This is a genomic window from Streptomyces sp. NPDC059850 (assembly GCF_042731515.1).
Taxonomy (GTDB): Bacteria; Actinomycetota; Actinomycetes; order Streptomycetales; family Streptomycetaceae; genus Streptomyces.
Genome location: NZ_JBHWJI010000019.1, coordinates 1 through 115,343 on the forward strand (window position 1 = coordinate 1; position 115,343 = coordinate 115,343).

Sequence of the window (115,343 nt, forward strand, 5' to 3'; positions counted from 1 at the left end):
CGGCCGCCGCGGCGGTGTGGGGTTTGGTACGTGCCGCTCAGGCCGAGAACCCGGACCGGATCATCCTGCTGGACCTCGACCCAGCGACCGAAGACAGGCCGGAAGCGGTCTTGGGGTCAGTGCTGGCGAGCGGCGAGCCGCAGCTTGCCGTGCGGGGGACGACCTTTTCGGTACCGCGCCTCGCCCGCGTCGGCGATCAGGCTCCGGACGTTCCCGCCGTGTTCGGTCCAGACGGGACGGTGTTGGTCTCAGGTGCTGGTTCGCTGGGCGGTCTCGTAGCCCGGCATTTGGTGAGTGGGCACGGTGTGCGGCATTTGGTGCTGGCCAGTCGGCGGGGCCGGGATGCCGAGGGTGTGACGGAGTTGGTCGCCGAGCTCACCGAGCAGGGCGCACAGGTGTCGGTGGCCGCCTGCGATGTGTCCGACCGGGACCAGGTGGCGGACCTGCTGGCATCCGTGGCCGGTGAGCACCGGTTGACCGGTGTGGTGCACACGGCGGGTGTGCTGGATGACGGGGTGATCGGGGCGTTGACCCCGGAGCGGCTTGCCGGGGTGTTCGGCCCGAAGGTGGACGCGGTGCGGCACCTGGACGAGCTGACCCGCGGGATGGACCTCGACGCGTTCGTCGTGTTCTCGTCGGCCTCAGGGGTGTTCGGGTCTGCCGGGCAGGGCAACTACGCGGCGGCGAACGCGTTCCTGGACGGGTTGATGGCCCATCGTCGGGCGGCGGGCCTCCCGGGACTGTCGCTGGCCTGGGGTCTGTGGGAGCAGACCGCCGGAATGACCGCTCACCTGGACGATGTTGACCAGGCGCGGGCAAGCCGTGATGGCATACAGGCGATCACGCCCGCAGAGGGCCTGGACATGTTCGACACCGGCCTGCACGCGGACCAGGCGCTGCTCGTGCCGATCAAACTGGATCCGCGGGCGGCACGTGCGGGCGCGTCGGCAGGCGCGGAAGTCCCGCACCTGCTGCGTGGTCTGGTTCGGGCGGGTAGGCAGCAGGCGCGGGCGGCGTCCGCGGAGGATCGTGGGCTGGTCCGCAGGCTGGCGGGTCTGGCCGTGGCGGAGCAGGAGGCTCTGCTGCTGGACCTGGTTCGTGGTCAGGTCGCGGTGGTGCTTGGGCACTCCGAAGTGGAGGGTGTTCGGGCGAATGTGGCGTTCAAGGATGCTGGGTTTGATTCGTTGACGTCGGTGGAGTTGCGCAACCGGTTGCGCGCGGAGACGGGGTTGAAGCTGCCCGCGACGCTGGTTTTCGACTACCCGAGCCCCCAGGCACTCGCCCGATATCTGCGCGACGAGCTGGGCGACACGGTGTCTGGCGCTCCCGGCGCGGTCGCGGCGGTTGCCGCCGATCCCGATGAGCCGATCGCGATCGTGGGAATGTCGTGCCGACTGCCGGGCGGTGTCGCGGGGCCGGAAGATCTGTGGCGGATGGTGCACCAAGGCCGAGACGGGATGTCTCCGTTCCCCGACGACCGGGGCTGGCCTCTGGACGGTCTGTTCGATCCGGACCCGGACAGTGCGGGCACTTCGTACACGAGCCAAGGTGGTTTCCTCGAAGGCGCCGGGCTTTTCGACCCGAGGTTCTTCGGGATCTCGCCGCGTGAGGCATTGGCGATGGATCCGCAGCAGCGGTTGCTGCTGGAGGCATCGTGGGAGGCGCTGGAACGGGCGGGCATCGACCCGACTTCGTTGAAGGGAATCGATGCCGGCGTATTCGCCGGTGTGGCCAGTCAGGGCTACGGGATGGGCGCTGCCGTACCGGAGTTGGAGGGTTTCACGACCACCGGTTCGGCGTCGAGTGTGGCGTCGGGCCGGGTGTCCTATGTGTTCGGTTTCGAGGGGCCCGCGGTGACGATCGACACGGCGTGTTCGTCGTCGTTGGTGGCCATTCACCTTGCCGCGCAAGCACTTCGGCAAGGTGAGTGCTCGATGGCGCTGGCCGGCGGCGTGACGGTGATGGCGACGCCGACCTCGTTCGTGGAGTTCTCCCGGCAGCGGGGACTGGCCGGGGATGGGCGGTGCAAGGCGTACGCGGACGGCGCCGATGGCACCGCCTGGGCCGAGGGTGTCGGTTTGGTGGTGCTGGAGCGGTTGTCGGTTGCGCGGGAGCGTGGGCACCGGGTGTTGGCGGTGTTGCGTGGTAGCGCGGTGAATCAGGACGGCGCCTCCAACGGCTTGACCGCGCCGAATGGCCCGTCCCAGCAGCGGGTGATCCGTAGTGCGCTGGCAAACGCCGGACTCGCTTCCTCCGATGTGGACGTTGTGGAGGGTCACGGAACCGGCACGGCGTTGGGCGATCCGATTGAGGCGCAGGCGCTCCTGGCCACTTATGGGCAGGACCGGGATCCGGGGCGTCCGTTGTGGTTGGGGTCGTTGAAGTCGAACATCGGTCACACGCAGGCGGCTGCCGGTGTGGCGAGCGTGATCAAAGTGGTGCAGGCTCTGCGGCACGGCGTTATGCCTCCCACGCTGCACGTGGACGAGCCCACGAGTCAGGTGGACTGGTCCGCGGGTGCGCTGGAATTGCTGACCGAGCCCCGGGACTGGCCGGTCAACGGCCATCCGCGCCGAGCCGGTGTCTCTTCGTTCGGGATCAGCGGGACGAACGCGCATCTGATCTTGGAGGAGGCGTCCGCCGAGGAGGAGCGGCCCGTCTCGGCGGAGCCGTTGCCAGGTGTGGTGCCGTTGGTGGTGTCAGCTCGCAGCGTTGGTTCGTTGGCGGGTCAGGCCGGTCGGCTGGCGGCCTTCATCGGCGAGGCGCCGCTGGCGGGTGTGGCCGGGGCGTTGGTGTCGGACCGTGCGATGTTCGGTGAGCGCGCGGTGGTTCTCGCGAGCTCTGCGGAGGAAGCACTGGCCGGGCTGGGTGCCTTGGCGCGCGGCGAGACCACGGCCGGTGTGGTGACCGGCAATGCGGGTGTGCCGGGCAAGGTCGTATGGGTGTTCCCGGGTCAGGGTTCGCAGTGGGCCGGGATGGGCCGCGAGCTGCTGGACTCCTCGCCGGACTTCGCAGAGCGGATCACCGAGTGCGCGGCGGCGTTGCAGCCGTGGGTCGACTGGTCCCTGCTGGATGTGCTGCGCGGCGAGGCAGAACCCGAGCTGCTGGAACGGGTTGATGTCGTTCAGCCGGCCAGTTTTGCGGTGATGGTGGGCTTGGCCGCGGTGTGGCGGTCGCTGGGTGTGCGTCCGGACGCTGTCGTTGGCCACTCCCAAGGAGAGATCGCCGCGGCCTGCGTGGCCGGTGCCCTGTCGTTGGAGGATGCGGCGCGGGTGGTGGCATTGCGCAGCCAGGCCATCGCCGCGGAGCTTTCCGGGCGGGGCGGTATGGCCTCCGTCGCCCTGGCCGCGGACGACCTCGCCGTGCACCTGGAGCCGTGGGCGGGCCGGGTGGAAGTGGCCGCGATCAACGGCCCTGCCTCGGTGGTGATCGCCGGGGATGCCGAGGCGTTGGACCAGGCGCTGGAATCCCTGTCCGCACGAGGTGTTCGGGTGCGGCGGGTCGCGGTGGACTACGCCTCGCACACGCGGCACGTCGAGGACATCCAGGACACGCTCGCCGAGGCGCTGGTGGGGATCACCGCGCACCCGCCGACGGTGCGGTTCTACTCGACCGTGAACGGCGGCTGGGTGCAGGACGCCGAAGTTGTCGGCACCGAGTACTGGTACCGCAATCTGCGGCAGCAGGTGCGTTTCGGCCCGGCGGTGCAGGATCTGTTGGAGCAGGGGCACCGGGTGTTCGTGGAGATCAGTGCGCACCCGGTCTTGATCCAGCCCGTCACCGAGATCGCCGCCGACGCCGAGGCCGATGTGGTGACGGTCGGGTCGTTGCGGCGTGACGACGGTGGCCTGCGGCGGCTGCTGACGTCGATGGCCGAACTGTTCGTTCGCGGCGTCCCCGTGGACTGGAGCGGTGTCCTGCCAGCTGTACGGACCGGACGCGTCGACCTGCCGACCTACGCCTTCGACCACCATCACTATTGGTTGCGGTCGGGCGAATCGGCGACCGACGCGACGTCGTTGGGGCTGGCCGGAGCTGATCATCCGCTGCTGGGTGCGGTGGTGCGGTTGCCGCAGTCCGATGGTCTGGTGTTCACCTCCCGCTTGTCGTTGCGGTCCCACCCGTGGCTTGCCGATCACGCCGTCAGCGGCGTTGTGATCGTTCCGGGCACCGGCTTGGTGGAGCTGGCGGTGCGGGCCGGTGATGAGGCCGGGTGTTCGGTGCTGGAGGAGTTGGTGATCGAGGCGCCGTTGGTGGTGCCCGAGCGCGGCGGCGTGCGGGTGCAGGTCGCGGTAGGTGGACCGGGGGAGAGCGGTTCGCGCACGGTGGATGTGTACTCCCAGCGCGAGGACGCCACCGGAGAGGGCGGCGCGGACGCGTGGACGCGGCACGCCACCGGCGTGCTGTCGCCCACGGTTCAGTGGGGCCGCGGTAGCGCCAGGTTCGACTTCGCCGCCTGGCCGCCGCCCGGCGCGGAGCCCGTGGACATCGGCAGCGGCTACGCAGTCCTCGCGGACGACGGGTACGCGTACGGTCCGTCGTTCCGGGGCGTGCGGGAGCTGTGGCGGCGAGGCGACGACGTCTTCGCAGAGGTCGTCCTGCCCGAGGACCAGCGCGAGGAAGCGGGCGGCTTCGGAATCCACCCGGCGCTGCTGGATGCGGCCCTGCACTCGATCATGCTGAACGCCGTGGCAGTCGCCAGGGCAGCCGACAGCAACGCCCGAGGTGAGCTGCGGCTGCCGTTCGCGTGGAACGGGCTGGAGCTGCACGCGGCCGGTGCTTCGGCGTTGCGGGTGCGCGTTGGCAGGCCCGCGCCCGACGCACTGTCGCTGGAGGCGGTGGACGAGGCCGGCGGCCTGGTCGTGACGTTGGACTCGCTGGTGAGCCGGACGGTGTCCCCGGAGCAGCTGGCGACGGCGGCGGACACGGCGCGCGCCAACTCGTTGTTTCAGGTGGACTGGACCGAGCTGCCCTCGGCTTCGGCGGCGGACGTGCCGTCGTGGGTGCCGGTGGCCACCGCGGAAGAGGTCGCGACCCTGGCCGACGACGTCGAATCCGGGGCAGCAGCCCCGGCATTGGCGGTCTTGGACGCCGTCAGCGGTGACGGGGACGACGCGGCGCTGGCGTTGACCTGCCGGGTACTGGACGTGGTGCAGTGCTGGCTGGCCGGGGACGGGCTGGAGGAGTCGCGGCTGGCGGTGGTGACCCGCGGCGCGGTGCCCGCCGGTGGTGCGGACGCGGTGACCGACCCGGCCGCCGCGGCGGTGTGGGGTCTGGTCCGCGCCGCCCAGGCGGAGAACCCTGACCGGATCATCCTGTTCGACGCCGATCCCGCGGATCCCGCCGGCGTGGAACCGGCGCTGGGCTTGGTGCTGGCCAGCGGTGAACCGCAGATCGCACTGCGCGCAACGACCCTCTTCGTCCCGCGGCTCGCCCGCACCACCGGTCGCGGCCCGGACGTTCCCGCCGTGTTCGGTCCGGAAGGGACTGTCCTGGTCACGGGCGGCACCGGGTCGTTGGGTGGCTTGGTCGCCCGGCATCTGGTCGCTGAGCACGGCGTGCGTCACCTGATGCTCGTCAGCCGGCGCGGCCCGAACGCTGAGGGCGCGGAGGAGCTGGTCGCCGAGCTCACCGAGCAGGGCGCGGCGGTGTCCGTGGTCGCCTGCGACGTGTCCGACCGGGACCAGGTGGCGGACCTGCTGGCATCGGTGCCCGCGGAGCACCGCCTCACCGGTGTCGTGCATACGGCCGGTGTGACCGACGACGGGGTGATCGGGACGTTGACCCCGGAGCGGTTGGCCGCGGTGTTCGCGCCGAAGGTGGACGCGGTGCGTAACCTCGATGAGCTGACCCGCGGCCTGGACCTCGATGCGTTCGTTGCCTACTCGTCGGTCTCGGCTGTGTTCATGGGTGCGGGCAGCGGCAGCTACGCGGCGGCGAACGCGTTCCTGGAAGGGTTGATGGCCAGTCGCCGGACGGCGGGCCTGCCGGGTCTGTCGCTTGCCTGGGGCCTGTGGGAGCAGACCACCGGCATGGCGGCCGGCATCGACGACCTCACCAAGACCCGGATGAGCCGGCGCGGCGGACTTCTGGCGATGACTCCGGCGGAGGGCATGGCCCTGTTCGATGCCGCCGTCGGGTCCGGGCGGGCGCTGCTGGTGCCTGCCAAGCTGGACCTGCGGGAGGTGCGTGCCGGAGCAGCGGGTGGCGGCGTGCCGCACATGCTGCGCGGCCTGGTCCGGGTGGGCAGGCAGCAGGCGCACGCCGTGAGCGCCGGCGACGAGCGCGGGCTGGCCGACCGGCTGGCCGGACTGCCCGCCGCCGAGCAGGCGAAGGTCCTGCTCGACCTGGTGCGGGCTCAGGTGGCCGCCGTTCTGGGCTACAGCGCGACGTATCCCATCGGCGCGGACCAAGGGCTCTTCGAGATCGGTTTCGACTCCCTCACCGCCATCGAGCTCCGCAACCGGCTCCGCACCATGACCGAACGGAAACTCGCACCCAACCTGGTCTTCGACCATCCGACGCCAGGGATGCTCGCCGCGCATCTGCACGAGCAGATGTGCGGCGAGCAGGCCACGACCCAAGTTGCCATCTCTGTCTGAAAGAAGTTGATGACGTGTTCGACGTGAGCACCTACCTGCAACGGATCGGCTGCGCCGGGGGGACCGGCCTGGATATCGAGACATTGCGGAAGCTGCACAAAAACCACCTCATGGCGCTGCCGTACAGCGGTGCCGCCCAGGATCTCCGGGACGGGATACGGCTCGTCGACATCGACGAGGACGCCATGTTCGAGACGACCGTCGTCGACGGGCAGGGCGGCACGTGCTTCCAGCTGGCCCGGCTGTTCCACCGGCTGCTCCGCGAGCTCGGCTACGACGTCACGCTGCTGGCAGGCAGCACCGCCGAAGGCCGGGAGAGCTTTGGGCTCGACGTCGAACACATGCTCAACCGCGTTGCCCTGGACGGTGCCGAATGGCTCGTGGACGTCGGCTACCCGGGCCCGTCCTTCATCGAGCCGCTGCTGATCTCCGACGCGGTGCAGTCCCAGTACGGGTGCCAATACCGGCTGGTCGACCACGAATTCGGGATCGCTCTGCAACGCCGCGGCCGGGTCAGCCGGTGGAGCGTCGTCTTCACCTTCACGACGGAGTCCCGGCAGTGGAGCGACTGGCGGGAACTGGAGAACCACCTCAACCGGGAGTACGCGGCCGAAGAGTCCGAAGCGTGCCCGATCGCGCGGGGAACGGACCGCCTGTTCCGGGAGATCGAGGCGGACACCAGGGCGCATGACGGTCAAGACGTCCTGTGCGGCCGGGCTTTGGACAACGGTCAGGTCGTGCTGAAAGGACGGCGGTACCTGACGGTCCGCGACGGCCGCGAGGAGGTGCGCACGATCAAGGATGACGAGGAGCACCGGAAGCTGATCTCCAGCATCCTCTCAGGTGAGGTCCGCTGAATTCACACCTCGCTCGCCGCCCGCATCCCGGGAGTTCCAAGGCATCGAGGCGCGATGGGTGCGAATCACGGGTCCTCCCCATGGTTTTACCGATTGGCGGCCGGTTCGGTGGCCACGATTCTTCCGGGCGACCGGGACACACCTGAAAGGCAGAGCCGCATGAGGAGAACAGTTTCGGTGCGCCTCAGGGATCGTTCGTACGACGTGCTGATCGGCCCCGGGGTGCGTACGTCGCTTGCCGAGGTCGTCCAACGGCTCGGCGCCAAGCGGGCCGTCGTCGTGTCGGCCCGTCCGGAGGATTGGGTGCCCGACACCGGTGTGCCGAAGACGGCGGTGAACCTGCCCGCGAGCAAGAACCTGGTCGGCGCGTTCTGGCAGCCCAGTGCGGTGCTGTGCGACACGGACCACCTGTCGACCCTGCCGCGGCGGGAGATGCTCAACGGTCTCGACGAGATCGCCCGCCGCCACTTCATCGGCGCGACGGACCTGCGCGGGCTGCCGCTGGCGGGGGCGTTGGGCCGCATCGGCCAGGCGAGGGTGGACGAACACCTGGCGGTCGTCCGCCACTACGGCCTGCCCACCGCCCTGCCGGTCGGCGTCGAACCTGCCGTCCTCACCCGACATATGCGGCGGGACAAGAAGGTGAGCACCGGACTCGCCTTCGTCCTGGACGGGCCCGCGGGCGCGGAGCTGGTGCGCGACGTGCCGCAGGACGTGGTCATCCGTGTCCTCGACCAGATGCCCCGCGAGCATCTGGCAGAACTCGTAGCGATCCCGAAGACCGATGCGGCAACGACATGAGGCGATTCCGGCCCCAGTCCGATCCCGTCGGCCCGGCCCACACCCGCCTGCTGGCCAGCAGGCTCAGCTCGGCGCTGGCCCGGCCGGCCGCGCAGCAGCCGCAGTGGCCGGACCCGGCGCGGGCGAGCGCCATCGTCCGGCTGCTGCACGGGGCCAAGCCGATCGTGGCGCCGCACGAGACGGCGTGGCTGTCCGACCGGCTCGCGTCGGTCGCCCGCGGCGAGGCGTTCCTGCTCCAGGGCGGTGACTGCGCCGAGACCTTCGCGGAGAACACCGAGTCCCACCTGCGGGCCAATCTGCGGGTGCTGCTGCGGATGGCCGGCATGCTCGCCGACGCGGCAGGCATGCCGGTGGTCAAGATCGCCCGGATGGCCGGGCAGTACGCCAAGCCGCGTTCCAACGCCGTCGACGCACTGGGGCTGCCGGTCTACCGGGGCGACATCGTGAACTCCTCGGAGCCCACGGCCGCCGCGAGGACGCCGGACCCTGCTCGAATGCTGTGGGCCCACACCAACGCCTCCAACGCGATGGACCTGGTGCGCAAGCTCTGCGCGGGCGGCCTGTCCGAACCTCATACGATGCACCGGGACCTCGTCCACACCTCGTCCACCGGAGCCCGGCACACCGGGCTGCCCGAGGAGATCGGCGAAGGGCCGCATGTCGCGGACGACCGCGAGAGCGAGGTCTTCGTCAGCCACGAGATGCTCCTCCTCGACTACGAGCGGGCCGTGCTGTGGGTGGACACCAGCGGTCCGGAGCCCCGACTGTCGAGCGGGCTGGCGCACTTTCCGTGGATCGGCGAGCGCACCCGCCAGCTCGACGGGGCCCATGTCGCGTTCGCGGAGCTCCTGTCGAACCCGATCGGCCTCAAGATCGGTCCGAGCATCACCCCGGAGCAGGCCGTTGACTACGTGCGGCGCCTCGACCCACACCGCACACCGGGGCGGCTGACGCTGGTCAGCCGCATGGGGCACGGCCGGGTCCGCGACGCCCTCCCGCCGATCGTGGAGAAGGTCACCGCCTCCGGCCACCAGGTGATCTGGCAGTGCGACCCGATGCACGGCAACACCCGGACGTCGCGGAACGGGTACAAGACCCGCCACCTCACCGAAGTGGTCGACGAGATCGCGGGGTTCTTCGAGGTGCACCGGCGGCTGGGCACCCATCCTGGCGGCATCCACGTCGAGGTGACCGGCGAGGACGTAACGGAATGCCTCGGCGGCTCCACGGGTATCGCCGAAACCGAACTGCCTACCCGTTATCGCACCGCCTGCGACCCGCGTCTCAACACCGACCAGTCCATCGAACTCGCCTATTTCGTCGCGGAAATGCTCCGCGGCTGAGTGTTCGCGCTAGTTGTTGCGGGGCGGGAGGTTGGTGACCCCGTGGCGGCGGGACCGGCTTGGAAAGGCTGCTATGACTGGAACTTCTGGAATCCCCATCAGCGGCACCACGCGCCTGTATGTCGTCCTCGGTGATCCCGTCGCTCAGGTCCAGTCGCCCGGGCTGCTGAATCCGCTTTTCGCGCGACTGGGACTCGACGCGGCGCTGGTTCCCGTGCACGCCCGGCCGGAGGACTTTGACCGGATCTTCGGCGGACTTCGGTGCATCGGCAACGTCGACGGCATATTCGTCACGGTGCCGCACAAGGCGGCGGCTCGCCTGCTCGCCGACCGGTGCAGCCCGATGGTGGAAATCACCGGCAGCGTCAACGCGCTCAGGCGGGAATCCGACGACAGCTGGTACGCGGAGAACTTCGACGGCACGGGCTTCGTGGCGGGCCTCGTGGACGCGGGTCACGACCCGAAGGACAGGCGGGTTGCGCTGGTCGGCGCGGGTGGTGCGGGGAGCGCCATCGCAGCGGCGCTGCTGGCCGCCGGCGTCGAGCGGCTGTCGGTATGCGACCTGGACGTCGCGAAGCTGGGCGGGCTCCGCTCGCGCCTGGACACGCACTGGCCGGGCATGACCGCCACCTCGACCGAACCGGATCTGGACGGTGCCGACATCGTCGTGAACGCCACGCCGCTCGGGCTGCGCCCCGATGATCCGTTGCCGTTCCGGCCGCACCTTCTGCCATCGGGCAGCGTTGTGGCCGACATCGTCATGAAACCACGTGAAACACGGCTGCTCCGCGAAGCAGCATCGCTCGGTCACCGCGTCCACTATGGAATCCGCATGCTCGACGGACAGGTGGCTTCCTACCGCGCTTTCTTCGGTCTCGGGTGATCAGGTCGGCGACTACCAAGCCGAGGGATGTGGCGCACCGCGCGCGTGCATAGTCTGGCTGTCGGTACGAGAAAGTCCGTCTCGTGTTCCGTCCACACGCTCGTGGGCCAGCAGTTCTTTTACCTTGACGCGGAAAAGGGGGATTATGGCGGCCACCGCCGAGAACCCGGCCGAGCCGATCGAACTGCTCTCGCCGGACCTGATCGCCGACCCGTTCGGCGGGTACGCCCGGATGCGTGAGCAGGCACCGATGCTCAGCGGCACGATCGTCGGCGGGCAGCCGATGTGGTTGGTCACCCGCTACGACGACGTGCGCGAGGTGCTCACCGATCCGCGGTTCATCAACAACCCGGCACCGGTGCTGGGCGGCCCGGACGTGCGGACCACGATCATGAAACAGAACAAGGTCCCGTCCGAGTTGGTCGGCTACCTCGCCGACCAGCTCGTGCAGATCGACGGCGCGGACCATCGCAGGCAGCGCAAGCTGGTCTCCCGGACGTTCACCGCGCGGCGAGTGGCCGAGCTGCGGCCACGGGTCGAAAAGATCACCGAGACGTTGCTCGACCGGATGGCCGAGGCGGGGCGCGACGGCACGCCGGTCGACCTGATGACCTCGTTCTGCTACCCGCTGCCGATGACCGTGATCTGCGAGCTGGTCGGGATCGACGAGGCCGATCGTCCGAACTGGTACGAGTGGGGGCGCATGCTGTCCGCGCCCCTGGATTACCTCGACCGCCTCCCGACCATCCTGCGCGAGTGCGTCGACCACGTGCTGGACGTGATCGCGCGCCGGCGCGCCGAGCCGCGCGACGACCTGATCAGTGCGCTCATCCAGGCCCAAGATGCCGATGGCGACCGCCTCTCCGACCAGGAGATGTTTTCCCTGATCTTCACCCTGGTGATCGCCGGGAACGAGACGACAACCCACCTGCTCGGCAACACGGTGCTCGCCCTGCTGGAGCACCCGGACCAGCTCGCGCTGCTGCGCGCGAACCCGACGCGGTGGTCGCAGGCGGTGCACGAGTTCATGCGCCTGGGACCCGTCCAATGGGGACTGCCCCGGTACCCGACGGAGGAGGTCGAGGTGGGCGGCGTGATGATCCCGGCGGGTTCGGCGGTCATGCCGTTGCTGCTGGCCGCGAACACCGACCCGCGCAAGTACGACGACCCCGACCGGCTGGACGTGTGCCGGAATCCAAAGCGGAGCCACCTCGGGTTCGGGCAGGGAACGCACTACTGCGTCGGCGCACCGTTGGCCCTGCAGGAGGCAGAAATGGCGCTGCGGGCGCTGTTCGACCGGTACCCGGACCTGTCCCTCGCGGTGGAGCGCGAGGAGATCGCGTGGACGCTGCGGCCCGGGCTCACCCGGGTCGACCACCTCCCGCTGCGACTCGGCTGAGCCACGCGCCGCGGTGGTGGGGCCAACCGATCCGAAGGAATTAGTGCACATGAATCCGGTAGCCACGTTCACGCGACTTCGCGAATACATGGTGGGACCCGCGAGGTTCATGATCCTGCTGTCCTGCTTCGAGCTCGGCATCATCGATGCGCTCCGGGAAAAGCCAGGCATGACCGCGGCCGAGCTCGGCGACGCCGTCGGCGCCGCGCCGGGCGCCGTGGAACAACTCCTCCACCTGCCGGTCAAGGAGGGTTTCCTTTCCCGCGACGCGCGCTCCGGCGGTTACTCGCTGGACGCGTTCGCGGGCATCGCCCCGGTCCACTTCCAGCAAGTGCTCACCGTCCTGAACATGATCAAGGTCGTCATGCTCAGGCAGGTGTTCTACCTGACCGAAAGCGTTCGAACCGGCACGCTGGCCGGCCTGAAGGAACTCTACGGGTTCGACGGGAACCTGTACGAGGCCGTGGCCGAGCACGAGGACCTCCGGGAATCCTGGGCGGCGATGATGGACGGCGTTACCACCCAGTTGGATCCCTGGTTCTTCCGGAACATCGACATCCCATCCGGCTCGCAGGTGCTGGATCTCGCCGGGAACACCGGTCTCGGCGCGATTCTGGCCCATCAGTCGAAGGCGTCGCCCGGGCTTCGCGTGACGACCTTCGACCTGCCGGAGAAGGAGGACGAATGCCTGGCGAACTTCCGGTCCCATGGGTTGGCGGAACACTGCTCGTTCATCGGCGGTGATGTCTTTGAAGGCGTCCCCAAGGGATTCGACGTCGTCCTGATCAAGCACTTCCTGGACATGTTCGACAAGAAAGATGTGATCGAGATCCTCAAAGGTGTCAACGCGGCGCTGGACGTCGGTGGGCGGATCAACATCCTGGTTCCGGTGTATCCCGAGGACGTCAAGGAGCCCAGCAGCGCCGGCGTTGACATGTTCCCCGCATACTTCCTCGCCTGCACCATGGGTAAGGGCGGGCCGCAAAAGCTGTCGACGTACCGCGGCTGGATGGAGGAATGCGGGTTCAAGGTTACGAAAGCGGTTGCCCAGGACCTCAAAACGATGCCGGGGACCCTCATCGCACACGGCATCCTGAGCGCGACGAAGGTCGCTTGATCAGACCACTCGCGAGTGGTCCGGCGGAGAGGATTTCGTCGATGACCGCAGCCAATGGCTGGGTGGCCGAGGCCTATGCGCAGATCAACGCGCCGCACGTCAGGACGGCGCTGGCCGCGCTCTCGCTCACGGGCGACGCCATGGCACGAGGCGGCGCATTCGCCGAGATCGGCTGCGGCACCGGGGAGATCGCACGAACGGCCGCGGAGCGCGGGTTCGAGGTCTGGGCCAGCGATGCGTCACCGTCCATGGTGGACGCCACCTGCCGGACGTGCGCCGGGCTCTCCGTGCACGCCGAGGTCTGCCCGGCCGAGAAGCTGGACCTCCCGTGGGACCGGTTCACCGTGGCCCATTCCTCCTGGGTGCCGCACTGGCTGTCCGAAGTGGACGATCTGCTGCGCCGGATGGCCCGAGCGCTGCGCCCGGGCGTCCACCTCGTGCTGCAGTGGACCGGTGCCCAGCCGCGCGGCGACGGTGCCGGGAAGCGCAGGCGGTACAAGCTGGCGGGGTTCGCCGATCAGGCCGCCGCGCTGGGCGAACGCGCCGACGAGTTCGTGGACGAGGTGCTGGGGGGCCATGATCGAGGCGGGTCGGCTCGATCCCCACCACGCCAGGATCGTCACCGGCGACCGGCCTGATCGCACGCCGGCCAACAACGACCTTTGTGGACACAGCCCGATCGATCGGGTGGCATCGTGCGGCACGTTGTTCCGGTCGATCTTTTCGCCAATCCATGTTCGAGCGGAGATTTGGAGAGACATGAACGCGCGACGGGCACCAGAATTTCCTCCGTGGCCGCAATACGACGAGGCTGAGCGGGACGGCCTGATCCGTGCGCTGGAGCAGGGCCAGTGGTGGCGGATGGGCGGGAACGAGGTGAACTCCTTCGAGCGCGAGTTCGCCGACTACCACGGCGCCGCGCACGCGCTGGCAGTCACCAACGGCACCCACGCGTTGGAACTCGCCCTCCAGTGCATGGGCGTAGGGCCGGGCACCGAGGTCATCGTTCCCGCCTTCACCTTCATCTCTTCCTCCCAGGCGGCCCAGCGACTCGGCGCGGTCGCCGTCCCGGTCGACGTGGACCCGGACACCTACTGCATCGACCCGGCGGCGACCGCTGCCGCGATCACACCGCGAACCCGGGTGATCATGCCGGTGCACATGGCCGGCCTGATGGCGGACATGGACGCGCTGGCGAAGCTCTCCGTCGAGACGGGCGTGCCGCTGCTCCAGGACGCCGCGCACGCGCATGGGGCGCGGTGGCAGGGCAAGCGGGTCGGCGAACTGGGCTCGGTCGCGGCGTTCAGCTTCCAGAACGGCAAGCTCATGACCGCAGGCGAGGGTGGCGCCCTGCTGTTCCCGGACACGGAGCTTTACGAGACGGCGTTCCTCCGGCACAGCTGCGGTAGGCCACGGGACGACCGCCGGTACCTCCACCAGATCGCCGGGTCCAACCTGCGGCTCAACGAGTTCTCGGCATCCGTGCTCCGGGTGCAGCTGCGTCGCCTGGACGCGCAGATCGCGCTCCGGGATGAGCGCTGGACCCTGCTGTCCCGGCTGCTCGGCGAGATCGACGGCGTCGTCCCCCAGGGCGGCGACGTGCGCGCCGACCGCAAGTCGCACTACATGGCGATGTTCCGCATCCCCGGTATCGGGGAGCAGAAGCGCAACGCACTGGTCGACCGGCTCGTCGACGCGGGTCTGCCCGCGTTCGCCGGGTTCCGCGCGGTCTACCGTACGGATGCCTTCTGGGAGATCGGTGCGCCCGATGGGACCCAGGATGCGATCGCGGAGCGCTGTCCCAACACGGATGCCATCAGCCAGGACTGCGTCTGGCTGCACCACCGGGTCCTGCTGGCGGGGGAGCAGGAGATGCACGCCACCGCCGAGATCATCGCGGACGCGGTGGCCGCGACATGAGCGTCCGCGTGGCACTGGTCGGGCTCGGCTGGGCGGGGCGGGAGCTGTGGCTTCCCCTGTTGCGCGAGCACGCCGGCTTCGAGGTGGTCGCTGCCGTCGACGCCGATCCGGTTTCGCGCACGGCGTTCCACGAGGCGACGGGCATCGCCGTGCATCCCGCGGTGGACGCGCTCACCGCCCGGGCGGTCGACCTGGCCGTCGTCGCGGTGCCCAACCACCTGCACGCCGAAGTGGCCGGTGCCCTGCTGGCCAACGGGATCTCCGTGTTCCTGGAGAAGCCGGTGTGCCTGACCTCGGCCGAGGTCGACGCCCTCGCGGCGGCCGAACGCGGCGGCGGGATGCTGCTGGCCGGCAGCGCTGCCCGGTACCGCGGTGACGTCGAGGCGTTGCGGCGCGTCGTACCGGACCTGGGTGGCATCCGGCACGTCGACCTGGGCTGGGTCCGGGCGCGCGGCGTGCCGCAGGCGGGCGGCTGGTTCACCCGGCGCGACAAGGCGGGCGGCGGGGCGCTTTTCGACCTCGGATGGCACCTGTTCGACACCCTCGTGTTCCTGCTCGGCCCGGCCCGGTTCGCGCAGGTGATCGGCGTGACGTCGGACGACTTCGTCAACGCCGACGGCTGGCGAGCGGCGTGGCGGCGGGAACAGCGCGGCGCCGACGCCGCCGACGTGGAGGACACGGCACGCGGCTTCCTCGTCCGCGACGACGGAGTCTCGGTCTCCCTGCGGGTCAGCTGGGCGTCGCACGAGGCGCGGGACGTCTCCCTGATCCAGGTCGCGGGCAGCGCGGGCACCGCGGAGCTGAGGTGCACGTTCGGCTTCAGCCCCAACCGGGAGCCCGAACCCGTGCTGACGGTGACCCGCGAGGGCGCCACCACCCGGCTCGCGGTGCCGAACGAGCAGGTCGGCGTCGAGTACCGGCGGCAGTTGGACGGCCTCGCCACGAGGCTGGCTGACCCGGCCAACCGCGGCGAGGCTATTGCCGAGGCCCGCCCGATCGTCCGCATGATCGAGAGTTTCTACGCGTCGGCCCGCTCGGCGCGCAGCCGGCGAGCGGTGCCCGCGCTGCGGTAGATCCGCCTTCCCAAACGAGCGCTGATCCCCGAGGTGCCTCATGGCAGTCCCGATGATCGACCGACCAGCCACCGCGACCGGCACGCCCGCACCGCCCAGGCATGCCGTCATCTTCGACCTAGACGGCGTCATCGTCGACAGCTTCGGGGTAATGAGCGAGGCATTCGCCATCGCCTACGCCGAAGTCGTCGGCGACGGCCCCGCGCCCTTCGACGAGTACCGGCGCCACCTGGGGCGATACTTCCCGGACATCATGCGGATCATGGGCCTGCCGCTGGAGATGGAGGAGCCGTTCGTCCGCGAGAGCTACCGCCTCGCGGACCAGGTGAAGGTCTTCGACGGAGTCGTCGAACTGCTGCTGACGCTGCGGGCGCGTGGACTTCGGCTCGCCATCGCCACCGGCAAGAGCGGGCCGAGGGCGCGCTCGCTGCTCGATCGGCTGGGCCTGCTCCCGTTCTTCGCGCACGTGATCGGTTCCGACGAGGTCGCCCGGCCCAAGCCCGCCCCGGACATCGTGCAGCACGCGCTGAGCCTGCTGGACGTGCCCGCCGAGCGGGCCATCATGATCGGCGACGCACCGACCGACCTGGCCAGTGCGCAAGGCGCCGACGTCGCTTCGGCCGCCGCGCTCTGGGCTTCACCCGACGAGGAGGAGCTGCTCGCCGCCGACCCCGACGCGGTGCTGCGGCATCCGGTGGAGCTCCTTGCCCTCTGCCCGCCGGTACCCGGCCGCTGAGGCCGGGGCGAGCGCGGGAAGCAGACAGCGGACAGTGCGCGCACACGACAGCCCGCCGCGGTCATCGGATCACCCGGTACAGGCTCACTACCTCGGGATCGACATCGGGGGCACCAAGGTCGCCTTCCGGGTCGAGACCGACGCCGGGTTCGTCGAAGAGAGCACTTTTCCCTGGGCGCCGCGGCACAGGGCTGCACGGGACCTCGCCCAACTCGCCTATCACGTAGAGGATTTGCGGACGAGACTCGGCATGCCGCTGCGGGCGGTGGGCGTCGCGATGCCCGGGACGGTCGGACCTGCCGGCCGGATCACCGCCTGGCCCAGCCGACCGGAGTGGACTGGGCTTTCCCTGGACGAGTCGCTGCGCGGGCTGTTCCCCGAAGCGGCCGTCGCCTGGGCCGACGACGGCGACCTCGGTGCGCTCGCGGAGGCGCACGCATCGGGCTGCGACGATCTGCTCTACCTCGGGGTCGGCACCGGCATCGGCGGCGGTCTCGTCTTGCAAGGCGCGCCGTGCCCCGGGCTCGGCCGCGGCTCTTTCGAGATCGGGCACATGATTGTCGAGATGGGCGGCGCGCGGTGCGTCTGCGGCCGCCGGGGATGCCTCCAGGCGATCGCCTCTGGACCTGCCACCCTGCACCGAGCGGCGCATTCGCGGGCAGCGCCCGCCACTTTCGAGGAACTGCGGCAGGCGCTGCGCGACGGACGGCCGTGGGCCGTCACCGCGGTCGAACGGACGTGCCGGGCGCTGGCCGCCGCGCTGGCGGGCGTCCAGGAACTGGTCCACCCGGAACTCGCCTTGATCGGCGGCGGCTTCGCGGCCGGCCTCCCCGAGCTCGTCGGACTGGTGGCCGACCATCTCGCCGAGCTGGCCCGCCCCGGCCAACCCCCGCTGCCGGTGGAGCCGGCCGCGTTGGGCGGCCTGTCCTCGTTGCGTGGCGCGGTGTCGCTGGCCCGTCTGATCGCGCCGTGATCCGGCAGTGCCTTGTGTTATCAGGTTGGAGGATGCCCGGCCGGACGGCGCCGCCCTAGGCTGCCGGAGAGCCGTGCTGGGCCCGCCGGTTTCATCTGATCCCGAACGACAACGTTCATCTCATGCGCCTGCCCACGCCGGCGGGCCAGTGAGTGTTTTCCTCGACGCAGAAGGGGAGACCGATGACAGCCACCGCCGCCAATTCGCCCGAGTCCGCCGAGAATCCGGCCGAGCCGTTCGAATTGCTGGGACCCGAGCTGACAGCCGATCCGTACGCCGGGTACGCCCGGATGCGCGAGCAGGCGCCGGTGGTGACCGGAACGCTCCTGGGCGGGCCGCCGATGTGGATGGTCACACGCTACGACGACGTGCGCAGGGTGCTCAGCGATTCGTGCTTCGTCGCCAACCCGGCATCGGTGCCGGGCGGCGGCATGGATGACGGGCCCCCGGTCCTGAAGCAGATGGACGTTCCGTCCGATGTGGCCGACCTCATTGCCAAGGCAATGATGAACCTCGACGGCGCCCCCCACGCCCGGCTGCGCAAGCTGGTTTCCCGGGCGTTCACCGCGCGCCGGGTGGCCGAGATGCGCCCGCGGATCGAGGAGATCACCGCGACGCTGCTCGACCGGATGGCGGAGGCAGGTCGCGACGGCGCGCCGGTCGACCTGGTGGAGTCGTTCTGCTACCCGGTGCCGATCGCCGTGATCTGCGAGCTGGTCGGGATCGATGAGGCCGACCGTCCACAGTGGCACAGGTGGAGTCGCGTGCTGTCCTTGATGCAGGCCGAGCTCCTTCCGACCATCCTGCGCGAGTGCGCCGACCACGTGCTGGACGTGATTGCCCGCCGGCGCGCCGAGCCGCGTGACGACCTGATCAGCGCGCTCATCGAGGCCCAGGAGGAGGACGGCGACCGCCTCTCCGACCGGGAATTGGTCTGCCTGGTCTTCACCATGGTGACCGCCGGGCACGAGTCGACGACGTACCTGCTCGGCAATTCGGTGCTCGCCCTGCTGGAGCGTCCGGATCAAATCGAGCTGTTGCGCGCGGACCCGTCCCGGTGGCAGCAGGCGGTGCGCGAGCTCATGCGCCTGGGGCCCACCCAGTTCGCGCAGGCCCGGTACGCGGCGGAAGAGGTCGAGCTCGGCGGCGTGACGATCCCGGCGGGCTCGGCGGTCGTACCGCTGCTGCTGGCCGCGAACACCGACCCGCGCAAGTACGAGGACCCTGAGCGGCTGGACGTGTGCCGGGGCGCCGGGAGTCACGTCGGCTTCGGCATTGGGCCGCACTACTGCCTCGGCGCGCCGCTGGCGTACCAGGAGGCGGAAGTGGCTTTGCGTGCGCTGTTCGACCGGTTCCCGGGCTTGTCCCTCGCGGTAGAGCGCGAGGAGCTCCCGTGGGCCCTGCGGCCCGGGTTCACCAGGGTCGCGGAGCTCCCGCTGCTGCTCGGCTGAGCGCGGGGCCGACCAGTCAGCCTGCCCGGTGCGTGGCACCGGTGGGCACCGCGGCGAGCAATTGGTGCCGCAGGTCGTCAATTAGCGCTTCGGCGTCGCCTGTACCGCTGGCGGCGCCGAAGACGTGGTAGTCGGGACGGACGAGCAGCGAAGTAGCGGCGAACCGCGCCAGATACGGCAGGTAGACGTCGTCGACGTCCACCACGTCGATCACGTCGGCCGCGCCGTCGGGCGCATGCCCTGGCGGCAGCAGCCGCACCACGCGGGTCTCCAAGTCGGCGAGGAAGGAAAGCCGGTCCTCGTCGAGCGCGGCGTGCGGATCGTCGGTGGTCAGCAGGACGAACCCATGCCCGACGACCTCGTCGAACAACCCGCTGCGGCCCTGCCAGCTCACCCGTCCCTGCGGTACGACCGCTCCGGCCGGCGGCTCGATCGCCTCCGCCCCGGGCCGTCGGTGGAGCAGCCCGCCCGTGAGCGGTTTCGCCGGCTCCGGCCGTGCCGCCTGCCGACCGCGCCGGTTGGCCAGCACCGTGGTATCCCGCTCGGCGGCGGCCGCCGGGTCCGTCACGCAGACCACCCGGCCCAACTGGACCGACGCCAGGATTGCCGCCTTGGCCTGCGCGCGGCGCTCTTCGGCATAACTGTCCACAAGGGACTCATTCGCTCGGTCGCGCAGAACCAGATCCAGCTTCCACGCCAGGTTGACGACGTCCCGGACGCCGGAACACATGCCCTGTCCGGCGAAGGGCGGCATGAGATGCGCCGCGTCGCCCGCCAGCAGGACGTGGCCCACTCGCCACCGGTCGGCCCACCTGGCCTGGAACATGTACGTGGTGCTACGCAGCAGTGTGGCCGTGTCGGGGGTGACGCCGAACGGCTCCAGCAGCCGCCAGGCGGTCTCGTCCCGGTTGAGTTCGGCGGTGTTCTCGCCCGGCAGCCGCATGAACTCCCAGCGCCGGCGCCCGGGGCCGCTGCCCACCAGGGTCGTGGGCCTGGCCGGATCGCAGATCTGCACGTTGGTGGGGATGAACTCGCGCGGCTGGTGCGGCTCGATGTCGCAGAGCAGCCACTCGTAGGAGAACCCGAGGTCCGTGACGGAGACGTCGAGGTGGTCGCGCACGAAGCTGTTGGCCCCGTCGCAGCCCACGACCCACCGTGTGGCGAGGACGCAAGTCGCGCCGTCATCGGTCGTGGCGGTCACCTCGACGCGCTGCTCGCCGTCGGCGATTCCCACGACCTCGTGCCCGCGCAGCACCGTGATGCCGGGAAGCGAAGCCACCCTGGCGGCAATCAGTTCCTCCAGCGCCGGCTGGTGCATCGTGTTGGCGTCCGGCCAGCCGTACGGGCCGTCCGTGGTGAACGCGATGTCCAGCAGCGCCGCGCCGGCGGCAGTTCGCAACTGGTAGCCGTTGGCCGGCTCCGTGATCCGGTCAAGATCCGGGCCGATCCCGGTGGCGGCCAGGAGTCGGGCGGTCTCCCCGTCGAAACTGGTCGCCCGCGGAAGCCGGTACGGCCGAGCGCGGCGTTCGAGCACGGTCACCCGCCAGCCGCGCTGGGCGAGCAATGCCGACAGCGTGGCACCGATTGGTCCGTTGCCCACGATGACGACGTCCGTGTCCGTCGGGTTCGAGTGCACATTTTGCGGTCGCATGATTGGCATCGTGACCTTACTCGCGTATTCGCCGATATTTTCGCGACGCCGGAGTTTGTTGGAACAATATTCTGCCGCTCGGAAAGCGTCAAGGGTTGGGAATCTCTATAAGGTTTGGGGATGGCCGATCGGCCGCCCTTGCCCTAACGTCCCAAAGGGTGCTGCTAGCCGCGGCAACGACACATCGATCGCCCGTCGACCCGAGGTGGACAAGTAGGGTATCTAAGGACAATTCTGGAGAGGAAATGGCGGGCCGTGCCTCAATCGAAAGCGCACCTCGAAAACTGGGTCCGCCGGTTTCATCCGGCCTCGAATGGCAAAGCCCGTCTCGTGTGCCTGCCGCACGCCGGTGGCCCGGCGAGCTTCGTCCCCTGGCGCTGTTCGGGCACAGCAGGGGCGCGGTTCTCGCCTACGATGTGGCAGTGCGGATGCAGGATGCCGGCCTGTCGTCGCCGGTGCACTTCTTCGCGTCCGGTCGACGGGCCCCGTCCCGCTATCGCGATGTGCGGGTTCCCGTCAACCAACAGTCGGATGGCCGGATAGTGTCCGAACTTCGGACTCTGGGCGGCCCCAACGTGGCCATGCTGACCGATCCGGTGGGTGCGATCAAGCTGTCGCCACTGACTCGAAAAGCGAGGTGTTTCTTGAGCGTCGTGCTTCTCTTGAATGGGCCCAACTTGGGCATCCTGGGGCAACGTGAGCCGGAGATATACGGCACCGAGACGCTGGACGACATAGCGAACGCGGTTGCTGAAGAGGTGAGCGTCCGGGGGTGGGAAGTCGTCTCGATCCAGCACGATGGGGAGGGAGAGTTGGTCGGTGCGATTCATAAACATCGCGACACCACGGTCGGTGCCATCGTCAATCCCGGTGCGCTGATGATTGCCGGATGGAGTCTGCGCGACGCGTTGGCAAGTTATTCGCCGCCGTGGGTCGAGGTGCACCTCAGCAACGTGTGGGCCCGTGAACAATTCCGGCATGATTCGGTGATAGCCCCGCTTGCCAGCGGGGTGGTGGTCGGCCTGGGTGCCTTCGGCTATCGTCTGGCGGCCAAGGCGTTGTTGCACCTTTCGGCGGAAACGCTATAACGCTCCAGTTAATCATGTGGCAAGAGCGCGAACCGTCCGATTCTTGGCTCCGGTGCGGCAGCCGCACTTAGCTAGTGTCCTGAGTCCTCCGGCCTAGTCCGAAAAGTCAGGGTGGGGTAGGCCTAACGAGGCAGTGTGCCACGAACGCGGGGCGGGCTTGATGCAGGAATAGCTTCGAAGGGCCAAATCCTTCATCCCGCACACAGCATGCGCCACACCATCATGTCATCTTCCAGTTGGCCGCTAATTCGACACGCGATGCGACGTTCAATTTCTGGAAAACCTTTTTCAGGTGGAAAGCCACGGTGTGTTGAGAGATGAACAGCTGCCTTCCGACCTCATTGTTGGTGAATCCTTGACTTACCAGCTCAGCGACAGCGAACTCCGTGTTGGTGAGCCCGTGTTGCGAACGGTTGCTCGCCCCGCTCGGCAACAGGCCTTCACATTCTGTGGTGCGGATCGCGCCACGTCGCACGCCAAATTCTCGGAGCTTGCCGACAACGCGCGAAGCGTCTCGCGGGGAACTGACCTCAGTGTAGGTTTCCAAGGCTGATTCCAGGGTGCCGATCGCTTCGGTCCTTTCGGAACATCGCTTAGCTAGCACGTCGGCCAGGTCTTCTTTCGCAGATGCCACGCACCACCGGTCCGGATAAAGGTAGGCCGCTTCGCGTAACTTGCAGGAGTCTCCCTCAAGCTGCCCGGCGGCATGCAGTGCCGATCCCCGGATCACGCTGAACTGCTGGTTCCGAACAGACGTGTCGATTGCCGCGGCCACCGACCTTTCCGCCAGATCCTGGGCGCCCAACTTGTCAGCGGCGCGAACCAACCAGGAAGCCGCTGCCGGCTCCGATACGAGCAGCTGACGTAGGACGAGAGGGTTCGTGACAATCCCGTCGATGAGCCCCGCTGCGCTCGCCACCCCACTTCGGGCCTCCACGGCCTGAGCGGTTACCCATGCCCCCGCAGCCTGCCCGAAATAGCCCAACTGAGCTTCCTCTGCCAGCTTGTCCACGAAGTGGAGGCAGGACCGCATATCTGCGCGACGGAGTGTGCCGAGCGCTATCGTTACATAACTTGGCGGACGCAGGGACCGGACTCTGCACCGCTGGGCGATCTCCAGCCCGTTGTTTATCTCGACGATGCTGGCATCGATACTGCCCACAGCCAATAGCAGTTTGCCTCGAACGACATGAGACATGGCAGCCACCGACTGCGACACTGAGTCATCACTTCGTATCTCTATTGCGCCCAGCACCCCCTGGGCCGTTTCAAGTTCTCTGGCTCCGATAAGCAGCGCGACGTACCAAAATTGAGCCAATTGGCAAAACTCATGCTGTTCTTCACGCCTGGCCGCAGTTGCCGCCGCAGCGGCATACCGCAAACTCACGCCGAGCTGTCCGTCGAGCCAGGACAAAGCGGATCGTCGAAGAGATCGAAAGGTCTCGCAGGATCTCTGTGCTCGATCACCACCAAGTTCAGCGAAGATATCTTGCGGCAATCTAATTTCTAATTCCTCAAGCATAAATAAGCCTTCCGGGTCAACCGTGAGTGCCGAAATCGTTTTCTTGGCGCCAGGGCGTTCGGAATGCAACGCAAGAGGCGTCCCGCTAACAGCGGCAAGCCGCTCTGGAGTAACGATTCATTGGCGGAATGCGGTATGCAGAGAGGAGCTGAGGAATCAATCGTTGACCCTGGTCCAGATGAAGGGTTCGGGGGCCGGGTTTCCGTTCGTTGATCTACGTTTGTAACGCCGTTTCGAGTTACAGCACGCGGTAGAAGTCGACCTGGAGATATGACGCAATATCCTCCCCAGTGGCTGCTTAGATCATCCCAGTGTTGGCGTTCCCTAGGGGAAGGTTATACAAGCAAGATTGCGGGTGTGATGTGCGTCACTGTGCTGAGGTGTAAGTGTGCGCGAGGTGCTCGGTGAGGTTGCCGATGTGCTGCTTGTCGTCATCCATGAAGTCGGCAGCGGCGGACTCCTCCCGCTGGATGAGAATCGGCTGACCAGATGACACCTCCCGGCGGGGGTACCCTGTCCTGTCCTCGTTGGGCTGGTAGGCCGAGAGTCGCAGGGCACGGTCCGAACGTAGGCGTCCCACGAGCTCGACGGACAGGTCGCGCAGCAGCCAGCCAGCGCATCACGTCGTAGTGGGCGTTCATCACCACCTGGATGTTGCGGTCGCCGCATGGCCATGGCCCGGCCGCGATCCGTCTCTCAGCCACCTGCCGGAGCCACCTGCCGGAGCTGGCTGGCGGTGACGGTTGCAGCGTCGTCGCCTGCCCGAGGCGGGCCACCTCCAGGACCGCCGTTTACGAGGCGCGGTCCGGCGTCGTCTTGTACAGGCCGTACTCGCCACCGATGGTCTCTTCGCCGGCCAGTAGCGGATGCTGGTGGCGCTGGTGGAGCCGGCGTCGGGTTCCGGGTGTGAGTTGAGAAATTTCGCGCTGACCTCGCCCTCCGGTGCGGAGGCAGCGCGGATCGGGGTAGGACATGGAGCTTGCTTTCACGGGTGGACGGTGCGAGACCGCGGCATCATTTTTTGGCAGAGGTGGCAGAGTGGTGTGCTGCGCACCCGTTTGCGGCGTGCGGTCGCAGGCCGGCGGGCCGGGGCGAGGTGGTAGATCTCCTGAAAGACGAAGGTGGTCCCGGCGACATAGGCGAAGACCGCTGCCCCCGGTCGGGGGCCGGGTAGGTTCGCAGGCGCTCTGACCTTTGGCCCAGTGGTGTCGGATCACTCCGATGAACCCTCCTGAACGACCATGAACGCAACCCCAACCGCGACCCTCCGAGCCCTCGTCTCAGAGGGCCATGGCGCGGTCGACGGTGCGCAGGGTTATCAGGGCCCCGGCGAGGAAGGCCAGCCCCGCGACGGCCAGCGTCGTCCGCAGCCCGGCGACCGCGCCCCCACCGGCCAGGGCGCCGAGCCCCGCCGGTCATGCGGTGCGCCAGGCCGGATCCCATAGGCGCGTTCTACGATCCACCGCTTGGCCTGGGGAACGAACCCGGTCTGCGCGGGATCGCGCTCCATGACCTCCACCCCGATGCCCGCCTTCTCCCCGTGCGCGACGACGGCGTTCTCGTGCGCCGACGCGGGCACCGCGACCACCGCAATCACCAACTCGGCCCGACCGGCTGTGTCGCCTGGGCCTTGCCCACCGGACAGGACCTCGACGCCACCACGCTGGTGCGTGCGCTGGGCACATGGTTCGGCCAACCGGCCTGAGCACCGCATTAACAGTCGTCTCAGGTTCGCTCGGTACGAAGTGGGCGTCCAGACAAGCGATGTAACCCGTATGTAGGAGGCTAGTGATGGCAGTCAACGCAGCGCCGTCCGGGGAAGCGCCGGCCGGTCGGTTGGCAGGCCGGTGGGTGCCGTGGTTAGTGATCGGCTTATGGCTGGTGCTGGCGGCGGGCATGGTGCCGCTGAGTGGAAAGTTGAGCTCGGTCACCACCGACAGCGCCGTGGACACCCTGCCGGCCAGTGCCGAGTCCACCAAGGTGGCGGTGCTGGACGACAGTCTCCCCGACGGTGACAACAACACGTTCGTCTTCGTGTACCACCGCGCCGGCGGCATGACCGACGCCGACCGCGCGACGGTCGAGCGCCACTACAACACCCTTGCCAAGCGGTACCCGCCGAAGGGGACGGCGGCGGCCGGCGAGGACGACGAGGGCCCCTTGACGAGACGCTCCGCCGACCGTAAGGCGATGATGTTCACCCTGGAGGTGAGCACGACCTACGGCGCACCGGAGGACATCGTCGGCCCGTTGCGTGACGCCGCGAAGGACCGCCCCGCCGGCCTGGAACTCGACGTGACCGGCCCGGGCGCGATCGACGGCGACATGGATGCCGTCTTCGACGGCATCGACGTGCAGGTCCTCCTCACCACCATCGTCGTCGTCACGCTCCTGCTCATCCTCACCTACCGCAGCCCGGTGTTGTGGATCATCCCGCTGGTGGCCGTTGGCGCGGCCGCACTGACCTCGATGGGGACCGTCTACCTGCTCGTCAAGGGCTTCGGCATCGTGGTCAACGACCAGAACTCGGCGCTGCTGACGATCCTGGTATTCGGCGTCGGCACGGACTACGCGCTGTTGCTCATCGCTCGATATCGGGAGGCGCTGCACCATCATGAGAACGTCCGGGTCGCGATGGTCCACGCGCTCCGGAGCGCGGCGCCGGCCATCGTCGCGTCCGCGGCCACCGTGGTCGCCGGTCTGCTCTGCCTGCTCGTCGCGGACCTGAACAGCACCAGCGGGTTGGGCCCGATCGGTGCGGCCGGCATCCTGTGCGCGCTGGTGGCCATGCTGACGCTGTTCCCGGCGGTGCTCGTGGTGCTCGGCAGGCGGATCTTCTGGCCGGCCATCCCGCGGTTCAGCACGGCCGTGGAGGAGAAGCCGGGGCTGTGGGGACGGCTCGGCACCGCCATCAGCCGCCGCCGGTGGGTGGCGACGCTCGGCTCGCTCGGAGTCCTCGGCGTGCTCGCCCTCGGGCTGGCGGGCAACACCGGCGCCCTGCGGGAGCAGGACCAGTTCCTGTCCGCGCCGGAGTCCGTCACCGGCTTCACCGTTCTCCGCCAGCACTTCCCGGAGCTCGGCGGCCAGCCGATGACGATCTTCACGCGGCCGGCGCACCGGGAGCGGGTGCTCGACATCGTCAAGGACACTCGCGGTGTGGCCCTGGCCATGCCGGAGCAGACCAGCGGTGGCTGGGCCAACATCTCCGTGTTCCCGACGGACGCGCCGGACACCGTCGCAGAGTACGACACGATCAAGCGGGTGCGCACCGCCGTGCACGCGGTGAGCGGGGCGGAGGCGATCGTCGGCGGGCCGAGTGCGGAGAACCTCGACACCGAGGTGACCACCAAGCGCGACGAGAAGCTGGTGATCCCGCTGGTGCTCGCCGTCGTCCTGATCGTCCTCGGGCTGCTGCTGCGCGCGATCCTGGCCCCGCTGGTCCTGATGGCCACCGTGATCGTCTCATTCGCCGCAGCCTTCGGTGGCAGCGTGTTCGTCTTCGACACGATCCTCGGGTTCAAGGGTGTCGACTATTCGGTGCCGCTGCTGGCATTCCTGTTCCTGGTGGCGCTCGGCGTCGACTACAACATCTTCCTGGCCAGTCGGGCCCGGGAGGAGACCGTGCGTCTCGGCACCAGAGAGGGCATGCTCAAAGCCCTCTCGGCCACCGGTGGCGTCATCACCTCGGCAGGCCTGGTTCTGGCGGCCACGTTCGCGGTCCTCGCCACACTTCCGCTGGTGATGCTGATCGAGGTCGGGTTCCTGGTCGCCTTCGGCGTGCTGCTCGACGCCCTGCTGGTGCGGTCGGTCCTGGTGCCCGCCCTCACCTTGCTGATCGGCCGGCGGATGTGGTGGCCGAGCCGGCTGTCCCGTCCAGCGGCGGAGCTGCCGGACGGTCAACAGCCGCTCGCCGACGACGAGGAGCCCGCGCTGCAACGGTGAGCGCGGCGGCACGGACGATATCCGGGACGGGGGCCCAGGCCCGTCCCGGATTTTTTCATGGGCCCGACGGTCGCCGCCCTTTGGTCCTGCGCCGCGCCGCCGGGGCGGGTCAGCGCATCGCGGTGTCATCCCCGGCGGTGAGCCGCGCGATCGGGGCGGGCGGGGCCGCGGCCGGAAGGTCGACCCGAAGCAGTGCTCCACCGCGTGCGGAGCGGGCGACGGTGGCCCGGCCGCCGTGGGCGTCGACGACCCGCTGCACGATCGACAGCCCCAGACCGGATCCCGGCAACGCCCGGGCGCTGTCGGCACGGTAGAACCGGTCGAACACCCGCGGTACGTCGGCGGCGTCGATGCCCGGCCCGGCGTCGTCGACCTCGAGCACCGCCGACGCGCCCTCGGCACGGAGCCGGACCTGGACCGGCTGGTCCGCGGGGGACCACTTGCCGGCGTTGTCGACGAGGTTGAGCACCGCCCGCTCGAGCGCAGCGGGACGCCCGCTCACCCACACAGAGGTCACGTCGAGCGCGACCTCGACATCGGGCACGCGGGAACGCGCCCGGGTCGCGGCGGCCACCACCACGTCGGCGAGGTCGAGCAGCTCGGTGCTCTCGTCGCTGATGTCACCGCGCGCCAGGTCGGTCAGCTCGGCGACAAGGGTGCTCAACTCGGCCACCTGGGCGCCGAGATCGTTGAGCAGCCGGGTCCGGCTCTCCGCCGGCAGTGCGCTGTCCAGGGTGCCGCGCTGATCGAGCCGGATCAGCAGCTCGACGTTGAGGCGCAGGCTGGTGAGCGGGGTCTTGAGCTCGTGGGCGGCGTCCTCGGCGAGCAGCCGCTGGGCCCGCCGGGAGTCCCGGAGCGCGGCGAGCATGTCGTTGATCGACTGGATCAGCCGCCGGATCTCCCCACCGCCCTCATCCGGGATGTCGGCGTCGAGATCCCGGGTGTGCGCGACACGTACCGCGGCGGCGGTCAGCCGGTCGATCGGTGCCAGCCCGGTCCGCGCCACGGCCCGCCCGACAACGGCGCCGCCGACCACGCAGAGCAGCCCGATCAGCAGCATGCCCAACCCGAACCGGTTGATCGGGCTGTCGTCGACGACGCGGGCCACCTGGACCGCGCCGTCGCCCGCCCGCAGCGTGTAGATGAGGTAGCCGTCCTCATCGCTGTCGTTCGACTCCATCAGGTCGGCCGACGCGCCCTGCGCCACGCGCCCGGCGTGCTCGCTGACCGGGGGCAGCGCCGGTTGGCCGGCCGGCGTCCGGATCGAGCCGTCGGGCAGGATGACCCGCACCAGCCGACCGGATCCGGGATACGGCGGTAACTGGACCCGCGCCACACCGGCGCGCTCCGCGTTCGTCGCCAGGACGCGGGAGTCGGCGCGCAGCTGATTCTCGGCGGTGTCCTGCAGCTCCCAGTCCAGCAGCTCACTGGCCACCTGGAAGGCCACGAACACGCTGACCGCGATGGCCGTCGCCGCGATCATCGTCAGCCTGGTCCGCAGGGACCGCCGGCGCCACCATCGGGTCAGCCGGCGCGGTTCCCGGCCGGCGGACCCGCTCACAGAGGAGTCTCCCGCAACGTGTATCCCAGGCCGCGCAGCGTGTAGATCAATCGCGGCTCACCCTCGGCCTCCATCTTGCGGCGCAGGTAGCTCACGTATACCTGGAGGTTGTTGGCGGTAGAGCTCATGCCGAAGCCCCAGATCGCCTCGAACAGCGCGTCGCGGGTCAAGACCCGGGTCGCGTTGCACATGAGGACCTGCAGGAGGGAGAACTCGGTCCGGGTCAGGTGCAGCGGCCGCCCGCCCCGCCACGCCTCGAACCTGTCGGGATCGAGCCGGACGTCGGCGAACGACAGGATCTGCGACTCCTCGTCGGTCGGCGTGCGCCGGCGCAGCAGGGCCCGCACCCGGGCCAGTAACTCCTCGGTGGCGAACGGCTTGGGCAGGTAGTCGTCGGCGCCCGCGTCCAGCCCCGTGACCCGGTCGGAGACCTGGTCACGGGCGGTCAGCATCAGCACCGGCAGATCCCGACCCGCGGCCCGCAACCGCCGGCAGGTCTCCAACCCGCCGAGGCGGGGCATCATCACGTCGAGGAGCAGCAGATCCAGCGTGTCACCGCTGGCCCCACCGACCCCGTCGAGCACGGCGAGACCGTTGGCGACGGTGCTGGTGTCGTAACCCTCGACCTGGAGCACCCGCTCCAGCGACTCACGGATGGCCACGTCATCATCCGCGATCATGATCCGCACGTCGGCCCGCCCCCTTCCAGTCGATGTTTTTGCCGCTCATTGTCCCCGATCAACCTGAGGCCAGGCTTAGAGCGTCGGTGGGGACCGCGCTCTTACGGATACCTAGGAAATGGAACCTACCGTCGGCTCATGAGCAGGGGAGGACCAGATGCCCAGCATCGCCCCCGGCAACCAGACAGCAGATCCTCCGCGGCGGTCACGTGCGCTCGGCGTCCCGCCGTGGCCACGCTGAAGCAGAACGCCGTCGCATACGTGGTGCTCAGCGAGCGGAACGAGCATGGGGCGAACTGCCTTCTCTGGCGGAGGGGTTGGAGTCGGATGGAGGCGAGTGGCACGCGATGCGGCGGTCGGCAGCCGATACCGGATCCGTCCGGACCGTCGGGGAGGCGCTTGCGGCGGCGGCCTCGATGAGCTGTAGGGGGCGGCCAGCACCCGCTGCGCGTCGGCGGCGAAGGTGACGCCGGTTGCGGCCTGGGTCAGCTCGCGATGCTGATCGACCTAGAGCCCGCCTGCCTCTGTCCGTCTAGATCGCCGTCATATCGCTTGTGGGTTGGACAGGTTGGAGGGTGGGGTGGCCGGAAGTGCGGGGCGCAGGAGGGTGCGGGCCCGGTCTGTGTGGCGGTGCCGTGGCGGACCTACGACTACAGCGGCCGCATGACCGAGGACGTCCGGGTGACATGGTGGTGCCAGGGGGCCCGGCGGTAGCGCCTGCTGCACCTGGGGTGGGCAGCGTATGGGTTGGAGACGGCCCCTGTGCGCACGGGAATCTTCAGCCATGACGCGACGCAAGGCAGTAATCATTCCCTCGGTCATCCTCTCCCTCAGTGCCGTGGCGGTTGCCACTCCGGCCATCGGCGATGCCATGGACAAGTCACCAACTCCGGTTTCAGCGTCCGCCGGTCTTTCCAAGACGTCGGCAACCGGGCAACGCGCGGGCGGTGTGGTCGATGCCATCGAGCGCAGTGCCCACACATTGAGGAGCATCGAGCCCGAAGGCAGTCTGCGGGACCTGGGCGCGCTGGGCCGTATGGTCAAGGACGCCGAGGTGGTGGGTCTGGGCGAGGCCACCCACGGATCGAAGGACTTCTTCCGCATGAAGCACCGGGTCTTCCGCTACCTGGTGGAGCAGAAGGGCTTCCGGACCTTCTCCCTTGAGGTGGCCTGGAGTAGCGGTCTACGGCTCAACGACTACATATTGAATGGCAAGGGAAACCTCAAGGACATCGCGAACGAGGAGTTCCAGGGGTCGTACCGGATCTGGAACAACCAGGACTACATCAACCTCATCGAGTGGATGCGGGAGTACAACCGCCAGCACCCGAAGGACAAGGTGCAGTTCATGGGCGACGACATGGGCTACGCCGGGCCGGAGCTGTACGAGAAGGTGACCGACCGGGTGGCGCGCGAGTACCCGCAGCTGCTGGACCGCGTCACCGAGCTGTACCGCGGTCTGGCGCCGACCGCCGACGCCGGCACCTACACCGAGGACTACCTGAAGCTGCCCCTGGCCGAGCGCCAGGAGCGGGCGGAGCGGACCGGGAAGGTGTACGAGCTGCTGCGCAAGCAGCGCACCGGCTCCGGCGCCGACCGGCAGGAGCATCTGTGGACCGTGCAGCACGCCAGGGCCATCCACCAGATGGCCAAGGGCTACTCCCTCGACATCACCGACGAGGCCCAGGTCGCGGAGATGATGAGGCTCCGTGACCAGATAATGGCGGAGAACGTGGCCTGGTGGAACGAGCACACGGGCGACCGGATCCTGCTGTCGGCCCACAACACCCATGTGTCGTACGACTCCTTCGACGAGCGATACCCCAAGACCCAAGGGGCCTTCCTGCGCGACGCGTTGGGCAGGAAGTACGTCAGCATCGGCTTCAGCTTCTTCAAGGGCTCCTTCAAGGCGTTCGGCTCCGACGACAACGTGATGCGCACCTACAGCGTGGATGCCGCGAAGCCCGGCTCCAACGAGGAGACCCTGGACAAGGTCCGCCGGGACGACTACATCCTCGACATGCGCACGGCACCCAACTCCGCGCGCGCCTGGCTGGACACGTCGCGTGTCACCTGGAACATCGGCGCCGGATGGCCCGACCCCGTGACGTACAAGAGCGCCCTTGGGCGGGCACATGACGTCCTCATCCACCTGAACGAGATCGAGGCCACCGAGTACCTGGGCAAGCCCTGACGAGGCCATCGGACGACTTCGAGGCCGCTGTGGCTCATCGTCAACCTACCGTCGGCCGGAACCGCACCCGCTGACGGGCCGCCGTCCGCGCGTGACGCGCTATCCGTGACTCTGGAGCACCGCGTCGCCGCGGTCGGGGGTGGTGCGCCTTCTGGCCGGGTGGCGGGGCCGGGGGATTCGGCGGGTCAGCCGGGGCGGGGTCTCCGGGGCACTGGGGGCCTTGGGGGCGGGCGGGAGGTCGTCGGGACCGCCGGGGCCGTCGTTCTCCGGCGGCCGTACGGAGCCCGCCCCGGTCTCCGTACTGTGCACCGTCAGCATCACCAGCCCCGCGCTCGCCACCAGCGCCGCGAGCACCGCCAGCAGCGTGCCCGGCGTCCCGTGCTGGAAGTGCTCGCCCAGCGCGGTGATGCCGACCGCCGTCGCCACCACGGGGTTGACCACCGTGGCCGTCGCGAGCGGCGAGGCCAGACCTGCCCCGTGGTACGACGCCTGGGACAGCAGCACCCCGCCCCCGGCCAGCACGCCGATCATGACGAGGCTGGGCAGGACGTCGGCCCAGGAGCCCCACATGCCCTCCACGGCCACGTTCTTGACGAACACCGAGGAGACACCGAAGGACGTCCCCGCGGCGGTGGCCAGCACCACCCCGCGCAGCCCGCCCGGCCGCAGCAGGCGGGCGACCAGCGCCAGCGCCGCGATGGCGGAGAGCGTGACCACGGCCAGCGTGATCCGCTCCCCGTCCGCCAGCGCCTGGGACCGGGACGAGCCGGTCAGCGAGAGCAGCCCGGCCAGCCCCACGGTGGCCAGCAGCGCGCCCCGCCACCCGGCCGCGCCGACCGGGCGCCGGACGAACACCGCCGCCATGGGCAGCGCGAAGACAATGGTGAGGGCGCCCAGCGGCTGCACCACGCTCAGCGGCCCATAGGCCAGCGCGATCACATGCAGGAGCGCCCCGGCCCCGTTCAGGGTCACCGCGGCCCACCAGGTCCCGCGCCGCAGCGGGCCTCCGGCGTGCAGCGGCGTCGTCGCCGCGACATGCTCCTGGAGGATGGCCCCGGCAGCGTAGCACACCGATGAGATCAGTGCTAGCAGCACCGACAGTGCGAGCGAGGTCACGTCGAGGCCCCCTGGGCCGATCCGTCTCCGTCCATGCCCTCATCCTTGAGGGTCGGACCCCGCTTCGTCGTCGTCCTTGAGCACAGACTTTCTCCTACTACTTGCGTAGTACGGCACGCCACCACTTCGCCTTCGCGGCGGCTGTGCGGGCCCGCTGCAGCAGTTCGTTCTGCGGCTGGGCGGGCCGGTAGACGGTGAGCGCCCCCGGCCGCTTGTCGATCAGCAGCGCCTCCGCGGGCTCCGCCGCGATCTCGCCGTCGTAGGCGCGGGTGTCCAGGGCGTGCAGTCCGGACAGCCGCAGCTGCCGCATCCGGCGGGTCGTATAGACGCGCGAGCGCCCCAGCGTGCCGGTGAGCGCCGAGAACAGCAGCCGGGTCCGGGCCAGCGGCTGGTCCCCGTCGATTGCCCGGACGTCGAGCAGCCCGTCGTCCAGCTGCTGGCGGTACGTGGGCGCGAACCCCTCGGGCGAGTAGCCGCCGTTGCCGACGAACAGCACCCACAGCCGCCGCGGGTGCCCGTTGACCTCGATCTCCATGGGGGTGGCCGTGCGCAGCACCCGGCCGAGCGCGACGGCGGCCGCCGGCCACTTGCCGAGCCGGCCCTCCAGGCTCTCCCGGATCCGTACCAGCTCGGGGTAGAAGCCGAGGCTGAAGGTGTTGACGAAGTGGCTGCCGCCCTCTCCCGGGGCGCCACCGGCGATCGGGGTGGCCCGGGCGAGGTCCACGGCGATCGCGTCGCCCTCGGTCACGGCGTGCGCGGTGTCCTCGAAGTTCGGTACGCCGATGTCCAGCGCGAAGTGGTCGAGGGTGCCGCCGGGGAAGACCGCGAGCGGCAGCCCGCGCTCGCAGGCCAGCGCGGCCGCCGCGTTGACGCTGCCGTCCCCGCCGCAGATCCCCAGCGCCCCGGCGCGTTCGGTGGCCCGGCGGGAGGCCTGGCCGAGCACCGTCATGAAGTCGTCATCGGGCCCGCACTCCATGATCTCGGCCGCGGGCAGCAGCAGTTCCAGCTGCTCGGCGTCGGTGAACCCGCCCGTGGCCGGGGACGCGCCCGCACTGTGGTTGACGACCACGACCAGCCCCTCGCCCTTGGGCATGGCGGGCGCCGAGACCCGCGGCCGGGCCTGCGCCGGGACCTCCGGGCGCGCGGGCCACCAGCGGCAGGTGAGCGCGGCGGCCCCGGCCCCCAGGGCGATCCCGGCCACCACATCGCTGGGGTAGTGGACGCCCACATAGACCCGGGAGGCGGCCACGGCGGCGGCGAGCGGGGCGACCAGGGTGCCGTACCGGGACGACTCGATGGCGACCCCGGTCGCGAAGGCGGCCGCGGAGGCGGAGTGCCCGGAGGGGAAGGAGCTGGTCCAGGGCTGCCTGCGCAGCCGCCGCACCAGCGGTACGGCGTCCACCATCGGGCGGCGGCGCTCCACGGTCCACTTCACCACCATGTTCGACGCCAGCGAGGCGGCCGCGAGCGAGCCGATGCCCCGCAGCGCCGCCCGCCGCGCGGTGCGCCCGCCCACCGTGGCGAGCACGGCGGCCGTGCCGAACCACAGCTTGCCGTGGTCGGCGCTCCGGCTCAGCCGGGGCAGCAGGGGATGAGCGCCGCGCAGCCGACTGGCGGCGACCCGCGCGAACAGCTGCCGGTCGATGTCACTGATGGGTCCCATGCACCCATGGGTAACCCGGAATGGCCGCGGCACGCCTCACCGGCACGCGATGTGATCCATACCGCCCGGGGCGCACGCCGCCCGGGGACGCACCCCGGACGGCGTGACGTGACGTCAGGACGTCAGGACGCGGGGAGCCCCCAGCGCGGCGCCGCCTCGTTCGGCTCCACCGGCCGGACGGTCAGATCCGGGTGATCGCCGCGCGCCGTGATCACCGCCTCGCGCCGCTTGCCCAGCGCGATACGGATCGTCCCGGCGCCGACGTGTTCGTACGGCAGCCGCCGCCCGCGCTCGTCGTGCACCTCGATGCTGCCGGGCAGGGAGTGCCGTACGACGCAGGGCGCGCCCGCCTCGCTGCGCAGCCGCACCCAGCGGGTCACCCCGTCCTCGCGCGCCGCGCTCAGCAGGAACGCGCCCTGGGTGCGGAAGTCGTGCACCATGAGTTCGCGCCACGCGTCGGGCAGCGCGGGGAACACCCGGATCACCCCGCCCCAGCTCTGGCACACCATGTCGTGCAGCGACTGCGCGGCCGACAGCGGGGTCTCGATGACCGGGCCCGACTCCTTGTACAGGGTGTTCGGCTGGATGAACCGGGTCATCAGCTCGCCCAGATACTTCAGCGCGTCCTCGCCGCGCCCCATCTGCGCGGACATCGAGGCGGCGCCGGTGAAGGTGTAGCCCTGCAGCGCGCCCTCGAAGCCGACCCAGTGCTTCAGGGACTTCTCGATCAGCTCGCGCTGGTCCGGGTCCTCCCAGGTCACCTCGTACAGCGGATAGACGGCGAGCATATGGGAGTAGTGGCGGTGCGACTTGGCGAACGGCACCCCCGCGCCGATCATGAAGCCGTTCTCGTCCACCGGGTACGGGGTGAGCTTCGTGAGCACCTCCCGCCAGCGCCGCGCCGACGGGTCGTCCACGCCGAGGATCTTCGCCGAGTCCAGGAGCGTGGCACAGCCCCAGCGGATCAGCATCAGGTCGTAGTTGCAGTCCGGGGAGTTCACCCCGTACTCGGGCGAGAAGGTGGCGGGCAGATGCAGCTTGCCGTCGCTGCCGGGGGTGAGGAAGTGGAGGTAGTAGGCGACGGCCTTGCGCAGCAGGGGGAAGACCACGTCCCGCAGGATCGAGCGGTCCATGGTGTGGCGGTAGCTGAGCCATACGTTGTGCAGCGCCCAGGTGAGGTTGCCGACCTCGGGGGTGGGCGGGTCCTGGCCGGGTATGCCGACGGCGAAGCCGCCGTTCGTCACCGAGGCGCCGTTGACCAGCCGCATGTCGGTGGTGCGCGGGATGCCCGCCGAGTCCTTGCGGTACGGGGCGTGGAGCTGGTTGGACAGGTTGTCGCGGAACTCGCTGAGCGCGCGGGTGACGGCGTCCAGCTCCAGGTGGTTGGAGCCGTGGATCAGCCAGTACTCCAGCTGCACATTGAGGTTCCACCAGGTGGCGGGCCACGGCGTGGGCTCCAGCCACGGCCCGCAGGTGGCCATCACGGGCGCGTCGGCGCGGGCCGCCGAGGCCACCTTGTAGAGCTGGATCCAGTAGAAGCGCTGGAGGCGGGCGTCGGGGATGGAGAGGAAGCCCTTGCGGTAGTACGCGTTCCACCAGCTGCGGTGGGTGTGCGCCAGCGCGTCGTACGGCAGTGCCGCCGCGGACCGTACGGTCTTCAGCGCCTGGTCGCGGGCGGTGGTGCGGGGGTGGGAGTGGGTGACGGTGACATAGAGGGTGCGGCGGTTCGACCGGGTGCGCTCGCGCCAGGCCGTCACATGCTGCCCGCCCGCGAGCAGCGGCTGTACGGCGGCCCGGATGCCGTGGTGGTCCTCGACGGTGGCCGGGGGATTGCCGGTGTAGCCCTCGGGGGCGGGCTTGGACGCGACGCGCGGGCTGATGGCCTCGGCCGGGTGGAACACCCAGCGGAACCCCGTCTCGCCCCGGGTGGGGGTGACCTCGATGGCCATCACCGAGCGCGAGTTGTGGACCAGGGCGCGCAGCGTCAGCGTGCCCTGGTCGGTGGTGATCGTGCCGGTCAGCTCCGCGTCGCGCAGCCGCAGCCGCCAGTCGACGGCCTTGATGGTGCCGACCGGCTCCAGGGTGAAGTGGCCGATCGGAAGGCGGGCGAGCCCGAAGAGGGAGCCGAACTCGGGGCGGTGGTCCTGTACCTCGGTGTGCTGGACGTTGAAGCGGACGGCCCCGGGGGTGTCCGGGTCGGCGTAGATGCCGGAGCCCAGGCGGGCGTTGCCGAGGTACGGGCCCTCGTACCAGGTCTGCGGCAGCTTCTGCCAGACCATGTCGGCGTCGTCGAGGACGGTGGTCCAGGGGTCGGGGGAGGAGGTCCGGCGGACGGTGTCCGGGGCCGCGGCGGCGACCGTGGCCGGAGCGGCGAGCCCGATGGTTCCGGCGGCCATGGCGCCACCGACGACGGTCCTTCTGGTGGGTGCGGTCACGTACGTGCCTCCAGTTCCTCGGGCTGAACCCTTCGGAATGATGCAGCGCTTCCGGAGGAACGGGAACCCCTCGCGCACCATAAACATCGGAGGGGCGTCCAGGGATCATGCACCGAAACGCCCCGGCAGTCCTGCCGGGGCGGTGAGACCTCGGATCTTCTCGCGTCCTGGGGAGGTGTCGCTACGCCCCGGCCTCCCGACCGCTCACCAGGAGGCCGACGCCATGGCGGAAGCGGTCCTCGAAATCGCCGAAGTGTCCGACGACGGCGGCGAGCCGGGGGTACCGGTCGGCGGTGGCCGCCCGCAGCAGCGGATCCAGGTCGCGCGCCGCCCCGGCGGCCTGTTCCTCCTGGGTGAGACCGATTGTGAAGTAGACCAGCGACCAGGTCCGCCACCCGGCCTCGGCTGGCGTGTGGCCGCCGTCGAGGAACGCGCCGATCAGGGTGTCCGCGAAGCGCAGCGTGTGCTCCTCGGCGACATACGTCCCGGCCATGACTCTGGCCCCGTCGCGCCGGGCGAGCAGGGCCGCGCGATAGCGGTGGGCCAGGGTGTGCGCCCGTTCGTCCCAGGGCTCGGGGAGCGGGCCGTCGGCGCATCCGGCGAGCATCGCGTCGGCCATCAGCTCCAGCAGCCGGGGCTTGCTGGAGGCGTGCCAGTACACGGTGTTGAGCTGGACGCCCAGCCGCTCGGCCACCTTGCGCATCGTGAGCTTGTCGAGCCCCGCGTCGTCGAGCAGTTCCAGCGCCGCCGTCACCACGGCCGTGCGGTCCAGGGCCATGCCCGCCGTCTCCCTTCGTTTGTGTCCTTCGCTTGCGTCTTGATCCTGGATCAAGTCTACTGAGGCCATCGCATTGATCCAGGATCAAGAGAACCGTGGAGGGGTACCGTGCGAGACGATGTCGTCGTGGTGGGGGCCGGGCCGGTCGGGCTGCTGCTCGCCGCCGAACTGCGGCTGGCGGGCGTGTCCGTCACTGTCATCGAGCGCGCCGCCGAGCGCAGCCCGCACTCCAAGGCGCTGACGCTCCATCCGCGCACCCTGGAGGTGCTGGCGATGCGCGGGCTCGCCGACCGGTTCGTGCGCGAAGGCACGCCGCTGCCCAGCGGCCACTACGCCGGGCTCCCGGCCCGGCTGGACTTCTCCGTACTGGACACCCGCTTCCCGTATACCCTGGTGCTGCCCCAACTCCGCACCGAACAGCTGCTGGAGGAGCGGCTGTTCGCGCTCGGCGGCGAGATCCGCTGGGAGCACCGGGCGCTGGCGGTACGGCAGGACGAGGGCGGCGCCGAGGTGGACGTGGCGGGCCCGGACGGCCCGTACACCCTGCGCGCGGGCTGGGTGGTGGGCTGCGACGGGGCCGGATCGACCGTACGGGCCGCGAGCGGCGTCGAGTTCCCGGGCACGTCGACCACCACGACCGGATTCCTCGGCGATGTGGTGCTGGACGAGCCGCCGCGGGTCCCGTCGCTGACCAGCGAGCACGGCGGCATCCTGATCGTCCCGCTGGGCGACGGCCATCACCGCATCGCGGGCTCCACCCGGGAGTCCGCCACCCGGCCCGCCTCCGAGCCGTTCACCCTGGACGAGCTGCGCGCGGCGGTGCGCGCCATCGCGGGTACGGACTTCGGGATGCGGGCGCCCCGTTGGCTCTCCCGGTTCGGCAACGCGGCGCGGCAGGCGGCCCGTTACCGCGAGGGCCGGATCCTGCTCGCGGGGGACGCGGCGCACATCCATATGCCGATGGGCGGTCAGGGGCTCAACGTCGGGCTCCAGGACGCCTTCAACCTCGGCTGGAAGCTGGCCGCGCACTGCCGGGGCCGGGCCCCGGCCGACCTGCTGGACAGCTATCACGCCGAGCGGCATCCGGTCGGCGCCGCGCTCCTGGAGAACACCCAGGCGCAGACCGCGATGGGCGCCGTCCACACCCCCGACACCCGCGCCCTGCGCGCCGTGTTCAGCGACATCCTCGCCACGCATCCGACCGTGAACCGGCAGCTCGCCGGGCAGCTCTCCGCGCTGGACGTGGCCTACCCGGCCCCGGCCGGAGCCGCCCCGCTGGTGGGCCGCCGCGCGCCCGACGTGGAGCTGGAGGGGGCGGACGCGCCGAGCCTGTACCCGCTGCTGGCCGATGGGCGGTTCGTCCTGCTGGACCTCGGCGGCTCAGAAGATGGCGGCGGTGCGTATGCCGACGCCATGGCCCTCGCCGAGCGGGTCGCCGGGGGAGCGGACCGGGTCCGGGTGGTCACCGCCCGCCCGGCCACCGCGCATCAGGGGTGGGAGGGCCCGCTGACCGTTCTGGTGCGGCCCGATGGCCATATCGCCTGGGTCTCGACCGAGGCCCCCGCCCTGTCCACCCAGTGAGACGGATCACCGGGCCGCGAACACCACCCACACCGGGCCCGGCGCGAACTTCATCCGGTCACCGTCCGTGGTCGTGAAGGTGGTGCCGCCTCCCGCCCCCGGCCGTGACCAGCGCGTTTCGTACGCCTTCCCGTCGCGCAGCACCACGGCGCGGCCCGATCCGACCGTCTCGGTGAAGGGCGTGACGCTGCCGAGCACATCGTGGAAACGCGACGGGCGGACCCTCGTGTACTGCACCACGACCGTGGCGGCGCCCAGCCGTCCGCCGTCGGTGGTGCGGGCCGGGGTGCCGTCCATCGCCACCAGCCACCGCTTGTCCGTGGCGGACCAGGTGAAGACGAAACCCGCGGACGGATAGCGCACCGTCTGCCGCGCCGTGGGCTTTCCGCCCGGCGGCGCGGCGCCGAAGCGGAAGCCGATGTCCGGGGCGTCCGAGGCGTCCGGGGCGGCGCGCAGCGCGGCCTCGGGGCGCACATAGAGGTTGTGCGGCGCGGGGTGGCGCGTGCCACGGAAGTAGGCGCGGGGCGCCTCGGCGGGCGGCAGCGGATACAGCGGCGCGGCGTCCACGGTGGACCGCAGCCGGGACTGGACGCCCGAGTACGCGAGTGCCGGGCGGCCGAACTGGCGCAGCAGGTCGAGGTCGCTCTCGCGGGCGCTGCGCACCGGGCCCACGGTGGCGGGCAGTCGGCTGGAGAAGACCGCGAGCATACGGCTCAGCCCGCCCTCCACCTGCTCCACGTAGACGATGTCGGCCGCGCCGAGCCCGGTGTGGGGGCGCGCCTGGGCCGCGTTGTCGATCTTCACAGCGAGGACGGGCGCGGGCCGCGCGAACTGCCCGGTGAAGGGCGACCGGCCGCGCTCCGCGATCTGGCCCTTCCGGCCGCCGTCGCAGCCGCTCAGCGCGGCGAGCACGAGGAGCGCCGCGAGCAGCAGGGTCGCGGGCCGGGCGGCGGAGCCCCGCGCGTCCCTCACCCGTTCGGCGGATATCCGACGGACATCGGCCCCACCCCCTCCCGTCCCAGCTCACCATGGATGGGGGCCTGTGGCCACTTGGCGCGGAGCATTCGGCCGGGGTGTTCGTTTTTTGTGCGTCCTCGTCCAGTCCTTGGGAATCGACGCGCGGAGCCTTCAAGTGCTCGTTAACCTGACGACAGATCCGGTTCAGCCGACCACGAAGGAGTGTGCGGTGACCCCCGAGCAGACGATGAGCGACGAGTCACACGCGGATAGCGGCGGGCGGCGGGCGGAGCCGCCGGAGGTGGGCAGTCTGGAGGTGTGGGCGCGCTCCGCTCCGATCCGTCTCGCCGGTTACGAGGACGACTTGGCCGAGCCGCATATCCTCCAGAGCGTGGACTAGCGGCTCCGCCGATTCGCTTCAATGCCGAACAATTCGGACGGCCGTCATTCAGCCGATTTCGGCGCGCCCGATGAGCGGTGATACCCCCGCTGTGCAGCAGGAACGCATATGCGAAGGCTTTGGCCAAGGCTGAAAATCCGACCAGTCGCCGCAAGGGGTGTCCGATCCTCACACCTCCTCCACATGTGTGAAGAACGGGTCGAGGGGGTGCGTTCGGAGGCGACGAAAACCGGCCACCGCGGGCCCGTCGAAGGCGTGTTGTGCGGCGTTCGGGGAGTCGATCTACGTCGGGATAGCGCAAGATATGTGCTGCGCGGCCTCGGCTTCGGCCGCGCAAGCCGCTCCGGACGACGCTGTCCGTGAGCGGCGACAGGGGGAGAGGGACATCAGCCGCCGGGGAGGGGAGCCCCGGCCGCGTGAAGCCGCGTTTCTGAGGATCATTCATCGCTCATTTCGCCTCGGCACGCCGCCATCCGGTGTGCCGACGCGCGTCATTCACCGGTCGGCGCCGCGCGCCCTGCGCGGCTGCCCCTGGGGGGAGTTCACCATGGGTCGGATGACCCGGCCCGCCGCGGCATGCGCCGCTGCGGTCCTGCTGACGGCATTCGCTCCGGCGCTCACCGCGAGCGCCGCCGTGACGCCGAGAATCGACCTGCGGGTCCTGGTCCTGGACGACCACGGCCCCGCGACGGCCGCCATCACCGCCGAACTCGACGGCTCCGGCACCCCGTACACCACGGTCGACCTCACGGCCTCCGGGCGCTCGCGCATCGACGCCGCGTTCCTCAGCGACACCGTCGACGGACGGCCGCGCGCCAAGTACCAGGCGGTCGTGGTCCCGAACGACAACCCGTTCGGGGACGGTTCGGCCGAGATGGCCGCGCTCACCGCGTACGAGAAGAAGTTCGGCATCCGCCAGGTGGACGCGTACACCTACGCCCGCCCCGCCGTCGGGCTCAACTACCCGCAGAACCCCGGGTACGCCGGATCGCTGGACGGCCGGACCGCGAAGGTGACCGCGTCCGGCGCCTCGGGGCCGTTCGGCTACCTCGACGGCACCGTCCCGTTCGAGGACAACGACCCCAATGTGACCGAGAGTTACGGCTATCTGGCCACCCCGCTGGCACAACAGGCCGACGGCGCCACCTACACCAGCTACCTCGACGCGCCCATACCCGGCAGCTCCGCGCGCGGCTCGCTGGTCGGCGAGTACGCCCGTGACGGGCGCCGCGAGCTGGTCGTCACCTTCGTCTACAACCAGTACCAGAGCCAGTTCCGGCTGCTGGCCCGTGGCATCGTGGAGTGGCTGACCCAGGGCATCCACCTGGGCGCCAACCGCAACTACCTCGCCGTCCACGTGGACGACGTGTTCGCCGCCGACGACCGCTGGGACACCGAACTCAACTGCACCCCCGGCGACATCGACTGCGGCACCGCGGGCGACGGCGTCGAGAACGACCCGATCCGCATGACCGCGGCCGACGCGAGCTACGCCAAGGAGTGGTCCACCACCCACGGCTTCACCCTGGACCTCGCCTTCAACGGCGGCGGCAGCGAGGCCTACAAGGACGAGAACGGCGGCAGCGACCCGCTCGCCCAGCAACTCGTCGCCGACCAGGGCTCGTTCCGCTGGCTCAACCACACCTACAACCACCCCTTCCTGGGCTGTGTGCAGGACACCACCGTCGTCCCCTGGAAGTGCGCCACCACCCTCCTCGGCACCACCCGCTACGTCGGCCTGACCGACATCTCCGGGCAGATCAGCGACAACCTCACCTGGGCCGGGCGGCAGAACCTCGCCGTCGACAAGACCGAACTGGTCACCGGCGAGCACTCGGGCCTCAAAACCCTGCCGCAGCAGCCGAACGACAACCCCAACCTGTCGCCCGCCCTCACCCTCACCGGTGTCACCTCGCTCGCCAGCGACGCCTCCCGGGAGGGGGAGCAGCGCACTCTCGGCCCCGCCACCACCGTGCCGCGCCACCCGATGAACATCTTCTACAACGCCGGGCGCGCCGTCGAGCAGGCGGACGAGTACAACTGGATCTACGCGAAGAAGGCCGACGGCGGCAGCGGAGTGTGCGAGACCTCCTCGGCCACCACCTGCCTGGACGCTCCGCTGGACACCGCCACCGGCTACGCCTCGTACATCGTGCCGCTGGAGTCCAAGATCGCGCTCGGCCATGTGCTGGCCAACGACCCGCGCCCGCACTACGTCCACCAGTCCAACCTGGCCGAGGAGCGGATCGTCTACCCGGTGCTGGAGAAGACCCTCGGCGCCTACGACGGCCTCTTCGCCGACAACACCCCGCTGGTCAACCTGCGGATGAAGGACACCGGCGAGGAGCTTCGCAAGCGCGCCGCCTGGGACGACGCCCTGGCCGCCGGGCGCGTCACCGCGTACCGCGTCGGCGACACCATCACCGTCACCGCGCCCAGCGGCACCCAGGCCCCGGCCACCCTGCCCGCCGGTACTCAAGCGACCCAGACCGGCAGCGCCACCGCGTTCGGCTCCGCCTACGCCGGACTGCGCTCGGGCTGGGCCACGCCCGCCCTCGGCCGGATCACCTTCACCCTGCCCGGCGACGCGGTCCCGGCCGACCCCTCCGGCGCGGTGCCGGCACTGCGCGTGGCGACCCCCGCCGACGGGCTGCCCGTCCCGGCCGGGGTGCGCGACCCGGTGCCGCACGGGCCCGGCGACACCAGCCGCGACTGACGGCCCGCGCCGACCCGCCCGTCACGCTGACGGCCCGCGCCGCCCGCCCGTAACACCGTCCCTCACCGTTGCCCCGCCGTGCCCACGGCGCCGTCCTGGAGAGACCGAACCGACATGCGAGGACCGCTAGCCGAGCCCACGGAGGGCACCGTCCCGGTGACCCTGCTCACCGAGGGCACCTACCCGCACGGCCACGGCGGGGTCAGCGTGTGGTGCGACCAGCTCGTGCGGGGCATGCCGGACACCGACTTCCGGGTCATCGCGGTGACCGGCACCGGGCAGGAACCGCTCGCCTGGGAGCTGCCCGCCCAGGTGCGCGGCGTGGACTGCGTGCCGCTGTGGGGACCGCCCCCGGCGGTCCGGGCGCGCGCCCCGCGCGGGCGGGAGATGCGGACGTTCCTGGCCGGGTACGAGCGCTTTCTGCTCGCCCTGCTCGACCCGGCCCAGGAACACGTCTTCGCCCCCGAGCTGTACCGGCTCGCGGAGTACGCCCAGCGCGGCACCCTCTCCGCGGCGCTGGCCTCGGAGTCCGCGGCCCGCGCCCTGGCCCGAATATGGACCCGGCCGCAGCTGCCCACCGCCGCCGCCCGCCCCACCCTCCACGACGCGCTGACCGCGACCGACCTGCTGGAACACGCCCTGCGCCCGCTCGCCGCCCGGCCCCCGGCCGAGGGTGTAGCGCACGCGGTGAGCGGCGGACTCGCCGCGCTGCCGGGCCTGGTGGCGCGCGAGCGGTACGGCACCCCGTTCCTGCTCACCGAGCACGGCGTCTATCTGCGCGAGCGCTACCTCGGCTTCCGCGCCGAACCGTACAACTGGCCCGTCAAGGCGCTGCTGCTCGGCTTCTTCCGGCTGCTGGCCATCGAGAGCTACCGGCGCGCCGCGCTCGTCACCCCCGGCAACCGCTACAACCGGCGCTGGGAGGAGCACGGCGGCACCCCGCCGGAGCGCATCCGCACCGTCTACAACGGCGTGGACCCGGCCGCCTTCCCGCCCGCCGGACCCGAACCCGGCGTCCCCACGCTGAGCTGGGCGGGCCGCGTCGACCCGATCAAGGACCTGGAGACGCTGATCCGCGCCTTCGCCCTCGTACGCAAGGAGCTGCCCGACGCGCGGCTGCGCCTCTTCGGCGGCACACCGCGCGGCGCGGAGGGCTACCGCGACGGATGCCAGTCGCTCGCCCTGGAGCTGGGCGTGTCCGACGCCGTCGCCTTCGAGGGACGGGTGGAGGACATCCGCGACGCCTACGCGGCGGGCAACGTGGTGATGCTCTCCAGCATCAGCGAGGGCTTCCCGTTCACCCTCATCGAGGCCATGTCCTGCGGCCGCGCCACCGTCTCGACCGATGTGGGCGGCGTGCGCGAGGCGGTCGGCGACAGCGGCCTCGTCGTCCCGCCGCGCGACCCGGAGCGCATGGCGCGGGCGGCGCTCACCCTGCTCGGCGACCCGGCGCGGCGCGCCGGGATGGGGGAGGCGGCCCGGCTGCGGGTGATCGAGCAGTTCACCCTGCGCCAGACCATCAGCGCCTTCCGCGAGATCTACCACGAGCTGGACGCCACCTCCCGGGCCACCACGGCTCCGGCGATGGCGTGGCCGCTGGTCGCGGGGGGTACGGCATGAGCGGCCCGCTGCGGCTCGTACCGCCCCGCCCGGCTCCGTCCGCGCCGCCACCTCCCGCACCTCGCGCCGGTGGCCCCCGGCGGCCGCGCTGGGCCCACGACCCGGTCGACGAACTCATCGACGACATGGGTGAGTTGGTCGCCGAAGCCGTCCACCCCGACGAGATCGCGGCCGTCCTGGAGGCCGACGGGCTGACGGGGGATCAGGTACGCGAGCGCTTCGGGCGCCGGGACACCTTCGAGCTGGCGGCCGAGCTGTACGCACGCGTGCCGCGCCGCCACCCCGAACCGCTGCCGCGCACCGACCCCTGGGCCGCGCACCCCGGGCGGTTCCTGTTCCGGGGGCTGGTGTTCGCCCTGCCCGGGCTCGGCTACGCCCTGGGCGCGCCGTTCCTCAGCGGCCCGCCCGACGTCCTCGGGCTGCCCGCCGGAAGTGGTGCGCTCACCGCCTCCGCGCTGGTCGGCTGGGCCTGGAACCAGGCGCTCGCCCACCGCGCGTACACCCGGCTGGCGTCGGGTGGCCACGCGGCGGCCGGGCGGTGTCTGCGGCTCGGCGCGCCACTGGGCGCGGTGCTCGCCTTCGTGGCCGCGCTGCTGCTTCCCGCCCCCGGCGCGGCGCTCGCCTTCGCGGCCGGACAGTCGGCCTATCTGGCGGCGGCCACGGCACTGCTCGTCCTCGGCAAGGAGCGGCTGCTGCCGCTGGCGCTGGCGCCGACAGCGGTGGGCGCTGGCCTCTCGCTCGTGCTCGAACTGCCCTCCTGGGCACGGGTGGTGGCGCTGCTCGCCACCATCGGCGCCGTGCTCGCGGCCGCCACCCGCGCCACCGTACGGGCCATGGGACCAGGCCCCGTGAACGCCCCGGCCCCACCGCTCGCCGCCTCCCTGCCGTACGGGCTGTTCGGGCTCGGGTGCGCCGTGCTCACCACCGTGGCCGCGCTCGGCGACATGGTGCGGTACGGGGCCGGGGCGGCACTCGCCGGGGCCGTGGTGATCGCGCTGACCCTCAGCATGGGCGCCGCCGAATGGCTGCTGTACCGCTGCCGGGGGCTCGCGCTCGCCGCGCTCGCCGACAGCACCGGGCCGAACGGGCTGCGGCTGCGCGCCGCCCGGGTGCTCGGGCTCTGCCTGGCCGGGTACCTCGCCGCCCTGACCGCGCTCGTGTTCACCACCCACGCGCTGTGGCCCGCCGCGTCCCCGGACACCGCGCCACCACCGCTGGGGGCCGCCCGGCTGCTCGCCGTCCTGGCGCTCGGGGCGGTGCTGTGGAGCGGGCTGCTGCTCCAGGCGTTCGGCAGCGCCTGGCCCCCCGCCGCGGTGTGCCTGGCCGCGGCCGGGGCCGAAACCGCCGCGCTCGCGCTGGAGATCTCCGCCCCGGCGGTCGTCCAGCTCGCGGTCTGCGGCGCGGCGTCGGCCGTCCTGCTGGCCTTCGCCACCGCACTCCTCGGCCGGATCACCACCCACCGCTGAGCCACCTTTCACCCTTCTTTCCGCACACGCACGCACCACCACAACACCCCGCAACAGAAGTGGAGTTCTGGCATGTCCGAAAACACGTCCGCAAGCGCCCCGAGCACGGCCACCCCCGTCGCCGTCACCGGCGCGGAGGGGTTCATCGGCTCGCACCTGGTCGAGGCGCTGGTCGCCACCGGCCACCGGGTGCGCGCGATGGTGCAGTACAACTCCTTCTCCGACTTCGGCTGGCTGGAGACCCTTCCCAAGGACGTGCTGTCCGAGGTCGACGTCGTCCTCGGCGACGTCCGCGACCCCGGATCCGTCACCGGCCTGGTCAAGGGCGCCGAGGCGGTCTACCACCTCGCCGCGCTGATCGCGATCCCGTACTCCTACCGCGCCCCGCACTCGTACGTCGACACCAATGTCACCGGCACCCTCAACGTGCTGGAGGCGGTGCGCCACCAGGAGATCCCGCGCCTCGTCCACACCTCCACCAGCGAGACGTACGGCACCGCGCAGACCGTCCCGATCACCGAGGACCACCCCATCAACACCCAGTCCCCGTACGCCGCTTCGAAGGCGGGCGGCGACCGGCTGGCCGACAGCTACCACGCGAGCTTCGCCACCCCCGTGGTCACCCTGCGGCCGTTCAACACCTTCGGCCCGCGCCAGTCCATGCGCGCCGTCATCCCGACCGTGATCGGCCAGGTGGCCGCCGGGCAGCGCACCGTCACCCTCGGGGATCTGCGCCCCACCCGCGACTTCACCTTCGTCAAGGACACCGCGGCCGCGTTCCTCGCCGTCGGTACCGCGCCCGCCGCGGACGTGGTCGGCCGCACCTTCAACGCCGGTACCGGCGGGGAGATCTCGGTCGGCGACCTGGTCTCCCTGGTCGGCAAGCTCATGGACACCGACCTCGACGTCCGCGAGGACGCCCAGCGCGTACGCCCCGCCGACTCCGAGGTGATGCGGCTGGTCTGCGACGCCTCCCGGCTGCGCGCCGCGACCGGCTGGGCCCCGGCCCACAGCCTCGAAGAGGGCCTGGAGCACACCATCGCCTTCTTCCGCGACCCGGCGAACCTCGCCCGCTACAAGACCGACATCTACAACGTCTGACCCCCCCTTTCACCCTTCACGCTGATTGACCGGAGAGGACTCCACCCCATGCACGCAGTCATCCTGGCCGGCGGCAAAGGCGTCCGGCTGCGCCCGTACACCACCGCCCTGCCCAAGCCGCTCGTCCCGATCGGGGAGCAGCACGCGATCCTGGAGATCGTGATGCGCCAGCTCTCGGCGGCCGGTTTCACCAGCTGCACCCTGGCCATCGGCCACCTGGGCCACATCATCCGGGCGTACGTCGGCAACGGCTCCCAGTGGGGGCTGCGCGTCGGATACGCCACCGAGGACAGCCCGCTGGGCACCATGGGCCCGCTGCTGACCATGCTCGACCGGCTGCCCGAACACTTCCTGGCGATGAACGGCGACGTCCTCACCGACCTCGACTTCGGCGATGTGCTGCGCAGCCACCAGCAAGCCGACGCCCCGCTGACGATCGCCACCTACGCTCGCCAGGTGAACATCGACTTCGGCGTGCTCAACACCGACGAGGGCCGGGTGGTCGGCTTCGCCGAGAAGCCCAGCATGGACTACCGCGTCTCCATGGGCGTCTACGGCGTCTCCCGCGACGCCCTCGCCCGCTACACCCCGGGCCTGCCGCTGGGCTTCGACGAGCTGGTCCTGGACCTGCTGAAGGCCGGGACCCCGCCGCAGGCGTACGAGTTCGACGGCTACTGGCTGGACATCGGGCGGCCCGACGACTACGACCGGGCCAACGCCGAGTTCGACGCCCGTCGCGGCATGCTGATCAAGGGAGCGTGAGCGGGCCCGTGCGCATCCTCGTCCTGGGCGCCACCGGCTTTCTGGGCGGGCACACCGTCCGGCATCTGCGCGCGCTGTCCGGCGTGCGGGTGCTGGTCGCCGCCCGTCCGTCCGGCCGGGCCCCGCATCCCGATCTGACTCCCCGCCCGACCCCCGACCTGACCGTGGACCTGGCCACCGCCGACCCGGCCGAGCTGGCCGAGGCCCTGCGCGCCCTCGCCCCCGACGCAGTGATCAACTGCGCGGGCGCGGTCGGCGGCGGCGCGGTGGCGCTCACCGGGACCAACGCGCGCGGCCCGGCCGTGCTGTGCGCGGCGCTGGCGGCCGCCGCCCCCGGGGCCCGGCTCGTCCACCTCGGCTCGGCGGCCGAGTACGGGCCGGGCGCGCCCGGCCGTCCCCTCGGCGAGAGCGCGTCCACCCGGCCGCTCGGCCTGTACGGCGCGAGCAAGCTGGCCGGTACCCTCGCCGTCCTCGACTCGGGCCTGGACGCGGTGGCCCTGCGGGTCTTCAACCCGCTGGGCCCCGGCTCCCCGGCCGCGAGCCTGCCCGGCCGGCTCGCCGCCGAGCTGCGGCTCGCGATGCGCGATGGCGCCTTGGACGCCATGGACGCTGCCGAGCCGGACGCCACCGTCCGCGTCGGGGATCTCTCCGCCCACCGCGACTTCGTCGACGTGCGCGACGTCGCCCGGGCCGCCGGTCTCGCCGCCACCGAGCCCGGCGAACTCCCGCGCCTCCTCAACATCGGCGGCGGCAAGGCCCGCCCGGTACGGGAGGTGGCCGAGGGGCTGGTGAGGGAGAGCGGCTTCCGCGGCGCCGTCGAGGAGAGCGGCGGCGGCTCGGCCCGTTCGGCCGCCGTCAGCTGGCAGCAAGCGGACATCGGGGCAGCCGACCGGCTGCTCGGCTGGCAGCCCCGGTACTCCTTCGCCGAGTCGCTGACCGGTCTGTGGGCGGCGAGCAAGGACCCGGCCGAAACGCCCGCCCGGTGACGGTCCATCAGCGCCGTCTGCTCGTACCCCTGTACGTCCACCCGGCGGTCGATCCGCACCCCTGGCGGGTGCTGGAGGAGGCCGCCGGGCGGCTGTACGGCGTCATCCTCAACCTGGCGGACGGGCCGGGCATCCGCCCCGACCCGGTGTTCGCCGAGGCCGCCGGGCGGCTGCGCGCCGCCGGGGCGCCGCTGCTCGGGTACGTCGACACCGCGTACGGCCGCCGCCGGGTGGGCGCGGTGCTCACCGACGTACGGCGGTATCGCCGCTGGTACGGCGTGGACGGCGTGTTCCTCGACCGGACCGCGGCCGACCCCGCGACGCTGCCCCGCTACCGGCGGCTGGCGCTGGCGTCCCGGGTGCTGGGCGCCCGTACGGTCGTCTTCAACCCCGGCACCCACCCCGATCCGCGCTACGCCGCGCTCGCCGATCTGCTGGTCACCTTCGAGGGCCGGTGGGACACCTACCAGCAGGCCGAGGTGCCGGACTGGACCGCCGCCCATCCGCCGGGACGCTTCTGCCATCTGGTGTACGGCGTGCCCTGCGGGCGGGCCGGACAGGTGGGCCGTACCGCCCGGGCACGCGGCGCCGCCGTGCACTGCGCGGTGCCCGGAGCGGGGGCGAACCCCTGGCGGTCCGCCCCCGCCGAGCTGGAGGAGGTCCCGCGATGAGAGCGCGGCGCGTGACGGCGGCCCTGATCGCCGCCCTGCTGCTGATCCTGACCGGATGCTCGGGCGGCGGCTCGCCGGACCCCGGCGACGACCGGCCGCCCGGGCCCCCGCGCTGGCAGCCCCGCCCCGGCACCGCCTGGCAGTGGCAGCTGGCGGGCCGGATCGACGAGTCGGTCGACGTACCCGTCTACGACATCGACGGCTTCGAGAACTCCGCCCGGACCGTCGCCCGGCTGCACGCCCGGGGTCGCAAGGTGATCTGCTACATCAACGTCGGCGCCTGGGAGAACTTCCGGCCCGACCGCGCCGCCTTCCCCCGTTCCCTGCTGGGCCGGGGCAACGGCTGGCGCGGCGAACGCTGGCTGGACATCCGTCAGCTGTCCGTCCTGCGCCCGCTCATGGCCAAGCGGATGGACATGTGCCGGGACAAGGGCTTCGACGCGGTCGAGCCCGATCTGACCGAGGGCTACCGCAACCGCACCGGCTTCCCGCTCACCGCCGCCCACCAGCTCGCCTACAACCGCGCGATGGCGCGGCTGGCCCATGACCGGGGCCTGGCCATCGGCCTCAAGAACGACCTCGACCAGATCCCCCAGCTGGTGCGGGACTTCGACTTCGCGGTCAACGAGGAATGCGCCCAGTACGACGAGTGCGACAAGCTCACCCCCTTCATCCGGCGGAAGAAGGCGGTCTTCCACGCCGAATACGCCCTGAAGCCGGGCGCCTTCTGCCGGACCGCGCAGCGGCTCGGGCTCAGCTCGATGCAGAAGCGGCTGGACCTCGACCCCTGGCGCCGCCCCTGCTGACCGCCGCGCGCGGTTCCCCCTTCTTGGTGCTATATCCGGCCATTTTCGCCAGCCTCCCGGCCGGAACCGGAATCCCGTCACCGCGTGACGCCGTGCCCCCACGGCGTCACGCGGTGTTCGGCGTTCCCGAGATCGCGCGTGTCAAGGCCCAAGCCGCTCGGTGCGGGGATTGGCAACTTGCTGCCGATGGGGAAGCGGCGGCGCTCAGACGCGGTTTGCTGATTGAAGCAGACAGGCGCGGCCTGCGGCGGAGAACGGCGGAACGGCGGAACGGCGGAACGGGGGGGACCAAGGACGAGGTGGCCCTGGACGGGGGTCGGGGCCACCCGTGGCGCAGGCGGCGTCGGGGAGATTCAGCCCTGACGCCGCCTCCCGGCCACCGTGCCGGACTTAAGGTCTGGAGCCATGCCGAACACCGTCCACACCGCGGGGAACGCCGATACGGCCGACACCGCCGCCCTGATCGAAGATCTGTATCCGGCCCTGGCCGCGCTCCGGGAAGCGGGCCCGGTCCACCGGATCAGCGGCACCGACGGCCGCCCCGCCTGGCTGGTCACCCGCTACGACGATGTGCGGCAGGCGTTCGCCGACCCGCGCCTCTCACTGGACAAGCGCCACGCCGCGCCGGGCAACTACAGCGGCTTCTCGCTGCCGCCCGCCCTCGACACCAACCTGCTCAACATGGATCCCCCGGACCACACCCGGGTGCGCCGCCTCGTGGTCAAGGCGTTCACCCCCGGCCGGGTCGAGAAGCTGCGCGAACCGGTCCGGCGCGTCGCCGGTGAACTGCTCGACGCCATCGAGGCCGACGGCCGCGCCGATCTGCTCGCCGCGTACGCCGGACAGCTGCCGATCATCGTCATCTGCGATCTGCTCGGCGTCCCGGAGGGGGACCGCCAGGACTTCCGCGCCTGGAGCGACGCCCTGATCACCCCCGACCCGGCGCGGCCGCAGGCGGCGAAGGAGGCGGTCGGGGCCATGCTGCGCTTCTACACCGGCCTCATCGCGAAGAAGCGCGCCGAGCCCGGCGACGATCTGCTGTCCGACCTGATCAGGGTGCGCGACGACGAGACGGAGGGTTCGGCGAGCGGGGGCGACCGGCTCAGCGAGGACGAGCTGACCTCGCTGGCCTTCCTCATCCTGCTCGCGGGCTACGAGAACACGGTCCACCTCATCGCCAACTCCGTGCTCGCCCTGCTCGACCACCCCGACCTCCTCACGGAACTGCGCGAGGACCCCACGCGCATCCCGGCCGCCTTCGACGAGCTGGTCCGCTACGAGGGCCCGGCCTCGCTCGCGATCCGCCGCTTCCCCCGGGAGGACATCGAGATCGGCGGCGTGACGATCCCCGCCGGGGAGACCGTGCTGCTCTCCGCCGCCTCGGCGCACCGCGATCCGACCCGTTTCCAGGACCCGGACGCACTCAATCCGCATATTGGCCGATCCGGGCACCTCGGGCTCGGCCACGGCATCCACTACTGCCTCGGCGCACCGCTGGCCCGGCTGGAGACCGATATCGCTCTGGCCACGCTGTTGTCCCGTTTTCCGGGGCTGCGGCTGGAGGGTCCGAGGGAGGAGCTGCGCTGGCGTCCCTCGATCCGCGCGCGTGGCCTGATCTCGCTCCCTGTGGCGTGGTGAACGAAGAAGCGAACAGGTTTTTGATGCATAACCCTCGGTGGATGCGGTAAAAAGGTCATCGAGCCCGCCCGGTGTGCATCCCCCGTCGCACCGGGCGGGCCTTCTTTGTGCGGGCCCGCCGACACGCGCGACCGGACCCGCACCCGGTGTCACGGCAACCCCTACGGGCCCCGTAAACCCCGGACTTACCAGCGGGTAATCGGTCGGAACCGGGCATCCGGGGCCGAGAGTAACCTCACATCCCTACCCTCTGCTGCGGCTTTAGCCACGCCCATTAGCCTCCCTTTCATGACGGTCCTGCCCGACGGGCTTCCCCTAGCCGATGAATTCCCGGATGTGACACGAGACGAGTGGCATCGCCTCGTGGAAGGCGTGCTGCGTAAAACCGGCGCGTCGGATGCCACGGGCGTACACGCCGAAGCCGCTCTCGCGACCGAGGTGGAGGACGGCATCACCGTCCGACCCCTCTACACGTCCGAGGACGCCCCGCAGGACCCCGGCCACGGCCACTCCGGCCATCCCGGCTTCGCCCCGTATCTGCGCGGCGCGCGCCCCGCCGGGTCCGCGGTCTCCGGCTGGGACATCCGCCAGCGGCACATCCACCCGGACGCGGCCACCACCAACCGGGCCGTGCTCGCCGACCTGGAGCACGGCGCCGGGTCGGTGTGGCTGGCGGTCGGCGAGGGCGGGGTGCCCGTCGACGCGCTGCCCGAGGCCCTGGCCGGTGTCTACCTCGACCTCGCGCCCGTCGTCCTCGACGCGGGCGCCGACTTCGAGGCCGCGGGCCACGCCCTGCTGCGGCTGTACGCGGACCGTCAGGTGCCGCCGCACGCGGCGCTCGGCAACCTGGGCGCCGACCCGCTGGGCCTGGCGGCCCGTACCGGCCGGGACGCCGATGTGCCCGCCGACCTGGCCGCCGCCGCCGACCTGGCGGTCGCCTGCTACCGCGACCACCCCGGCGTACGGGCCCTCACGGTGGACGCGCTGCCGTACCACGAGGCCGGGGGCGGGGTCGCCCAGGAGCTGGGCTGCTCGCTGGCCGCCGGAGTGGCGTATCTGCGCGCGCTGACCGGGGCCGGGATGACCGTCGAGGCGGCCTGCGCCGAGCTGGAGTTCCGCTACGCGGCCACCGCCGACCAGTTCACCACCATCGCCAAGCTGCGCGCCGCCCGGCGGCTGTGGGCGCGGGTCGCGGAGGCGTGCGGGGCGGCCACGGGCTCACCGGAGTGCGCCCAGCGCCAGCACGCCGTCACCTCGCCGGTGATGATGACCCGGCGCGACCCCTGGGTGAACATGCTCCGCACCACCGTGGCGAGCCTGGCCGCCGGGGTCGGCGGCGCCGACGCGGTCACGGTGCTGCCGTTCGACAGTGCGATCGGCCTGCCGGACGACTTCGCCCGCCGTATCGCCCGCAACACCTCCACGATCCTGCTGGAGGAGTCGGGGCTGGCCCGGGTGATCGACCCGGCCGGCGGCTCCTGGTACGTCGAGTCGCTGACCGACGAGATCTGCCGTGCCGCGTGGGCCTGGTTCCAGGAGATCGAGCGGGCCGGGGGACTGGCCGCGGCGCTCGCCTCAGGCCTGGTACGCGACCGGCTGGCCGCCACCTGGGAGCGCCGCTCGCGCGCGCTGGCCCGCCGCAAGGAACCGATCACCGGCGTGAGCGAGTTCCCGAACCTCGCCGAGCCGCCGGTCGAGCGCGCCGCCGCGCCGGAGCGGCCCGGCGGCGGGCTGCCGCGGGTGCGCCGCGACGAGGCGTACGAGGCGCTGCGCGCCCGTTCCGACGCGCGGCTGGCCGACCGGGGCGCCCGGCCCCGGGTGTTCCTGGCCGCGCTGGGACCGGCGGCCGTGCACACCGCCCGCGCCTCCTTCGCCGTCAACCTCTTCCAGGCGGGCGGCATCGAGGCCGTGCAGGAGCCGGTCACGGTCGACGCGGAGTCGGTGGCCGAGGCGTTCGCCGCGAGCGGCGCGGCGGTGGCCTGCCTGTGCTCCAGCGACAAGGTGTACGCGGAGCAGGCGGCGGCCGTCGCCGAGCGGCTGAAGGCCGCGGGGGCGGCGCGGGTGCTCCTGGCCGGGCGGCCTGGGACACTTCAGGAAGAGTACGAGCGGGCCGGGGTGGACGGGTTCGTCTTCGCCGGTTGCGACGCGGTCGAGGCGCTGTCCTCGGCTCTGGACATCATGGGGGTGCGGTGATGGGCGGGATCCCGGATTTCTCGGCCGTCGAGTTCGAGGGACCGGCCGACGAGGGGGCGTCCGGCGGTGCCGGTTCCGCCGCCTGGGCCGCCGCGGTGCAGGACAGCGTCGGCAAGGGCGTCGAGGACCTGGTGTGGGACACCCCCGAGGGCATCGGCGTCAAGCCGCTGTACACGGCGGAGGACCTGGACGGGCTGGACTTCCTGGACACCTACCCGGGCGTGGCGCCGTATCTGCGCGGCCCGTACCCGACGATGTACGTCAACCAGCCCTGGACGATCCGGCAGTACGCGGGCTTCTCCACCGCCGAGGAGTCCAACGCGTTCTACCGCCGCAACCTGGCGGCCGGTCAGAAGGGCCTGTCGGTCGCCTTCGACCTGCCCACCCACCGCGGCTACGACAGCGACCACCCCCGGGTCACCGGTGACGTCGGCATGGCGGGCGTGGCCATCGACTCGATCTACGACATGCGGCAGCTCTTCGACGGCATCCCGCTGGACCGGATGTCGGTGTCGATGACGATGAACGGCGCGGTGCTGCCCATCCTCGCGCTCTACATCGTGGCCGCCGAGGAGCAGGGCGTTGCGCCCGAGAAGCTGGCCGGGACCATTCAGAACGACATCCTCAAGGAGTTCATGGTCCGCAACACCTACATCTATCCGCCGCAGCCGTCGATGCGGATCATCTCCGACATCTTCGCCTTCACCTCGCAGCGGATGCCGCGCTACAACTCCATCTCCATCTCCGGCTACCACATCCAGGAGGCCGGGGCCACGGCCGACCTGGAGCTGGCGTACACCCTCGCGGACGGCGTGGAGTACCTGCGGGCCGGGCTGGAGGCCGGGATGGACGTGGACGCGTTCGCACCGCGGCTCTCGTTCTTCTGGGCGATCGGCATGAACTTCTTCATGGAGGTCGCCAAGCTGCGGGCGGCGCGGCTGCTGTGGGCCAAGCTGGTCAAGCAGTTCGACCCGAAGAACCCCAAGTCGCTGTCGCTGCGCACCCATTCGCAGACCTCCGGCTGGTCGCTGACCGCTCAGGACGTGTTCAACAACGTGACCCGTACGTGTGTCGAGGCCATGGCCGCCACCCAGGGCCACACCCAGTCGCTGCACACCAACGCCCTGGACGAGGCCCTCGCCCTGCCGACCGACTTCTCGGCCCGGATCGCCCGCAACACCCAGCTGCTGCTGCAGCAGGAGTCGGGCACCACGCGGGTGATCGACCCGTGGGGCGGCAGCGCCTACGTCGAGAAGCTGACGTACGACCTGGCGCGGCGCGCCTGGCAGCACATCGAGGAGGTCGAGGCGGCCGGGGGCATGGCCAAGGCCATCGACGCGGGCATCCCCAAGCTGCGCGTCGAGGAGGCGGCCGCCCGCACCCAGGCGCGGATCGACTCCGGGCGCCAGCCGGTGATCGGCGTCAACAAGTACCGGGTGGACAGCGACGAGGAGATCGAGGTCCTCAAGGTCGACAACTCCTCGGTGCGCGCCCAGCAGATCGAGAAGCTGCGGCGGCTGCGCGCCGAGCGCGACGAGGCCGTCTGCCAGGACGCGCTGCGCGCGCTCACCGCCGCCGCCGAGTCCGGGCCCGGCAGCGGCCTGGAGGGCAACCTGCTCGCGCTCGCCGTGGACGCCGCCCGCGCCAAGGCCACCGTCGGGGAGATCTCCGACGCGCTGGAGAAGGTGTATGGCCGCCACTCCGGCCAGATCCGTACGATCTCCGGTGTGTATCGAGACGAGGCCGGACCGTCGTCCGGTGTGGACCGCACCCGCACGCTGGTGGAGAAGTTCGAGAGCGCCGAGGGCCGCCGCCCCCGCATCCTGGTCGCCAAGATGGGCCAGGACGGGCACGACCGTGGCCAGAAGGTGATCGCGACCGCCTTCGCCGACCTCGGCTTCGACGTCGACGTCGGCCCGCTGTTCCAGACGCCGGAGGAGGTCGCCCGGCAGGCGGTGGAGGCCGATGTGCACATCGTCGGCGTCTCGTCGCTGGCCGCGGGCCACCTCACGCTGGTGCCCGCGCTGCGCGAGCAGCTGGCCGAGGCGGGCCGCGAGGACATCACCGTCGTCGTCGGGGGCGTCATCCCGCCGCAGGACGTCCAGACCCTGCACGAGGCCGGTGCCGCCGCCGTCTTCCTGCCGGGCACGGTCATCCCGGACGCCGCCCACGACCTGGTGCGGAAGCTGGCAGCCGACCTCGGCCACGAGCTGTAATGCCACGGACGATCGACATCGAGGAGTACGCCAAGGGCGTGCTCGACGGCAAGCGCGCGTACATCGCCCGTGCCATCACCCTCGTCGAGTCCACCCGGGCCGACCACCGCGACCTCGCCCAGCGGCTGCTGATCGAGCTGCTGCCGCACACCGGCGGGGCGCGGCGGGTCGGCATCAGCGGGGTGCCCGGGGTAGGCAAGTCGACCTTCATCGACGCCCTGGGCACCATGCTCACCGGGCTCGGCCACAAGGTGGCGGTGCTCGCCGTCGATCCGTCCTCCAGCCGTACTGGCGGCTCCATCCTGGGCGACAAGACCCGGATGGAGCGGCTGGCCGTCGACCCGGACGCCTTCGTACGCCCCTCGCCGAGCGCCGGGACGCTCGGCGGGGTCGCCCGCGCCACCCGCGAGTCCATGGTGGTGATGGAGGCCGCGGGCTATGACGTGGTGCTCGTGGAGACCGTCGGCGTGGGCCAGTCCGAGACGGCGGTCGCGGGCATGGTCGACAGCTTCCTGCTGCTCTCCCTGGCCCGTACCGGCGACCAGCTGCAGGGCATCAAGAAGGGCGTCCTGGAGCTGGCCGACGTCGTCACCATCAACAAGGCGGACGGTTCGCACGCCCGGGACGCCAAGTCAGCGGCCCGCGAACTGGCGGGCGCGCTGCGGCTGTTGCAGCCCCCGGACGCGCCGTGGAACCCGCCCGTGCTCACCTGCTCGGCGCGCGAGAACACCGGGCTCGACGTGGTCTGGGAGCGGCTGGAGCAGCACCGCCGGGTGCTGGAGGCCACCGGGGCGCTGGAGGCCAAGCGCCGCGACCAGCAGGTCGGCTGGACCTGGTCCATGGTGCGCGACCAGCTGCTCGCCCGGCTGCACGCCCACCCCGGGGTGCGGCGGCTCGCGCCCGGCCTGGAGCAGGACGTTCGCGACGGCACGCTGACGGCGACGCTGGCGGCGGACCGGCTGCTGGAGGCGTTCCGTACGCCGCCTGAGTCGACCGGGCCGTCCGGGCCGTCCGGGCCGTCCGACGGCTGAGTGTCGACCGTGGGATGGCCGGCCGCCGAGGTGGGGCCGTTCTTCGCGCTGCGCACCGGGTCCGGCGATCCGCGTGCCGAGGGATACGCGCCGATCGGCGAGGCGTACGGGCTGACGGCCGAGGACGCCGCCGGGCCGCTGCTGCGCGGCCGGGTGGAGGCCGTCGGCGCGAGCCTGGGCACCGACGAGCCGAGGGTCGCGGCCTCCCTCGTCTTCCAGGGGCTCGCCGCCCGCGTCTGGTCGCTCGCGCTCGGCCCCGCCGTCCTGACCGGCGCGGTGTACGACCTCCGCCCCGACCGGCTGTGGTGGAACCCCGCGCGGGTCGCCCCCGACGACCTGTGGTGGCCCGGCGCGCCGCGCGCGATGGGCGAACCGGGCGGGCTCGCCGGACAGCTCGCCACGTGCGCGTACGGGCATCTGACGCCGCTGCACCACGCCGTCGGCCGCGCCTACCGGGTCTCGGACCGGCTGCTGTGGGGCAACGCCGCCTCGGCGCTGGTGGGTTCGCTGCGGGTGCTGCACGACTGGTGCCGGGCGCGGGGCCTGGACGAGGCGGGGGAGCGGGCGGTGGCGGTGGCCCGCGCCCAGTTCGCCCACCCGCCGCTGTGTGACGCGGGGGAGTTGACCACCGTGCCCCTCGCCTTCCGGCGCCGCACCTGCTGCCTGTACTACCGGGTGCCGGGTGGCGGCCTGTGCGGTGACTGTGTTCTGCGGCGGTGACCGCGTACTGCGGCGGTGACCGCGTACCGCGCTGGGCGGCCGCCGGATACGGTGTGTACATGCCGAAGAACGAGAACGTGTTCTCATCCTGGCGGGCGTGGCGCCGCCGTGCCACGTCCCGGATGGTGCACCGCGGATGGCGCGCCGTGCAGCGCGCGGGCGCGGTGACCGCCGACCGGCCAGGACCGTACCGCTTCGGCCGCATCGGCACCGGCACCCGGCTGGCGTTCCCCCAGGGCACCGTCTTCGGCGAGCCGTGGATCGAACTCGGCGACCACTGCGTGGTCGGCGAACAGGTCACGCTCACCGTCGGCATGATGCCCGGCCTCGATCTCGGCCCCGAGCCCATCCTGCGGCTCGGCAACGGCGTGGTCCTGGGGCGCGGCAGCCATGTCATCGCCTCCCGGGACGTGGTGTTCGGCGATGACGTGTTCTGCGGTCCGTATGTCTACGTGACCAGCGACAACCATTCGTACGACGACCCCCACCAGCCCATCGGGCGGCAGTGGCCGCGCTGCGCCCCCGTCGAGATCGGCTCCGGAAGCTGGCTGGGCGCGGGCGCGGTGATCCTGCCCGGGGCGCGGCTGGGCCGTAACGTCGTCGTCGCGGCCGGAGCGGTTGTTCGGGGCGAGGTGCCCGACCACGCGGTGGTCGCCGGGGCGCCCGCCCGGATCATCCGGCGCTGGGCCCCCGAGGACGGCTGGCAGCCGCCCCTGCGGACACCCGCGCCCGAGCCGATACCGGCCGGGATGACGGCGGAGCAGCTGCTCGCACTGGCCGAGGCGGAGCCGGAGGCGGGAGCGTCGTAGCAGGTCAGTAGAGTTGCAGCCGCCCCCGAACCACCACGAGGAACACCTGTGAGCCCACCACCCACCCCCCTGACCGTCGTCGGCGTCGGCGCCGACGGATGGGACGGGCTCGCCCCGGACGGCCGCGAGGCGCTGCGCACGGCCGAGGTCGTCATCGGCGGACCGCGCCAACTCGGCCTGCTGCCAGCTGAATGCACCGCCGAGCGCGTCCCCTGGCCGTCCCCGCTGCGCCCCGCCGTCCCCGAGCTGCTCGCCGCGCACGCCGGGCGCCGGGTCTGTGTGCTGGCGAGCGGCGACCCCATGTTCTTCGGCATCGGCCGCACCCTCACCGAGCTGCTGGGCCCCGGCGCGCTGCGGGTGCTGCCGCACCCCTCGTCCGTCGCGTACGCCTGCGCGCGGCTCGGCTGGGCGCAGGAGGACACCGAGGTGATCAGCCTCGTCGGCCGCCCCCTCGCCGCCCTGTCCCGCGCCCTGTACCCGGGCCGCCGGGTGCTCGTCCTCAGCGCCGGTGCCGCGACCCCGGCCGAGGTCGCCGGGCTGCTGCGGGACCGTGGCTTCGGCCCGACCCGGATGCGGGTCCTGGAACAGCTGGGCGGCGCGCGGGAACACACCGTCGAGTCCACCGCCGAGGAGTGGCCCCACCCGCCCGGCGACCCCCTCAACGTCATCGCCCTGGACTGCGCCCCGGCGGCGGACACCCCGCACCTGTCCGCCGTCCCCGGGCTGCCGGACGCCGCGTACGAACACGACGGCCAGCTGACCAAGCGCCACGTCCGCGCCGCCACCCTCGCCGCCCTCGCCCCCGCCCCGGGCGAACTGCTGTGGGATGTCGGCGGCGGCTCCGGCTCCATCGCCGTGGAATGGATGCGCGCCCACCCCGCCTGCCGCGCGGTCTCCGTCGAACGCGATCCGGTACGCGCGACACGCATCACCCGCAACGCGACCGCCCTCGGCGTCCCCGCCCTGCGCGTCGTCACCGGCGCCGCCCCGGCCGCCCTCGACGGCCTGCCCGCCCCCGACGCCGTCTTCGTCGGCGGCGGCGCCACCACGCCCGGCCTCCTGGAGGCCTGCTGGGCCGCGCTCCCGGCGGGCGGCCGCCTCGTGGTCAACACCGTCACCCTCGAATCCGAAGCCCTGCTCACCACCTGGTACACCCGCCACGGCGGTGACCTCATCCGCCTCGCCGTCTCCCACGCCACGCCCGTGGGCGGCTTCACGGGCTGGCGCCAGGCGATGCCGGTCACCCAGTGGTCCACCACCAAACGCGGAGAAACACGATGACGGTGTACTTCATCGGCGCGGGCCCCGGCGCCGCCGACCTGATCACCCTGCGCGGCGCGCGGACCCTCGCCCGCTGCCAGGTATGCCTCTACGCGGGCAGCCTCGTCCCGCGCGAGCTGCTGGCCGAATGCCCGCCGGACGCGCGGCTGGTCGACACCGCCGGGCTCGATCTCGACCAGATCACCGCCGAGTTCGCCGCCGCCCACGAGGCGGGCCACGACGTGGCCCGCCTCCACTCCGGCGACCCGTCGGTCTTCAGCGCCGTCGCCGAGCAGATGCGGCGCCTCGACGCGGCCGGGGTCCCGTACGAGGTCGTCCCCGGCGTCCCCGCCTTCGCCGCCGCGGCCGCCGCGCTGAAGCGGGAACTGACGGTCCCGACCGTCGGCCAGACCGTCATCCTCACCCGCGTCGCCCAGCAGGCCACCCCGATGCCCGACGGCGAGGACCTCGCCACCCTCGGCCGCAGCCGCGCCCTCCTCGTCCTGCACCTCGCCGCCCGCTACGTGGACCGCGTGGTCGGCGAACTCCTCCCGCACTACGGCCCCGACTGCCCGGCTGCGGTGGTCGCCATGGCCAGCCGCCCCGACGAACTGGTGCTGCGCGGCACCCTGGCGGACATCGCCGACCAGGTGAAGGCGGCGGGCGTGGTCCGTACGGCCGTCATCCTGGTAGGCCAAACCCTCGCCGCGGCCCAGTTCCAAGACAGCCACCTCTACTCCCCAGACCGCGACCGCACCCCCTGAACCCCACCTGCCACGGACACCGGGCGAGGCCCGCGCCCCGCACGGGCTGTGCGCTTCACCGGCGCGGGATGCCGCGTTCCGGATGGTGCCCCGCCCTGCCGGCCGGCAGCCTCCGCTTCGCGCTCGTCGTTCACGCCGAGGCCGCCGGTCGGCGATGTCGGGTTACGCGAACTCCACGACGGCACGGTAGCGGACGCTGCCCTTGCGGACCTGGGCCAGTGCCTGCTCGAAGTCCTTGGCCGGAACGTCTGCACCTGCGGGCGGATGCCGTGCCCTGCGGCCGCAGCAGGCCGAGGTAGTCGTCCCAGGGCAGGTCCGCCGAGACGGTGGACATGATGAAGTCGAACGAGCCGGCGGCCTTCCGCAGGGCGCCCGCCTCGCAGGAGGCGATGAAGTCGGTCGCGCCGAAGCGTTCGTTCGGCGTCGGCCCGCTTGGCGGGTGTCGTGGAGATGGCGGTGACCGCGCAGCCCCAGCTGGCGAGGAACCGGATGGCCAGGTGGCCCAGGCCGCCGACGCCGACCACGGCGACGCGGTGCGTCGGCAGGACCTGGTTCTCCAGGAGCGGGGAGAACACCGTCGTGCTGGCACAGAGCAGCGGGGCCGCGTGCTCGGACCGGATCGCGCCGACGCAGCGGTTCCGTACCCCTGCGGGCCCGCCACGACGTCCGCCGCAGGAAGAAGAGGTGCGTTGCGCTCCTCGGCGACCGCCAACACTCACCACGGGTGGCGGTCGCGCACCGGGCTTACCGCTTCCAGGGCGGCGCCCAGTCGCACGAGGGCGGCCTCGTCGTACCAGCGGGAGACGAGCTGAACGCCGATCGGCAGACCGTCGGCGCTCGCCCCGAACGGCAGTGACAGCGCGGGCAGGCCGGTGAGGTTGAACGGAACGGTCGCCCGCATGATGCCACGGGCCGGGACGGTCACGTCTCCGACGCGGAACGTCGACTGGGCGTGCGGTGGTGCGGGGACGGGGCACACCGGGCACAGCAGCACGTCGTAGCGCTCGAAGTATGCGGCGAACAGCGAGCTGAGCGCGTCGACCCCTTGCTGTGCGGCGATGTAGTCGGCTGTCGTCACCTCCGGTGCCGTGAGCGTCCGCTGGATGAGGGGGTGCAGTTCCGACTCGCGGCCGGCGGCCACCTGCCGGAAGTACGGCACCACCTCGGCTGTGTAGAGCACGGCGCTCAGCGCGGTCGCGTCGATCGCCTCCAGCCCGGGCGGCGGGGCAGGCTCGACCGTAGCGCCCAGCTCCCGCAGCGCCTCGGCGGCGGACCTGACGGTGGCCGTCACCTCATGGTCCACCGGGCCGAACGCCGGGTCGCTCGCCCAGCCGACCCGCGCCCCGGCCAGTTCGCGGGGCTCGGCCGCGTGGGGCGGCGAGTGGCGTACGTACCCGTCGACGCCGTCGGGCCCCGCCAGCGACCGGAACGCGGTCGCGACGTCCCGCACGCTGCGGGCCATCGGGCCGACGTGCCAGTAACGGCGGGGAACCTCGGGCCAGTGCCCGGTGATCGGGATCCGCCCCCGCGTCGCCTTCATGGCGACGATGCCGGTGTCGTGGGCTGGACCGCGCACCGAGATGGCCACGTCGCTGCCCAGGCCCAGTGGTGACATCCCGGCGGCGATCGCGGCCGATTCACCGCCGCTGGAGCCGCCCGGGGTGCGCTCCCCGTCCCACGGATTACGGGATCTGCCGACGAGCAGGTTGTCGGTCTCGGTCCAGTAGGAGAACTCCGGCAGGTTCGTCTTGGCCAGCGGAATTGCACCTGCGGCCCGCAGGCGGGCCACCGCGGTCGCGTCCGTTACGGGGACGCGCTCCCGGAAGATCGCCGACCCGCGTGTGGTCACCGACCCCGCCACGTCCAGCGCGTCCTTGACGGTGAACGGCACGCCGGTGAGCGGACCCACCGGCTCGCCCGCCGCCGCGGCCTCGTCCACCGCGCGGGCCGCGGCGAGCCCCTGCTCGGCGAGGACCGTGACCACGGCGTTGACCTCGGGGTTGACCGCCTCGATGCGCTCCAGGTGCGCCCGTACCACTTCCACCGCGGACAGGTGCCGTTCGCGGATCAGCCCCGCCAGCGCGGTCGCGTCCCGGTAATGAATCTCTTCCTCAGCCATGCCGCACCTCTCTCCAGTACCCCATCATGTGGGCAGTCGCGCGAAGAAGGGGTCCTTGAGAGCGTAGAGCCAGCGGCCCAGGAGGTGGCCGGGCAGGTGCTCGGCGGCGTACGCCACCGCTTCGTCGTGTCGGCGGACTCCATGGCCAGCTGGCCTGCGAACGCCTTGATGTGATGCCGCGACTCCTCGGGCGGGTCACTTCTTCCCTCCCTGCGCGTTCTGGCCGCGGCGCGCCTTCGTCTCCAGCCAGGTAGAGAGGCAATCGGCGACGGTCTGGTTCGGGTCGCCGTTGAACTCGCCTGCCTCGCCCTCGAGGATCCGCCGCAGGGTGGCCTGGGCGGCGTCCTGAGTGGGGAAGCCGACGCGGCGGATGGTGGTACGACAGTGGTCGGGGGAGGTCGACGCCGAAGGTCCAGCTGCCGTGGTCACCTTCGGCGGCCAGTTGCTGGCAGCGGGGGTCGGACCCGAGCGACGCGGCGCCGGGTCGATACCCGCTGCGTTCAGGATCTGCCACACCGTCGAGGCGGCGATACGGTGGCCGGGCCGAGCCAATTCGCCCTGGATCCGCCGGTGGCCCCAGCGCGGATTCTCATCGGCCCTGGGGGGGGCGACCGGGAAGACCTCGCGTCAGCGGGCGCACGGTGCACGGTCGTCCCGGGCGTTTGGGTCGGCAGGAGGCGGCATGGCGGCGTTCAGAGCGGATGACATTCTCGGCAAGTGCAGGGCGACGCCTGCGAGACGGACCGTCGGCGCTACGAGCGTGCGGCCCTGTGCTGTCCGGCAACCGCGCGGTCGCGCACCGTCGTGGCTGCCCCGGTATGCGGGTGGGCGTCGCCGAAGGTACTTTCGCAGGCTCGTACGGCGTCATCGCCGAGGTGCCGCACGTCGTCCCATGTGAGCTTTTCCGGTCGAGCGGTGGTGACCGTTCGCCCCAGCCACTTCACCACGATCGCCGGGAACATCCCGACGCCTCGCATCTGCTGTGTATCCCCCCGTTGGAGAGAGGCGACGATGTCCGCGGTCACTTCGGCATGCGCCAGGCATATGAGCGCGTCGTCCTCAGGGCTGTCTCGGTCGAGTCGTAGCTGGGCGAGGTGGGGGAGGACATCGTGAACCAGCCCGAGCGCCTCTTCCCAACGACGTTGTCGCACCACCGCCTTCGCGCGGTGCATCTGAGCGACCATACGGCCCGGATGGGGCGCGCCCTGTGTTCTCCACAGGAGCCCTACGGCGGCCTGCAGCAGCCGCTCGCTTTGCCCGTAACGCCGCATGTCGTAGAGGGTGTTGCCCAGCGCATGCTGTACTTCGGCGACGAAGCCCAGCACGTCGCACTGCACCGGGGAGAGTTCTCTGGTGAACGGACCGTTCGCGTTCTCCCTGAAGATGTCCCTCATACTGGGGCCGGTTCGCCCGGCCAGCGACAGCCCGTGTGCGTGGGCATCCTTCTCCGCCCGAGCCAGGACCTGTCGGAGCACTGCCTCAGCTTCGGGGAAGTCGCCGCAGCCCCTGCGGAGTTGGCCGAGCGCCAGGTCGTCCTTCAGATCGCCTCGCCCGGTCTTGACGATCTGGACCGCGAGCGGCAACCCCTCCTCGTACGCGCCCAGCGCCAGGTAAGCGTCCCGCACCCGGCGTGCGGCCGCGACGGCGCGTGTCGGATTGTGGCTGTCGCGCCACAGCAGTGCCATCGCGTGCGGCGCGAGCAGGCGCAAGGTAGAGCCATCCGGAACCACCGTCACCGCGTGATCCAGAAGAGCGGCGGCATACGCGCACACCTGGGAGTGTTCATGGGACATCTCGCGTGCGGTCTCCGCCTGCGTGGCTGCGTCCCTGCTGACGCAGGGCACGGCGGGCGCGCCGGGTTGTCCGGACGCCGTGACGGAATGGACGGTGAAGTCGCTGAGATCGGCTGATACGCGATCCGCGGAGAGGTCCGGAATGCCGACCGAGGCGATGGCTGCGGGGGACAGCACGTACAGGGGCAGCGGCGCGTCCGCGAGGCAGGACAACAGGTGTCGTACCGATAGGGGCGGGCCCTTCCGCGGACTGCTAGGGGCGCCCTCCCGCTGTGACGGAGGCACTCCGTCCGATGAGGTGTGGGAGGCGGCAGCCGTCGTTGGAGGCGCCGGTAGCCGCCGGATGACGGCGACGGCGGCCGCCGCGGCGTGGGCAGCCGCCCGTGGCTGGTGTTCGGCATCGGCGTCCGGGTACTTGTTGCCGTCGGCCTTGTCGCTGATGCCGCGTATGGTCAGCGCGTCGATGTGACCGATCTGGGCGGCGTGCGCCATTCCCGCGCTTTCCATCTCGATTGCCGCGACGTCGTTGTAGTGCGTATGCACTTGTCGACGCAGCGCGGAGGCAGAGGAGTTGAGCACTACGTCCCCGGCTGCGATGGGCTTGAAGTGCACCTGTGGCCCCCGCCGCCCTTCGGTGTTCCCTATGGCCGGCTCCGGCCGCCACGACGCCGAACGCAGGGCGAGGCGGGCGGTCTGCAGCAGCGTATGGGAGCCGGCCCAGCCCTCCGGGCGGGCCATGAACCCTTCGGGGGTGTCCTTGCCTCCGTGGATGGCGTGGACCCGGGTGGCGATCACGACATCGCCGAGCTCCACGTCGTCTTTGAGTGCGCCGGCGACACCGACGAACAGCAGCGCGCCGGGGGAGAAGAGCTGGCGGGCCTGCTCGGTGACGATGGCAGCCGGACGATTGCCCTCCCCGAGCTCCGCCAGCGCCACCTGCCAGGGCGTCCCGTCCAAATCGCCCACTTCGAAGACAGTTCCGGTCTGATGGCGGACCACCTCACAGCCGCTCAGGTACTGCCGCACCGACTGGTATTCCAGACCCAGTGCCGTGAGGATCACCACTGTGCTGCGCAATCGCGTCGCCCCAGTCATCCAGGTATCTACGCCCATCGGTACTGTATCGCTGTCTCCCGGCGGGGGTGTCCGGGCGGGGCTCGCGCGACCATCGGATCGTTGGGGCCTCTTCCCGGCGATGAGCTGCCTGCCTCGACCGGGGCACCGGCTGCCGGATTCCACGCGCCATGGTCGTCGATCTCGCCTGCGGCCACTCTCATCCCATCCGTTGACGCCGCCCGTACACCGCCGGAAACTGTGCGGCATGCCCGGCTGACAACGTTGTCTATCTGAGAGGACCTCTCAGTGCCGCACCCTCTTCAGGCCGACCGCCGCCGCTTCCTGCAACTCCTCGGCCTCACGGGCGCCGTGACGGCTCTGCCCACCGCGCTGGGCGGCACGCCGACTCACGCCGCGGGCCGCTCCGCGCCACCGCCCGACGGCATCGCCGCCACGTACCACCGCGTGCTGCTGCACCACACCAATTGGTCGGAGACGCAGTGGGACGGGGCCAAGGGCCACTACACGCACAAGAACTTCGGCTTCGCCGTGGTGCTCGGCAACGCCGTTCTGCTCACGCACGGCAGCTACGACGCGGACCTGGCCGGTATCGACAGCGAGACCCTCAAGAAGCGGACCCTCGCCTCCATCCGCCACTTCGCCGCCTCGAACCGGCTCACCGGCGGCACGGAATGGGGCCGCACGCTGTTCTTCGACACGACCTTCCAGTCGTACTTCCTCCTTGCCGCCCGGCTGCTGTGGGACGACGTGGACGCCACCACGCGCAAGCACATCGACATCATCACGCGTGAACAGGCCGCCTACACCACATCGCTGGGCACCGGCGACGACCCGGACTCCGGCGACTGGACGCCGAACGGACTGAAGGGCGGTTACGAAGGCGACACCAAGCTGGAGGAGATGGGGCTGTACGCGCAGACGCTCGCGCCCGCCCTCGCGTGGGCGCCCGAAGACGCGCGCGCCACCGCCTGGGCGGACGGCTACGGCACTTGGTCGCGCAACGAGGCCGGGTTACCGCCGGCCGACCTCGCCAACCCGGCCAAAGTGGACGGCGTCCCCGTCTCGGAGAACACGGCTCGCAACCTCTACGACACCTTCATCGTGGAGAACCACGGCTCGTTCGGGCCGCACTACCAGGAGGAGCTGTGGCGTACCTCGGGTCGTAACGCCGCTCACTTCCTGGCCGCCGGACGCCCTCTGCCCGAGGTCCTGACGCGCCAGCCCAACGCGCGGCCGCTGTGGCGCACGCTGCTCGGTGTCATGAGCGACGCCGGCGAACCGCTGATGCCGATGGTGGCCGACCGCGAGCACCTCTACGGCCGTGACGTGATCCCGCTGGCCTTTCTGGCGCAGGTGGCGGGCGACCGCGCCGCCGCGCGCGCCGAGCAGGACCTGGCCGAGCGCCTGGAGGCGTACCAGAAGTACCCGCCCGAGTACCGGTTGGCGAAGTTCTCCGGCGAGCCGAAGTACGAGCCCGAGGCCCGGGCCGAGGTCGCGATCAGCTATCTGCTGCACGTCTGGGCGGCCGGCGCCGGGCGCCGGGTGCGGCCGCTGTCCCACGCCGAGCTGTTCGCGGAGGCATCGGGGGTCACGGACTTCGGCGCCGGCCCCGGGCTGGTGTCGCACCAATCGCCCGCGGCGTGGGCGGGCGCCGTATCCAAGCCGGACTTCGTGAAGTTCGCCTGGCAGCCGGCCCACGACGACTGGCTGTTCCGGCTGAGCGGCGCCACGCCGATGTTCCTTCCGGCGACGGTGGGGAAGGCCGGCGGCCGCTCGGTCCGGCTGTACGGGGAGGTCCGCGACGGCTTCGACGGCACCGCGACGGTGCTGCGCTTGGACGGCGGCTACGCCGGGTACACGACCCTGCCTACGGGCGCCGTCGTCTACGCCAGCAGTGGCACGGCCGACGGGGAGGGGCATCTCGAGGTCCACAACCTCACGATGCCCGGTGTGGCGGGCCTCGGCGGGGCCCGGACCTACCGTTTCGCGGAGGGCGAGGTGACGGTCCGCGCGCAGGACGACTCCTCGGCCGCGGCCGCTGGGCGCGTCGACCGCGTGACCTTCGAGCGCACCGGGGTGCGACACCTGCGCATGCTCGGTGTGCGCCCCGACCCGTCGTACGGCTACTCCCTGTTCGCCTTCGAGGTCCGTGCCGACGCCGACGGGCAGGACCTGGCCCGCGGCAAGACGGCCACGGCGTCCTCATCCGACGCCGGCAAGGGGCCGGGCCTCGCGGTGGACGGCGACGCGACGACCCGTTGGGCGGTGGCGAAGGACGAGCGTCCGCGCGCTGACAGCTGGCTGTCCGTGGACCTCGGCTCCACCCAGCAGGTCGGGGAGGCCACCCTGCGTTGGGAGTCCGCCGCCGGGCGCGCCTACCGCCTGCAGGGTTCACCGGACGGAGCCCACTGGAGCGAGCTGGCGGCCTGGCCGAGGCCCGCGGCCAGCAGCCGAGGCGGCTGGCTGGACATCGACGGCCGGGCCGGCCTCGTCGTACGCGGTGCGGAGCACCCTCTGGCCGTCTACGACGACGCCGTCGTGCTGTCCGACGGCCCGGCGGCACCTGTCCTGATCGAGGGCTTCCCCGGCGCCTCGGCCAAGACGCTGCGTGCCCTTGCCCGCAAGCCGGTCCCCACGGCGATCCACCCGGATGTGCTCGCGGCTCTCACCGACGACTACCTGAGCGTCTTCAACCTCTCCGGCGAACCGGTCGCCACCCGGATCGAGGTGCCGCAGTCCGGACCGCGCCTGCTGGTCTTCGAGGGCCCGCAGACCGTCACCCGCGCGGGTACGGCGTTCGAGGCCCGACTCGCCGCCGGCGCCGCTGTCCTGCTCGCACCCCGGTTCACGCTCACCCCGCTGTCGGGCACGCTCCTGCCGCCCGGATTGCGCGTACAGGCGGACGACGGGGCGCGTCTGCGGCTGTCCGGGGCCCGTTGCCGGGTGCGCGTCGGGGGGCAGGGACACAGCACGGTGGCGACGGTGCGGGGCGGCCGCGAGACCGAGGTCACCCTGCGCGGCGCCACCGCCTACCCCCACAAAGACCGCGCACGTGGCCGCGACGTCTTTCCCACCGGTCCCCTGCCCACGGGGATGTCGGAACCGTCCGCCGCGGTGGACGGTGACCCGGACACGGCGTGGAGTCCTGGGAAGGACGGGCGCATGGTCGTGGATCTGGGCGCGGACCAGCCGATCCGGTCCGTGGAGGCCGAGTGGACCACCGCCGTTGCCCCGTCCGCGAAGGTCGAGTTCAGCCACGACGGCATCACCTACCGCGGCGCCGGCCGCCTCAGCGGCCGCAAACGCACGCGGAGGCTCAGCACCGCGGGGTCGGCACGGTACGTGTCGTTCCAGGTCGAGGGGGCGGTACCGGTCCGCGAAGGGCTGGTGCGGTTCTCCGTGCTGTGACGCCGCACGTGGCGGACCGGATTCATGTATTACCTCACGTACACCGGCTACGACCGACGTACTGGATGTACTTCGGGGGTCGAACATCTTCTGGGCCACCTCGAAGGACCTGATCCACTGGGAGGCCGTCGGTAACGACGACCCGGTGGCGAAGCCCTCGCACCCCTGGGAGGGGTCCCTGATCGAACCGGGACCGCCGCCGCTGCTCACCGGCGACGGACACATCCTGCTGGTCTACAACGGCCGCGCGGCGCGCGAGGGGCGCGTTCTGTGTTCCGGCGGGGGACCGTTCCGCGTGGCGTGTGTTGGGGGCGCGTGGGGTGCCGGGTGGGGCGCCGCGTCGCGTGGCCGTGCGGGGCCCGCGTCCGGCCATGCACCCCCTCCGGCGCCGGGGCGCTGCGGTCCGTGTCACGTGGGTGCCGAGCCTGTGGCGTCTCGCGTCCCATGGCGGGGCAGGGCTTGACCCGCGCAAGGGACGCTGCCGCGTCGCGGCATACGCGCCCCCACCGCGGGAGGCGTCAGGTGTCTCGTGGGCCGCGCGGGGCAGCGCGGCCCACGACCGTGCCTGCTCGGTCTATGCAGATCACGTCGACCGCCACCGGCGCCCCGCGCAGCACGTCCAGGGCCGTGGCGCGGGCAGCGGTCGCGACCAGGTCGCCCAGGGGGACGTCTTGGGCGGCGCACAGGTGCAGGGCTTCCAGACCGGTGTTGGCCGTCGTCACCGCTGCCGCCAGGGCGTCGTCCGCGCCGCCGTGGCGGGCCAGGTCGGCCAGGTAGGCCTTGTCGACCTGGGAGCGGGAGGAGTGGAGGTCGAGGTGGCCCGCGGCGAGTTTGGAGAGCTTGGCGAAGCCGCCCGCGACCGTCAGGCGGTCCACCGGGTGGCGGCGCAGGTACTTGAGGACGGCGCCCGCGAAGTCGCCCATGTCCAGCAGGGCGTCCTGCGGCAGCCCGTGTTCGGCCACCGCCACCTTCTCGGAGGTCGAGCCCGTACATCCCGCCACGTGCCGCCGCCCCGCCGCCCGCGCCACGTCCACGCCGCGCCGGATGCTGTCGATCCAGGCGGAGCAGGAGTACGGCACCACGACGCCGGTCGTGCCGAGGATGGACAGGCCGCCGAGGATGCCCAGCCGGGGGTTCCACGTGCTGCGGGCGATCTCCTCGCCGTGGTCCACCGAGACCTCGATCTCGACATCGCCGCCCTCACCGTGGCGGGCGGCGACCTCGGCGATGTGGTCGCTCATCAGCTGGCGCGGCACGGGGTTGATGGCCGGTTCGCCCACCGCGAGCGGCAGTCCTGGCCGGGTGACGGTGCCGACGCCGGGGCCCGCCCGGAACACCACGCCACTGCCCGGCGGCAGGGCGCGCACGGTCGCCCGTACCAGCGCGCCGTGGGTCACGTCGGGATCGTCCCCGGCGTCCTTCACGACGGCGGCCATGGCCCGGTCGGCGCCCAGCTCCTCGGCCGCCAGGGCGAACGCGGGCCGCTGGCCCTTCGGCAGCGCGATGGTCACGGGGTCGGGGAAGTCGCCGCTGAGCAGCGCGGTGTACGCGGCCGTCGTCGCGGCCGTCGCACACGCCCCGGTGGTCCACCCGGGCCGCAGCCCGGTGCGCTCCAGCTGGGCCCCGCGACCCCCGCTCACGCCGCTCACCCCGGTCTCCGCGTCAGCCATGGGCCACCCGCCGCGCATACGATGACGGGCGCACGGACGACGAAAGGCAGCCGATGAACAGCGCACCCGTGCGCCATGTGCTCATCCTGGGCGGCACCACCGAGGCCCGCCGCCTCGCCGCGGAGCTGGACGGCGACCCCGCCCTGCGCGTCACCAGTTCCCTCGCGGGCCGGGTCGCCGCACCGCGACTGCCCGCCGGGCAGGTGCGGATCGGCGGGTTCGGGGGCCCCGAGGGCATGGCCCGCTGGCTGCGCGAGCACCAGGTGGACGCGCTCATCGACGCCACCCATCCTTTCGCCGACACGATCAGTCACAACGCGGCCCGAGCGGCCGCCGCCGTCCATGTTCCCCTGCTCGCCCTGCGCCGCCCCGGCTGGGTGGCGGGCCCCGGCGACCACTGGCATCCGGCGGCTTCGCTGGACGAGGCCGCGCGGCTGCTGCCGGAGCTGGGGGAGCGGGTCTTCCTCACCACGGGCCGCATGGGGCTGGCCGCCTTCGCCCACCTCACCGACCCGTGGTTCCTGGTCCGCTCGGTCGACGCCCCGCAGCCGCCGCTGCCGCCGCGCATGGAGGTGATCCTCGACCGGGGCCCGTTCACCCTCGATGGCGAGAGCGCCCTGCTGCGCCGCCACCGCGTCGACGTCCTGGTCACCAAGGACAGCGGCGCCGGGGCCACGGCCCCCAAGCTGGCCGCGGCCCGCGCCGCCGGAATCCCGGTGGTCGTCGTCCAGCGCCCGCCCGCCCCGGAGGGCGTCCCGGTGGCCCGGACCCCTACCGAGGCCATCGCCTGGCTCCGTACGACCCGTACGACCGCACGCCCCTGAGTCACACCTCGGGGTAGCGGCGCGGGGTCCAGACGATGTCGGTGCCGTCGCCTCGGCGGACCGTACGGGTCTGGGAGGAGCCGATCAGGAGGATCGTGCGCATGTCCACCTCGGCCGGGTCGAGGTCGGCCAGGCGGATGACGCGGACGGATTCCTCGGGGCCGCCGACATCACGGCCCAGGACGACCGGGGTGTCCGGCGAGCGGTGTTCCAGGAGGAGATCGCGGGCCTTGCCGACCTGCCAGATCCGGCTGCGGGAGCCAGGGTTGTAGAGGGCGAGGACCAGATCGGCGGCGGCCGCGGCCCGCAGGCGTTCGGCGATGACCTCCCAGGGCTTGAGCCGGTCGGACAGGGAAACGACGGCGTAGTCGTGACCGAGCGGCGCGCCCGCGCGGGCGGCGGCGGCGTGGGCCGCGGTCATGCCGGGCAGCACCCGGACCGGGACATCGCGGTACGGGTCCTCGGACGCGGCCTCCAGCACGGCCGTGGCCATGGCGAACACGCCGGGGTCGCCCGAGGAGACCACGGCGACACGCCGACCGCGCCGGGCCAGGTCGAGGGCGAACTCGGCGCGTTCGGCCTCGACCTTGTTGTCGGAGGGGTGGCGCCGCTGGCCGGGGCGTACGGGGACCCGGTCCAGGTAGGTGGTGTAGCCGACCAGGTCCTCGGCGGCGGCCAGTTCACCTCGGGCCTCGGGGGTGAGCCACAGCGGACCGGCCGGGCCGAGGCCCACCACGACGACCTCGCCCGCGCGCCCGGCCCCGGAGACATCGGGAGCGTCCGGCGCGTCGATACGGCTCGGCAGCACCGCCACCGAGAAGTAGGGCACGGACGACGGATCGACCTCGCCCAGCGACCCGGTGCGCTCCGCGCTCATCGTGGCGCGCTCCACGTACCGCGCGTCGGCGAGCCGCCCCGAACGCTCCAGGGCGCGCCGTACGGTCGGGAAGGTGCGGCCTAGCTTCATGACCGCCGCCGCGTCGGTCGTCGCGAGGCGCGCCGTCAGCTCCTCCTCGGGCAGCGTGCCCGGGAGGACCGTCAGCACTTCCTCGCCCTCCACCAGCGGCGCGCCGAGCCGGGCGGCCGCCGCGCTGACCGAGGTGACGCCGGGGATCACCTCGGTCGGGTAGCGGTCGGCGAGCCGCTTGTGCATGTGCATGTACGAGCCGTAGAAGAGCGGGTCGCCCTCGGCCAGCACCGCGACCGTGCGCCCCGCGTCCAGGTGCGCGGCGAGCCGCGCCGCCGCCTCCGCGTAGAACTCCTCCATCGCGCCCCGGTAGCCGCCCGGATGGTCGGTGCCCTCCGTGGTGACCGGGTAGACCAGCCGCTCTTCGATGTGGTCGGGCCGCAGATGCCGCTCGGCGATGGAGCGGGCGATGCTGCGGCCGTGCCGGGCGCTGTGGTACGCCACGACATCGGCCCCGGCGATGACCTCGACCGCCCGTACCGTCATCAGGGAAGGGTCACCGGGCCCGAGGCCCACGCCGTACAGCCGGCCCTTCGCCGCGGGCGTCGCCTCTCGCTGCTGCTCGCTCACTCTTCCTCGCTCGCTATCGCGTTGATCGCGGCCGCGGCGATGGCGCTGCCGCCGCGTCGGCCGCGCACCACCAGATGGTGGGGCGCCGCCGGGTGTCCGGCCAGCGCCTCCTTGGACTCGGCGGCGCCGATGAACCCGACCGGTACGCCGATGACGGCGGCCGGGCGCGGCGCGCCCTGCTCGATCATCTCCAGCAGCCGGAACAGCGCGGTGGGCGCGTTGCCGACCGCCACGACCGAACCCTCCAGCCGGTCCCGCCACAGCTCCAGCGCGGCTGCGCTGCGCGTCGTCCCCATGCGCCGCGCCAACTCCGGTACGGCCGGGTCGGACAGCGTGCACACCACGTCGTTGTCGGCGGGCAGCCGCTTGCGGGTGACGCCGCTGGCGACCATCTGGGCGTCGCAGAGCACGGGCGCCCCGGCGCGCAGCGCCTCCCGGGCGCGGGCGACCACCTCGGGGGTGTACGCGAGGTCCTTGACCAGGTCGACCATGCCGCACGCGTGGATCATCCGCACCACGACCTGGCTGACGTCGGCGGGGAGGCCGCCCAGGTCCGCCTCGGCGCGGATGGTGGCAAAGGAGGCGCGGTAGATGGCCGCCCCGTCCTTCTCGTAGTCGAACACGGTGTCCTCGATGTCCTCGATCATGTCGTTGATCATGCTGTTCCGCGGGCCGCCGCCACGGCGTCGGCCAGTTGCTCCGCTGCCACGTCCATCACGCCGCCGCCGGTCACCCCGTCCGGCTCGCGCGTGTCGCGCACGGTGAGCCGGTAGTCCGTAGCGGACGTGGCCAGCGCGTCCACCCAGTGGCCGCCGGGGTGGCCGCAGCGCCGCTCGCAGCCGGAGAAGTACACCGGCGGCGCGCCGGGGGAGCGGGGAGTGCCCGCCACCGCGCGTGTCGCGTGGGCGCGCACATCGGCCAGGGACTTGGCGCAGCCCGGCCGCCCCGTGCACGCGCCGACCCCGGCCCACGGGGAATCCGGCTCGGTCACCAGCCCCGCGTCGGTCACTTCACGCGCCGCGGCCGCCGCGCTGTCCGCCGTGAACCCCGGGAGCACCACGCCGCGCCAGGGTGTCACACGCAGCTCACCCGACCCGCCCCGGGAGGCGAGCGCGGCGAGCAGCCGCCACTGTGCGGCGCGGACCCGGCCGAGCGGCACCAGGACGGACACGGCACACCGCCCGTCCGGCCCGGACACGACGCCCGGCGCGGGCGGTGTGCCGGGCGCGTCGCTCGGCCGCTCATGTCCGATTCGCGCGGCTTCGACGCCCTCGTCCGCGAGTCGCGCCGCCAAGCCGTCGACGGTCACGGCGTGTTGCGCGGGCAGGTCGCGCACCCGCCACGCCCGCGTGCCGCTCGCCCGGGCCAGGAACTCCACGGCGGCCAGCGCGGCGGCGCGCGGCACATCCCGCGCCCGCACCTCCAACGCGACCCCGTCAGCCCCGGAGCCCACCCGCAGTACGGCTCCGCCGTCCCCCGTTGCGATCAATGTCACATCCGCGCTCAGCGCGGCCACATCGCCCCGGCCGTCGTCCATCGCGAACAGGAAACGGCCCGACAAGCCGGACAGTTCTTCCCACGCGCCACCGCACAGCGCGGCGTCCAACTCCCGCGTCCACGCCGTGACATCGCCGTATCCGGCGCCGTCGAGCCCGCTCAGCGGGGACGCCACGATGTTGCGCACCCGGTCGTACCGCTCGGAGGGGAGCAGTCCGGCGTCCCGCAGCCCGGCCGCCAGTTCGCCACCGCAGGTCGCCGCCAGGCCGCGGAGCTGGAGATTTCCGCGCGAGGTGAGGTCCAGCCCGCCGTCCCCCAGCTCCTCGCTCACCCGCGCCAGCGCCTGCGCCTGACGCACCGTCAGCAGGCCGCCCGGTGTCCGGACGCGCGCCAGGGACCCGTCGTCCGCGGAGTGCAGCCGCAGCGCGCCGGGGCAGGCGTCATCGCGTCCGCGCTCCCGGCGTGGGGGCGCTTCATCCGCAGGTGGGACGGTTGTCGGGGGGAGGGACATGGCGGCGAGCATACCGACGTTTCGTCGGCCCTCACCGTCCCGTGCCAGGTCAGGAACGCCTACTATGCTCTGCGGCGGGCCGTCTGGCCCGCCGGACGCTTAAGACGGCGTTTAGGGGAGGAAACCGGTGCGAATCCGGTGCGGTCCCGCCACTGTGAGCACGGCCAGCCCGCCGTGCGAGCCAGGAACTCCCGCCGTCTTCACAACCCGCCCGGGGCGCGGACCCCGAGGAAGGCGCGCTGAGCCATGATCCTTCTGCTGTCGACGTCCGACACCGACCTGCTCAGTGCCCGCGCGGCCACGGGCCCGGTGCCATACCGCCTCGCCAACCCGGCGCGGCTCGCGCTCGACGAGCTGCCCGGCCTCCTCGACGGTGCCGAACTCGTCGTCGTACGGCTCCTCGGTGGCGTCCGCGCCTGGGAGGAAGGCCTCGCAACCCTGCTCGCGGGCGACCTCCCCGTCGTCGTGCTCACCGGTGAACAGGCCCCTGACGCCCAGCTCATGGAGGCGTCCACGGTCCCCGTGGGCATCGCCGCCGAGGCGCACGCCTACCTCGCCCACGGCGGACCCGCCAACCTGGAGCAGCTGGCCCGGTTCCTCTCCGACACCGTGCTGCTCACCGGCCACGGCTTCGAGCCGCCCGCCCCCGCCCCCACCTGGGGTCCGCTGGAGCGCACCGCGCGCGAGGACGTCACCGGACCGACCATCGCCGTGCTCTACTACCGGGCCCACCACATGAGCGGCAACACCGCCTTCGTGGAAGCCCTGTGCCAGGCCGTGGAGGACGCCGGGGCGCGCCCGCTGCCGCTGTATGTCGCCTCCCTCCGGGCCCCGGAACCCGAGCTGATCGAGGCCCTCGGCGCGGCCGACGCCGTCGTCACCACCGTGCTCGCCGCGGGCGGCACCCGCCCCGCCGAGGCGTCGGCGGGCGGCGACGACGAGTCGTGGGACGCGGGCGCGCTCGCCGGGCTCGACGTCCCCGTACTCCAGGCGCTGTGCCTGACCTCGTCCCGCAGCGCGTGGGAGGAGAACGACGAGGGCCTGTCCCCGCTGGACGCCGCGACCCAGGTCGCCGTCCCGGAGTTCGACGGACGGCTCATCACCGTCCCGTTCTCCTTCAAGGAGGTCGACGAGGACGGCCTGCCCGTCTACGCTCCCGACCCCGAGCGCGCCGTGCGTGTCGCCGGAATCGCGGTACGACACGCCCGGCTCCGCCACATACCGGCGGCCGACAAGCGCCTCGCGCTCGTCCTGTCCGCCTACCCCACCAAGCACTCCCGGATCGGCAACGCGGTCGGCCTCGACACCCCCGCCAGCGCCGTCGCCCTGCTGCGCCGGCTGCGCGCCGAGGGGTACGACCTCGGCCCCGAGGAGGGCCCCGGATCGCTTCCGGGCCTGGTCTCCGGCGTCGGCGACGAGCTGATCTACGCCCTCATCGAGGCGGGCGGCCACGACCAGGACTGGCTCACCGAGGAGCAGCTGGCCAAGAACCCGGTCCGGGTCCCCGCCGCCGACTACCGCCGCTGGTACGCCACGCTGCCGCAGGAGCTGCGCGACGCGGTCGAGGAGCACTGGGGCCCGCCGCCCGGCGAGATGTTCGTGGACACCAGCCGCGACCCCGAGGGCGAGATCGTCCTCGCCGCGCTGCGCCACGGCAACCTGCTGGTCGTCATCCAGCCGCCGCGCGGCTTCGGCGAGAACCCCATCGCCATCTACCACGACCCCGACCTGCCGCCCTCGCACCACTACCTGGCCGCCTACCGCTGGATGGCGAGCCCCGAGGCCGACGGCGGCTTCGGCGCCGACGCCATGGTGCACCTGGGCAAGCACGGCAACCTGGAGTGGCTGCCGGGCAAGAACGCGGCCCTGTCCGCCGCCTGCGGCCCCGACGCCGCGCTCGGCGACCTGCCGCTGATCTACCCGTTCCTGGTCAACGACCCCGGCGAGGGCACCCAGGCCAAGCGCCGCGTCCACGCCACCCTGGTCGACCACCTCGTGCCGCCGATGGCCCGCGCCGATTCGTACGGCGACATCGCGCGCCTGGAACAGCTGCTGGACGAGTACGCCGCCATCTCCGCGATGGACCCGGCCAAGCTCCCCGCCATCCGCGCCCAGATCTGGACCCTCATCCAGGCCGCCCGGCTCGACCACGACCTCGGCCTTGAGGAGCGCCCCGACGACGAGGGCTTCGACGACTTCCTGCTGCACGTCGACGGCTGGCTGTGCGAGGTCAAGGACGCCCAGATCCGCGACGGTCTGCACGTCCTCGGCGGCGCGCCCACCGGCCCCGAGCGGGTCAACCTCGTCCTGGCCATCCTGCGCGCCCGCCAGATCTGGGGCGGTACGTCGGCGCTTCCCGGGCTGCGCGAGGCGCTGGGCCTGGACGAGTCGGCCGCCACCCGCACCGGCGCGGACGAGGCCGAGGAGCGCGCCCGCGTCCTCGTCCAGGCGATGGAGGACGCGGACTGGGCCCCGGAGGCCGCCGAGCGGGCCGCCCTCGACCTGCCCGAGGAGCAGCGCCCCGCCGTCACCGCGATCCTGGAGTTCGCCGCCCGCGAGGTCGTCCCGCGCCTCGCCGCCACGACCGACGAGATCGACCACGCCGTGCACGCCCTGAACGGCGGCTTCGTCCCGGCCGGGCCGTCAGGATCGCCGCTGCGGGGCCTGGTCAACGTCCTGCCGACGGGCCGTAACTTCTACTCCGTCGACCCCAAGGCCGTGCCCAGCCGCCTGGCCTGGGAGACCGGCCAGGCGCTCGCCGACTCGCTGCTGGAGCGCTACCGCGCCGACAACGACGGCCAGTACCCGAGGTCGGTCGGCCTGTCGCTGTGGGGGACGAGCGCGATGCGCACCTCCGGCGACGACGTGGCCGAGGCGCTGGCGCTGATGGGTATCCGTCCGGTGTGGGACGACGCCTCGCGGCGCGTCACGGGACTTGAACCCGTTGCTCAGGACCAGCTCGGCCGCCCGCGCGTCGATGTCACCCTGCGCATCAGCGGCTTCTTCCGCGACGCCTTCCCGCACGTCGTCGGGCTGCTGGACGACGCCGTACGGCTCGCCGCGTCGCTGGAGGAGGACGACGACGTCAACTACGTCCGCGCCCACACCCGCGCCGACCTCGCCGAGCACGGCGACGAGCGCCGCGCCACCACCCGCATCTTCGGCTCCCGGCCGGGGACGTACGGCGCGGGGCTGCTCCAGCTCATCGACAGCCGCGACTGGCGCACCGACGCCGACCTCGCCGAGGTCTACTCGGTGTGGGGCGGCTACGCGTACGGCCGTGGCCTGGAGGGCCGCCCGGCGCGCGAGGAGATGGAGACCGCGTACCGCAGGATCGCGGTCGCGGCGAAGAACACCGACACGCGCGAGCACGACATCGCCGACTCGGACGACTACTACCAGTACCACGGCGGCATGGTCGCCACCGTGCGCGCGCTGAAGGGCACCGCCCCGGCCGCGTACATCGGCGACTCCACCCGCCCCGAGACGGTGCGCACCCGCACGCTGCACGAGGAGACCTCGCGGGTCTTCCGGGCCCGGGTGGTCAACCCGCGCTGGATCGAGGCGATGCGCCGCCACGGCTACAAGGGCGCGTTCGAGCTGGCCGCCACCGTCGACTACCTCTTCGGCTACGACGCCACCACGGGCGTGGTCGCCGACTGGATGTACGACAAGCTGGCCCAGACGTATCTGCTCGACCCGGAGAACCGCGCGTTCCTGGAGGACGCCAACCCCTGGGCACTGCACGGCATGGCCGAACGGCTGCTGGAGGCCGAGAGCCGTGGTCTGTGGGAGAAGCCGGACCCGGAGGTGCTGGAGCGGGTCCGGGAGCTGTTCCTGGAGACCGAGGGCGGCCTGGAGGGCGGGGACGACTGATCCCCGAGGTCCCTCAGCGACCGAACGGGCGGCGGCTCAGCCGGAGGACGGCCGGGCCGCCGCCCGGATCCGGTCCGGCCAGGGCGGGCAGTTGACCAGTTCGGTCCACTCGCGGTCGTACGCCCCGGGCACCGCCCGCCCCGCGGACGACCACCGCTCGACCAGGGCCGCGTAGATCGGTACGCAGCTCGACTGGTGCAGCGTCTGGTGAACCGTTCCGCCGCCTTCGGTGCTCCGGTCCAGCGCTCTGCTCGGCTGCGAGAGAGAACGGCGTCGCATCGTCGTCGTCATGGTCGGCCAACGCGCGGCGCCCCGCGGGGTCACCTCCTTCGCGCCGACCTCACCCGCACCGGCGTGGCCTCGTACACATCAGCGACCGGTGGGCGGCCGCCCGGGTGACGCCCGTACGGGTGCCCGGTGGCCGGGGCCCGGTGCGCTGCGCATTTCCTCGTGCCTGGCAATGAAAAGCGTTGCCGAATTCATGAGCCAATGCCACCTGATAACCGTGTCCATTGCAGCCTTTGGAGAATTCTCCGAAGTGCTGTTCAATTGCGGCTGTCCATAAAGCGAGCCGAGGAGGATCCGGGTGGGAGCCCATACGCACGGTCACGGGCACGGGCACGGCGAGGGGCACGGCGGGCACGCGCACGGAGTGGCGGAGGACGCCGACCGCCGATGGCTCTCCATCGCTCTCGCGCTGATCACCGGATTTATGCTGGTCGAGGTCGTACTCGGGGTCATCGCGCGTTCGGTGGCGCTGCTCTCCGACGCGGCGCACATGCTCACCGACGCCGCCTCGATCGTCCTCGCGCTCATCGCCATCCGGCTTTCGGCCCGGCCGGCGCGCGGCGGCTATACCTATGGGCTCAAGCGGTCGGAAATCCTTTCCGCGCAGGCCAATGGGCTTTCTCTGCTGCTGCTCGGCGCATATCTCGGCTATGAGGCGGTCGAGCGGCTGATCGACCCGCCCGAGGTGACCGGTGGCCTGGTGCTGGCCGTCGCGCTCGCCGGGGTCGTGGTGAACATCGTGGCGGCGTGGTGCATGTCGAAGGCGAACCGTTCGTCGCTGAACGTCGAAGGCGCCTTCCAGCATGTGCTGAACGACCTCTACGCCTTCATCGCCACCGCCATCGCCGGACTGGTCGTGGTGACCACGGGCTTCGCCCGGGCGGACGCCATCGCCGGTCTCATCGTGGTCGTCCTCATGATCAAGGCGGGCGTGGGACTGCTGCGGGCCTCCGGCCGTGTCCTGCTGGAGGCGGCTCCCGCCGGGGTCGAACCGGACGAGATCGGGAGCCTGCTGGCCTCCCACGCCGAGGTGGCCGAGGTGCACGATCTGCACGTCTGGCAGATCACCTCGGGCGAGGTCTCGCTGTCCGCCCACGTTCTGGTCGGGGAGCAGGGCGACTGCCACGCGGTACGGGAGGGGCTGGAAGCGGTGCTGCGCGAGCGGTACGGCATCACCCACACCACGCTCCAGGTGGACCACCTCGACACCCCGCCGCCCCGGCCCCGGACGGACGGCGACGAGCACCGGCGCGCGGACGAACCGCTCGTCGAGCACTGCCTGACCGCCCACGGCCCGGTCCACCGGGCGTCGGCGCACGACCACTGATCGGGACGCCGCCACGCGAGGGGCCCGGGTGCGGATACCGCACCCGGGCCTTAGGGGGTGTCTTGCCGTCAGCGCCGCTCGCGGAGGTTCAGCCGCCGCTTCCGGTGGCGGACGCGGCGGCCGCCGAGACGGTCAGCTCCCGCTCCGCACGCTCCCGCTCGGCCGCCCGGGCGGCGAAGGGGCACTGCCAGTCCGGCGGCTTGGGACGGCCCGAGTACCGGCGGGCCTCGGACAGCTCCTCGTACTCGTACAGGTTGGGATTGATGTCCCCCTGCAGCTGGATGTCCTGCTTGCGGATCTTCTCCGCGAGGCGGTCCCACATCCCGGCGGCCTTGATCCTGTCGAACTGCTCATGGGAGTTGAAGGCCAGCATCGGGAAGGGCGGCCTGCGGCCGAACCGGCGGTGGGTCTCATGCAGGCCGATCACGAAGAAGGGATGGCCGGCCACGCTGAATCCGAACTCGGGGGACTGGGCATCGGAGGAATAGCCCTCCGCCCAGTGATGGAAATCCGCGTCCTGTTCGTGGAGCAGCTGCAGCTGTTGCCAGAGCAGCTCTTCGAACCGCAGCTCATCGACCCCGCGCGGTTGCTCGAAGGTCGCGATGAAACTGGTGAACGTCCGGGCGCTCCAGTCCGCCGTACTCACGAACTCCGCGATATCGAGCGCCAGCAGCCGGGCGGAGTCTTCGCCCCCCAGCAGGTCATAGTGGCGGTGAGTGATGCCTCCCCGGCGCCAGGCGGAACGTCCCGCCAGGCACGCGAACCGTTCCCCGAGGATGAACTCCTCGACGTCACCACGCGCATCCACCGTCATGGCCAGCCTTTCTTCCACCTACGTGCCTCCTCGCAGCAGGTCATCTCCTTCACGCATCCGAAAGCGCCCACCCCTCACCGGCGGTACCCGGAAGGACCGAGTCCGCAGGAGGACGGGGAAGGTCACTTGGAGATTGTGACGGGCCGAGGCCGATCAACGAAATTGGTGGCGAGCTTCGTGCTGAAGAAATCGCCCACGGCGGGATGTTCGTAGCGAACGGTCGCCGGATAACGGTCGTATCAGGCGGCGGCCGGAGCGGCCGACGGCTTGAACACGACGGTCAGAAGCGACTTCGCGAGCTGTGCGAGCAGCGCTTCCACGGCCATGCGGGCCAGCTTGGTCAGGACGGGCATCAGGATCTCGGCCATGGGTTACCTCACTGAACGGAACAGATGCGGAAGCCAGTCATCCGCTTCCATTCCGTAGCATGACCCGGGGCGGGGAAGCGGGTCACGGATGTGGGGTAAATATCGGGTGAACTCGGGTGAACAGTGACAAGCTCCCTGCAAGCCGGGCTGTCTAGACCGCGAACGGGACCCGCCGCTCGAAGAGCAGCCGTGGCGCGGCGGCCGCCCCCAGGGTCGCACCGGCCGAGCACACGCCCACCACCGTCCAGGCCATCGGCCCCAGCGGCGTACAGCCGAAGAAGTGGCTGACCACCGGTGTCTCGATGACGGCGAACAGGGCCGCCGCCGACGCCACGCCGGTGACCAGCACCAGCGGGCTGTGCCAGTCGGTGATGAACGTCTGGCCCAGCTGGGTGCCGACCAGCGCCGCGAGCCCCATGGTGCTCGCACGCCGGGCCCGGCCCGTCATCCGCCCGCAGCTCCACGCCGCCGCCGCGCCCAGCGCGGTGGCGGTGCCGCGTACGGCCAGGATCCGGCCCAGGTCGGAGCCGAGCAGCGCGGGGGAGGGGCCGCTTGCCAGGGGGTCCTCCCCGGCCGTGGCCTCCCGGGCCCTGGCCAGGGCGACCGCGAGCGCGGGCAGCATGTCGGTGAGCAGGTTGACCAGCAGCAGCTGACGGGTGCCGAGCGGCGCCCGGCCCGCCACCGCCGCGCCCAGCACGGTGAAGGCGACCTCGCCCGCGTTGCCGCCGACCAGGATCGCGACCGCGTCCCGCACGCTGCGCCACAGCGCGCGGCCCTCCCGCAGCGCGTCGAGGATCCGGGTCGGGTCCGGGTCGGTGAGGACCAGGTCCGCGGCGGCCCGGGCCGAGGTCGAGCCGTGCGCCGAGAGCCCGATGCCCACGTCCGCGAGGCGGATCGCGGCCGCGTCGTTGACCCCGTCCCCGGTCATGGCCACCACCCGCCCGGCCTGCCGCAGCGCCTGGACGATACGGACCTTGTGCTCGGGGGAGACCCGGGCGAAGACGCTGGTCCGGGAGATCCGCTCGACCCGCTCCTTCTCCGGCAGGGTGTCCAGCTCCGCGCCGGTGAGCACCGGGCCGGAGTCGGGGATGCCCAGCTCACGGGCGATGGCGGCGGCCGTGGTCGGATGGTCGCCGGTGATCATGGCGATGCTCACCCCGGCGTCGGTCAGCCGCTTGACGGTCTCCGCGGCGCCCGGCCGCGTGGTGTCGGCGATGGCGATGAAACCGAGCAGGGTCAGCCCGTGGGTCAGCTCGGCCAGCGTCGCCCCCGGCGTGTCGGGCGCCTCGGCCGTATCGGGCAGGGACTCGGCCACGGCCAGGACCCGCAGCCCGTCGGAGGCCAGCGAGTACAGCAGCCGCTCGGTGGAGCGCAGCCGCTCGGGGGTCAGCGGTACGGTGCCGCCCGCCGCCACCGGGCCCAGAGCGGAGACGCACCGGGCGAGCACGATCTCGGGCGCCCCCTTGACGGCGAGCCGTGGCTGCCCGGACTCCGTGCCCAGACACGCCGAGAACCCGCGGCTGGCCTCGAAGAGCAGCTCGGACACCGGCCGCCAGGCGTCGTCCCCCGCGCAGTGCGCGGCCGCCGCGTCGACCACGGCCTGATCGGTGGCGTGGGCCAGCGCCCGCCCGCCGTCGGGGCCGGGACACGCCCGGGCCGCGGTGCGCAGCAGCCTGAGGCCCAGCGGGCCGCCGATCGGCAGGTCGTGGTCGTACGCCGCCGCCCGGGCCACGGACAGCCGCCCCTCGGTCAGGGTGCCGGTCTTGTCGAAGCACACCGTGTCCACCCGGCCCAGCGCCTCCAGTACCCGGGGCGAACGGGTCAGCACCCCGCGGTGCGACAGGCGGCGCGCCGCGGCGGACTGCGCCACGGTGGCCACCAGCGGCAGCCCCTCGGGCACGGCGGCCACCGCGACGGCCACCCCGGTGGCCAGCGCCTCGCGCACCGGGGTGCCGTGCAGCAGGCCCAGCACGGTGACGGCGGCGCCGCCGAGCCCGGTGGCGGGCAGCGCGACCTTGGTCAGCGCGGCGAGTCTGCCCTCGATGCCGAGGGGCGACTCGCCGCGTCCGGCCAGGGACGCGGCGCGTCCCGCCTCGGTCTGCGACCCGGCGGCCACGACCACCGCGCAGCCGGTCCCGGCCAGCACGGTGCACCCCTGGTAGACCATGCAGGAGCGGTCCGCCAGATCGGCGCCGGGCGTGGCGGCGGGGTCCTTGGCGACCGGCCCCGACTCGCCGGTCAGCCCCGCCTCGTCCAGTTCCATCCGGTCGCTCACCAGCAGCCGGGCGTCGGCCGGTACGACGTCCGAGGGCCGCAGCGCGATGATGTCGCCGACCGTCAGCTCCTCGGCGGCCACACGCCGCGCCGGGGCCTCGGTCAGCCCGGTGAAGAACGCCTCGCGGTCCACCGCCATCCCGTCTTCCAGGGACATCGCGGGCGCCCAGTCGACCAGTCGGCCGTGCCGCTGCTCGCCCAGCAGCAGGCCCCGCAGCGAGCGGTCGGCCCGCAGCCGCTGGGCGCCGCTGATCAGCGCGTTGCCCGCCATGACACCGGCCACGAGGAGGGAGTCCACCCCGGATCCCACCGCCGCCGATGCCGCGGCGCCCAGGGCCAGCACGGGGGTGAGCGGATCGCGCAGTTCCTCGCGCACCGCCCCGGCCAGCGCCGCGGTGTCCCGGGTCAGCGCGCCGACGGGCGAGGCGGCGGCGCCCGCGGCCACGGCCCGTACGACCATCACCGCGGCCTTGCGCACCGGGCGCGTCCCGGCCGCCCAGACCGAACGCGCCGCCTCCTCCCCGTCGTGCGACACGCCGGAGGCGGGCGGCTCCGTCCGGTGCTCCTGGAAGGCGCGGGTCACGCTCAGCGTCTCCCGCGCCCCCAGCATGTGCCAGTTGCCACGGACCCGCTCCGCCGGAAGCGGGTGGCGGTGTACCCGGCGCGCCGCGACGATCCCCCCGAGCACCGCCAGGAACGCCGCGCTGTACACCGGGGAGGTGGCGAAGCCGACGGCGGTGGGCCGGGTGCCCGCGGCGGCGATGAGCGCGCCGAGCGCGGAGCCGCCCATCGACAGCCGGGCCGACCGGTGGCTGACCCCGCGCGCGTCCTCCAGCGACCGCAGCACGCGCCACGCCTGGGCGAGCCCGGGGCCGCAGATCAGATCCGCCGACCAGCACACCCGCGCCTCGCCGCGCCGTACGACCCCGATGCCGAGGTCGGCCGCGCCCAGCGCCCCGTCCTCCTCGGCGCTGATCAGCAGCACGCCGTGGCCCTCGGTCTGCAGCGCGCGCACCCGGTCGGGCAGAGGAGTGTCGCGGGCGAGCAGTTCGTCCGCCCAGGGGGCGATCTCCTCGGCGCTCGCGTGCTCGGTGAGCACCAGATGGTCGGCACCGGCGCGGGCGGCGGCCACCACGGCGTCGGTCAGCGGGTCCAGATCACAGCCGATACGGATCCGCGCCTGCCGCAGGCCGTGCGGGTCGCGCAGGTCCACGGTCATCGCCGAGGGGCTCGACGGGTGCGCCACGGGGACGTCGTCCGGCCGCTCCAGCAGCCAGGAGCCACGGGCCCAGGGCCCCTGGCCGGAGAGTTCCGGCAGCGAGTGGCGCTCCAGGACGGACTGCGCGGCGCTCCACGCCCCGGCCTCGTCCAGGTCGCCGACGGTGGCCACCGACAGCAGCCGCGGCCGCCGGGTGCACAGCACCCCCGAGTCGATCAGGACCGCCGAGATCCGGTCCAGCAGCCGCAGCGCGCCGCCGTCCATGGGCACCACGCCCTCACGGGCCAGCGCCTCGCCCAGCCGGGCGGCGAAGGCCTCCCGGCCCATGGCGGCGGCTCTCGGCACGGTGGCCAGGATCGCCTCGGCGGCCCGCCCCGGGTCCCGCGTCCAGGCCAGCAGCCCGCCCGCGCCCGTCAGGGAGGCCAGGGAGGTGCGGTCGACGCAGGTCTCGACCGGCCCGGCGGGCAGCGGCGCCGGGCGGGGAGCGGCGGGAGGCGTGTGCGGCGGCAGCCCGTCGGAGCCGGGCACCAGAGCGGGTTCGCGGAGCTGCCATACGGTCTGCCGCCCGCGGATCTCGGCGAGTTGCAGGAGGCGCTGCAGCGCGTCCAGGGCCAGCGGGACCTCACCTCTGGTCAGCGCGTGCACCGCCGCGTTCGACACGCCGATCAGCAGGGTGGTGTGGGCGGCGCCGAGCCGGGACTCCAGCAGACCGCGCAGCCGTGGCTGGATCTCGGCCATCACCACCGGCACCCGCAGCGCGGGGGCGAGTGCGGGCAGCAGCGTCACCCGCCGGACCGTGGCCGTCAGCAGACCCACGCAGTCGGCGACGAGGGCGGTGGCGGCGAGCGTGGCGGGGGCGGTGTCGTACGGCGGGAACGGGCGGTCGGCCGGGAATGTGTCCGCGCCGGTCCCGTGCGCCTTCTCGATGTGCTCGATGACCTGGAGCACATCGTCGGCGTCGAGATGGTCTTCGTCGAAGTCGACGAGCACCTGGCCCACGGCCGCGTTCACCTCGGCCCAGTTGACGCCGTGCAGGCGGTGCAGGGTGGCCGTCAGCGCCCCGGCCAGCTTGTCGTGGGTCTCCCCGTGGCCGGTGAGCCCGCGCACCTCCACATGCGCCCGGCCCTCCCGCGTCCACATCCGGCGGCGGGCGCGGTGCTCACCGGTGTCCCGCAGGACGTCGGCGGCGTCCGCGAGGCGCAGCCGCAGTCCGCTGACGCTGCGAACCGGCAGGGCGATGAGATCGGACAACATCGCGAATGGCAGCACCGGCCGCGCTCCCTCGGTCGCCGGAAGTCCCCAACGGCAGTATGTTTACCTAATTCTCCGCAAAGCTAACAAAAGGGGCGGCCAGAAGGAGGACGGCGTGAGCGCGGCCACGACATCCAGGACGGCAGACCGGAAGACGCGCAGTGCGAAGAACGGCGGCCGCACGGTCACCTTCACCGTTCCGCGCGCCGCGATGGCCACGGCGAACGTCGCCTCGGTGCCGATCAGGACCGCGCGGCGGGTGCTGCCCGCCAAGGGCGGCCTTCCGCTCTACCTCGGCCTCGGCGCGATGGGCGTGGAGGGCGTACTGGAGTGGCCGATCGCGGTGGGCGTGGGCCTCGGTTACGCCGTGCTGCGCAACCCGCCGCCGGGCTCCGAGACGCCGAACGCCAAGGGCGCGGCCGCCTGATGCCGTTCGCTGTCGTCACCGGCCCGGCGGGTCCACCTGCTCCAGCCGGACCGGCGGCAGGAACTCGCCGACCAGGGTGCGATGCCACCACCCGCCACCGGCACGCCGCTCCCGCCGGGTGGTGAAGCGGTACAGGTACAGCCGGGCCCGGACGTGCGTGGGCGGCGCGTCCGGGAACGGGGAGGAGCGCAGCAGCTTCAGCGTGGCCCGGTCGTTCACCAGCAGCTTGCCGACGAGCGGGGTGAACCACGACCCGGCGTACGCGGAGGAGATCCCGGCGAACCACATCATCCAGTCCAGCCGCAGGTGATACGGCGCGAACTGACGCGGCATCCTGCGCACATCGCCCGGCTTGCCCCGGAACTCGTACTCCTTCCACACGGTGTCCGGGGTGAGTACGGGTTCGTCGGTGCCCTCGATCACCACCTCCTGACGGCTGCGATTGACGCTGCCGAAGGCTCCGTAGGTGTTGACCAGGTGGAGCGGGTTGAAGGAGTAGTTCATCAGCTGGCGGCCCGAGAGGAGATTGCGGGCGGGCCAGTAGCTGAGCACCACGACGAGGACGAAGACCGCCGCCACCAGGACCTCGTACCAGACCGGGGGAGCGGCGAGCGGGGGCGGCGTCGGCAGCGGCAGCACCCCGGCGGCCAGCCGCCCGTCGACCGTGGCGAGGGCCAGCAGGATCGTCACCCAGTTCAGCCAGGAGAAGTTGCCGGACGCCACCAGCCACAGCTGGGTGACCACGATGATGCCCGCGGCCACGCTCGCGACGGGCTGCGGGGTGAACAGGGCCAGCGGGACGACCAGCTGGGCCACATGGTTGGCCGCCGTCTCGACCCGGTGCAGCGGCTTCGGCAGATGATGGAAGTACCAGCTCAGCGGCCCCGGCATCGGCTGGGTCTCATGGTGGTAGTACAGACAGGTCAGATCGCGCCAGCAGCGGTCCCCACGGATCTTGATGAGCCCGGCGCCGAACTCCAGCCGGAACAGCAGCCAGCGCAGCAGCCACAGGATCAGCACGGGCGGCGCGGTCCGCTCGTTGCCCAGGAACACGGCCAGGAACCCGGCCTCCAGCAGCAGCGACTCCCAGCCGAACCCGTACCACACCTGCCCCACGTTGACGATCGACAGGTACAGCAGCCACAGCACCAGCCACGCCGCCATCGCGGCCCACAGCGGTACGTCGTCGGCGGCCCCCGCCAGCACGGCGGCGGCCAGCGCGGCGCCGAGCCAGGCCAGGGCGGTGAAGAAGCGGTCGGAGTAGTGCAGATGGAAGAGGCTGGGCGAGCGGCGGAACGGCACCCGCGCGAGGAACCGGGGCACCGGGGTGAGGCCCCGTTCGCCGATCAGGGCCCGGCCCTGGGTGGCCGCTGTCAGGAAGGCGAGGAGGTAGACGGCGGCCAGCCCCCGCTGGAAGACCAGTCGGCTCAGCCAGTAGCCGGATGACGTGAACCACTCCATAAGGGCTGCTCCCTGGGCCTGTTGCCGCCGCGGCCTGCGGCTATCCGTACCACCTCCGGCGGGTTCCCGCAGCACGGCGGGGCATTCGGCGGGGCACGGAAGGGACCGGTGGGGTGGCTGAACCGGTTCAGCTCTGACGGGCCGGTGGCGGCGCCGTGCTCGCCCGGGGCGTGAGGGCCGGGGTGGGGGCCTGGTGGGCGCGGGGCTCGGCCCGGTCCAGGACGTCGAACAGCCGCCGCGCCACCTCCGCGCCGAAGCCGAACACATCGTGGCTCATCGCCGACAGCGTCGGATGCGTCAGTCGGCACAGCTGCGAGTCGTCCCACGCCAGCAGCGACACATCGGCGGGCACCGCGAGCCCCATCTCGGCCGCCACCGACAGACCGGCCACCGCCATGATGTCGTTGTCGTAGATGATGGCCGTCGGCCGGTCGCCCGAGGCCAGCAGGGCGCGGGTGGCCCGCGCCCCCTCCTCGCCGGAGAAGTCCGTGGCCACCGTGCGCCCGATCCCGAGCCCCAACTCGCCCAAGGTGGCCTCGAAGGCCGCCGTACGCGCCGTGCTGTGCCCGAGCGCGGGCACGCCGCCGACCCGGGCGATCCGGCGGTGGCCGAGCGCCGCCAGATAGCGCACCGCCTCGCCCACCGCGGTGGCGTCGTCGGTCCACACCGAGGTGAACCCGCCCGCCAGGGACGGGTGTCCGGCGGCGACGGCGGGCAGCCCGAGCCGCCGCAGCGCGGGGACGCGCGGATCGCCGTCGCGCAGGTCGACCAGGATCGAGCCGCCCACCTGCCGCCCGCGCCACCACGCCTCCTGGACCGCGATCTCCTCCTCCACGTCCCGCACCAGCCGCAGCAGCAGCGAGCAGGACCGCTCGGCCAGCACGCTCTCGATGCCCGAGACGAACTCCATGAACCAGGGCTCAAGACCCAGCATCCGGGCCGGGCGGGCGATGGCCAGACCGACCGTGTCCACCCGGGAACCGGCCAGCGAGCGGGCGGAGAGATGGGGCGCCCAGCCCAGGTCGCGGGCGGCCGCGAAGATGCGGTCCCGGGTGGCCGGGGAGACCCCGGGCCGGTCGTTGAAGGCGAGGGACACCGCGCCCTTGGAGACCCCGGCACGCGCGGCCACGTCCCGTATGGTGACGCGCCGCCCCCGGCCCGCCCCGACCTCGCTGTCCATGAACCGTCCCCCCGTGTCCGGCCAGTGTGAACCGCCACACGATATCGCGGCGGTAAACCGGTTCAGCGGGCCTCGCCATCCCCATCGCCGTCCATGAGGCGGAGCCGGAGCGTCCGGCGCAGCGCGGTCAGGTCGGGCAGCCCCGGCGGCACCGGCAGCCGGTGCCACGGCACATAGCGGTCGACCAGGCCGAAGGCCAGCCGCGCCCCGGCCCGCACCGGCACCCCCAGCACCGTGCCGCGCGGCGGCTGCGGAGCGGTGCTGGAACACAGCCCGAGCCGGTGCGCGGCGGCCGCCTCGTACGCCGCCTTACGGGCCCGGTTCAGGTTGCCCAGCGGCCGGAACTCCGCCGTGGTGTGCCACGGGTTGAACGCCAGCTGCTCCACCCGGCGGGCCGCCGACCGGGCCCCGGGGGTGTCCAGATCCTGGCGGGGTACGGTCAGCAGCGCCACCGGGACGACGGGCGCGTCGCTCTCCCGCCACTCCACCGAGCCGTCCTCGACCGGGGTGCGCCGCTGGTCCGCGTAGCGCTGCACACACAGCTCGAAGCACACATCGCCGGTGGCCAGCCGCATCGTCAGCTCATGGCGGAGATAGTCCGGGTCGGAGCCGTCGGGGAAGGGCGAGGGGGTGCCGCCGGGGGCCGGACGCAGCTGGTAGCGGACGGGCCCGGCCGTGCCCCACAGGATCGCGCCCCGGCTCCAGAACGTCTCCCGGGCCAGCGACCCGACCGCGTGGCGGGTGGCCGTGTGCACATTGCGGCGCATCCGGTCGGCGGCTCCCCAGCCGACGGCCAGCGGCAGCCTGACGAAGAGCCCGAACGCCCGCTCTACGGTGGTGTCCGCGCCCACCGTGGCCTTGGCGAAGGCGACGAACTCCCGTGCGTCGGCGGCGTGGGACACCGGAAAGCTGGTGGCCAGCAGATCGTGGCTCTCCCCGGGACGGACCTGGACCCGCACCGCCATCCCGCGCAGATCGGGCGTGGCGTCGTGGCGCTCGGTGCCGCTCTCGTTGGACAGCCGCACCACGGCGGAGTACTCGGCGCCCGGCCGGGCGTATCCCACGCACAGCTCGCGGGGAAGGCTGTCGTGGAAGCGCAGCCGCGCGTTCTCCACGCCCAGCGCCGCCTTCGCGTGGAACGTGCGCAGCAGCTGGGTGGCGCCCGACGCCCGCTGGTGCGCCCGCTGGACGCCCATCAGCTCGCGCGCCAGCTTCTCGAAGAGCAGCCGTTCGGCCTCGGGGCTGCCTCCCTCGTACGCCTCATGGGCCTCGTACGGCTCGTAGTGCGGTACGGACCGCTCACGCTGTCCGGTGTCGGGCATGGGGACTCTCCGTACAAGGGCACAAAGGGACGCAGCGGGACAAGAGCGACAGTAGGGGAGCGGGCCGCACCCCGCAGCCCGAAGTGGTACACGGGTGGGGGCGCACCGGCCGGTGCTGCGGCACACTGGTGGCATGCCGGAGCTGCCCGAGGTGGAGGCCCTCGCCGGAATCCTGGCCGACCGCGCGGTGGGCCGGGAGATCGCCCGCGTCCTGCCCGTCGCGGTGAGCGTGCTGAAGACGTACGACCCGCCGCTGACCGCCCTCGAAGGCCGCACCGTCACGGCGGCGGGCCGCCACGGCAAGTTCCTCGACCTGGCCACCGACGGCCCCCATCTGGTGATCCACCTCGCCCGGGCGGGCTGGCTGCGCTGGAAGGACGGCCTGCCCGAGGCCCCGCCGCGCCCCGGCCGGGGCCCCCTCGCCCTGCGGCTGCTGCTCGCCGGGCCGGAGCGCTCCGGCTTCGACCTCACCGAGGCGGGCTCCCGCAAGGGGCTCGCCGTGTACTGCGTACGCGACCCCGGCGAGGTGCCGGGCGTCGCCCGCCTCGGCCCCGACCCGCTCGCCGACACCTTCACCCTGGAGGCGTTCGCCGGGCTGCTGCGCGGCGTACGCCACCGGATCAAGGGGGTGCTCCGCGACCAGGGCGTCATCGCCGGGATCGGGAACGCCTACTCCGACGAGATCCTGCACGCCGCCCGGATGTCGCCCTACCGGCTCGCCTCGGATCTCACCGAGGAGGAGATCGCCGTCCTGTACGAGGTGCTGGGCGCCACCCTGCGCGACGCCGTCGAACGCTCCCGGGGACTCGCCGCCGGGGACCTCAAGGCGGAGAAGCGCAGCGGGATGCGGGTGCACGGGCGCGCCGGTGAACCCTGCCCGGTGTGCGGCGACACCGTCCGCGAGGTGTCCTTCAAGGACTCCTCGCTCCAGTACTGCCCCACCTGCCAGACCGGCGGCAAACCCCTCGCCGACCGCCGGATGTCCCGGCTGCTCAAATAGGCCCCGGGACCCATGTCCAGGGGCCTATGGTGCTGTCACCTTATTGAAGACCCTCTGTCACGGAGCACCATGACCAAGGCCCTGATCATCGGTGGCGGCATCGCCGGTACGGTCACCGCGATGGCCCTGCACAAAGCGGGCATCGACGCGGTCGTCTACGAGGCGTACCCCCCGGACGCCACCGACACGGGCGGTGCGTTCCTCGTCGTCGCGCACAACGGCCTGGAGGCGCTGCGCACCATCGACGCCCTGGAACCGGTCCTGGAGCGAGCCTTCCCGGCCACCCGCGTCGAGTTCATCAGCAACACCGGCAAACGGCTCGGCGACAAGCCGATGGCCGGTGCGCGGGACGGCGGCCTCGGGGCGGTCACCATCAGGCGCGCCACGCTGGCCCGGGTGCTGCGCGAGGAGGCGATGCGCCGCGGTGTGCGCATCGAGTACGGCAAGCGGCTGCTGGCCGCCCAGACCGGCCCGGACGGCACCATCGTGGGCTCCTTCGCGGACGGCGGACGGGCCATGGGCGACGTCCTCATCGGCGCCGACGGCATCCACTCCCTCATCCGCCGCACCATCGACGCGGGCGCGCCCCGGCCCCGCTACACCGGCCAGCACACCGTGTGCGGCTACACCCGCGACGCCGCCGCGCCGCCCGCCCAGGACACCTACACGATGGTCTTCGGCAAGCAGGCGTTCTTCGGCGCCACCGCCGCACCCGACGGCGAGGTGTGGTGGTTCAGCAACGCCCCGGCCGCCGAACTGTCCAAGGCCGAGCTGGCCGCCGTCACCCCCGGGCAGTGGCGGGAGCGGCTGACGGAGCTGTTCGCCGAGGACCAGACCCCGGCCGCCGACATCGTCCGCGCGACCGGCGAGAACATCGTCGCCAGCGCCGCGTACGACCTCATCTCCACCCCCGTCTGGTCCGAGGAGGGCATGGTCATCGTGGGCGACGCGGCCCACGCCTGCGCGCCCAACGCCGCCCAGGGCGCCTCGCTGGCCATCGAGGACGGCGTGGTGCTCGCCAAGTGCCTGCGCGACCTGCCCGGCCCCCGGTCGGCGTTCGCCGCGTACGAGGGGCTGCGCCGCGAACGGGTCGAGAAGGTGGCCGCGAACAGCGCGGGCCTGGCCCGCCGCAACGCCCCCGGACCGGTCAAGCGGGCCCTGCGGGACGCCACGATGGCCCGCAGACTCGACCGGGCGGCCACCACGAGCGGCGACGACTGGCTCACCGGCTACCGCATCGACTGGGACGAGCCGGTCCGCGCGTAGGGGCCATTGTCCAGGGGGCCGAGGCCGACCGCCACTCCCGGTTTGACCTCGGCCTGTACGGGCACCCGGAGTGCTCTGCCCTCGCCATGCCCGGGAGTCCGTGTGAGCCCAGTACGCATCGTGATCGTGGGGGCCGGCTTCGCCGGTTACCAGGCCGCTCGTACGCTGTCGCGCGCCCTGCGCCGCTCGGCGGAGATCGTCCTGATCAACCCCAACGACTACTTTCTGTACCTGCCACTGCTCCCCGAGGTGGCCGCCGGGGTCCTGGAGCCGCGCCGGGTGTCGGTGTCCCTCACCGCCACCCTGCCGCACGTCCGGCTGGTGCTGGGCAACGTCGACTCCCTCGACCTCACCGGCCGCACGGTCACCTGGACCGACCCCGAGGGCGGACGCGGCGAGCTGGGTTACGACCGGCTCGTCCTGGCGGTCGGCAGCGTCAACAAACTGCTGCCGATCCCCGGCGTCGCCGAGCACGCCCACGGCTTCCGCGGCATGCCCGAAGCCCTCTACCTGCGCGACCACGTCACCCGCCAGATCGAGATGGCGGCCAACACCCGCGACCCCCGCGAGCGGGCCGCGCGCCGCACCTTCGTGGTCGTGGGCGCCGGATACACCGGCACCGAAGTGGCCGCCCACGGCGTGCTGTTCACCGATTCGCTCGCCCGCCGGAACGTCGCGCTGCGCCAGGATCCGCCGCCCCGCTGGGTCCTGGCCGACGTCGCCGACCGGGTGCTGCCCTCGCTGGACGAACGGCTCTCCCGCACCGCGGACCGGGTGCTGCGGCGGCGCGGGGTGGACGTCCGGCTGGGCACTTCGGTCAAGGAGGCCACCTCGGAGGGGGTGCTGCTCGACGACGGCGAGTTCATCGACACCCGGTCGCTGATCTGGTGCGTGGGCGTACGCCCCGACCCGCTGGTGGAGGACCTGGGGCTGGCCACCGAGAAGGGGCGGCTGCGGGTCGACCAGTATCTGGCCGTGCCCGGCCATCCGGAGGTGCTGGCCTGCGGGGACGCCGCCGCGGTGCCGGATCTGACCCGGCCCGGCGAGTTCACGGCGATGACCGCGCAGCACGCGCAGCGCCAGGGCAAGGTGGCGGCCCGTAACATCCTCGCCTCCCTCGGGCGCGGCACCCCGCGCCCGTACAAACACCACGACCTCGGGTTCACGGTCGACCTCGGCGGAGTACAGGCGGCCGCGGACCCGTTGCACATCCCGCTGGCCGGGCCCGCGGCGGGCGTGGTCACCCGCGGCTACCACCTGATGGCCATGCCCGGCAACCGCGTCCGGGTGGCCGCCGACTGGCTGCTGGACGCGGCGCTGCCGCCGCAGGCGGTGCAGTTCGGCCTGGTGCCGTCCTGGTCGGTGCCGCTGGACACCGAGACACCCGAGGTCGCGCGGCTCGGCCGCGGCTGAATCGCCGGAAGGCCGAACTGCCTGAAACCTGGAAGGAGAACAATGCGACACGAACAGCTCAGCGAGCTCGGGCAGCAGCTCCGGGTGGACTCCGTGCGGTCCTCGGCCGCCGCCGGGTCCGGTCACCCCACGTCGTCGATGTCGGCGGCGGACCTGATGGCCGTCCTCATGGGCAACCACCTGCGCTATGACTTCGAGAAGCCGGAGCACCCGGGCAACGACCACCTGATCTTCTCCAAGGGCCACGCCTCCCCGTTGCTGTACTCGCTCTACAAGGCGGCCGGGGCGCTCAAGGACGAGGAGCTGCTGACCTTCCGCAAGCTCGGCAGCCGCCTGGAGGGCCACCCCACCCCCGAACTCCCCTGGGTGGACGTGGCCACCGGATCGCTCGGCCAGGGGTTGCCCTTCGGCGTCGGCACGGCGCTGGCCGGAAAGCGGCTCGACCACGTGTCCAGCCGGGTCTGGGTGCTGTGCGGGGACAGCGAGATGGCCGAGGGCTCGATGTGGGAGGCGTTCGAGCACGCGGGCCACGAACGGCTCGACAACCTCACCGCCATCATCGACGTCAACCGGCTCGGCCAGCGCGGGCCCACCCGCCACCAGTGGGACCTGGACGCCTACGCCCGCCGCATCCGCGCCTTCGACTGGCACACCATCGAGGTCGACGGGCACGACATCGCCGCGATCGACCGCGCGTTGGGCGAGGCCACATCGACCGTCGGCCGCCCCACCGCCATCATCGCCCGCACCCAGAAGGGCCGCGGCGTCGCCTCCGTGGAGAACCACGAGGGCATGCACGGCAAGCCGCTCAAGGACCCCGAGGAGGCCATCGCCGAACTCGGCGGCGTACGGAACATGGCGGTACCGGTACTCGGCCCGCCCGCCGAGAAGCCCACCCGGCCCACGTCGGAAGGCCCGCTGAGCCTGCCGCGCTTCAACACCGGCGACACCGTCCCCACCCGCGACGCGTTCGGCGAGGCCCTTTCCGCCGTCGGCACCGCGCGCGGCGATGTGGTGGCGCTCGACGGCGAAGTGGGCGACTCGACCCGGCTGGAGTACTTCCACAAGGAACACCCCGAGCGCTACTTCGAGTTCTACATCGCCGAACAGCAGATGGTGGCCGCCGCGGTCGGCATGCAGACGCGCGGCTGGACCCCGTACGCCTGCACCTTCGCCGCCTTCCTCACCCGCGCCTACGACTTCGTCCGGATGGCCGCCGTCAGCCGCGCCGACCTCAACCTGGTCGGCTCGCACGCCGGAGTCGCCATCGGCCAGGACGGGCCGTCGCAGATGGGTCTTGAGGATCTGGCGGCGATCAGGGCGGTGCACGGCAGCACCGTGCTCTACCCGTGCGACGCCAACCAGACCGCCCAGCTGACCGCCACCATGGCCGAGCTGTCGGGCATCCGCTATCTGCGCACCTCGCGCGGCGGAACGCCCGTCATCTACCCGTCCTCCGAGCGGTTCCCCATCGGCGGCTCCAAGATCCTGCGCGCCACCGAGAGCGACCGCGTCACCCTCGTCGCGGCCGGGGTCACCGTCCACGAGGCCATCGCGGCCGCCGACCGGCTCGCCCAGGACGGCATCTCCGCCCGCGTCATCGACCTGTACTCGCTCAAGCCGGTCGACGCCGAGGCGCTGCGCACCGCAGCCGAGGTGACGGGCCGTCTGATCACCGTCGAGGACCACCACCCCGAGGGGGGCGTGGGCGACGCGGTGCAGAGCGCCTTCGCCGACGGCCGCCCGGCGCCCCGCATCGTGCGGCTCGCCGTACGGAACATGCCGGTGTCCGGCACCCCGGCCGAGCAGCTCAGCCAGGCCGGGATCGACGCCGAGGCCATCACCTCGGCGGCCCGCGAACTCGTCGCCGCCTGACGGCGTGAGTGACTGACCGACCGCCTGACCGGCCGACCCCGGAACACCCCTATGTGACGAAGCTCCCCTCGTCACCCGTCAGCACCTCCCGTACGCTGCTGCCCAGTTGTGACGGCGGCGTCAGGGGTGGGGGCAGATGGGCAGCGCGGGGGGAGCCGTGTCCGGCAGGGCGCGGCACACACGGACGGTGGCGGTCGCGGCGGCGGCCGCCGCACTGTGTCTGACGGCGGCGGAGGGCGCGAGCCCGGCCGCCGCGGCCGAGCCGTCGTACGCCGCCACCACCGGGGTGGGCGTGCACAACGCGTACGAGAAGGCCAAGTACCCGTACTTCGCCGACGCGCTCGACTCGGGCGCCTCCCTGCTCGAACTCGACGTGTGGACCAACGCGTTCGGCGCCGGGTGGCGGGTCTCGCACAGCAATCCGCTCGGCAACGACAACAACTGCGAGAACGCCGCCACCCCTGCCGAACTGCGCACCAAGGCCCGCAACCAGACCCTGGCCGGGTGCCTCGCCGACATGAAGGCCTGGCACGACGCCCACCCCGGCCACCGTCCCATCGTCATCAAGACGGAGCTGAAGGACGGCTTCTACGACAAGAGCGGCCGCGGCCCCGACGACCTCGACGCGCTCCTGTCCGGCACGCTCGGCGACGCGCTGCTGCGCCCCGCCGACGTGGTGGGCGACCATACCGACCTGGACACGGCGGTGAAGGCCGGGGCCTGGCCGTCCCGGTCCGCGCTCGCGGGCAAGTTCATCGTCGAGCTGATCCCGGGCACCGTCGAGGAGAACAACCCGCTCGACACCCTGTGGACCGACCGCGAGTACGCCACCCATCTGCGCGGTCTCGCCGCCGCCGGGAAGCTCGGCCAGGCGGCCGCCTTCCCCGCCGTCCACACCGCCGCGAGCGGCGACCCGCGCACCCGCTACCAGGACGCCGCGATCCGCCCGTGGTTCGTGTTCTTCGACGGCGACGCCTCCGCGTACGTCACCCGGAACATCGACACCGCCTGGTACGACACCCGCCACTACATCCTGACCATGACGGACGCGCAGAACGTGGCGCCCGCCATCGACGGCACCCGCCCCACCGAGGCCGAGGCAAGGGCGCGGGTGAACGACCTCGCGGCCCGGCACGCCAGCTTCGCGACCGCCGACTGGTATCCGCTGCCGTCCGTGCTGTCCGCCGTCGTCCCCCGTGGCTGAACTCGCCCGGTCACGATGGTGGTCAGCCGGGCAGATCACCCGAGCCGGAGTCGGTGTCCTCCAGCCGGAAGCCGAGCTTCAGCCCCACCTGGTAGTGCGCGATCCGGCCGTTCTCGATATGCCCGCGGACTTGGCCGACCTCGAACCAGTCAAGATTGCGGAGCGTCTTCGAGGCGCGGGTGATACCGCTGCGGATCGCGTCGTCGACGCTCTCGGTGGACGAGCCGACGATCTCCGTCACCCGGTAGGTATGGGACATGGCAGTCTCCTTGGGGACTGGTCATGGGGACGGTCGGACCGCCCCCTCTCCCCACGGTGCCTCACCCCGCCCCGCTCCGCGAGCCGGACGAGGGCCCGCCCGGTGCGTTACGGCACCACCGTGACCGGCCAGCGCCCCGCCTTGACCAGCCGGACCGCCACCGAGCCGACGATGCGGTGCCCCGCCTGCTCGGACGCGCCGACCACCACCGCGTCCGCCTTCAGCTCGTCCGCCGCTGTCACCAGGCCGTTGTACGGATCGCCGCGGAAGGTGTGGAACTCCCAGCGCACCTCGAAGACCCCGCGCAGCCGCTCCGTCGCCTCGCGCACCTCCCGCAGCAGCTCCTCGGCCACCTCGCCCGTGGTGTCCGCCACGGAGGCGCCGAGCGACGCCCCGGCCGCCAGCACCGGCTGTACGTACACCACGGCGAGCAGCGCATTCTGCCGTCTGGCCAGCCCCGCGGCGTACGCGGCGGCACGCCAGGACGACTCGGAACCGTCCAGACCGGCCACGATAACCTTCGGACCGTCAGTTCCGCGCTCGAAGGACGCGGGAAGTTTGTCCACCACATCTGCGAGGCTAGCGCCAGGGACGAACGGGTGATCATCCGGGCCGTCCCGCGGCGTGACCACGCCGCGAACGCACTATGACCGCCGACCGTACGACAGGAGAAACAATGGGCGGCACGCACCGGGGCGAACTACTCGCCATCAGTGACCTGCACGTGGCCTACGAGGAGAACCGGGCGATCGTCGAGCGGCTGCGGCCCGGCTCCGAGGACGACTGGCTGATCGTGGCCGGGGACGTCGGCGAGGTCTTCGCCGACATCGAATGGGCGCTGGGGCTGCTGAGCGAGCGATTCGCCAAGGTCATCTGGTCGCCGGGCAACCATGAGCTGTGGACCCACCCCAAGGACCCGCTGGAGGCCCGGGGCGTGGCGCGCTACGAGGCGCTGGTGGAGCTGTGCCGGAGCAAGGGCATCGTCACGCCCGAGGACCCCTACCCGGTGTGGGAGGGCATCGGCGGGCCGCTCACCATCGCCCCGCTGTTCCTGCTCTACGACTACACCTTCCGCCTCGACGGCATCCACACCAAGGAAGCCGCCCTCGCCCACGCCCACGACGAGGGCGTCGTCTGCACCGACGAGCACTTCCTCCACCCCGACCCGTATCCCACCCGCGACGCCTGGTGCCGCGCCCGGGTCGCCGAGACCGAGGCCCGGCTCGCGGCCTGCGACCCCGCGTTCAAGACGGTGCTCATCAACCACTGGCCGATGACCCGGCTGCCCACCCGGGTGCTGCGCTACCCCGACTTCGCCCTGTGGTGCGGCACCGAGCTGACCGCCGACTGGCATGTGCGGTTCCGCGCCGAGACCGTCGTCTACGGCCATCTGCACATCCCCCGGACCACGGTGGAGGACGGGGTGAAGTTCCAGGAGGTCTCGGTCGGCTACCCGCGCGAGTGGAAGGCCCACGGCCGGGTGCCCGAGGACCCGCTGCGCCGGGTGCTCCCGGTGCCGGTGTCCTGACCACCTCCCGGAACGGGCTCAGAGACTTCCCCGTACGCCGGGGAACAGGTCGGTGAAGGGCGACGTCGCGTCGCCCACCGACCGTCCGAAGGGCTCGTCGAAGTCCCACACCAGATAGAGCAGGAAGATGATGAGGGCGGTGAACATCACCGCCAGCATCAACTCCCGTGGTGAGCGGCGGATCTGCAGGGTGAAGACCAGCCCGATCACCAGCGCCGCGCCGAACAGCAGCCCGACCCAGACCACTTCGGGCATCGTCGGCCCCGCGCTCTGCTGCCGGGCGCCGCGCGCGTCGTCGACGGCGGCCACCTGGTCCACCATCGGCTGGTACGCCTGCGACTGGAGGTCGGTCTGCGGCGTGGCCATGGTGACGTCGTGCCGCAGCCTGGCGAGCAGGTCGGTGCCCCGGTCGGTCAGCTCGCCCCGGTCGACCATCACCTGCCACTCCCGGGACACCACATGGCGTACGTACGCGTCGACGTCATCCCGGACGCGGTCGCGCACCGGCTGGGGGTAGACGCTCACCCGCTCGGACACCTCGTGCAGCGCCTGGGCCTCCGTGCGTACCCCGTCCTGGGCGGCGCCACGGGCCTCCCAGACCCCGGCGATGGCCAGGCCCAGCACGATCGCGTAGACCACGCCGATCATCATGATCATGTAGTCGAGGACATCGGGGGTCTCGCTCGGATCGTCGTCGTCGCCGAGGCGGCGGGCGTTGAGGATCGCGAGGACGACGACGGCCGCGCAGATCCCGGCCATCAGAAGAAGCAGAATCAGCCATTCGGGCATGGGTAACCTCCGGTACGGATCGGCCGGCGGTCAGCCGCGGCGCCCGCCGCGCGAGCGGGGGCGGAGCGCGGCGGCCGCGAGGACCGCGGGCGCGGTGATGAGCAGGGTGAACGTGACCAAGGAGGTTCCGCTGTCGGGTTCGTGGCGCGTGGGCTTCTGATACGCGTGCACCTCGACGCGGCGGGTCTCGCTCGGCGCGGGAACCGGTTCGGGGGGCGGCGCCGGAGGCTCGGGTGGCCGGGTCGGCGGAGCGACCGGGAGCGGCGGCGCGGGGCGCGGCACGGACGGCTCGGGCGCGGGAGCGGGCGCCGCCGACCGGGTGGGCGCCGGGGCGCGCGTCGGCGTGGGCGTGGGGCTCGGCGCCGGGGTGGCCGACGGCGACGCGCTGGGCGTGGGCGTCGGCGCGGGAGTCGGCGTGGGGCTCGGCGACGGCGTGGGTGTCGGCGTCGGCGTAGGGCTCGGCGTCGGCGTAGGCGTCGGAGTGGGGCTGGGCGTGGGCGTCGGCGTCGGTGTCGGCTTGGGCGGCGGGGGACACCAGCCGTACTGGAACCTGAGCCAGCCCCGCCGCGTCGCCACCGACGCCCTGACGCACGGACAGAACCCCAGGCCGACCTGCACCCGCACCCGCAGCCTCAGCCTCGTGTGCGGCCCATGGCCCGCATCCCCGTCCCCCGTCCCCGCCCGGTCCCGGACGTCGGTCGTCCGCCGTGGGGCGGCGGTGGCCGCCCGGCCGTCACCGTCCCCGTCGGCTAAGGCTGTCGCCCCCGTCGAGGCGAGCAGCAGGACCGTGGTCAGGATCCCCGCCCGCCATGCGCGATGCCATCGATTCACGAGGAGATGTTCGGCCGAACACGCCGCCGCCAGCCGTATGTGCCCAACTATTCGCCCGAATAGGGGAAAAGGTGTGGAGGTTTCGGTGAGGCAGGTTTACGCGCGCAGATCCTTGGGGCGGGCCCGGTCCAGGATCGGGCCGGTGTCCGTCCCAGGCGGCAGGGTGCCGAAAGCGTGGCCCCAGTCGCCGCCGAGCCGGGAGGCGCAGAACGCGTCGGCGACCGCCGGGTGGCTGTACCGCACCAGCAGGCTACCCTGGAGGACCAGGGTCATCTGCTCGGCGAGGCGGCGCGCGAGCAACTGCGCCCGCTGCGGATCGGCGAGCTGCGGCAGCAGCGCGCGCAGCCGGGCCACGGCCGCGTCCAGCCGCGCGTCGGCCCCGGAGGCGGCGTCCACCTCGGCGAGGAAGGCGTCCAGCGCGCCCGTCTCCCGGCCGAGCGCGCGCAGCACGTCGAGGGCGGCGACGTTCCCCGAGCCCTCCCAGATCGACAGCAGCGGCGCCTCCCGGTAGAGGCGCGGCATGCCGGAGTCCTCCACATAGCCGTTGCCGCCCAGGCACTCCAGGGCCTCGGCGGCGTGCGTGGCGCCGCGCTTGCACACCCAGTACTTGCTGACCGCGAGCCCCAGACGGCGCAGCGCCGCCTCGCGCCCGTCACCGGCCTCGGCGCGGTCCAGGGCGGTCGCCAGCCGCATGGAGAGGGTGGTGGCCGCCTCCGACTCGACCGCCAGATCGGCCAGGACGTTGCGCATCAGCGGCTGGTCGATCAGCTCGGCGCCGAACGCCCGGCGGTGCTCGCAGTGGTGCAGCGCCTGCCGCAGCCCGGCGCGCATGTTCGCCGCTGAGCCGATCACGCAGTCCAGCCGGGTCACGTTGACCATCTCGACGATGGTCCGCACCCCGCGCCCCGGTTCGCCGACCCGCCATGCCACGGCGCGGTCGTACTCGATCTCGGAGGAGGCGTTGGAGCGGTTGCCGAGCTTGTTCTTCAGCCGCTGGAGGCGGAGCGCGTTGCGGGTGCCGTCCGGCAGGACGCGCGGCACCAGGAAGCAGGTCACGCCCTCGGGCGTCTGTGCCAGCGTCAGGAAGACGTCGCTCATCGGCGCGGACGTGAACCACTTGTGGCCGGTGAGCAGGTACGTCCCGTCGTCCCCGGCCGCCGGTACGGCCTCGGTGGTGTTGGCGCGGACGTCCGAACCGCCCTGCTTCTCCGTCATCGACATGCCCGCGATCAGCCCGCGCTTGGTGAGCGGCGCGCGCAGCCCGGGGTCATAGGTGCGGGCGGTCAGCAGCGGTTCGTACGCGGCGGCCAGCTCCGGTTCGGCGCGCAGCGCCGGGATCGCGGCGTAGGTCATGGAGATCGGGCAGCCGTGGCCGGGTTCGGCCTGGGCGAAGGCGTAGAACAGGCCCGCACGCGCCAGATGCCGCCCGGGCCGGGTCTCGGCCCAGGCCGCCGCGTGCTGGCCGCTCTCCACGGCGGTGGTCATCAGCTGGTGGTACGCGGGGTGGTACTCGACCTCGTCGATCCGGTGGCCGTAGCGGTCGTGGGTGTGGAGCACCGGAGGGTGCTCCTCCGCCATCCGGGCCCAGTCCTGGACCTCGGCGGAACCGGCCCGCGCGCCCAGCTCCCGCACCCGTGGCTCGGCCCACTCGGCGCCGTCCCGGCGCAGGGCCTCCAGCAGGGCGGGGTCGTCGGCCGTGCTGAAGCCGGAGAGGGGCGGGGCCTGGTTGAGGACTTCGTGCGTCGCGCTCATGGCAAGCGTCTCCTGGGGTCGCCGCGGTGCCGTGCCCTTACCGTCTCTTACAGTTTCAGTATGCGTGATGGGAAACTGTAATGGTAGTCGGGAGAGCGGTCACGGATAGGGTTTCGCACAGCCATGGACGACACCGGAACGCTCACGCTGCGCCCCCTCACGGCGCGCTCGATCGTGCTCAGCACCCTGCTGGGCCACCATCCGCCGCAGCTGCCCGCCCGCGCGCTCGTCCGCGTCGGCGCGCTGTTCGGCACGGCCGAGGGGACGGTGCGGGTCGCCCTCACCCGGATGGTGGCCGCCGGTGACCTCGAACAGCACGGCGGCGGCTACCGGCTCACCGACCGGCTGCTCGCCCGCCAGGCCCGCCAGGACGACAGCCGCGCGCCCCGCGTCCGGCGCTGGGACGGCACCTGGGAGATCGCCGTCGTCACCCCCGACCGCCGCCCCGCCCCCGAGCGCGCCGCGCTCCGCCAGGCGATGGCCGCGCTGCGGCTCGCCGAACTCCGCGAGGGCACCTGGCTGCGCCCCGCCAACCTCGTACGCCCCCGCCCGCCCGTGGTCGCCGAGCAGTGCGGCTGCTTCACCGCCACCCCGGAGGACGACCCGGCCGCGCTCGCGGCCCGGCTCTGGGACCTGCCGGACTGGGCCGACCGGGCCCGCCGCCTCGCCGCCGCCCTGGACGCGGCGCACAGCCCGGCCGACCGGTTCACGGTGGCGGCGGCGGTGCTGCGGCAGCTGCTGACCGATCCGGTGCTGCCCGACGAACTGCTGCCGCAGGGGTGGCCGGGCACGGAGCTGCGGGAGCGGTACGACGCGTTCGAGCGCGAGTTCCGCGATCAGCTGCGCCCGTACACCGCCTGACCGTTACGCCGAGCCGCGCAGCACCAGCTCCACGTCCAGCACCACCGCCGGTTCGATCGCCTCCCCGCCCGCGAGCCGCAGCAGCTGACGCGCCAGCCGCCGCCCGATCTCCGCGATCGGCTGCCGCACCGTCGTCAGCGGCGGGTCCGCGTAGCGCGCCGCCTGTACGTCGTCGAAGCCCACCACCGCCACGTCCTCCGGCACCCGCCGCCCGGCCTGCCGCAGGGCCCGCAGCACGCCGAGGCCCATGAGGTCGGAGGCGACGAAGACGGCGTCCAGCTCCGGCTCCCGCGCCAGCAGCTCCCGCATCGCGACCGCGCCCGACTCCTGCGTGAAGTCCCCGGCCGCCACCACCGGTTCCCGCCCGGCCTCCTTCAGCGCCGTCCGGTAGCCGGTCAGCCGGTCGATGCCCGCCACCATGTCCTGCGGGCCCGCGACCGTGGCGACGCGGGTGCGGCCGGAGCGGAGCAGCTGCCGCACGGCGAGGGCCGCGCCCCCGGCGTTGTCGACGCCCACGTACGGCAGCACGTATGGCAGCGCCGCAGCCCCCAGCAGCCGTTCGTTGCAGACCACCGGAATGCCCATGCGGGCCAGCGCGGCGGGCAGCGGGTCGGCGCCGTGCATCGAGGCGACCATGACCCCGTCGACGTGGCGCGCCAGGGCGAAGCGCTCGACGCGGTCGCGCCCGGCGGGGGAGCGGGCCATCATCAGCACGAGCTGCTTGTCCGCCTCCTCCAGCTCCTGCCCGACCCCGCGTACCACGCCCTGGAAGAACTCGTCGTCCGAGAAGACCCGGCCCGGCTCCTCGGGCAGGACGAGCGCGAACGAGTCGGTGCGCTGGGTGACCAGGCTGCGGGCCGCCTGGTTGGGGACGTAGCCCAGCTCCTCGATGGCCCGCAGCACCGCCGCCCGGCTGTCCTCGGCGACCCTGGTCGAGCCGTTGACGACGCGGGAGACCGTGGCGCGCGAGACTCCCGCGTGCAGGGCCACGCTCTCCAGGGTGGGCCGGGGCCGGTGCATCCGGGCATACCTCGCTGTTCGCTTCGCCGCCGCTGCTCGTCGGTACAGCATGGCCCGGTGCGCGCCCGCTTGTCAGGGCGCGAGGGGCGGGACATGAGCGTCAGGGCGCGAGCACGCGGGCGCGGCAGACCGAGGGCGAGCCCCAGGCGCCCCGCAGGGCGCGGGCCTTGCGGATCCACAGCGACAGGTCGTACTCGTCGGTGTAGCCGATCGCGCCGTGCAGCTGGAGCGCGGTGCGCGCGGCCGCGTACGCCGCCTCGCCCGCCGCCACCTTGGCGGCGGCCACCTCGGCTCCGGCCCCCGGCCCGCCCGCCGCGAGCGCGACCGCGGCGCCGTGGAGCAGCGGGCGGGCGAACTCCAGCCCGATGAGCACATCCGCCAACTGGTGCCGCACCGCCTGGAACGAGCCGATCGCGCGGCCGAACTGGGTCCGCTGCTTCACATACACCACGGTCCGGTCCAGCAGCGCGAACCCGGCGCCGAGGGACTGCGCGGCCGTCGCGAAGGCGGCCCAGTCCGCGGCGCGGGCGGCGGCCTCGGCGACGGCCGGGCCCCGCGCGAGCCGCTTGCCCCCGGGCAGTGGCGGAGCGAGCCGCCGGGCGGGGTCGAGGGAGGCCCGCACCGGGCCGTGCCCCGGGGCGTGCCACAACTCCTCGCCCCGGACGGCGAGGATGGCGTCGGCGGCGTCCGCGTCCAGGGCGTACGGACCGCCCTCGGCCATCGCCACGGTGACCATGGACCGCCCGGAGGCGATGCGGGGCAGCCAGCCCCCGGCCTCGGGGCACGCCGTCAGCAGCACCGCCGCCGAGGCCGTCTCGGCCCATGGCCCCGGTACGGCGTGCCGCCCCAGCTCGACGTACGCGACGGCCAGCTCCACCGGCAGCGGCCCCACGCCCTCGTACGCCTCCGGTACGGCGAGCGCGGTCACCCCGGCCCCGGCGAGCCGCCCCCACAGCGCCCGCCCGGGCCCGTGCTCCCCGCGCGCCCACGCCCGCACCGCGCCGGGGGTGTCGGCGGCGCCGAGCATCCGGTCGAGGGTGCGGCCGAACTCGCTCTGCGCCTCGTCCAGCAGGAACCTCATGGGCGGTCGCCTTTCGTCGCGGTCTCGCCATATCCGCCGGGTTCGCTCATCGCCTGCTCTTGGGCAGGCCGAGCAGCCGTTCGGCCACGATGTCCCGCTGGATCTCGTTCGTCCCGGCGTAGATCGGCCCCGCCAGCGCGAAGACATAGCCTTCTGTCCAGCCGCCGTCCTCCGCCAGTTCGCCGTCCGGGCCGAGCAGATCCAGGGCGGTTTCGTGGAGGCCGATGTCCAGCTCCGACCAGAAGACCTTGTTGAGGCTCGACTCGGCCCCGAGCGTGCCTCCGGCGGCCAGGCGCGAGGCGCCCGCGTAGGCGAAGAGTTCATACGCGCGGGCGCGGATCACGGCGTCGGCCACCCGGTCCCGCAGGGCCGCCGCCGTCTCCTCCCCGGCGGCGGTACGTGTCCGCCACAGGGCGGCCAGACGGCGGGCGGCGGCCGTGAACCGGCCGGGGCTGCGCAGGGTCAGGCCGCGCTCGTTGCCCGCGGTGCTCATCGCGACCCGCCAGCCCTGCCCCGGTTCGCCGATGACGTCCTCGTCGGGCACGAACACCTCGTCCAGGAAGAGTTCGGCGAAGGCGGGCTTCCCGTCGAGGCGGCCGATGGGACGTACGGTCACGCCGGGCGCGTCCAGCGGGAACATCAGATACGTCAGCCCCCGGTGCGGCGGGGCGCCGGGCTCCCGGTGGCTGCGGAACAGCCCGAAGGCCCGGTCGGCGAAGGCCGCCCGGGAGGACCAGGTCTTCTGGCCGGACAGCAGCCAGCCGCCGTCCGCGCGCCGCGCGGTGGAGCGCAGCGAGGCGAGGTCGGAGCCCGCCTCCGGCTCGGACCAGGCCTGCGCCCAGATCACCTCGCCACGCGCCGTCGGCGGCAGGAGCCTGGCCCGCTGTTCGGCCGTGCCGTGGTCGAAGAGCGTGGGGGCGAGCAGGCTGACGCCGTTCTGGCTCACCCGGCCGGGCGCGCCCGCCGCGTAGTACGCGTCCTCGAACAGCAGCCACTCCAGCACCGACGCGCCCCGCCCGCCGTACTCCTCGGGCCAGGTCACCGCCGACCAGCGGCCGGACGCCAGGGTCCGCTCCCAGGCGCGGTGGGCGGCGAACCCCTCGGCGGTCTCCAGGGACGGCAGCGCGGCGGCGGGCACATGGGCCGCGAGCCACCGCCGGGCCTCGGCCCGGAACGCCTCCTGCCGCTCGGTCAGGTCGAGATCCATCGGGCCCCGGACTCCTTCCCTAACAAGTGTTTGGTAGGTTACCGTGGCGTTGTGATGGACAACAAGCCGTCGTACGTCCCCGGCCACGGCCTGCTCACCGGCCGCTCGGCCGTCATCACGGCCGCGGCGGGCGCCGGGATCGGCGGCGCCACGGCCCGCCGGTTCCTGGAGGAGGGCGCCAGGATCGTCATCGGCGACGCCCACGCACGCCGCCTCGACGAGACGGCCACCGCCCTCGCCAAGGAGTTCGGAGCGGACCGCGTCGCCGGGCTGACCTGCGACGTCACCGACGAGGACGAGGTGGCGGCGCTCCTCGACCTCGCCGAGGAACACCACGGACGGCTGGACGTCCTGGTCAACAACGCCGGTCTCGGCGGCACCGCCGAACTCACCGAGATGACCGACGACCAGTGGCACCGGGTCATCGAAGTCACCCTGGGCGGCACCTTCCGCTGCACCCGCGCCGCCCTGCGCCGCATGAAGGCCCGAGGCTCCGGCGGCGTCATCGTCAACAACGCCTCGGTCGTCGGCTGGCGTGCCCAGGCCGGACAGGCCCACTACGCCGCCGCGAAGGCCGGGGTCATGGCGCTCACCCGCTGCGCCGCCGTGGAGGCCGCCGCGTACGGGGTGCGCGTCAACGCCGTATCGCCGAGCCTCGCCATGCATCCACACCTGGTGAAGGTCACCACGCCCGAGCTGCTGGCCGAGCTGACCGAGCGCGAGGCGTTCGGCCGGTACGCCGAGCCGTGGGAGGTCGCCAACGTGATCGTCTTCCTGGCCAGCGGCTACTCCTCGTACATGACGGGCGAGTCGGTCGCCGTGAGCAGCCGGCACCCATGAGCCCGGGACCGATGAGTGCCGCACCCGTGAGGCGAGAATGGGAACGTGCCGAAAATCAGCGGGAACAGCAAGAAGACCACCGTGAGCCCGTCCCCCGAGCGGCGCCGCGAACTGCTCGCGACGGCGGCCGAGGTGTTCGCCGCCCAGGGCTACAACGCGACCACCGTCCGCCGGATCGCGGACGAGGCGGGGATGCTCGCGGGCAGCCTGTACTACCACTTCGACTCCAAGGAGTCGATGGTCGACGAGATCCTCTCCACCTTCCTCGACGAGCTGTGGGCGGGGTACGAGGACGTGCTGCGGGCCGGATTCGGCCCCCGGGAGACCATCGAGGCGCTGGTCACCGAGTCCTTCCGGGAGATCGACCGGCACCGGGCCGCCGTCGCGATCTACCAGAAGGAGTCCCGGCAGCTCGCCGCCCTGCCCCGCTTCGGCTACCTCACCGACTCGCAGCGCAGATTCGAACAGGCCTGGCTGGGCACGCTGGAGCGCGGCGTGGCCGACGGGGTGTTCCGCGCCGACCTCGACGCCCGGCTCGCCTACCGCTTCCTGCGCGACACCGTCTGGGTCGCCGCGTCCTGGTACCGGCCCGGCGGACAGCACAGCCCCGAGGAGATCGCCCGCCAGTACGTGTCGATGGTCCTGGACGGCATCACCCCCCGACTCTGAACTCTATGGAGTGACCATGGCCGAGGCATTCATCGTCGAAGCGGTACGGACCCCCGTCGGGCGGCGCAAGGGCGGGCTGGCGTCCGTCCACCCGGCCGACCTCGGCGCGCACGTGCTGCGCGCGCTGATGGAGCGCTCGGGCGTCGACCCGGCCGCCGTCGAGGACGTGGTCTTCGGCTGCCTGGACACCGTGGGCCCGCAGTCCGGGGACATCGCCCGCACCAGCTGGCTGGCCGCCGGGCTGCCCGAGGAGGTGCCGGGCGTGACCGTCGACCGGCAGTGCGGCTCCTCCCAGCAGGCCCTGCACTTCGCTGCGCAGGCGGTGCTCTCCGGCACCCAGGACCTGGTGGTCGCGGGCGGCGTGCAGAACATGTCGCAGGTGCCGATCGCCTTCGCCAGCCGCCAGGCCGCCGAGCCGCTGGGGCTGACCGAGGGGCCCTTCGCGGGCTCGGAGGGCTGGCGGGCGCGGTACGGCGACCGGCCGGTCAACCAGTTCTACGGAGCCGAGCTGATCGCCGAGAAGTGGGGGATCAGCCGCCCGGAGATGGAGGAGTTCGCGCTCCGCTCCCACCGGCGCGCGCTCCACGCCATCGACGAGGGCCGCTTCGACCGCGAGGTGGTCCCGTACGGCGACGTCCGCGTGGACGAGGGGCCGCGCCGCGACACCAGCCTGGCGAAGATGGCCGCGCTCGCACCGCTCATGGAGGGCGGCCGCCTCACCGCCGCGCTCTCCTCCCAGGTCTCCGACGGCGCCGCCGCGCTGCTGGTCGCCTCCGAACGGGCGGTACGGGAACACGGCCTGACCCCGCGCGCCCGCATCCACCATCTGTCGGTGCGCGGCGAGGACCCGATCCGCATGCTGTCGGCGCCGATCCCGGCCACCGCGTACGCGCTGAAGAAGACCGGCATGACGATCGCCGACATCGACCTGGTGGAGATCAACGAGGCGTTCGCACCGGTGGTGCTGGCCTGGCTGCGCGAGAGCGGCGCCGACCCGGAGAGGGTCAACGCCAACGGCGGCGCGATAGCCCTGGGCCACCCCCTGGGCGCGACCGGCGCCAAGCTGATGACGACGCTGCTGCACGAACTGGAGCGCACGGGCGGCCGCTACGGCCTGCAGACGATGTGCGAGGGAGGCGGCCAGGCGAACGTCACGATAGTAGAACGCCTCTGACCCCGCCCCACCGAGCACCCGCGCCGCATCGCCCCGCGCCAGCGCGCCGGGCCGCCCCCTGCGGCGCTGGGCTGCGCCGCGCCGGGCCGCCCCGCGCCGTCGCGCCGCGTTGCCCCGCGCTCTCGTGCCGCCCCGTCGCGCCAGGCCGACCCACGCCCCCGTGCCGGGGCGCCTCGCGCCGTTGCCCGGGCCGCCCCCTGGCGTGCTGGGCTGCGCCGCGCCGTGCCACCTGGCTGCGCCACGCTGCCGTCTCTGCCGTCGGCTGGAGCCTCTGGCTGGCGCGCACCCTGCCGCCCCCGCCGCCGGATCGGACGCTTCCGCGTGGCGGGCCTCCGCAGGCCCGCACATGATGGGCGCATGGCGTGTGGATCTACCAGCCTCGGGAACGGCGAAGCCACCTGGTTCTGTTGTGGCAACGCCTGGGGGCCGTGTGCCGCCGCAGGGGGCGGGGCCTGTGGGACCTGTAAGTCCAGTGCCCTGCAGGCCGCCTGGCCCAACGCGTCCAAGGCGTGCTGGGACATCACCCGGCCGGATCTGTGCGGCGAGAACCTGCCGCGGCGAGGCTGCGGGTCGGCCATCAAGGTGCGCCATCTGTGCTCCGGCGCGTCCGTCTGCGTCACCGTCAGCGACTGCGGCCCGCGCACCAAGAGCTTCTGCGGCGAGTCCAGCTGCTGCGACGGGGCGTGCCGCAGCAACCGCGTCATCGACCTGACCCCCGCCGCCTTCGCCGTCATCGGCAGCCTCAGCACCGGCACCCTGCCGGTCTCCCTCTACGAGTGAGGCCCGCGATGTCCTTCGACCGCCGCCGCTTCCTCACCGCCGCCGCGCTGCGCGGTGCGACCGTCGTCGGGACGGGCGTCGTCGGGGCGACCGCGCTGGGGGCCGTGGACGCCGACGCCGTGTTCGCCGCGCCGCTGCGCCGTCCCCTGGACCCGGCGGTCCCCGCCAGCGCCTTCGTGGAGGGGCGGATCACCTCCATCGACGGCGGGGTGCTGCACGTGGCGGGCTCCCACGGCGATTACGCCCGGGTCAGGATCACCAACGCCACCAGCGTCTGGAAGGTACGCGCCACCACCGCCGCGTCGGTCGAGACCGGCGACGGGCTCTACGCGCGCGGCGTCCCGATGCCCGACGGCACGATCGCCGCCGACGCGGTGTGGGTGAACATCGTGAACCTCCACACCACCATCCGCGGCATCGAGAAGACCCGGCTGCACCTCGCGCACGGAGCGCACGAGATCGTCGGCAACCTCCTCCCGGCGACCTCCAGCGCCTCGTACTCCGGCGCCGCGCCCACCGCCGACCTCTCCGGGCTGCGGATCGGGCAGGGCGCCGGGGTCCTGGGCGCCTGGCGGCCGTCCGACGACTCCGTGGACGTCGTCCGGGTGGCGGTCGGGCCGGGGGCGGGGCGCCGCCGATGAGCGCCGCCGCCCTCGACCTCGCCGCGCCACTGCTCGCCGGGGTGCTGGGGGCGGCCGGTGCGGGCAAGGTCTTCGGTCATGGCACGGCCCGGCTGGCGCAGCGCACCGCGCTGGCCCGGCTGCTGCGCGGTGGCGACCGCGCGGCGCTCGCTCTGCGCGCCCTCGGCGCCCTCGAACTCCTCCTGGGCGCCGCGCTGTTGGCGCTGCCGCCGTCGGTGGCCACGGGCGCGGCCGCCGCCGCGCTCGGCGCCGGTTTCCTCGGCTATCTCGGATACGCCCGGACGGCCGCGCCCGGCGCCTCCTGCGGCTGTGCGGCGCGGGACGACGGGCCGGTGGGGGCCAGGGCCTTCGCCCGCGCCGCCGTGGTGGTGGCGGGCGGGGTCGCGGTGGCGCTGGCCCGCCACCCCTGGTGGGCCACCGCTCCGCGCCACCCGGCCGCCACCGGGAGCTGCGCCGTCGTCGCGGTGGCCGGGCTGGTGGCCCTGTCCGCCGATGGCCGAAGGTGGCGGATGATGTGGCGCAGACTGCGGCTGCGCCTCACGGGCCATCCGCTGAGTGGCACGTCCGGGGCACGGGTACCGGTGGCCGCCACGGTCGAGCTGCTGGAACACTCCCTCGCCTGGCAGAACACCGCGCCCCTGGTGCGCTCCGCGCTGCTGGACCACTGGGACGACGGCGGCTGGCGCATCCTCCAGTACGCCGGGATCCACGCGCGCGGCGGCACCGCGCGACCGGTGGTGCTGCTCTTCGCCCTGGACGCGGCGGCGAGCCGGGACGCGGCGCAGGAGCCCGCGGTGCGGGTGAGCGTCCTCGACGCCGATACGGGCGAGTCGCTACGGAGTTGACGCGGCCAGCAGCGCCGTGTCGTCGTCCACCCGGCCCGGGATGTCCAGCAGCCCCAGCGCCCGGTCGATGATGGCCTGCGGGTCGGCGAGAAGGGGCGGGGCGAGCCCGTCGCAGGCGCGCCGCAGCGCCGCCAGGCCGTCGTCCAGGGGCAGCTGGCTGTTCTCCACCAGCCCGTCGGTGAACAGCAGCAGCCCCGCGCCGGGCGGCAGCCGCGTCTCGTGGCCGACCGGAGGGTCGTGCGCGAGGCCCAGCGGGGCGTTCGGGCAGACCTCCAGGAAGCTCGTCGTGCCGTCCGCCACCAGCAGCGGCGGCAGATGGCCGCTGGCCGCGTACCGCAGCCGCCGGGTGCGCGGTTCGTACACCGCGTACAGGCAGGTTGCGAAGTGGTCGACGTCCAGGGAGCGCAGATAGGCGTCCAGCTTGCCGAGCAGCACCCCGGGGGAGGCGCGGTCCAGGGCGAAGCCGCGCAGGGTGGAGCGCAGCCGTCCCATCACGGTGGCGGCGTCCACGTCATGGCCCATCACATCGCCGATGGTCAGCCCCATCTCGCCGTCGGGCAGCGCGATGACGTCGTACCAGTCGCCGCCGATCTCGGCGCCGCTGGCGCTCGCCTCGTAGTAGGAGGCGGTGTGCAGCCCCGGCATCTGGGGGAGGTGCTGCGGCAGCAGGGCGCGCTGGAGCGTCATCGCGAGATGGCGCTCGTTGCGGAAGCGGGCCGCGTTGTCGTAGGCGAGGGCCAGCCGCCCGGCCACGCCCTGCAGATACTGCCGGTCGGCCATGGTGTACGCGCCCTCGCGGCGGGCGACGGCCAGCGCGCCCAGCATCCGGCCGTGCGCGAGCAGGGGCACGGAGAGCAGGGTGCCGCCGGTGGCGGGCGCCTCGGGGGTGGCGCCCGCGAGCAGGGACTCGGCGAGGGCCCGGTCCAGGCGGTCGTCCGGCGCCACCGGCTCCCCGGCGGCGTACACGGGCCGCTCGGCGCGGGGGTCGGCGAGGCGGATCCGTATCTCGTCGGCCAGGGCCGGGACGAGCAGCTCCCGGGCGGTGTCCAGGACCTGCGGCGGATCGAGGGTGTCGGACAGCTGCAGGCTCGCCTGGGACAGCGAGGTGAGCATGTCCGTCTGGCGGCGGCTGTCGCTGAGCACCCGTTCGCGCAGCTGTGACAGCTCCAGGTTGGCGCCGACCCGGGCGAGGAGCTGACGCGCAGAGAAGGGCTTGGCGAGATAGTCGTCGGCGCCCGCGCCCAGCCCCCGCACCGTGGACTCCTCCCCGGCGCGCGCGGTCAGCATGATGATCGGCAGCCGGGTGGTCCGGGGGTCGGCGCGCAGCGCCCGCACCAGCCCGAACCCGTCCAGGCGCGGCATCATCACATCGGTCAGCACCAGATCGACGGGGCGCTCCAGGGCGGTGTCCAGCGCGGCACGGCCGTCGGCCGCGAGGAGGACGTCGTGGTCGCGGCCGAGGAGATCGCCGAGATAGGACCGCACGTCGGCGTTGTCGTCCGCGACCAGCAGCCGGGGCCGCCGGGCCGGGGCGGGCTCCGGCGGGCCCGGGGCGTACGGCTCCTCGGGCGCCCCGGCCTCCGTGCGCGGCGCCGCGGAGGGAGGCTCCGGGGCCGTCGCCGGGGCCTGAGCCGCCAGGGGCTCGGACGGCGGGGCGGTGTCGAACCAGTGCGCCGCCTCCTGGGCGTAGGCTGCGGCGCGCTCGGCCTCGCCCGTCGTGCCCCGTACGGACGGTGCCCCGATCCGTACGCCCTCCAGATGCGCGGTGCCGAACGGAATCTCGACCGTGAACTCGGTGCCCCGGCCCGGGGCACTGGTCACCGAGATGGTGCCCGAGTGCAACTCGACCAGATCCTTGACCAGCGCCAGCCCGATGCCACTGCCCTCGTACGACCGGGACCGCGCGCCGCGCACCCGGTGGAAGCGCTCGAAGAGGTGGGGCAGCTCGTCGGGCGGGATGCCGGTGCCGGTGTCGCTCACGGTGAGCCGGGCGTGGCGGCCCGCGGTGGCCATCCGTACCGTGGCGCCGCCGGTGAAGGTGAACTTCAGCGCGTTGCTGACCAGATTGAGGACGATCTTCTCCCACATCTCCCGGTCGATGTGCACCGGCTCGGGCAGCGGCGGGCAGTCCACCTCCAGGGTCAGCCCGGCCATGTCGAAGGAGGAGTGGAAGATGGCCGCCAGTTCGGCGGTGGTCCGGGACAGGTCCACCGGCTCGAAGGTGCCCTTGAGTCCTCCTGCCTCCACCCGGGAGACGTCCAGCAGGGTGTTGACCAGCTTCAGCAGCCGCAGCGCGCTGCGCTCGGCCAGCTCCAGCTGGGACCGCCGCCCGGCCCGGTCCTCGTCGGCCAGCGCCTGCTGGACCGGGCCGAGGATCAGGGTGAGCGGGGTGCGGAACTCATGGCTGATGTTGGAGAAGAACACCGTCTTGGCGCGGTCCAGCTCGGCCAGCGTCTCCGCCCGCCGCCGCTGCTCCTGCTGGGCGTGGGCCGCCGACAGGGCCGCCCCGACGGTGGCCGCGAGCACCTCGAAGAAGTCCTGGTAGGGGGCGGTGGCGGGGAGCCGCGGATTGACGCCCATCAC

85 protein-coding genes, 2 pseudogenes and 1 riboswitch (1 of these 88 running past the window's edge) are annotated in these 115,343 nt (G+C 72.3%); of the genes and pseudogenes, 54 read left to right on the forward strand and 33 right to left on the reverse strand.

The features are described 5' to 3' along the window. Window positions 1-14: 14 nt before the first annotated feature. The 13 genes from ACFV9T_RS17730 to ACFV9T_RS17790 all read left to right on the forward strand — a co-directional run bounded on the left by ACFV9T_RS17730 (window position 15) and on the right by ACFV9T_RS17790 (window position 19,155). Window positions 15-6,602: a type I polyketide synthase gene (locus tag ACFV9T_RS17730; RefSeq protein ID WP_385441154.1), complete on the forward strand. Its 6,588-nt coding sequence runs from the start codon at window positions 15-17 to the stop codon at window positions 6,600-6,602. A gap of 14 nt (window positions 6,603-6,616) precedes the next feature. After that, complete coding sequence (locus ACFV9T_RS17735) at window positions 6,617-7,459, forward strand: arylamine N-acetyltransferase (RefSeq protein ID WP_385441156.1); 843 nt, start codon at window positions 6,617-6,619, stop codon at window positions 7,457-7,459. A 159-nt stretch (window positions 7,460-7,618) separates the two neighbouring features. Next, the gene (locus tag ACFV9T_RS17740) at window positions 7,619-8,260 is read left to right on the forward strand and encodes a hypothetical protein (RefSeq protein ID WP_385441159.1); all 642 of its coding nucleotides are present in this window, start codon (window positions 7,619-7,621) and stop codon (window positions 8,258-8,260) included. Then, entirely contained in the window at window positions 8,257-9,603 is a 1,347-nt protein-coding gene (locus tag ACFV9T_RS17745; protein ID WP_385441161.1) for a 3-deoxy-7-phosphoheptulonate synthase, read from the forward strand. The genes ACFV9T_RS17740 and ACFV9T_RS17745 overlap by 4 nt, the downstream gene beginning before the upstream one ends. A 73-nt stretch (window positions 9,604-9,676) precedes the next feature. Further along, window positions 9,677-10,486, forward strand: coding sequence for a shikimate dehydrogenase family protein (locus tag ACFV9T_RS17750; protein WP_385441164.1), 810 nt, complete (start codon window positions 9,677-9,679; stop codon window positions 10,484-10,486). Window positions 10,487-10,631: 145 nt separating this feature from the next. Beyond that, the gene (locus ACFV9T_RS17755) at window positions 10,632-11,885 is read left to right on the forward strand and encodes a cytochrome P450 (RefSeq protein WP_385441166.1); all 1,254 of its coding nucleotides are present in this window, start codon (window positions 10,632-10,634) and stop codon (window positions 11,883-11,885) included. A gap of 49 nt (window positions 11,886-11,934) precedes the next feature. Continuing rightward, window positions 11,935-13,002 carry a methyltransferase gene (locus ACFV9T_RS17760; RefSeq protein WP_385441167.1) on the forward strand — a complete coding sequence of 356 codons (1,068 nt, stop codon included), beginning with the start codon at window positions 11,935-11,937 and terminating at the stop codon, window positions 13,000-13,002. Between the two features lie 41 nt (window positions 13,003-13,043). After that, window positions 13,044-13,640: a class I SAM-dependent methyltransferase gene (locus ACFV9T_RS17765; RefSeq protein ID WP_385441170.1), complete on the forward strand. Its 597-nt coding sequence runs from the start codon at window positions 13,044-13,046 to the stop codon at window positions 13,638-13,640. A gap of 121 nt (window positions 13,641-13,761) precedes the next feature. Further along, entirely contained in the window at window positions 13,762-14,922 is a 1,161-nt protein-coding gene (rifK, locus tag ACFV9T_RS17770; protein ID WP_385441172.1) for a 3-amino-5-hydroxybenzoate synthase, read from the forward strand. Next, the gene (locus tag ACFV9T_RS17775; RefSeq protein WP_385441173.1) at window positions 14,919-15,995 is read left to right on the forward strand and encodes a Gfo/Idh/MocA family protein; all 1,077 of its coding nucleotides are present in this window, start codon (window positions 14,919-14,921) and stop codon (window positions 15,993-15,995) included. The genes rifK and ACFV9T_RS17775 overlap by 4 nt, the downstream gene beginning before the upstream one ends. A 52-nt stretch (window positions 15,996-16,047) precedes the next feature. Next, entirely contained in the window at window positions 16,048-16,731 is a 684-nt protein-coding gene (locus ACFV9T_RS17780) for an HAD-IA family hydrolase (RefSeq protein WP_385441175.1), read from the forward strand. 34 nt (window positions 16,732-16,765) lie between these two features. Then, window positions 16,766-17,704, forward strand: a complete 939-nt coding sequence (locus ACFV9T_RS17785; protein WP_385441177.1) for an ROK family protein — start codon at window positions 16,766-16,768, stop codon at window positions 17,702-17,704. Window positions 17,705-17,886: 182 nt separating this feature from the next. Beyond that, on the forward strand, window positions 17,887-19,155 hold the full coding sequence (locus ACFV9T_RS17790) for a cytochrome P450 (RefSeq protein WP_385441180.1): 1,269 nt from the start codon (window positions 17,887-17,889) through the stop codon (window positions 19,153-19,155). 16 nt (window positions 19,156-19,171) lie between these two features. On the opposite strand, the gene ACFV9T_RS17795 is transcribed toward ACFV9T_RS17790, so the two are convergent. After that, window positions 19,172-20,806: a bifunctional 3-(3-hydroxy-phenyl)propionate/3-hydroxycinnamic acid hydroxylase gene (locus tag ACFV9T_RS17795; protein WP_385441181.1), complete on the reverse strand. Its 1,635-nt coding sequence runs from the start codon at window positions 20,804-20,806 to the stop codon at window positions 19,172-19,174. A gap of 245 nt (window positions 20,807-21,051) precedes the next feature. On the opposite strand from ACFV9T_RS17795, the pseudogene ACFV9T_RS17800 reads away from it, so the two are divergent. Together ACFV9T_RS17800 and ACFV9T_RS17805 are read left to right on the forward strand one after the other, a co-directional pair. Further along, window positions 21,052-21,390 (forward strand): annotated as a pseudogene (locus ACFV9T_RS17800) (thioesterase II family protein); the annotation flags it as partial. Window positions 21,391-21,450: 60 nt separating this feature from the next. After that, window positions 21,451-21,894 (forward strand): type II 3-dehydroquinate dehydratase, encoded by a 444-nt coding sequence (locus tag ACFV9T_RS17805; RefSeq protein WP_385441405.1) that lies wholly within the window; start codon window positions 21,451-21,453, stop codon window positions 21,892-21,894. Between the two features lie 220 nt (window positions 21,895-22,114). Here the strand turns inward: ACFV9T_RS17805 and ACFV9T_RS17810 are convergent, their stop codons facing one another. After that, window positions 22,115-23,485: a response regulator transcription factor gene (locus ACFV9T_RS17810; RefSeq protein WP_385441183.1), complete on the reverse strand. Its 1,371-nt coding sequence runs from the start codon at window positions 23,483-23,485 to the stop codon at window positions 22,115-22,117. 298 nt (window positions 23,486-23,783) lie between these two features. Continuing rightward, complete coding sequence (locus ACFV9T_RS17815) at window positions 23,784-23,912, reverse strand: hypothetical protein (RefSeq protein WP_385441186.1); 129 nt, start codon at window positions 23,910-23,912, stop codon at window positions 23,784-23,786. Window positions 23,913-24,956: 1,044 nt separating this feature from the next. On the opposite strand from ACFV9T_RS17815, the gene ACFV9T_RS17820 reads away from it, so the two are divergent. Beyond that, complete coding sequence (locus ACFV9T_RS17820) at window positions 24,957-25,121, forward strand: hypothetical protein (protein ID WP_385441187.1); 165 nt, start codon at window positions 24,957-24,959, stop codon at window positions 25,119-25,121. An 86-nt stretch (window positions 25,122-25,207) separates the two neighbouring features. Then, on the forward strand, window positions 25,208-27,358 hold the full coding sequence (locus ACFV9T_RS17825; protein WP_385441190.1) for an MMPL family transporter: 2,151 nt from the start codon (window positions 25,208-25,210) through the stop codon (window positions 27,356-27,358). Between the two features lie 109 nt (window positions 27,359-27,467). On the opposite strand, the gene ACFV9T_RS17830 is transcribed toward ACFV9T_RS17825, so the two are convergent. Continuing rightward, window positions 27,468-28,919 carry an ATP-binding protein gene (locus ACFV9T_RS17830; RefSeq protein WP_385441192.1) on the reverse strand — a complete coding sequence of 484 codons (1,452 nt, stop codon included), beginning with the start codon at window positions 28,917-28,919 and terminating at the stop codon, window positions 27,468-27,470. Continuing rightward, window positions 28,916-29,608, reverse strand: a complete 693-nt coding sequence (locus ACFV9T_RS17835) for a response regulator transcription factor (RefSeq protein ID WP_385441194.1) — start codon at window positions 29,606-29,608, stop codon at window positions 28,916-28,918. The genes ACFV9T_RS17830 and ACFV9T_RS17835 overlap by 4 nt, the downstream gene beginning before the upstream one ends. 973 nt (window positions 29,609-30,581) lie before the next feature. Between ACFV9T_RS17835 and ACFV9T_RS17840 the strand changes: the two genes are divergently transcribed. After that, window positions 30,582-31,793: an erythromycin esterase family protein gene (locus ACFV9T_RS17840; protein WP_385441195.1), complete on the forward strand. Its 1,212-nt coding sequence runs from the start codon at window positions 30,582-30,584 to the stop codon at window positions 31,791-31,793. 99 nt (window positions 31,794-31,892) lie between these two features. On the opposite strand, the gene ACFV9T_RS17845 is transcribed toward ACFV9T_RS17840, so the two are convergent. The 4 genes from ACFV9T_RS17845 to ACFV9T_RS17860 form a co-directional block, all read right to left on the reverse strand. Then, window positions 31,893-32,909 carry a DMT family transporter gene (locus tag ACFV9T_RS17845; protein ID WP_385441197.1) on the reverse strand — a complete coding sequence of 339 codons (1,017 nt, stop codon included), beginning with the start codon at window positions 32,907-32,909 and terminating at the stop codon, window positions 31,893-31,895. Window positions 32,910-33,006: 97 nt separating this feature from the next. After that, the gene (locus ACFV9T_RS17850) at window positions 33,007-34,572 is read right to left on the reverse strand and encodes a bifunctional phosphatase PAP2/diacylglycerol kinase family protein (RefSeq protein ID WP_385441199.1); all 1,566 of its coding nucleotides are present in this window, start codon (window positions 34,570-34,572) and stop codon (window positions 33,007-33,009) included. Between the two features lie 122 nt (window positions 34,573-34,694). After that, entirely contained in the window at window positions 34,695-36,968 is a 2,274-nt protein-coding gene (locus tag ACFV9T_RS17855) for a glycoside hydrolase family 95-like protein (protein ID WP_385441407.1), read from the reverse strand. Between the two features lie 220 nt (window positions 36,969-37,188). Beyond that, complete coding sequence (locus ACFV9T_RS17860; protein WP_385441201.1) at window positions 37,189-37,785, reverse strand: TetR/AcrR family transcriptional regulator C-terminal domain-containing protein; 597 nt, start codon at window positions 37,783-37,785, stop codon at window positions 37,189-37,191. 108 nt (window positions 37,786-37,893) lie between these two features. On the opposite strand from ACFV9T_RS17860, the gene ACFV9T_RS17865 reads away from it, so the two are divergent. Then, window positions 37,894-39,366 carry an FAD-dependent monooxygenase gene (locus ACFV9T_RS17865; protein ID WP_385441202.1) on the forward strand — a complete coding sequence of 491 codons (1,473 nt, stop codon included), beginning with the start codon at window positions 37,894-37,896 and terminating at the stop codon, window positions 39,364-39,366. A 6-nt stretch (window positions 39,367-39,372) separates the two neighbouring features. Here ACFV9T_RS17865 and ACFV9T_RS17870 read toward each other — a convergent pair whose 3' ends face one another. Further along, a complete protein-coding gene (locus ACFV9T_RS17870; protein ID WP_385441205.1) occupies window positions 39,373-40,338 on the reverse strand; it encodes a DUF3048 domain-containing protein in 966 nt (321 codons plus the stop codon). A 214-nt stretch (window positions 40,339-40,552) separates the two neighbouring features. Here ACFV9T_RS17870 and ACFV9T_RS17875 point away from each other — a divergent pair, with 214 nt between their 5' ends. The 17 genes from ACFV9T_RS17875 (at window position 40,553) to cobM (ending at window position 61,482) form a co-directional block, all read left to right on the forward strand. Then, the gene (locus tag ACFV9T_RS17875) at window positions 40,553-40,723 is read left to right on the forward strand and encodes a hypothetical protein (protein WP_385441207.1); all 171 of its coding nucleotides are present in this window, start codon (window positions 40,553-40,555) and stop codon (window positions 40,721-40,723) included. 547 nt (window positions 40,724-41,270) lie between these two features. After that, a complete protein-coding gene (locus tag ACFV9T_RS17880) occupies window positions 41,271-43,439 on the forward strand; it encodes a hypothetical protein (RefSeq protein WP_385441209.1) in 2,169 nt (722 codons plus the stop codon). Between the two features lie 114 nt (window positions 43,440-43,553). Further along, window positions 43,554-45,059: a GT4 family glycosyltransferase PelF gene (gene pelF / locus ACFV9T_RS17885; protein WP_385441211.1), complete on the forward strand. Its 1,506-nt coding sequence runs from the start codon at window positions 43,554-43,556 to the stop codon at window positions 45,057-45,059. Next, window positions 45,056-46,525: a hypothetical protein gene (locus ACFV9T_RS17890; RefSeq protein WP_385441213.1), complete on the forward strand. Its 1,470-nt coding sequence runs from the start codon at window positions 45,056-45,058 to the stop codon at window positions 46,523-46,525. The genes pelF and ACFV9T_RS17890 overlap by 4 nt, the downstream gene beginning before the upstream one ends. A 72-nt stretch (window positions 46,526-46,597) precedes the next feature. Beyond that, window positions 46,598-47,626: an SDR family NAD(P)-dependent oxidoreductase gene (locus ACFV9T_RS17895; RefSeq protein WP_385441215.1), complete on the forward strand. Its 1,029-nt coding sequence runs from the start codon at window positions 46,598-46,600 to the stop codon at window positions 47,624-47,626. Between the two features lie 48 nt (window positions 47,627-47,674). After that, a complete protein-coding gene (locus tag ACFV9T_RS17900; protein ID WP_385441217.1) occupies window positions 47,675-48,388 on the forward strand; it encodes an NDP-sugar synthase in 714 nt (237 codons plus the stop codon). 8 nt (window positions 48,389-48,396) lie between these two features. Beyond that, window positions 48,397-49,374 (forward strand): NAD-dependent epimerase/dehydratase family protein, encoded by a 978-nt coding sequence (locus tag ACFV9T_RS17905; RefSeq protein WP_385441409.1) that lies wholly within the window; start codon window positions 48,397-48,399, stop codon window positions 49,372-49,374. Further along, window positions 49,371-50,045 carry a spherulation-specific family 4 protein gene (locus ACFV9T_RS17910; RefSeq protein ID WP_385441219.1) on the forward strand — a complete coding sequence of 225 codons (675 nt, stop codon included), beginning with the start codon at window positions 49,371-49,373 and terminating at the stop codon, window positions 50,043-50,045. The genes ACFV9T_RS17905 and ACFV9T_RS17910 overlap by 4 nt, the downstream gene beginning before the upstream one ends. Beyond that, window positions 50,042-50,851 (forward strand): endo alpha-1,4 polygalactosaminidase, encoded by an 810-nt coding sequence (locus tag ACFV9T_RS17915; protein ID WP_385441222.1) that lies wholly within the window; start codon window positions 50,042-50,044, stop codon window positions 50,849-50,851. The genes ACFV9T_RS17910 and ACFV9T_RS17915 overlap by 4 nt, the downstream gene beginning before the upstream one ends. A gap of 405 nt (window positions 50,852-51,256) precedes the next feature. Beyond that, window positions 51,257-52,489: a cytochrome P450 gene (locus ACFV9T_RS17920; RefSeq protein WP_385441224.1), complete on the forward strand. Its 1,233-nt coding sequence runs from the start codon at window positions 51,257-51,259 to the stop codon at window positions 52,487-52,489. 288 nt (window positions 52,490-52,777) lie between these two features. Continuing rightward, window positions 52,778-54,682, forward strand: a complete 1,905-nt coding sequence (mutA, locus tag ACFV9T_RS17925; RefSeq protein WP_385441226.1) for a methylmalonyl-CoA mutase small subunit — start codon at window positions 52,778-52,780, stop codon at window positions 54,680-54,682. Next, on the forward strand, window positions 54,682-56,898 hold the full coding sequence (scpA, locus tag ACFV9T_RS17930) for a methylmalonyl-CoA mutase (protein WP_385441229.1): 2,217 nt from the start codon (window positions 54,682-54,684) through the stop codon (window positions 56,896-56,898). The genes mutA and scpA overlap by 1 nt, the downstream gene beginning before the upstream one ends. Next, window positions 56,898-57,929 (forward strand): methylmalonyl Co-A mutase-associated GTPase MeaB, encoded by a 1,032-nt coding sequence (meaB, locus tag ACFV9T_RS17935; protein ID WP_385441231.1) that lies wholly within the window; start codon window positions 56,898-56,900, stop codon window positions 57,927-57,929. Before scpA ends, meaB begins: the two co-directional genes overlap by 1 nt. Then, a complete protein-coding gene (locus ACFV9T_RS17940) occupies window positions 57,930-58,649 on the forward strand; it encodes a (2Fe-2S)-binding protein (RefSeq protein ID WP_385441233.1) in 720 nt (239 codons plus the stop codon). 59 nt (window positions 58,650-58,708) lie between these two features. Beyond that, on the forward strand, window positions 58,709-59,458 hold the full coding sequence (locus ACFV9T_RS17945) for an acyltransferase (RefSeq protein ID WP_385441234.1): 750 nt from the start codon (window positions 58,709-58,711) through the stop codon (window positions 59,456-59,458). Window positions 59,459-59,506: 48 nt separating this feature from the next. Further along, window positions 59,507-60,739 (forward strand): precorrin-6y C5,15-methyltransferase (decarboxylating) subunit CbiE, encoded by a 1,233-nt coding sequence (gene cbiE, locus ACFV9T_RS17950; protein WP_385441235.1) that lies wholly within the window; start codon window positions 59,507-59,509, stop codon window positions 60,737-60,739. Next, a complete protein-coding gene (cobM, locus tag ACFV9T_RS17955; protein ID WP_385441237.1) occupies window positions 60,736-61,482 on the forward strand; it encodes a precorrin-4 C(11)-methyltransferase in 747 nt (248 codons plus the stop codon). Before cbiE ends, cobM begins: the two co-directional genes overlap by 4 nt. A 715-nt stretch (window positions 61,483-62,197) precedes the next feature. Here the strand turns inward: cobM and ACFV9T_RS17960 are convergent. From ACFV9T_RS17960 to ACFV9T_RS17975, 4 genes and pseudogenes are all read right to left on the reverse strand, one after another. Next, a complete protein-coding gene (locus ACFV9T_RS17960) occupies window positions 62,198-63,601 on the reverse strand; it encodes an amidase (RefSeq protein WP_385441239.1) in 1,404 nt (467 codons plus the stop codon). 195 nt (window positions 63,602-63,796) lie between these two features. After that, on the reverse strand, window positions 63,797-64,030 hold the full coding sequence (locus ACFV9T_RS17965) for a hypothetical protein (protein ID WP_385441241.1): 234 nt from the start codon (window positions 64,028-64,030) through the stop codon (window positions 63,797-63,799). 27 nt (window positions 64,031-64,057) lie between these two features. Beyond that, window positions 64,058-64,198 (reverse strand): annotated as a pseudogene (locus ACFV9T_RS17970) (integrase); the annotation flags it as partial. A 155-nt stretch (window positions 64,199-64,353) separates the two neighbouring features. Next, complete coding sequence (locus ACFV9T_RS17975) at window positions 64,354-66,471, reverse strand: hypothetical protein (RefSeq protein ID WP_385441244.1); 2,118 nt, start codon at window positions 66,469-66,471, stop codon at window positions 64,354-64,356. Window positions 66,472-66,756: 285 nt separating this feature from the next. On the opposite strand from ACFV9T_RS17975, the gene ACFV9T_RS17980 reads away from it, so the two are divergent. Further along, window positions 66,757-69,879 carry a discoidin domain-containing protein gene (locus ACFV9T_RS17980; protein WP_385441247.1) on the forward strand — a complete coding sequence of 1,041 codons (3,123 nt, stop codon included), beginning with the start codon at window positions 66,757-66,759 and terminating at the stop codon, window positions 69,877-69,879. A gap of 518 nt (window positions 69,880-70,397) precedes the next feature. Here ACFV9T_RS17980 and ACFV9T_RS17985 read toward each other — a convergent pair. After that, window positions 70,398-71,549, reverse strand: a complete 1,152-nt coding sequence (locus tag ACFV9T_RS17985) for a cobalt-precorrin-5B (C(1))-methyltransferase (protein ID WP_385441249.1) — start codon at window positions 71,547-71,549, stop codon at window positions 70,398-70,400. A gap of 53 nt (window positions 71,550-71,602) precedes the next feature. On the opposite strand from ACFV9T_RS17985, the gene ACFV9T_RS17990 reads away from it, so the two are divergent. Further along, window positions 71,603-72,373, forward strand: a complete 771-nt coding sequence (locus ACFV9T_RS17990; RefSeq protein ID WP_385441251.1) for a cobalt-precorrin-6A reductase — start codon at window positions 71,603-71,605, stop codon at window positions 72,371-72,373. Window position 72,374: 1 nt separating this feature from the next. Here the strand turns inward: ACFV9T_RS17990 and ACFV9T_RS17995 are convergent, their stop codons facing one another. Genes ACFV9T_RS17995 through cobG form a run of 3 tightly spaced genes read right to left on the reverse strand, consistent with a single transcriptional unit; the run spans window position 72,375 to window position 75,918 of the window. Further along, on the reverse strand, window positions 72,375-73,910 hold the full coding sequence (locus ACFV9T_RS17995; RefSeq protein WP_385441253.1) for a precorrin-2 C(20)-methyltransferase: 1,536 nt from the start codon (window positions 73,908-73,910) through the stop codon (window positions 72,375-72,377). Further along, the gene (locus tag ACFV9T_RS18000; protein ID WP_385441255.1) at window positions 73,907-74,569 is read right to left on the reverse strand and encodes a precorrin-8X methylmutase; all 663 of its coding nucleotides are present in this window, start codon (window positions 74,567-74,569) and stop codon (window positions 73,907-73,909) included. Before ACFV9T_RS18000 ends, ACFV9T_RS17995 begins: the two co-directional genes overlap by 4 nt. Further along, the gene (gene cobG / locus ACFV9T_RS18005; protein WP_385441257.1) at window positions 74,566-75,918 is read right to left on the reverse strand and encodes a precorrin-3B synthase; all 1,353 of its coding nucleotides are present in this window, start codon (window positions 75,916-75,918) and stop codon (window positions 74,566-74,568) included. Before cobG ends, ACFV9T_RS18000 begins: the two co-directional genes overlap by 4 nt. Before the next feature lie 74 nt (window positions 75,919-75,992). Further along, window positions 75,993-76,130, forward strand: a riboswitch (cobalamin riboswitch). 34 nt (window positions 76,131-76,164) lie between these two features. On the opposite strand from cobG, the gene cobN reads away from it, so the two are divergent. Continuing rightward, window positions 76,165-79,794, forward strand: a complete 3,630-nt coding sequence (gene cobN, locus ACFV9T_RS18010; protein WP_385441260.1) for a cobaltochelatase subunit CobN — start codon at window positions 76,165-76,167, stop codon at window positions 79,792-79,794. 36 nt (window positions 79,795-79,830) lie between these two features. Here cobN and ACFV9T_RS18015 read toward each other — a convergent pair whose 3' ends face one another. Then, window positions 79,831-80,073 carry a hypothetical protein gene (locus tag ACFV9T_RS18015; protein WP_385441263.1) on the reverse strand — a complete coding sequence of 81 codons (243 nt, stop codon included), beginning with the start codon at window positions 80,071-80,073 and terminating at the stop codon, window positions 79,831-79,833. Between the two features lie 307 nt (window positions 80,074-80,380). Here ACFV9T_RS18015 and ACFV9T_RS18020 point away from each other — a divergent pair, with 307 nt between their 5' ends. Beyond that, a complete protein-coding gene (locus tag ACFV9T_RS18020) occupies window positions 80,381-81,409 on the forward strand; it encodes a cation diffusion facilitator family transporter (protein WP_385441264.1) in 1,029 nt (342 codons plus the stop codon). 88 nt (window positions 81,410-81,497) lie between these two features. Here ACFV9T_RS18020 and gntA read toward each other — a convergent pair whose 3' ends face one another. The 3 genes from gntA to ACFV9T_RS18035 form a co-directional block, all read right to left on the reverse strand. Continuing rightward, complete coding sequence (gntA, locus tag ACFV9T_RS18025) at window positions 81,498-82,241, reverse strand: guanitoxin biosynthesis heme-dependent pre-guanitoxin N-hydroxylase GntA (RefSeq protein WP_385441267.1); 744 nt, start codon at window positions 82,239-82,241, stop codon at window positions 81,498-81,500. A gap of 221 nt (window positions 82,242-82,462) precedes the next feature. Continuing rightward, window positions 82,463-82,591 (reverse strand): hypothetical protein, encoded by a 129-nt coding sequence (locus ACFV9T_RS18030; protein ID WP_385441270.1) that lies wholly within the window; start codon window positions 82,589-82,591, stop codon window positions 82,463-82,465. 151 nt (window positions 82,592-82,742) lie between these two features. Continuing rightward, a complete protein-coding gene (locus tag ACFV9T_RS18035; protein ID WP_385441272.1) occupies window positions 82,743-87,353 on the reverse strand; it encodes an HAD-IC family P-type ATPase in 4,611 nt (1,536 codons plus the stop codon). A gap of 97 nt (window positions 87,354-87,450) precedes the next feature. On the opposite strand from ACFV9T_RS18035, the gene ACFV9T_RS18040 reads away from it, so the two are divergent. Then, the gene (locus ACFV9T_RS18040; protein WP_385441273.1) at window positions 87,451-87,762 is read left to right on the forward strand and encodes a hypothetical protein; all 312 of its coding nucleotides are present in this window, start codon (window positions 87,451-87,453) and stop codon (window positions 87,760-87,762) included. A 15-nt stretch (window positions 87,763-87,777) separates the two neighbouring features. Here ACFV9T_RS18040 and ACFV9T_RS18045 read toward each other — a convergent pair whose 3' ends face one another. The 3 genes from ACFV9T_RS18045 to ACFV9T_RS18055 all read right to left on the reverse strand — a co-directional run bounded on the left by ACFV9T_RS18045 (window position 87,778) and on the right by ACFV9T_RS18055 (window position 91,725). Next, window positions 87,778-89,223: a lipase maturation factor family protein gene (locus ACFV9T_RS18045; protein WP_385441274.1), complete on the reverse strand. Its 1,446-nt coding sequence runs from the start codon at window positions 89,221-89,223 to the stop codon at window positions 87,778-87,780. A gap of 127 nt (window positions 89,224-89,350) precedes the next feature. Continuing rightward, window positions 89,351-90,403 (reverse strand): LacI family DNA-binding transcriptional regulator, encoded by a 1,053-nt coding sequence (locus ACFV9T_RS18050; RefSeq protein ID WP_385441277.1) that lies wholly within the window; start codon window positions 90,401-90,403, stop codon window positions 89,351-89,353. 62 nt (window positions 90,404-90,465) lie between these two features. Beyond that, window positions 90,466-91,725, reverse strand: a complete 1,260-nt coding sequence (locus tag ACFV9T_RS18055; protein ID WP_385441279.1) for a hypothetical protein — start codon at window positions 91,723-91,725, stop codon at window positions 90,466-90,468. A 133-nt stretch (window positions 91,726-91,858) separates the two neighbouring features. On the opposite strand from ACFV9T_RS18055, the gene ACFV9T_RS18060 reads away from it, so the two are divergent. The 5 genes from ACFV9T_RS18060 (at window position 91,859) to ACFV9T_RS18080 (ending at window position 98,483) form a co-directional block, all read left to right on the forward strand. Continuing rightward, on the forward strand, window positions 91,859-92,725 hold the full coding sequence (locus ACFV9T_RS18060; protein WP_385441280.1) for an Fpg/Nei family DNA glycosylase: 867 nt from the start codon (window positions 91,859-91,861) through the stop codon (window positions 92,723-92,725). Between the two features lie 69 nt (window positions 92,726-92,794). Beyond that, window positions 92,795-93,991 (forward strand): FAD-dependent monooxygenase, encoded by a 1,197-nt coding sequence (locus tag ACFV9T_RS18065; RefSeq protein ID WP_385441282.1) that lies wholly within the window; start codon window positions 92,795-92,797, stop codon window positions 93,989-93,991. Window positions 93,992-94,093: 102 nt separating this feature from the next. Continuing rightward, a complete protein-coding gene (locus tag ACFV9T_RS18070; protein WP_385441284.1) occupies window positions 94,094-95,404 on the forward strand; it encodes an NAD(P)/FAD-dependent oxidoreductase in 1,311 nt (436 codons plus the stop codon). A gap of 42 nt (window positions 95,405-95,446) precedes the next feature. Continuing rightward, the gene (locus tag ACFV9T_RS18075; RefSeq protein WP_385441285.1) at window positions 95,447-97,279 is read left to right on the forward strand and encodes a transketolase; all 1,833 of its coding nucleotides are present in this window, start codon (window positions 95,447-95,449) and stop codon (window positions 97,277-97,279) included. A 136-nt stretch (window positions 97,280-97,415) separates the two neighbouring features. Further along, window positions 97,416-98,483, forward strand: coding sequence for a phosphatidylinositol-specific phospholipase C domain-containing protein (locus ACFV9T_RS18080; RefSeq protein WP_385441287.1), 1,068 nt, complete (start codon window positions 97,416-97,418; stop codon window positions 98,481-98,483). 22 nt (window positions 98,484-98,505) lie between these two features. On the opposite strand, the gene ACFV9T_RS18085 is transcribed toward ACFV9T_RS18080, so the two are convergent. Both ACFV9T_RS18085 and ACFV9T_RS18090 read right to left on the reverse strand, forming a co-directional pair. After that, the gene (locus ACFV9T_RS18085; protein WP_385441288.1) at window positions 98,506-98,742 is read right to left on the reverse strand and encodes a dodecin; all 237 of its coding nucleotides are present in this window, start codon (window positions 98,740-98,742) and stop codon (window positions 98,506-98,508) included. A gap of 107 nt (window positions 98,743-98,849) precedes the next feature. Beyond that, window positions 98,850-99,311: a universal stress protein gene (locus tag ACFV9T_RS18090; protein ID WP_385441289.1), complete on the reverse strand. Its 462-nt coding sequence runs from the start codon at window positions 99,309-99,311 to the stop codon at window positions 98,850-98,852. A gap of 107 nt (window positions 99,312-99,418) precedes the next feature. On the opposite strand from ACFV9T_RS18090, the gene ACFV9T_RS18095 reads away from it, so the two are divergent. Next, window positions 99,419-100,270, forward strand: a complete 852-nt coding sequence (locus tag ACFV9T_RS18095; protein WP_385441291.1) for a metallophosphoesterase family protein — start codon at window positions 99,419-99,421, stop codon at window positions 100,268-100,270. Between the two features lie 18 nt (window positions 100,271-100,288). Here ACFV9T_RS18095 and ACFV9T_RS18100 read toward each other — a convergent pair whose 3' ends face one another. Both ACFV9T_RS18100 and ACFV9T_RS18105 read right to left on the reverse strand, forming a co-directional pair. Beyond that, complete coding sequence (locus ACFV9T_RS18100; protein ID WP_385441293.1) at window positions 100,289-101,059, reverse strand: DUF4239 domain-containing protein; 771 nt, start codon at window positions 101,057-101,059, stop codon at window positions 100,289-100,291. Window positions 101,060-101,986: 927 nt separating this feature from the next. Continuing rightward, window positions 101,987-103,642 carry an acyl-CoA dehydrogenase family protein gene (locus ACFV9T_RS18105; RefSeq protein ID WP_385441295.1) on the reverse strand — a complete coding sequence of 552 codons (1,656 nt, stop codon included), beginning with the start codon at window positions 103,640-103,642 and terminating at the stop codon, window positions 101,987-101,989. Between the two features lie 123 nt (window positions 103,643-103,765). Here ACFV9T_RS18105 and ACFV9T_RS18110 point away from each other — a divergent pair, with 123 nt between their 5' ends. Next, complete coding sequence (locus ACFV9T_RS18110; RefSeq protein WP_385441296.1) at window positions 103,766-104,503, forward strand: PaaX family transcriptional regulator C-terminal domain-containing protein; 738 nt, start codon at window positions 103,766-103,768, stop codon at window positions 104,501-104,503. Between the two features lie 3 nt (window positions 104,504-104,506). Here ACFV9T_RS18110 and ACFV9T_RS18115 read toward each other — a convergent pair whose 3' ends face one another. From ACFV9T_RS18115 to ACFV9T_RS18125, 3 genes are all read right to left on the reverse strand, one after another. Further along, window positions 104,507-105,523: a LacI family DNA-binding transcriptional regulator gene (locus tag ACFV9T_RS18115; RefSeq protein WP_385441298.1), complete on the reverse strand. Its 1,017-nt coding sequence runs from the start codon at window positions 105,521-105,523 to the stop codon at window positions 104,507-104,509. Window positions 105,524-105,623: 100 nt separating this feature from the next. Next, window positions 105,624-106,604 (reverse strand): acyl-CoA dehydrogenase family protein, encoded by a 981-nt coding sequence (locus ACFV9T_RS18120; RefSeq protein ID WP_385441301.1) that lies wholly within the window; start codon window positions 106,602-106,604, stop codon window positions 105,624-105,626. Window positions 106,605-106,650: 46 nt separating this feature from the next. Beyond that, complete coding sequence (locus ACFV9T_RS18125) at window positions 106,651-107,811, reverse strand: acyl-CoA dehydrogenase family protein (RefSeq protein ID WP_385441302.1); 1,161 nt, start codon at window positions 107,809-107,811, stop codon at window positions 106,651-106,653. Window positions 107,812-107,865: 54 nt separating this feature from the next. Here ACFV9T_RS18125 and ACFV9T_RS18130 point away from each other — a divergent pair, with 54 nt between their 5' ends. The 6 genes from ACFV9T_RS18130 to ACFV9T_RS18155 all read left to right on the forward strand — a co-directional run bounded on the left by ACFV9T_RS18130 (window position 107,866) and on the right by ACFV9T_RS18155 (window position 112,760). Next, entirely contained in the window at window positions 107,866-108,651 is a 786-nt protein-coding gene (locus ACFV9T_RS18130; RefSeq protein ID WP_385441412.1) for an SDR family oxidoreductase, read from the forward strand. A 45-nt stretch (window positions 108,652-108,696) separates the two neighbouring features. Continuing rightward, window positions 108,697-109,320: a TetR/AcrR family transcriptional regulator gene (locus ACFV9T_RS18135; protein WP_385441305.1), complete on the forward strand. Its 624-nt coding sequence runs from the start codon at window positions 108,697-108,699 to the stop codon at window positions 109,318-109,320. Window positions 109,321-109,336: 16 nt separating this feature from the next. After that, on the forward strand, window positions 109,337-110,494 hold the full coding sequence (locus ACFV9T_RS18140) for an acetyl-CoA C-acetyltransferase (protein WP_385441307.1): 1,158 nt from the start codon (window positions 109,337-109,339) through the stop codon (window positions 110,492-110,494). A 357-nt stretch (window positions 110,495-110,851) separates the two neighbouring features. Beyond that, on the forward strand, window positions 110,852-111,274 hold the full coding sequence (locus tag ACFV9T_RS18145) for a septal ring lytic transglycosylase RlpA family protein (RefSeq protein WP_385441310.1): 423 nt from the start codon (window positions 110,852-110,854) through the stop codon (window positions 111,272-111,274). A gap of 8 nt (window positions 111,275-111,282) precedes the next feature. Next, a complete protein-coding gene (locus ACFV9T_RS18150; RefSeq protein ID WP_385441312.1) occupies window positions 111,283-111,915 on the forward strand; it encodes a cell wall protein in 633 nt (210 codons plus the stop codon). Further along, on the forward strand, window positions 111,912-112,760 hold the full coding sequence (locus ACFV9T_RS18155) for a MauE/DoxX family redox-associated membrane protein (RefSeq protein ID WP_385441314.1): 849 nt from the start codon (window positions 111,912-111,914) through the stop codon (window positions 112,758-112,760). The genes ACFV9T_RS18150 and ACFV9T_RS18155 overlap by 4 nt, the downstream gene beginning before the upstream one ends. On the opposite strand, the gene ACFV9T_RS18160 is transcribed toward ACFV9T_RS18155, so the two are convergent. Continuing rightward, window positions 112,749-115,343, reverse strand: partial view of a SpoIIE family protein phosphatase gene (locus tag ACFV9T_RS18160; protein WP_385441315.1) — the 3' portion only. Its footprint extends 876 nt past the window's final position; 2,595 of the gene's 3,471 nt are visible here — the last part of the coding sequence; the start codon falls outside the window, past its right edge; it ends in the stop codon at window positions 112,749-112,751. The genes ACFV9T_RS18155 and ACFV9T_RS18160 overlap by 12 nt on opposite strands.

What these genes read in the sequence shown, in the direction of transcription:
- ACFV9T_RS17740 (WP_385441159.1), top strand. Translation starts at nt 7,619, where the DNA reads ATGAGGAGAACAGTTTCGGTGCGCCTCAGGGATCGTTCGTACGACGTG.
- ACFV9T_RS17745 (WP_385441161.1), top strand. Translation starts at nt 8,257, where the DNA reads ATGAGGCGATTCCGGCCCCAGTCCGATCCCGTCGGCCCGGCCCACACC.
- ACFV9T_RS17750 (WP_385441164.1), top strand. Translation starts at nt 9,677, where the DNA reads ATGACTGGAACTTCTGGAATCCCCATCAGCGGCACCACGCGCCTGTAT.
- ACFV9T_RS17755 (WP_385441166.1), top strand. Translation starts at nt 10,632, where the DNA reads ATGGCGGCCACCGCCGAGAACCCGGCCGAGCCGATCGAACTGCTCTCG.
- ACFV9T_RS17760 (WP_385441167.1), top strand. Translation starts at nt 11,935, where the DNA reads ATGAATCCGGTAGCCACGTTCACGCGACTTCGCGAATACATGGTGGGA.
- ACFV9T_RS17765 (WP_385441170.1), top strand. Translation starts at nt 13,044, where the DNA reads ATGACCGCAGCCAATGGCTGGGTGGCCGAGGCCTATGCGCAGATCAAC.
- rifK (WP_385441172.1), top strand. Translation starts at nt 13,762, where the DNA reads ATGAACGCGCGACGGGCACCAGAATTTCCTCCGTGGCCGCAATACGAC.
- ACFV9T_RS17775 (WP_385441173.1), top strand. Translation starts at nt 14,919, where the DNA reads ATGAGCGTCCGCGTGGCACTGGTCGGGCTCGGCTGGGCGGGGCGGGAG.
- ACFV9T_RS17780 (WP_385441175.1), top strand. Translation starts at nt 16,048, where the DNA reads ATGATCGACCGACCAGCCACCGCGACCGGCACGCCCGCACCGCCCAGG.
- ACFV9T_RS17790 (WP_385441180.1), top strand. Translation starts at nt 17,887, where the DNA reads ATGACAGCCACCGCCGCCAATTCGCCCGAGTCCGCCGAGAATCCGGCC.
- ACFV9T_RS17795 (WP_385441181.1), bottom strand. Translation starts at nt 20,806, where the DNA reads ATGCGACCGCAAAATGTGCACTCGAACCCGACGGACACGGACGTCGTC.
- ACFV9T_RS17825 (WP_385441190.1), top strand. Translation starts at nt 25,208, where the DNA reads ATGGCAGTCAACGCAGCGCCGTCCGGGGAAGCGCCGGCCGGTCGGTTG.
- ACFV9T_RS17850 (WP_385441199.1), bottom strand. Translation starts at nt 34,572, where the DNA reads ATGGGACCCATCAGTGACATCGACCGGCAGCTGTTCGCGCGGGTCGCC.
- ACFV9T_RS17855 (WP_385441407.1), bottom strand. Translation starts at nt 36,968, where the DNA reads ATGGCCGCCGGAACCATCGGGCTCGCCGCTCCGGCCACGGTCGCCGCC.
- ACFV9T_RS17860 (WP_385441201.1), bottom strand. Translation starts at nt 37,785, where the DNA reads ATGGCCCTGGACCGCACGGCCGTGGTGACGGCGGCGCTGGAACTGCTC.
- ACFV9T_RS17880 (WP_385441209.1), top strand. Translation starts at nt 41,271, where the DNA reads ATGGGTCGGATGACCCGGCCCGCCGCGGCATGCGCCGCTGCGGTCCTG.
- pelF (WP_385441211.1), top strand. Translation starts at nt 43,554, where the DNA reads ATGCGAGGACCGCTAGCCGAGCCCACGGAGGGCACCGTCCCGGTGACC.
- ACFV9T_RS17890 (WP_385441213.1), top strand. Translation starts at nt 45,056, where the DNA reads ATGAGCGGCCCGCTGCGGCTCGTACCGCCCCGCCCGGCTCCGTCCGCG.
- ACFV9T_RS17895 (WP_385441215.1), top strand. Translation starts at nt 46,598, where the DNA reads ATGTCCGAAAACACGTCCGCAAGCGCCCCGAGCACGGCCACCCCCGTC.
- ACFV9T_RS17900 (WP_385441217.1), top strand. Translation starts at nt 47,675, where the DNA reads ATGCACGCAGTCATCCTGGCCGGCGGCAAAGGCGTCCGGCTGCGCCCG.
- ACFV9T_RS17915 (WP_385441222.1), top strand. Translation starts at nt 50,042, where the DNA reads ATGAGAGCGCGGCGCGTGACGGCGGCCCTGATCGCCGCCCTGCTGCTG.
- ACFV9T_RS17920 (WP_385441224.1), top strand. Translation starts at nt 51,257, where the DNA reads ATGCCGAACACCGTCCACACCGCGGGGAACGCCGATACGGCCGACACC.
- mutA (WP_385441226.1), top strand. Translation starts at nt 52,778, where the DNA reads ATGACGGTCCTGCCCGACGGGCTTCCCCTAGCCGATGAATTCCCGGAT.
- scpA (WP_385441229.1), top strand. Translation starts at nt 54,682, where the DNA reads ATGGGCGGGATCCCGGATTTCTCGGCCGTCGAGTTCGAGGGACCGGCC.
- meaB (WP_385441231.1), top strand. Translation starts at nt 56,898, where the DNA reads ATGCCACGGACGATCGACATCGAGGAGTACGCCAAGGGCGTGCTCGAC.
- ACFV9T_RS17945 (WP_385441234.1), top strand. Translation starts at nt 58,709, where the DNA reads ATGCCGAAGAACGAGAACGTGTTCTCATCCTGGCGGGCGTGGCGCCGC.
- cobM (WP_385441237.1), top strand. Translation starts at nt 60,736, where the DNA reads ATGACGGTGTACTTCATCGGCGCGGGCCCCGGCGCCGCCGACCTGATC.
- ACFV9T_RS17960 (WP_385441239.1), bottom strand. Translation starts at nt 63,601, where the DNA reads ATGGCTGAGGAAGAGATTCATTACCGGGACGCGACCGCGCTGGCGGGG.
- ACFV9T_RS17985 (WP_385441249.1), bottom strand. Translation starts at nt 71,549, where the DNA reads ATGGCTGACGCGGAGACCGGGGTGAGCGGCGTGAGCGGGGGTCGCGGG.
- ACFV9T_RS17990 (WP_385441251.1), top strand. Translation starts at nt 71,603, where the DNA reads ATGAACAGCGCACCCGTGCGCCATGTGCTCATCCTGGGCGGCACCACC.
- ACFV9T_RS18000 (WP_385441255.1), bottom strand. Translation starts at nt 74,569, where the DNA reads ATGATCAACGACATGATCGAGGACATCGAGGACACCGTGTTCGACTAC.
- cobG (WP_385441257.1), bottom strand. Translation starts at nt 75,918, where the DNA reads ATGTCCCTCCCCCCGACAACCGTCCCACCTGCGGATGAAGCGCCCCCA.
- cobN (WP_385441260.1), top strand. Translation starts at nt 76,165, where the DNA reads ATGATCCTTCTGCTGTCGACGTCCGACACCGACCTGCTCAGTGCCCGC.
- ACFV9T_RS18015 (WP_385441263.1), bottom strand. Translation starts at nt 80,073, where the DNA reads ATGCGACGCCGTTCTCTCTCGCAGCCGAGCAGAGCGCTGGACCGGAGC.
- ACFV9T_RS18030 (WP_385441270.1), bottom strand. Translation starts at nt 82,591, where the DNA reads ATGGCCGAGATCCTGATGCCCGTCCTGACCAAGCTGGCCCGCATGGCC.
- ACFV9T_RS18045 (WP_385441274.1), bottom strand. Translation starts at nt 89,223, where the DNA reads ATGGAGTGGTTCACGTCATCCGGCTACTGGCTGAGCCGACTGGTCTTC.
- ACFV9T_RS18050 (WP_385441277.1), bottom strand. Translation starts at nt 90,403, where the DNA reads ATGGACAGCGAGGTCGGGGCGGGCCGGGGGCGGCGCGTCACCATACGG.
- ACFV9T_RS18055 (WP_385441279.1), bottom strand. Translation starts at nt 91,725, where the DNA reads ATGCCCGACACCGGACAGCGTGAGCGGTCCGTACCGCACTACGAGCCG.
- ACFV9T_RS18060 (WP_385441280.1), top strand. Translation starts at nt 91,859, where the DNA reads ATGCCGGAGCTGCCCGAGGTGGAGGCCCTCGCCGGAATCCTGGCCGAC.
- ACFV9T_RS18065 (WP_385441282.1), top strand. Translation starts at nt 92,795, where the DNA reads ATGACCAAGGCCCTGATCATCGGTGGCGGCATCGCCGGTACGGTCACC.
- ACFV9T_RS18075 (WP_385441285.1), top strand. Translation starts at nt 95,447, where the DNA reads ATGCGACACGAACAGCTCAGCGAGCTCGGGCAGCAGCTCCGGGTGGAC.
- ACFV9T_RS18080 (WP_385441287.1), top strand. Translation starts at nt 97,416, where the DNA reads ATGGGCAGCGCGGGGGGAGCCGTGTCCGGCAGGGCGCGGCACACACGG.
- ACFV9T_RS18085 (WP_385441288.1), bottom strand. Translation starts at nt 98,742, where the DNA reads ATGTCCCATACCTACCGGGTGACGGAGATCGTCGGCTCGTCCACCGAG.
- ACFV9T_RS18095 (WP_385441291.1), top strand. Translation starts at nt 99,419, where the DNA reads ATGGGCGGCACGCACCGGGGCGAACTACTCGCCATCAGTGACCTGCAC.
- ACFV9T_RS18100 (WP_385441293.1), bottom strand. Translation starts at nt 101,059, where the DNA reads ATGCCCGAATGGCTGATTCTGCTTCTTCTGATGGCCGGGATCTGCGCG.
- ACFV9T_RS18105 (WP_385441295.1), bottom strand. Translation starts at nt 103,642, where the DNA reads ATGAGCGCGACGCACGAAGTCCTCAACCAGGCCCCGCCCCTCTCCGGC.
- ACFV9T_RS18110 (WP_385441296.1), top strand. Translation starts at nt 103,766, where the DNA reads ATGGACGACACCGGAACGCTCACGCTGCGCCCCCTCACGGCGCGCTCG.
- ACFV9T_RS18115 (WP_385441298.1), bottom strand. Translation starts at nt 105,523, where the DNA reads ATGCACCGGCCCCGGCCCACCCTGGAGAGCGTGGCCCTGCACGCGGGA.
- ACFV9T_RS18120 (WP_385441301.1), bottom strand. Translation starts at nt 106,604, where the DNA reads ATGAGGTTCCTGCTGGACGAGGCGCAGAGCGAGTTCGGCCGCACCCTC.
- ACFV9T_RS18125 (WP_385441302.1), bottom strand. Translation starts at nt 107,811, where the DNA reads ATGGATCTCGACCTGACCGAGCGGCAGGAGGCGTTCCGGGCCGAGGCC.
- ACFV9T_RS18130 (WP_385441412.1), top strand. Translation starts at nt 107,866, where the DNA reads ATGGACAACAAGCCGTCGTACGTCCCCGGCCACGGCCTGCTCACCGGC.
- ACFV9T_RS18140 (WP_385441307.1), top strand. Translation starts at nt 109,337, where the DNA reads ATGGCCGAGGCATTCATCGTCGAAGCGGTACGGACCCCCGTCGGGCGG.
- ACFV9T_RS18145 (WP_385441310.1), top strand. Translation starts at nt 110,852, where the DNA reads ATGGCGTGTGGATCTACCAGCCTCGGGAACGGCGAAGCCACCTGGTTC.
- ACFV9T_RS18150 (WP_385441312.1), top strand. Translation starts at nt 111,283, where the DNA reads ATGTCCTTCGACCGCCGCCGCTTCCTCACCGCCGCCGCGCTGCGCGGT.
- ACFV9T_RS18155 (WP_385441314.1), top strand. Translation starts at nt 111,912, where the DNA reads ATGAGCGCCGCCGCCCTCGACCTCGCCGCGCCACTGCTCGCCGGGGTG.